The following is a 111,906-nucleotide window of genomic DNA, read 5'->3' as shown; positions in this document are numbered from 1 at the left end:
TGTTCTGTGACAGCGATTCCAGTAACGAAGAATCAGGCCGTCCGAAGCTTGTGGAGAGTGTGGTTTCCGTGATGTGATGGTGGCGTGACACGGGGCGCCGCCCGTTCCAGCTTTCGAGCACGGGACGTGGTCGGCTGAGATGACACCCGTTGAACCTGATCCAGTTAGCACTGGCGAAGGGAATGTCCGGACTTTCACCCGCCGACAATGTTGGCGGTGTCAGCGCACCGAAGAGCAACTTTCGCTCTTCGGTGCGCACGGGTTGCCTTCGCCTCGATATCGAGAGGCATACACATGGCACACACTATTCTCCCCCTCACCGAGCAGATCGTCCTCGTCACCGGCGGCGCCCGCGGACTCGGAGCTGCGATCACTCGCGCGTTCCTGGCCCAGGGTGCGCGAGTGGTCATCGACTACCACACCTCCCAGGACGCCGCGGAGGACCTCGCCGCCGCCCACCCCGGAAAGGCGATCGCAATCCGGGCTGATGTCCGCGACCGCGCCCAGGTCGATGGCCTCGTCGCTGAGGCCGCCGATCGCTTTGGCGGTCCGATCACCACGGTCGTGAACAACGCGCTGGCTGACTTCTCCTTCAACGGCGACGCCCGCTCCCACGCGGACCAGATCTCCTACGAGGAGATCACCGCACAGTTCACCGGCTCCGTGCATGGGCCTCTCAACGTCATCCAGGCCACCCTTCCCGGCATGGTCGAGGCGGGCTTCGGCCGGATCGTCAACATCGGTACGAACCTCTTCCAGCACCCCGTCGTGCCCTACCACGACTACACCGCGGCGAAAGCAGCGCTGCTGTCCCTGACACGCACCTTCGCCGACGATCTCGGCCCGCAGGCCATCACGGTGAACATGGTCTCCGGGGGGCTGCTGCTGACCACCGACGCCTCGGCGGCGACCCCTGAGGCGGTCTTCGAGGGCATCGCCGCGGGCACCCCGCTGCGGGCGGTTACGACGCCGGATCAGCTCGCCGACCCAGTCGTATTCTTCGCTTCCCCGTGGGCCAGGGGTGTGACGGGTCAGAACCTCATCGTCGACGGCGGACTCGTCAAGGGGTGAGCGGCGTGGAAGGCAAGCAGGCCCACTTCAACCTCTTCATCCACGGTGTCGGTCATCGCAGCGCGGCCTGGTGGTCACCGCCACGTCGTGCAGCGCAACGACCGACTGCGCCTCGTCCCTGAACACCGTGACCACGCCTCTCTCATCTCACTCTTCGTTTAAGCAGAGCCCCTGCAGAAGCCCCGTTCATTCCCTTGACGGACACGCCGTCAACACCCTTCGGTCTAGATTTCTGGGGCGCTCTTCTCTCCGTGGGCTCGGAGCATGCCGAAGGCGACGAGGCCCGCCGCGAGCACGGTCAGAGCGATTCCGCCCCAGGTGACCGCGAGTCGGAACTCCGCGGTCTGCTCGGTCGGCCAGGCCGATGCGGTGAGGTGCCCGGTGAAGATGGGGGTCTGCTGCACGTTTAGGTGACAATTGTTAGTCACGCCGCGAGGGCGACGTCCTTGGTCATGATGGCCTCGAATTCGATCGGGGTCAAACGTCCCAGACGGGCCTGCCGTCGTCGGCGGTGATAGGTCCTCTCGATCCAGGTCACGATCGCGATCCTCAGTTGCTCACGCGTGATCCAGGAACCCCGATCAAGGACGTTCTTCTGCAGGAGAGAGAAGAACGATTCCATCGCAGCATTGTCGCCGCTCGAACCCACCCTGCCCATAGAACCGACCATGTCGTGGCCGGCCAGAGCACGCAGGAACTTCCGGCTTCGAAACTGAGATCCTCTGTCCGAATGGACCACGCAACCGACGACGTCACCGCGCATCTGGACCGCGTTCTCAAGTGCTTGGACAGCCAGGCGGGACTTCATCCTGGAGTCGATGGAGTACCCGACGATGCGCCGGCTGAAGGCGTCTTTGATCGCACAGCAGTAGAGCTTGCCTTCCGCGGTTCCGTGTTCCGTGATGTCCACGAGCCAGAGTTCATTCGCCCGCGTCGCAGCGAACACATGCCGGGTACGACCATGCTCATCGACCACGGCGCAGAGATCGTCATGGGCGGGCGGACCAGGATTCTTCCCGTTCTTGGCCCGTTTCTTCCCGAACACGGACCACCAGCCATTGCTCGAGGTGATCCGCCACGCGGTCCGGTCGGCCATCGGCTCACCCACATCGCGTGCTTCGTCGGCGAGGAGGCGGTGCCCAAACTCGGGGTCATCCTTGTGGGCGTCGAACAGCGCGTTCGCGCGATACGCCTCGACCACCTCGTTCGGGGTGACGGGGTCAGCCAGCCACCGGTAGTAGGGCTGGCGGGAGAGCTTGAGCACCCGACTGAATATTCGCTTTACTGGGGTCCACCGGTCGCGTGTCCGGGGGCCGGCAGGCTGAGGACGGGTTCGTAGGCGTCGGGGCCACTCGTGGTGCGGTCGGGGGCCACCACGCTTACGCTCCTCCCGCCGTGTGTATAGGGCACACGGCGGAAGGAGCAAGCCAATGGTACGAAAGATCAGAGCGAAGCTGATACTGCAGCTACGCTCCGAGGGCCTGTCCGGACGCACGATCGCCGCGTCGCAGGGCATGTCCCGAAAAAGCATCACCGCGGTACTGGAAGCCGCCGACACCGCGGGTGTGAGCTGGGATGATGTCGCCGAGCGTCCCGAGGACGAGGTCTATGACCTGCTGTTCCCGGGCCGGGGACAGCACCACAGCGTGTTCGCCCAACCGGACTGGGAGAAAATCCACCGGGAACTCGCCAGGGTCGGCGTGACCCTGAAGCTGCTGCACGGCGAGTACACCGATGAATGCGTCGCCACCGGAGCGCCGGCGATGGGCTACGACCGGTTCTGCCGGACCTACCAGCGCCACGTCCTGGTCACGGGAGCAGCGTCGAGGGTGGGACACAAGGCCGCCCAGAGCGTCGAGGTCGACTGGTCCGGGCCGACGATGACCCTGCTTGACCCGATCAGTAGTACCCCGAGGCCGGTGTACCTGTTCGTCGGGTGCCTGCCCTTTAGCCGCTACTCGTTTGTCTACCCGAGTCTGGACATGACGCAGGAGTCCTGGCTGCGGGCCCATGTCGCGATGTTCACCGCCTTCGGCGGATCGGTACCGCGGATCGTGCCCGACAACCTCAAAACCGGGGTGATCACCCATCCCCGCGACGGTGAGATCGTCCTCAACGACGCCTACCGCGAGATGGCCGCACACTACTCGGCCGCGGTGCTGCCGGGCCGGGTACGCAAAGCGAAGGACAAGCCGAGCGTGGAAAACACCGTGTGGCATGTCGCGATGCGGGTCATCGCCCGGCTACGCGACCAGCAGTTCACATCCCTGCCGGAGCTGACGGCCGCGGTCACCGCACAGGTCGCGGCCTACAACGCCGAGCCTTTCCAGAAGCGGGACGGCTCCCGGGCCAGTGTGTTCACCACCGAGGAACAACCCCTGCTGACCGGGCTTCCGCAGGTCGCCTATGAGATCAGCCGGTGGGTCTACGGCCGGAGGGTCGGGCGCAACGGGCACGTGGTGTGGGAGAAGAATTTCTACTCGGTGCCAGTCACCCATATCGGCACAAGCGTAGATCTGCGGATCACCGACCGTGTCCTGCAGATCTACTCCGGCCAGCAAAGGGTGAGCAGCCACCTGCTGTTTCCCGAGGGATCAGCCAATCAGTACCGCACCAACGACGCTGATCTACCCGCCGGGGAGCGCTACCAACCGTGGGACGCCCCGCGCGTGCGGGAGTGGGCAGGCCGGGTCGGCCCGTCCGCGACGGTGGTGGTCAACCGGATCTTCGAATCGGTGGCCGTCGACGAGCAGGGCCTGAATGCCGCCCTGGCGGTGTTGCGGTTGACGCGGCGGTATTCCGCCGAGCGGGTCGAGGACGCCTGCAGGCTGGCGCTGGCCGGGCATGTCCGGTCCCCGCGGTACGTGCACCTGCACCCGATCCTGGCCACCGGGCAGGACCAGGCCACCCGGCAACGCCCACCACGGGAGGAACCGGTCGAGGAAGGCGGATTCGTCCGCGGCGCCGACTACTACGCAGGAGACGTGAAATGAGCGGCATCGACATGGAAACCACACGCAAACTCCGCGACATGGGCGCGACCGCCCTGCTGGAGGCCATCGACGCCGAAGACGAGAACCTCGTCCTGGGGATGGGATTCGAGGAACGGCTGCACCTGATCGTCGATGAGGCGTATGCCACCTTCACCCACGGCAAGGTCGACGGGCTGATCCGCCGGGCCGGCCTGCGCTACCCGGCAGCTGATCTGCGTCGGATCGACCTGGTCGAGCAACGAGGACTGAATCGCAACCTGCTGGCTACCTTGGCGACCTGCGGGTTCATCGAGCGCCACCAGAATGTCGTGTTCCAGGGGTTCACCGGGTCAGGGAAATCCTATCTGGGGTGCGCGCTGGCGAAGCAGGCCTGCCAGCACCGGTACCGGGCGCACTACATCCGAATGCCGGATCTGGAGGAAGCCTGGGCCACCGCACGCGACAAACCCCAGGGGACGACGAAGTTCCTCAAGAAGTACGCCGCATTCACCGTCCTGGTTATCGACGAGTGGCTGCTGGATCACCCGGATGAGGCCATGCGCAGCATGCTGCTGGAACTACTGGAACGCCGCTACGACTCCGCGTCGACGGTGTTCTGCACCCAGTACGCGAAAAAAGACTGGCATCAAAGGCTCGGATCCGGGGTGCATGCCGATGCGATCATGGACCGGATCGTGCATAACACGATCTGGGTCGACACCGGCACCCACAACATGCGCGAGCACGTCACCATGAGCCAGTAGGAATTGTCCTGCGGACGCCGGTGGCCCCCATCACGACGGCTGCCGGCCCCCGCAGGCAATATCGCTGGCCCCCAACCACACGATCGGGTGGCCTTCACACCTACGAATACTCACCCGACACGTCACCGTCACAGGGATCCCTGCGGCGGCGAGCTCTGTCACGAGCGGGTAGAACCTTTTGACGGCAGGTTCGCCTGCGACAGATACGCCGCCGCACGCCGCAGCACCTCGTTCTCCTGCTCGAGGAGCCGGTTGCGCTTCTTCAGCTCGCGGATCTGCGCCGCCTCGGTCCGTGACTGGCCGGGCGTGGTGCCCTCGTCACTCTCGGCGCGGCGCATCCACTTCGTGAGCGTCATCGGGTGGACCCCGAAGTCTTTCGCGATCTGCTCGATCGTCACTCCGGGCTCACGGTTTCTCGCGACGCGCACGACATCGTCGCGGAACTCCTGGGGATAGGGCTTGGTCATGACGATCATCCTTCCAGGCCGGCCTTCCCAGGCAAGCCAGATCAGATGTCACCTATCCATGCAGCAGACCCCATCGCTCACACCCCGGGCTTCGCACAGCTCAACTGTCTTCGTCATTCCGCCAGCTTGAAGTCGGTACACTGGAGATACGAAGTACGATACGTATCACCCTTGAGCATGTTCGGCTCGTCGAGCAGCAGGACCTCCGGGTCGGTGGCCAGGGCCTTGGCGATCTGCACCCGCTGGCGCATGCCCCCGGAGAACTGGCCCACGACATCGTCCATCCGGGACATCGGCACCTCGACGCGGTGCAGCAGCTCGGCGGCGCGACGGCGGATGGCACGGTAGTTGCGCTCGCCGGCCGCCGTGAGCCGCTCGGCGATGTTGCCACCGGCGGAGATCCCCGGTTGAGGCCCGCCGCGGCGTCCTGGTAGACCACCGACAGGGTGCTGATGCGCAGCTGTCGGCGCTCCGCGTCACTGAGGTCCAGAACGTTAACCCCGCCCGCGCCGACGGCGGCCAGGCGCACCTCGCCGGTGGCTCCGGGCTCGTCGCCGATGATGGATTTCATCACCGTCGACTTGCCGGAGCCCGACTCACCGATGATGCCCAGGGCCTCACCCGGAGCGACGTCGAAACTCACGTCCTCGGCCGCCGTCACCGCCGAGTAGCCCAGGCGGGCCGGGTAGATCTTGCCCAGGGACTCGACCTTGAGGCTCCACTGCTCCCCCGGTCGCGGTCCGGGGTTCGTGGCCCTCCGACCCGGAGGTGGTGAGCAGCGCGGAATCGGTCAGCCAGGGTTCGGCGATGGCACCGACGCGGCGCTCCGGGTCCGGGTAGTACCTCCGCGGGGCCACGGCGAGGTGCTCCTCGGGATCGACGTCCCCAGCGCGGACCCGGGAGCACCACTCGGTATCCGAGCACTGGTGGCGCCCATCGGCGGTGGGCACGAGGTAGGTGTCGGCGGATCCGCAGAGCACGCAGGTCTCGCCCTCGGTGTGTTCGACCTCGAAGGGGACGTCGTCGAAGGCAACCGGTTCCACCGGGGTGTGCGGCAGGACGCAGTAGATCTTCTTGTCCCTGCCGTGGGAGAGGACGGCGAGGTTCTTCGCGTCATTGAGCCGGGGGACATCCCACCGCGGGATGGGGCTCAGCGCCATGACGTGGCGGTGGTTGACCACCACGGGATAACCCGAGGACTTGTTGATCACCCCGGAGGTGACCAGGTCCTCGTACATGGACACCCACATCCGCGAGTAGTCGGCCTCGGCGTGCATCCGGTTCGCCTCCCGGATCGACTTGACCACGTCCCGCAACGGCTCGGAGACCGGGACCTGGAGCACGACGATCTGGTCCCCGGAGAGGGAATCCTCCGGGATGCGGTGGCGGGACTGGATGAGGGTGGACTCGCGGGTGTCCGCGCTGGCCCGGCAGCGCAGGGAACCCAGGATGAGCCGGCGGAGGTTGACGGCGTTGACCCCCTCCTCGTCACCCTGGTCGATGACCTTCACCGTGTCCTCGGCCCCGGCGATGGACAGCGTGGCCTGAAGCCCGCCGGATCCCCAGCCGCGTGCCACGGGCATTTCCCGGGAGCCGAAGGGCACCTGGTAGCCGGGGATGGCGACCCCGGCGAGGATGGCCCGGCGCACCTCCCGTTTCGCTTGCTCGTCAAGGATGGTGACACCGACGTTGGCGGCGGCCCGGTCGGCGGCCGCGGCGCTGAGCCCGGCGACGGTGGGAATGCTCATGGCGTGGTCCTGCCCTTCTGTGCCGCGGCCGCCAACGCCCGGTCCACCTGCGAGCGGAACGTGACGTAGTGCGGCAGTTTGAGGTGCTCGAGTAAGCCGTTGGCCGCGAGGCCGTCGGTCGTGTGCATGAGCACCTGCTCTAGATGCTCACCGGCCGGGGTGTCCGCGAAGCGGGTGGCGGCGAGGTCCATGGCCGACATCGCGATCGCCTTACGTTCGTTGTGGCCGAGGGCGAACCCGTAGCCTGCCTCGAACCGGGACGTGTCCTCGCCGCGGGAGTCGAGGTGGGCCACGGCCTCGGCGTCGGTGGCGTCGATCTGGCCGACAGTGACCGGGCGCCCGGTGTGCGGGTGGGTGACCCGGATGTCCAGGTGCCCGTAGAGCACGTCTCCGAGGGTGACGGATTCGTCGGTGTGCCCGTCGGGGCCCGTGCGGTACCAGGTGTTGACCAGCGCGCCGGTCTCCGCGATGGTCATGGCCGACAGCACGGCGAAGCGTGGGGCCGGCAGGGTGATGGGCCGGAGGGTGAGGTCGTAGGGTTCCTCGTCGACCTCGCCGCCGCGCTCGGTGAGCAGATCACGTTCCCGCAGCCACTGGGTGAATCGCTGCACCGGACGGTCCGCATGCTCCCGGATCGTGGGCGCGTTGTCGCCGAGGAGCTCCTCCTCCCCCACGCCCAGCGGGTCGCCGCCCTCCGCCGCGATGAGCCGGGGTGAGTAGTCGAAAGTCGCGCCGAGCAACTGTGGGCCGTCGGGCTGCCGGTGTACGGGGATGACCCGCCGGCACAGCTGCATGGAGTCGGGGTCGACAGGTTCGGTGAACGCCAGCCGCGGGAGTGTGGAGCGGTGGGAGCGCAGCAGGTGGACGGCTTCTGCGGTGTCGCCGGCGGCCTGGAGCACCGCCCGCGCCGCCACCTCGGGTGCCCACAGCCCGCCCTCGCCCATCACCTGGTCGACGAGCTCGGGGATCGCCGCGTAGACGTCCTCCGCCGGGATGTTCGCGCTGGCGGCGCTGCGCTCGTGCAGGAGCGCCTCCGCCGCGAGGATAGCGGAGGTGCCGCCCTTGTTGGTTCCGGCGTAACTCATCGCCGCGCTCCCTCGACGACGGTGGTCCGCGGGAGCGCGGCGACCTCACCCGCGTCGGTGACCAATAGCACGTCGATGCCCGCGGGGAAGTTCGCGCAGAGTTCGGCGCGGGTAGCGAAGAACTCCGGGCTCAGGCCCGTGACACCCAGATCGCACTGCCCGTCGACGCCGGGACCGGTGAGGGTCAGCGTCACCTCCCCGTCCGGACCCAGCTTCTCGACGCGTTGGACCACCAGACACGCGGTGTGCGGATCAGATGCCGTGGCGGTCTTCACCGTGCCCAGCGAGTCCGCGGTGGGCTCCGACATCGTCAGCACAAAGCGCGCCTGCGCCGGTTCGACCAGGGGCGCGCCGGTCACGCGGGCGATCTCGGCGATCAGTTCGGCCGTGCCTGCCGGGCTGCGGGTATCCAGGCCGCGACCGGGGACATGAGGTCCGCCAGGGTGAGCAGAGGTGCCGCGGCCGCGGGAGTGACCACCACGTCAGCGCGGTGCACGCTGCCGGGGCACGACATGGCGGCGAGGTAGGAACGGAACAGCTGCTGCGCCTCGTCCGGGGACAGGGTGGTCGGGGTGTTCATGCGATCTCCTCGAACTCCACGATCGTCGGACGCAACCGCTCCCTTTCCGCGGCCCGCCGCTCCCGGAGGGTCCGGTCCGTCTCCCGGGCCAGTGCGCGGACGTCGTCGGCAAGCTCACCCGCGCGGGCGATCTCGGTGTCGCAGATGGCCAGGGCCAGGGCGCTGGCCCGGTCGTCCCCGAAACACATCCCCCAGCCGGCAGATCCACCGAGGACGACCTCGGCCTGGGAGACCAGAATGTCTCCCCGCAGGAAACGTTGGCCGGCGAGGGGCTCGCGCACCTGAGTGGTGAGGACCCCGGCCACGGGGTCGCGGATGACGGAGAAGTCCCCGCCCGCCCCGACGTGCTGGTCAAGGATGGTGTCGGCGAGCTCGCACAGCCGCTGCCGGTCGCCCCGGGCGAGCAGCCCGAGAACGTCCTCGCGGTTGTCTTCGGTGGTGTCCATGCGCCCCAGTCAAGACGGTGCGGCTGAACGCCCCCTCTACCTCGGGCTAAGGGCACATGAACTTTGGGCGCTCGTCCCTGCCAGAGGACAGCCAGGTGAATGCCGCGTGAACTAGTCGGACTGGAAGTCAAACACCAGGCGGACCGCGTCCACGCGCAGCCAGCTGTCGCTGACCATGAGCGGCTCGCGCGTCCTGCAGTCCACGTTGGTGGTGATCATGCGCCAGGCCAGGGCGGGTCTGCGGTAACCCAGCGCCGTGCGGATCTCCGGCGGCACGTCCTCGACCGAGGCGATGCTGCGACCACGCATGGGTTCGAAGCCGAAGCCGGTCAGCGCGTCGTAGACGGATTCGATGACCCCCAGCGCAGCGTCGAGATCCCGCGACCGCCCCGGGACCACCCATTCCCTGCCCCAGGTCGCCGGGGTGCCGTCGATGGCACCGACACGCTGGAGCGTGAGCGTCTCCGTGCCGGGTTCGACCCCGAGCAGCCGGGCGTGGCGCTCGGGCAGCGGCTCCCTTCCGGAGGTCACCAGCCGGGTGCGCACCTCGTGGCCGGTGGCCGCGGCGGTGGCGTGCAGGGAGGGCGCCTCGTGGTTGAAGACGGTGAGGTCGAAGCGGTCCGCGACGAAGGTACCCGCGCCGGGGACGCGGTTGATGATGAACCGGCGTTCCAGCGCGTCGAGGGCCGAACGCACCACGGCGCGCGACACCCCGAAACGTCCCACTAGTTCACGCTCGCCGTCGATCTTGGCCCCCGGTGGGAGGGTGGCGATCTGCTCCGCTAGCTCGGCTTCGACCCGCGCGGCCCCGTGATCTCCGCCACGCCGCCCCACCCCTTCCACACTGTCTTTCGTTGCCGCAGATGATACTAATCGACGGCCGTTTCCCCCGTGGCCTATTGCCTCCGGCGCCGGACCCGCCGGGCTCCCCTGACCATAGCGGTAGCCGCCCAGGCGAGGAGGCCGGCGACAATCAGCCAGGGCAGAAGGCCAACAAAAACGATGAGCAGCGACCGGGAGGAGTCCACCAGTGTCGAGACGAGGTCGTCCCACAGGTTGTCCGAGCTGCCACCGGTGACGAACGAGACCTGCTGGGTGGACAGGGCCACCCGGTCCTCGAGGTAGCTCAGCTGGCCGGTGAGGGAATCCAGCTCGCCCTGGCGCTGGGTCATCATCTCCTCCGCGGCCAGGAGATCCTGCGTGGTGGTGGCCTCGGCCATGAGCTGCGAGAGCCGGTCGATCGAGCCCTGGAGTGCGGCCTGGCGGGCGCGGAGGTCGACGACCTCTTGGCCGACGTCGGCCACCTCGGTGCTGCTGGACTCGACGGAGCCGAGCTCGCCCAGGCGGGCCGGGAGGTCGTCGTAACGCTCCGCGGGCACCCGAATGGTCACGTCCGCGGAGGGGTCTCCGCCGTAGTTCGCGGTCGAGGTGTCGCTGACCTGGCCCCCGAGCTCATCGGCGATCTCGCGCGCGGAGTCCACCGCGCCGGCCGGATCGTCCACGACGATGGTGGACGACCCGGTGGTCACGAGCTGCTGCTCGACCGTGGCCGAGCTCGAGCCCTCGGCTGCCTCGGCCACGTCGGCCGCGCCGTAGTCGGAGCGGGAGCTGTCGGGCGGCAGCGACGATGCGCCCTGATCCGTGGCGCAGGCGGAGAGCAGGAGGACGCAGGCTCCCACGGCCACCAGCGGGGCGGAACGACGACGCACGCTCTTCATGCGTCCATCATTCCCCGCCGCCACTTCCGCAGCAAGCGCTCACTAGGAGTCGATGCGGTCCAGCTCGAAACCGCCGTCGGCGTTTCTGGCCACGTTGAGCGCCAGCGGGATCTGGTGAGAGGCGGACTCGAGGATGTGCATGAAGTACCCGGCCGTGTTGGGGAAGGCGACGATGTCGCCCACCTTCACCCCGTTCGGGAATCGGATGCGTCGGCGCATGATGAGCTCGTCCTCGATGCAGTAGGCGCCGACGAGGTATGCCTCGAGCTCCTCACCCTCCGCCGGGCCGGCGGGCAGGTGGAGCGGGTCGACGAGGTAGTCGTCGCTGGTGGTGCGCAGCTGGGTGCGGTTCATGGCCAGGCCGACGAGCGGGAGGCCGTCGCTACGTTTCTTCACGAAGGCCACCTCCGCGTAGATGATTCCGCACCCGTCGAGCAGGCTGCGGCCCGGTTCCAGGTGCAGGCGCAGGCCACGCTCCTTCAAGCCCTGGCCCTCGTCGCTGGCCAGCAGCTCGGCGAGCCAGTCGCCACGCACCGGTGCCTGGTGGAACGGGTAGACAGTGTCCAGCGGGTGGGCCTTCCACGTGAACGGCGGGTGGTCGCCGGCGACCATGGCCCGGCGGGTCTCCTGGAAGTTCTCCCACTGCCCCGCGTTGTCGAGGTAGCTCATGGGAACACCGCCACCGAGGTCAACGAACTCGGGGGCGTGCCCGGCCTGACGAAGCTTATCGACGAGCCACAGCGCCTCCCCCAGGGCCGTCCTCCTGTCGGCGACGGCATAGCCGTGCAGGTGGGCGTGCAGGCCCCGGACGGTGATCCCCTCCCACGCGTGGTTCAGGGCCTCGGCCCAGACCGCGCTGCGCTCGCCAAAGCGGGTGGGCGGCAGCTTCGCGGGGTCGGGGGCGATGCGCGGAGCAATGAGGGCCTGCCGGCCACGGGTCAGCGCCTGCAGCCGCTCGAGCTCGCCGACCGAGTCCACGGAGACGGTCGCGCCGTGGGCCAGGGCGAGCTCCAGGAACTCGTCCGTCTTGATGGCGGCCGAGACGATGATGCGCTCGCCCGGCACCCCGGTGTCGATGACCTGGGAAAGCTCCCGGTAGCTGGCCACGTCGACGCCGTGGCCGGCGGCGTTGACGGCGTCGACGAAGGTCAGCGCCTTGTTGGCCTTGCGCGCGAAGTGGATGCGCACGTCGACACCCGCCCGCTCGCCGGCCGCGACGAGCTCGTCGATGTTGCGGGTGACCGGGGCGGAGTTGAGCACGTTGACGGGGCTGGAATACGTGTCGATGAGCCCGCGCGCGTCCGGCTCACTCATCCACGACTCGAGCCGCCCGGTCAGCGGCGGCACGCCGTGAACCTGCTTCGGCCCGTAGACCGCGCCGATGCGCCGCGCCCACGCGGGGATGACGCCGTGCATCGTGCGCGAGAGGGTGTCGTGGCCGAGGATGTAGGGCTCACTCGCCCGTCCCACGGACGCGATGTTGTCGGAGACCATGCCCGCCTCGTCGGTCTGCAGGGCACCCTCGCCGAGCTGCGCCTCCAGCGAGCCTGGGCCGATGCCGGCCGGTGCGAGCACCGCGTTGATCGTGTGCTGCGCCTCGGGCCGCTCGCCGGCGACGCGGAGAATCCCGGTGTCGTGTAGCGCCAGCATCCGCCGGATCTGCGCTGGGGGCGGGCCGAACGCCAGCGGTTCCAGGAGCCGGGGCAGCTCGTCCAGGTCTTCGCGGCCGAAGGAGACACGCTCGACGATCTGCGGGTAGAGCTCGCGCCACGCCAGGCCCAGGGCCTGCGGCGGGCGGCGGTCCTCGGCTATCGACGCCCGCCACCCACCCGCCACATCGGTGTCCGGCTCGGCGTCGGCCAGGGTGACCGGCTGCCCGGCCAGGGCGGACGAGGCGGCGCAGAGTACCTCGCGTATCTCGGCCCCGCCCCGGATCTGCTCGCGGAAGGGTTCGAGCTGTGCGCGCTCCTCGTCGGTGAGCGGGGAGGGTTTGACCTGGATCGCCGCGCCCGTGCGGGTGTAGGCGGTGATGGAACCCGGTTCCTCGCCGGAGGGGACATAGGTCTGGTCGACGAAGCGGCCGCCGCGGCCCAGGGTCAGCGCCAGCACCACGTCGATGAAGGTCAGCGCGGCCCCGCGAATGGCGACGCTCTCGCCGGGGGCGATGACGGAAAGGTCGCCATCGTAGACGTCGAGCATGCCCTCGGGAAGCTCGGCCTGCTGGTGGCCGGTGGCCAGAAGAATCTCGTTGAAACCCGACAGTTCCGCCAGGTCGGTGATACGCCTGCGCTCGTGGGTGACGGTCATCTGCTCGGGTAGTTTGCGCAGCATCTCCCGCCAGGAATGGGTGAGGAACTCCCCCACCAGGGCCCGGGGCGGGAACGGGTCCAGCTCGGCGCCTTCGCCGCGGTAGTCATCGAGCGTGCCCGCCCCGGTGCGGATAGCCGAGGAGGTGACGTTGACCAGCCGGTGTGTGGGCTGGTCGGTGGCGTACGCGCTGCCCACGGCCGGATCACGCGGGTCGAACACCGTGACGTCGAGCGCGAGATTGCGCTCGCGGGACATCACCGTGAGTTCCTCCAGCGCCCACAGTGCGCGGGGCCCGGCCCCGACGATGGCAATGGTGACGGTCATACGTTCTCCTCAACCCAGGTGTCGTCGTAGATGGTGGACAGGTACGCAGTGCCGTTGTCGTGCAGAATCGCCACCACGTCCGCGCCCGCAGGATAGTCCGGCAGGGCTGCGTCCAGCGCGGCCAGGACGGCCCCACCGGAGGCGCCGGGGAGGATCGCCTCGCAGGCCGCGAGTTCGCGGGCGGCGGAGATGGCTGAACGGGCGTCGATACGCGCGATGTCACGGGGCGTGACCTGCGTGGACAACTCGGTGACCACGCCCGCGCCGTAACCCGGCAGGGGGCGAACGCCGCGTTTGCCGCCGAAGAGCACCGAACCTTCGGCGTCAACGGCGTGGACCTCGGTGGGCGTATCGACGGTCGCCGCCAGGCACCCGCCGAGGGTGCCCGTGGTGGAGACGGCGACAAAGACGTGGTCAGGCGCGTGCCCGAGGTCCGCCATGATCTCGGCCATCGTGCCGTCGCGGTGGGCCGCGAAGGCCGCGCGGTTGGAGTACTGGTCGAAGTTGATCGCGCCGTCGTATTCGGTCAGCAGCTTCTCGACCAACTGCCGGCGCGCAGTGAGCCAGTCGCTCGTCTCGGGATCGGGTTCGGTCACCTCGTGGACCACCGCTCCGAGAGCCCGCATGTGCGCCACGGTGGTGCGGTTCGCGCGCGGGTCGACGACGCAGTGGAAGGTAAATTCGTGCAGCACGGCCTCTCGGGCGAGCGCGACCCCGAGGTTTCCGGAACTCGACTCGACCGCGATGGATCCCGGCCGAAGGCGCCCGGTGGCGATGGCGTCGGCCACCATCCCCGCCGCGGTGCGGTCCTTGGCGCTTCCGCCGGGATTGAAGGATTCCAGTTTGGCCCAGATGTTGAGGTCCTCGCGCCCCTTGAGCGCGGCCAGGCGATCGAGCCTGACCAGCGGGGTGTGCCCCACCGTCGACTCGATGCCCACATATAAACGATCAGTCATGCGAACCGATCTTACTTTGGAAACTGGAGTTCGGTACCTCGGCGCAGTGAGATCGAGACGCGTACTCTTCCAGAAAGATTCCCACCTTGTGGATACTGACCACTACGAACGGCAGCGGGTGCCATGCGCAAAACTTCTGCAGGTTTTGACAGAACCACCACATACGCCCTCTGGTTCGCGGTCGGGACACTTGCCCTGTCCAACACGTTCCTCTTCGTCGGCCTAACTTTTCGGTCAGGCGTAGACGCGACCCAATTTCTGGACATATTCGCACGCACCGCTGGCCCCTTAGGCGCCGCTACCGTTGCTTGGTTGGGAGTCAACCACACCGTCACCCACTCTCGGCGACTCGAAGTGCTGAAAGAATGGCACGCCGATCTTCGCTGGGCATGCGAGCTGTCTTGCTCCGTCGAACCCCAAAGAGTCGAATTGGGGGTTGCTCTTCTCGACTCTCTTGACGAGCATCCCCAGCTCGGCGAGGAGGAGCAGCATCTTATCGACGCAGCCCTTGAGGCATTGACAAATGCGCTAGCATTTGACGAAAGCTAAGGAAAGGAACAGCTATGAACGCGCCCACCCGCCGTACATCTCAGACATCCAACTCCACCAAGTTTTCCAAGCCCCGGCCCGGTCAGGTCGCTGCGGCAAAATTAATCATCAAGCGCAACCAGGAAGGCAAGGGGCGCGTCGAGATCACTCCCCGGATCAAATACCTGTCAGAGTTCTAAGACACCGTACGCGCGCTAAAGGCCAGGTCCGAAGACCTGGCTTTTATCTCTGGTACCCCGTACGGGATTTGAACCCGTGTTACCGCCGTGAGAGGGCGGCGTCCTAGGCCCCTAGACGAACGGGGCGTGTCCATCAGGTGTCCGTTTGGGACTCGTCGATATTAGAACGCGCAGCGCTCCCCCGCCAAATCTGCACGTCCGGGGCGGAAATGCTCGATATTTCGGAGGCGGCCTGCGCACGCAAAGAGGTCCCGCCAGGACTCCGAGAGGGAGAGCTGGCGGGATCTGGGGACTTATCGACGACCCGTCGCGTCCGGACCGTGGTGCGGAAGTATTCGGTACCCGGGTTCGTGCTTACCCGTAGCGCCGTCCGCTTGTTTTATGTGGGGGTCGGGCAATCAGCCGTCGATAAGTGGTCTGTTGCGGGCTACGTTTCCGCTGTGGCCGATTAATGCTGTGGCCTCTGCCCGAAGAAATTGTCTGAGCCCTCTGTCATGCAATCTCCTCCCGGTCGCGGTGTAACTCGGTTTCCGAAAGAATCTCCCTCTCGAGCGGGCTACTCTTTCGTTAACAAACACACTAAGTCAGGGGTTGCAGCGGGGTAAAGGGCGGGAGAACTATCGACGGCTGGTCATCCCCCGCCCGGGCAGAAACATGCTGGCAGAGGCCGCCGATTAGAGCACTGGTTAGTGATCCAGTTCACCCCCGCCGGCTTTTGTACGGACACACTCGTACCATGAAAATACTCCCGGGAACTATTCTGGTTTTCTGCGCGGCCTCGCTGCTCACCTCCTGCAGCGCCGGCCCCGAGGAGACGCAGCCCGCCCCCACGCCTTCGGCGATTTCGACGGTGACGCAGCAGCCGACCACCGCGGCGCCCGCCCCGACTCCCGAGCCCGCGCCAGCGCCTGCCCCAGCCCCTGCTGCTCCGGCTGGGCCGGCTGGGCCGTACCAGGCGGCGAATCCGAGCCAGGTGGGCGGGACGTGTGCGATTGGGACGTCCGGCGTCAGCGTGACGGCCAGCTCCGACGCGTCCTGTGGCTTCGCCAACGCCATCTTCAACTCGCTGCAGAACGTTCCCTGGGGACTCACCAACCCGAACCCTGCGGTGACCCGGCTGGCCCAAGTCCATACCACGGTCACCAGTCCGACAACAGGGAAGTCCTACGCGATGACCTGTACCGCAGGAAGTGACCAGAGAAGCTTCTGGTGCGAGAAGTCCGACGAATCAGACAACCTGAAGATCACCTGCACGGCGGGCAACAACTCAAACTTTGCGGCGAACGGCATCATCCTGAACCCGTAGTGTCCACACGTGTGGACTGTCGGAGAATAGAAATCGCCGTCACGTCCGAGCCCGAATCCACACGTATGGACTGCCGCGTCGTTGAAATCTCAGCGTGGTGAGCGTCACGTCCACACGTGTGGACTATCACCCGACAGAAACCCCCGCGCCCACCCAGACGCAGATACGCAAAAGGCGGCCCAACCGAAGTCGGACCGCCAGTGCTTGTTGTACCCCGTACGGGATTTGAACCCGTGTTACCGCCGTGAGAGGGCGGCGTCCTAGGCCTCTAGACGAACGGGGCATATCAGGACGCGAGTTTTGACACTCGCTGCTGGCCTACCAGGACTCGAACCTAGAACGACGGTACCAGAAACCGCTGTGTTGCCAATTACACCATAGGCCATCATTTGCACTGTTCAGAGGAACAATCTCTTGCGTTCTCCGTGCTGTGCAACGTTGAATACTATAACCACAACGGTGGAAGTCAGACAAATCCGCACTACACCGGTATGTTCGACGGGCTCCCCACCCATCCTACGGAAGGACCGTCATGCTCCGCCCCGCCGTCATCGCCCTGAAAGCCATCATCGTCCTCGGGCTGCTCGCTTGCATGGGTGCACAGACGGCGATGGTGCTGGCCGCGGTGAACACGTTCGGCGAGTCGTTGCAGAAGCTGGTCACCTCGACCATCGTCTTCCTCGTACTGCTCGCCGTGGAAGTCGCGGCTTTCGCCATCTGGCAACTGCTCGCGCTTATCGACGAAACCCCCACCGACTTCGCAAATGCCAGCCGGCCGCTCGCGACCGTGATGGCCGCGTTCATGGCCATTGCCGTGTTCCTGTGGATCTTCGGGCTGACCCTCGCCCCCACCGACGTGGCACCCGGGATCGTCCTACTGATCGGAATCCTGGGTCTGGCCGCCCTGGGCGTGGCGCTGCTCGTCGACATCCAGCGCCACCTCCTCCTCCGCTACTCGGCCGAGTAGGGCGTCACCGAAAGCGCGGCGCGCAGGCGGGCGAGCGTGGATTCGCGACCCAGCAGCTCCATGGACTCGAACAGCGGCGGGGAGATCGCCTCACCGGAGATAGCCACCCGCAGGGCGCCGTAGGCCTTGCGGGGCTTGAGCTCCAGCTTCTCGGTCAGCGCCGCCGACAGCGCCTTCTCGATCTCCTCCGTGGTCCACTCGGACACACCCTCGAGCGCAGCGATGCCCTCCTCGAGCGGCTGGACGGCGTCCTCCTTGAGGTTCTTCTTCGCCGCCTTCTCCTCGAGCACCAGCTCGGAGTCCGGGGTGAACAGGAACTTCATCAGACCGTAGGCCTCGCCGAGGGTCTTGATGCGTGTCTGCACCAGCTCCGCGGCCACGGCGAACTTCTCCGCCGGGTAGTCCGACGGGAAATCGGTGTAGCGCGTGAGGTGATCTCGCAGGCGGTTCTCGAACTCGCCGGCGGGCAGGAGCCTGATCTGGTCGGCGTTGATGGCCAGCAGCTTCTTTTCGTCGAAACGCGCGGGGTTGCCCAGTACGTCCTTGATGTCGAAGTTGGCCACGAACTCCTCCACCGAAAAGATGTCCTGGTCAGCGGAGAGGGACCAGCCGAGCAGGGCGAGGTAGTTGAGCATGCCCTCGGGGATGATGCCGGCCTCGACGTGGTTGAACAGGTTCGACTCGGGGTCGCGCTTGGACAGCTTCTTGTTGCCCTCGCCCATGACAAACGGCATGTGCCCGAACTGCGGGGTGAACTCGGCTATGCCGATGCGCTGCAGCGCCTCGTAGAGGGCAAGCTGGCGCGGGGTCGAGGAGAGCAGATCTTCGCCGCGCAAGACGTGGGTGATGCCCATGAGCGCGTCGTCGACCGGGTTGACCAGGGTGTAGAGCGGGGCGCCGGTGGAGCGGGCGACCACGAAGTCGGGCTGGGTGGAGGCCTGGAACTCCAGGTCGCCACGCACGAGGTCGGTCCAGGCCCAGGTCTTCTCCGGCATGCGCAGGCGCCAGACCGGCTTGCGGCCCTCGGCCTCGAACGCGGCGATCTGCTCGTCGCTCAGCGAGCGGTCGAAGTTGTCGTAACCCAGCTTGGGGTCGCGGCCGGCGGCCTTGTGTCGCTCCTCGACCTCATCGGCGGTGGAGTACGCGGGGTAGATCTCCCCGGCATCCTTGAGTTTGTGCAGGACATCGGCGTAAATGTCCGTGCGGCGCGACTGCCGGTAGGGCTCGTGCGGGCCGCCGACCTCGACGCCCTCGTCCCAGTCGAGGCCCAGCCAGTTCAGCGAGTCGATGATGGCCTGGTAGGAGTCCTCGGAGTCGCGCGCGGCGTCGGTGTCCTCGATGCGGAAGACAAGTTTGCCGCCGGTGTGCCGGGCGTAGCCCCAGTTGAACAGGGCGGTGCGCACGAGACCCACGTGGGGAATTCCGGTGGGCGACGGGCAGAAACGGACGCGGACGTTGGACACGGTGGACGGTTCAGTCATGTTCCACATGTTAGCGGTGCTGCCTGGCGAGGAAACCCCACACCTCGGCGGACGTGTCCGGCTCGTACCACCAGCTGTGCAGGCCGCCGTCGATACGCAGTTCCTGCACCTCCTTGACGCAGTTTGCCCCCGCGATCCGGGTCGCACCCGGCGCCGGGGTCACGACGGCCGGGCCCCAGCAGCCGTTGCGGGCGGAGTAGGAGCCGACAGTGTCCGGGACGGAGAGGTAGGGCGCGTCGTGCAGCGCGCCGCCGTCGTAGGACATCAGCGGGTCCTCTGTGCCGTGTACGAAGAGCGCAGGCACGGGGGCGCCGGTGCAGCCCGATTCGACCGGCAGGTAGAACGCGCCGGAGACCGGGGCCACGCCCGCGAGGAGATCGGTGGCGCGGCAGCCGAGCAGTGCGGCCATTCCCCCGCCGTTGGACATGCCCGTGGCATAGATCCGCGAGGGATCGAGGTGATAGCTGAACCGGATCTTCTCCACGATCGTCCGCACGAAGTCGACATCGGCGCCCGGGCGCACCGTGGCATAGGGTGCGCCCTCCCACGCGCCGTCGATGGCCCGCGGGTAGATTACGATGGCCTCGCGTCCGGCCGTGCGCAGCAGCTGCGAGTAGGAACGGAAGTTCTCCGGGCTGTCGTCCTTGCCGCTGAAGCCGAACAGGACCGGGGTCGGCATGGTCCGGTCATAACCCGTCGGCACATGGATGATGAAGGCCCGTGGCCCCTCGGGCGTATCGACGCTCATTTCCCCGCTTCCGCCCGGCTGCACCGGAACCTCTGCCGAGGGTTCCCAGGCCGGAGCGGGCGGGAGGTCCTGCGCCCCGGCGAGGACGGGGCCGGCGACCATCGACAGCAGGAGGGCGCACAGCACGGCCAGCGCGCGGGGGAAGGAGCGGGAAGTCATGCCATGATTATGTCACCTGCATCCCAGTGGCCACGTCCGACACTCTGACACGTAGCGTTTGGCAGCGCGTCAACCGCCAGTAGACTGTTCATCCATGTCCGCCAGCCAGCACCGCCCCGCCAGCGCTCCCGACTTCCTGTTGTCGCGCGCCACGGGTTCCGTGCGCACCCAGGGTTCGCTGGCCACCTACACCGACCCCTGGGAGGCCGCCGACGCGCTGCGCTCCGGGGCGGTCCCCATGGTCGTGGGTGCGCTGCCCTTCGAACGCGCGGCGCCGGCGGCCCTGACCGTGCCCGAGAAGATCCTCCGCGAGGACGGTCCGCTCGAACCGCACAGCTACTACCGCTTCGGCGAGGGCGCCCGCCTCAGCGCGAGCATCGACAGCCTCGACCCGGAGGAGCTCGAGCATCTCCGGCGCATCGAGGCAGCGATCGAGACCATCCGCCACTCCAAGCTGGACAAGGTGGTGCTTGCCCGGGCCGTCGACATCTCCTTTGACCCCCCGGTGGATGCCCGCCTCGTGGCCGCCCGGCTCATCGACCGCTCCACCCACCGCGACGGGTTCATCGCCGACCTCTCCCCCGCCGGGAGTCAAGGCCACATGCTTGTCGGATCGTCACCGGAGGTGTTGGTGAAACGGCAGGGTTCCACCGTCACCGCCTATCCCCTGGCCGGCTCCGCTGCCCGCCACCGGGATCCGCGCAGCGACGAGGCCGTGGGCCAGGCCCTCTTCCACTCCGAGAAGGACCTCGCCGAGCACCGCTTTGTCGTCGACCACCTTCGCTCGGCTCTCGCGCCGCTGTGCAGCTCCCTGGACGCCCCGGCCCACCCGGAGCTCACGCAGACCGCCGAGATGTGGCACCTTGCTACCCCGATCGTCGGCCAACTGAGCAACCCGTCGACCTCCGCCCTGGATCTGGCTCTGCGGGTCTACCCCACCCCGGCGGTGTGCGGCACGCCCACCGATGCCGCCGAGGCCCTCATCCAGACCGCCGAGACGGACCGCGGGTTCTACGGGGGTGCCGTCGGCTGGTGCGACCGTCACGGCGACGGCGAATACATGGTGGCCATCCGCTGTGCCGAGGTCTCCGGAGACGGAACCACCGCCCGCGCGTGGGCGGGCGGTGGCATTGTCGAGCAGTCCGACGCGGAGGAGGAGCTGGCAGAGACGACCGCCAAGCTGCGGACGATCCTGCGCTCGCTGGATCTCTAGCGCGGAGCCTCAGCCACGAGCACCACGTCGTCGGTGTGGTGCGCGCCCGCGCCCGAGGTGACGTGGCGCTGGGACTGCTTGAGCTCCATCACGGTGAGCCGGGTGAGCAGCTCGGCCGCGTCGCGCGGGCCGAGAATGCCTTTGCTCTCGGTGGGCTCGAAGTCGTGGTGCACGAGCAGCAGCGTGCCGCCGGGAGCGACGAGCTCCTCCAGCTGTGAGATCGCCGAGGCGTCGGTGAAGGGGACGTAGGAGCAGCAGACCAGGTCGAACGTCCGGCCCGACAGCGCGGAAGCTTCCCCACTGATCGCCTCGACGGTGAGGTCGTGCTCAGCTGCCAGCGCCCGCATCCGCCCGATGGCGGTGTCTGAGGGATCGACCGCCGTGACGGTCCAGCCGTTCGCCGCCAGCCAGACCGCGTCAGCGCCTTCTCCGCAGCCCACGTCGACCGCAGTAGCCGGGTTCAGGCCCGAAACCTCGCGCACCAGCGCGTCGTTGGGGTTGCCCGACCACTGCACTCCGGAGGCGTAGACACCCTCGAAGTCGTCTGGCAGGTGGTGGTGCGGGTGGTTATGCCCGCTCAACCGGGTTCTCCAGGGTGCCGATTCCGTCGATCTCGATGGCGATGGAGTCGCCGGGGAACATCGCAGCGGTGCCCGCCGGGGAGCCGGTGCAGATGACGTCGCCGGGCAGCAGGGTCATGGAGGCGGTGATGAACTCGAGGATCTCACCCATCTTCATGATCATCTGGTCCGAGTTCGAGTCCTGCTTGGTATCCGTCACGCCCTCATGGGTGAGGTGGGCCTTGATGGGCAGGTTGTCCAGGTCGAAGGATTCCAGGTCGGTCTCGATCCACGGGCCGAGCGGGCAAAAGGTGTCGATGCCCTTGGCACGCGACCACTGGCCGTCGGCGAACTGGAGGTCGCGGGAAGAGACGTCGTTGACGATGGTGAAACCACGCACGACGGACTTCCAGTTCGCGGCCTTGACGTTCTTGCAGGGCTGGCCGATGACGACGGCCAGCTCGCCCTCGAACTCGACCTTGGTGGCGAAGTCGGGGATCTTGATGGGGGCGCCGGGGCCGGTGACGGCGGTCGGCGGCTTGAGGAAGAGCGTCGGGGGCAGTGATTCCGCGGACTGCTTGAACACCTCGGCGACGTGGTCGGCGTAGTTGCGGCCGATGGCGACGACCTTGCTGGGCAGCGTCGGGGCGAGCAGACGGACGTCGGAAAGCGGCCATTGCTTACCTGTGAATTCCGGGTCGGTGTAGGGGGTTCCCGCGATCTGCTTGGCGGTGAGGTTGGCGTGGTCCGTGCCCTGGCCGTCGATGACGGCGAAGGTCAGGCCTTCGGGAGTGGCAATTCGTGCAAAGCGCATGACGGACAGCCTAGTATCTTCCCGCGCCGGCCCGGAGGTCGAGGCTCAGTAACGTAGGTCACGCAGGGTGGTGGCCCGGATGACCGTCTGCTGCGCCAGGTACAGCTCCGCGCAGGCCAGCGCGTCGGAGAGCGCGTTGTGGCTGCGGTACGCGGGCAGCCCGTAACGCTCCCGGACACGCGGCAGGCGCAGGTCCTCGCCCCGGGGATAGGTGGCCATGCGCTCCATGTGTCGTCGCTCAATGGCGAACGTATCGACGGCAGGCAGCGCCACCGTCTCGCCCCGCACCCGTTTGTGCAACGCGGCGAGAAAGGTCTGCTCCATGGTGGCGTAGTGGGTGAGCATCATCCGTCCGGACAGGGCCGCGAGAAAACGCTCGAGGGCCTCCGCGTCCTCCACGCCGGCGGCGAGATCGTCGTCGGTGAGGTGGTGGATGGTCGCGGAGTTGCCCACGCTGACCCCGGGCCGTCCCCGCAGCACCACGTGGCCGGCCCCGCCGAGTTCAATGCGGTTGCAGGTCACCGGCACCCAGCCGATGGACAGCAGGTGATCCTTGCCCGCATCGAGACCGGTGGTCTCCACGTCGACGGCGAGCAGGTGCGCCTGCGCGAGCGGTGTCTTCCAGTCCGGGGTCCCGGCCGGTGTTCTCGGGCGGCGGGGCCACATCAGATGCTGCGAACGGGGTGGGCGGAGGACAGCGCGGTCTGCATCTTCTTGATGATCTGGAAGGCGTCCCGCAGGTTCTCCCGGTTGCTCGTGGTCAGCTGCGCGGGGTCGATGTGGTAGTCGGGTGCGTTGCCCGCCCGCAGCTGCTGCGCCTGGTAGCGGTGGGTCAACGCCGAGAGGAAGTCGAAGGCGTCGAGGAGATTCTCCGCGCCCTGCGGAGAGAGGGAGTGCCCGGCGGAGAGCTCGAAGCGCTCGCGGGTGCCCACGGCCGTCACCCCGGCCTTGATGGCGTAGAGCCGCGCCATCTGCACCAGCGCGGCGGTGCCGCCCTTCTTCACGTCCAGGGTGTCGGCGTACTCGCCGTTCTTCTCCACCACGAAGCCGCGGAAGAATCCCAGCGGCGGTTCGCGGCGCGAGGCGAGCGCGGCCAGGTGCGCGTGCAGCCGGGGCGCGCCCGCGGCGAGTTCCACGGCCGCGGCGTGTACGTCCTCGGCGAGCTCGGGGGCGCCGGCGAGGGCACGCATGTCGAAGTAGATCTGCGCGTTGAGCAGCGCGTCCGGTTGCGGCGCCATGATCCAGCGGTGGAACGTGTCCATCCACTCGCTCCGGGTCATGCGCCACTCCGGGTTCATGGCCATCATGCCGCCGGGGCAGACGACCTGGCCGGCGCGGTCCAGACCGGTGCACACAAACGTCGATAAGCGTTCGAAATAGTCGCCGTGGCTGGCCTCGTCGTAGTCGTCGGCGAGGATGAGGGCGTTGTCCTGGTCCGAGGCCGGGCCCATCTCGCGGCGGCCCTGCGAACCCACGGCGACGAAGGCGTACTCCACCGGGGTGGGTCCCGCGGACTCCTCGAACAGCGTAATCAGCCGCCGGACCAGGGCGTCGCCCACCGTGGTGAGCACCTGCGCCGACTCCCGGGCGCCCGCGCCGCGGTCGATGAGGCGGATCGCGGTCTCGGCGGCGCGTCGGTACGCGCCCTCCAGCTCCGCCACCCCGCGGCGCGAAAGGTCGGCGGTGAGGAAGATGGGATTGGCCTTGAGCAGTCGCGACAGGTCACCCGAGGACACCACGCCGACCGTGCGCCCCTCCTCGACCACGGGCAGGTGGTGCACGCCGAGCTCGCTCATGAGCAGAATGGCCTCGAAGGCGAGCGCGTCGGGCGAGATGGTGACGGGGTCGGGGGTCATCACCTCGGCCACCGGCCGCGCGGGGTCGACTCCCCCGGCCACGACCCGTCCCCGCAGGTCCTTGTCGGTGAGGATCCCCGCGAGCACACCCCCGGAGGTGACGATCAGGCTGGAGACGTTGCCGTCGATCATCGCGCGGGCCGCGTCGCGTATCGACGTCGCCGCGTCCGTCTGCACGGCCCCCCGGTCGCCCATCATCTCCCTCACCCCAGTGGCCAGCACGTCCTGGGCGGGGTCACTGCGCAGCTCGGCGGCGGCGCGGGAGATGCGCAGGGAGAGCGAGGAGTAGAAGCGGTCGATGTCCGGGTGTTTCTCCGCCAGCGCAGCGAACGCCTCGCGGGGCATCACCAGGAGCAGGGTGTCCTCCACCGCGGTGACGGTGTAGCGCGACTCCGGCTCCCCCACCAGGGTGGAGTAACCGAAGGTGCGGCCGGCGTCGCGACGATCGAGCAGGATCCCCTCGTCCCCGATCACGTCGACCGCACCCGTGCGGATGACGTGCAGGTTGTCGTTGCGCTGGCCCAGTGAGACGATCTCCTGGCCACGGCGGACGTACTCCATCGTCATCGCGGCGGTCACCTCCGCCAGGGCCTCTTCCGGCAGCCGGGAGAACGGCTCGTGCTGCGCAAGAAAACCACTGACCTCGTCGAGTTCGACACTCATGCACCCAACACTAAAGGCTCCCGCGGGGGTGCGGAAGCCTTTTCGGGTGTGAAATCTACTGGTAGGAAACGAACCAAGGGCGCGGGTCGACCTCGGTGTAGGTCTGCTCCGGGGAGAAGGTCGGGGTGTCCTCGTCGATGAAGTTCTTCCACGCCATGAACCACTCGCCCACCAGGCCCTGCTGCAGCACGTTCCACGTGCCGAACTTCAGGTCCGGGGTGCCGTGGCCGTCGGCGTGCAGCACAAACGCGAGCTCGGGGTGGGAGGTGTCCACGTTCTCCCGGCCCTCGATCATGCCGGACTGGAACTGGTGCACGATGAACACCTTCTGCGGGAGGTTGTTGTCGGCCGTGAGGTCCGCCAGCCACTGCGACACCTCGTTGACCTCCTCCGCGGTGGTGTTGCCGATGCGCTGCATGGGCATCTCGTCCGGGCCGATCCGCCACTCGGGGTCGATGGCTAGGCCGACGTTAGGCCGCTTAAGCAGCTCCTCGTAGAGTTTCGCCTGATCGAGGAAGGTCGCCCGGCCCGACTGCAGGTCGAGCACGGCGTAACCGCCGGCCTCGGTGATGGCGTCGATGTAGCTGACGTAGTCCTCGACCGGGAACTCGTTGGAGTAGTTGCCGTCGTCACCGGGATCCCCGGAGGCGACGGTGACGATGATCTCGAAGGCCGGGATCACCGGCTGCTCCTCCAGCGGCTGGTACTGCGCGACCAGCTCCTCGACCCGCGCGGCGGCCTCGGCCGGGGGCTGCTCACCCATGAGGCCGAGCGCCTCGCCCGACGGGTGGCCGTAGAGAGCGACCATGCGCCGGCCCGGGAAGGCCAGTCCGCCGCCGCCCGGGAGCTCGCCGTTGTCCGCCAGGCTGACCACCTCGGCGTAGTGGGCGCTGTCGCCGAACTGCCCGCCGAGGGCGAGGGTGTCGCCGACGGCGGCGAGTTCCATGGACTCCGTGGTGATGCGCGGGTCCGGGTAGTCCAGCAGGTGGACGTCGCCGCCGGCGGCCTTGGCGGTGGCGACGGACGCGGCGGACGATTCCTCGGTGACGAAGATCGGCGGCAGTGCCACCGGGTGGTCCTCTCCCCCGGCGGCCATGCCGGCGACGTCGGCCACGAGCTGCTCGCGGGCGGAGTGTGCCTCGTTCTGCGCCTCATCCGGGGAGGTCTCCAGGTCCACCGCCGTGCCCTGGTCGATGGGGTGCTCCCCCGCGGCGGGATCCTCGTCCGGAGCGGCGGGAGGCGTCTCGACGCCCGTCTCCCCCTCCTGCGCCGGAGCCTGCGCGGCGTCGACGGGGATGTTCTCCACCGTGATGTCCGTGCCCTCGGTGACCAGCCCGGGCACCTCACCCACGGTGACCACGGTGTCCGCGCCGAGCCGCTCCGCCTCTGCGAGGATCGCGTCGGAGTTCTCACCGGTGAACTCCACCATAGGCACGCTGCGGGAGATCGCCTCCTCGGCCGCGCGGCGCTGGGCGGCGACACTGTCCGCGGAGACCACCAGGGCGTCGGCGGACTCGAAGAAACGGGCCGAGACGTCCAAGCCGCTGCCGTCGGCGTCGGCGATCGCCTCCGGGCCGTGGGTCTCCAGCATGTCGCGGCCGTCGTCGCTCCGCGTCTGGCTCGATCCCTGCGACCCCGATCCCTCGCCGTTATCCGCGCAGGCGGCGAGGGTCAACCCTAGGACAGCGGCCGTGGTCAGGACGGTGAGACGACGAAACTTCAAGGTGGGGACCTCTTTCTGGGAACACTAATGAATCGCGCATAATGCTGGGGTTCAGCCTAACGCACGGCGTCGCCTCACCGGGTGAGGGCTGCGGCGATGCGGTCGCCGACTTCGGTCGTGCGCACCGGCGAGTCTCCCCGGGAGGAGACATCGGCGGCGACGGCCGCCTCGACGCGCGCGGCGTTCTCCTCATCGCCGACGTGGCGCAGCAGCAGGGCGGCGGACAGGATCGCCGCGGAGGGATCGGCGATCCCCTGGCCGGCGATGTCCGGCGCCGATCCGTGGACCGGCTCGAACATCGACGGGTTGGCGCGGGTCGCGTCGATGTTGCCGGAGGCGGCCAGGCCGATGCCGCCGGTGACCGCGCCCGCGAGGTCGGTGAGGATGTCGCCGAAGAGGTTGTCAGTGACGATGACGTCGTAACGCGCGGGATCGGTGACCATGTAGATGGTGGCGGCGTCGATGTGGTGGTAGTCGACGGTGACCTCGGGGTATTCCGCGGCCACGTCGTTGACGGTGCGCTGCCACAGGTCACCGGCGTTGACCAGGACGTTGGTCTTGTGCACCAGGGTGACGTGTTTCCGGCGGCCCATCGCACGTTCGAAGGCGTCGCGCACGACCCGTTCTGCGCCGTAGCGGGTGTTCTGGGAGACCTCGGAGGCCACCTCGTGGGCGGTGCCCTTGCGCAGGGTTCCGCCATTGCCGGCGTAAAGACCCTCGGTGCCCTCGCGGACGACCACGAAGTCGATCTCGCCGGGGTTCGCCAGCGGCGAGGTGGACGAAGGGTAGAGCTTGGCCGGGCGCAGGTTGACGTGGTGGTCGAGGGCGAAACGCAGCTTGAGCAGGAGCTCGCGCTCGAGGATCCCGGGCGCGACGCGGCCGGGAGCACCGATGGCGCCGAGAAGGATGGCGTCGAAGCTCTTCAGCGACTCCAGGTCCTCGTCGGTGAGGATGTCCCCGGTCTCGAGGTAGCGGTCCGCGCCGAGGTTGAACTCGGTGGTGTCGATGTCGTCGCGCACGGCGCGCAGCACCTTGAGCGCCTCCGCCGTGACCTCCGGGCCGATGCCGTCTCCGCCGATAACTGCAAGTTTCATTGTGTGGGATCCCTTTCTCACCAGATGGACTCCCGCCACTCTAGCAGCGTGCCTAGATCTGGTACTCCACCCGGTCGAAAGCCTGTCCCCGCTTGTACACCAGGGGCCGGGCATCCTCCGTGGTCCCGCAGCTGTCCACCGTCACGGTGAAAATCGTGTGGTCGCCGCCGGGCAGGGCAGCCGTGAGGTGACCGGTGAACCACGCTGCGGCGCCGTCGACAAGCACCACCCCGTCCGTACCGCGCCACTGCTCCACGCCCTGGAAGCGGTCGATGTCCTTTCGCGAGAAGTGCCGGGCGATCCAGGCCTGCCCCTCGGCGAGCACGGAGATGCCCACCGCCGAACCGACGCCGAGGTGCGGCAACGCGGAGGCCTGGTTGCCCACGGACACCATGACCATCGGCGGATCCATGGAGATGGACGCGAAGGAGCTGACGGACATGCCCACGTCATGCCCGTCGACGCTCCGGGTGGTCACGATGGTGATTCCCGAGGGGAACGTCCCCACCACGGTGCGCAGCTCCTGCGCGCTCACCAATGAACCGTTGTCCGACATGCACTGCTCCTTAGAACTACCTGCCCGGCCGTGGTCGTCAATCGGCCGGGACCCTGCTGTTCCCGCACCTTAGCACCGCACGTACCAGTAGAGCCAGACAGCTCGGTCTAAAGGAATGTCAGCAGCACCGCGCGCCCGGATTGGCATCCTGCGTGGCGTACCGGGAGCGCCAGTACTCCCGCTCCGAGGGGGCTTCGCGCTCCGGATGATGCCGGCTCAGGTGCGCCACATAGCGCGCGTAGTCGTTGTCCCCCATCAGTTCGCGCACGTACCAACCCAGGGTCCGCAGCACCTTCATCAGTGACCCGAACCCGTGGCCGAGATCGAGTACTGCGCCATGACCTCTTTCTCGCGCCTGGTCGTGCCCATGCCCGCGGGGACAAAGAGGGTCGACGGCCGATCAGGCTCCTCACTTGTCTCCGGGATCTCACCCGCGGAGCGCTGGCGGATCACCCGCACACACGCGGCCACCGCCGCCGCGACGACGATGAGCACCAGCACGGCGAACATGATGGACAGCACGCCCTGGATCATGGTGTTGCGCACCACCGCGTCGATGGCCTCCGGGGTCTTCGCGTTGCCGAACTCCTGCAGCCCCTGGGCCTGCGCGTCCTTGAAACGGGCGTGCTGCGCCCAGTAGCCAATCGACGGGTTGGAGTGGAAGATCTTCTGCCAGGAGGCCGTCATGGTGACCGCGAGGTCCCACACCAGCGGGAGGCCCGGGATCCACGCCCACTTGTACAGGCCCTGCTTCACCACGACCACCAGGACCAGCGCCAACGCCATGGCGGCGAGCAGCTGGTTGGCGATGCCGAAGAGAGGGAACAGGACGTTGATGCCGCCCAGCGGGTCGGTCACGCCCATGATGAGGATCGCTCCCCACAACGCACAGACCACCAGGGTGGAGATCCACGTACCCAGCGTCCAGCTGGGGTCGCGGAACTTCTTCATACCGGGGATGTTCGCCAGGGTGTCGGTCATCATGAACCGGGCCACGCGGGTGCCGGCGTCGACCGTGGTGAGAATGAACAGCGCCTCAAACATGATGGCGAAGTGATACCAGAACGCCTGCAGCGAGGAGCTGCGGAAGATGCTGGTCATGATCTCGCTCATGCCGTAGGCCAGGGTCGGTGCGCCACCTGTGCGGGAGACCACGGTGGACTCGCCGATCGACGCCGCCGCGGCGTCGAGCTCGGCCGCGGTGACCGGCTCGCCCGGCAGGTTGAGCGTAGCGACGAAGTCCGCCGCCCCCTGTGAGGTGCCGCCGGTCAGCGCAACCGGGGCGTTCATGGCGAAGTACATGTGGCGGTCGATGACCACCGCGGTGATCAGGGCCATGACGGCGACGAAGGACTCCATGAGCATGCCGCCGTAGCCGATGGCCCGCATGTGGGATTCCTTCTCGATGAGCTTGGGTGTCGTGCCGGACGCGATGAGCGCGTGGAATCCGGAGAGCGCGCCGCAGGCGATGGTGATGAAGAGGAACGGGAACAGGCTGCCGGCGAAGACCGGGCCGTTGCCCGCGGAGGCGAAGGAGGTCACCGCGGGCATCTGGATGTCTGGGCGCTCGATGAGGATCGCCACCGCCAGCAGGGCGATGACGCCGATCTTCATGAACGTGGACAGGTAGTCGCGCGGGGCGAGCAGCAGCCACACGGGCAGGATCGCGGCGACGATACCGTAGCCGATGATGGCCAGCGCCAGGGCCTCCTTGGACCAGGTGAACAGATCGGCGCCGAGCTCGGTCTCGGCGACCCAGCCACCACCGATGATCGCGGCGAGCAGCAGCACCACGCCGATGACGGAGACCTCACTCACCCGGCCCGGGCGGAGGTAACGCAGGTAGACACCCATGAACATGGCGATGGGGATGGTCATGGTGATGGAGAAGACACCCCAGGGGCTCTCCGCCAGCGCGTTGACGATGATGAGCGCGAGCACGGCGATGATGATCACCATGATGGCGATGGTGGCGAAGATGCCGGCCGAGCCACCGACGAGGCCGACCTCGTCGCGGATCATCTGGCCCAGGGAACGGCCCCGGCGGCGGGTGGACACCCAGAGCACGAGGTAGTCCTGGACCGCGCCGGCGAAGATGACGCCGAGGACGATCCACAGGGTGCCGGGGAGGTAACCCATCTGCGCGGCCATGACCGGTCCGACGAGCGGGCCGGCGCCGGCGATGGCGGCGAAGTGGTGGCCGAAGAGCACCCGGCGGTCGGTGGGCACGAAGTCCCTGCCGTCGTCGACGTACTCCGCCGGGGTGGCCCGCGTGTTGCGGGGTTTGACCACCTTGTACTGGATGAGCCGGGCGTAGAGGGTGAAGCCGACGATGTAGGAGCCGACCGCGGCGAAGACCAGCCACACCGAGCTGATCGTCTCCCCACGACCGAGGGCGATGGCCGCCCAGCCCACCGCGGCGATGATCGCGGCCGCGGCGAGGAAGATCTTCTCGCCCGTGCCGATCAGACGTTCCGGGGTGACGGCCACGGGGTGTTTCCGCCCGTCCACCTCGCTGAAGACGACGTCGGTGCTGCCGTCGCCGCCCGGGTTCGGGTCCTGGGATAGTGCAGTACTCATGCTCGCTCCACGATCACGCGGCCCGTGTAGACGTCCGCGGTGCTGGCGGCCGCACCCCCGCGGGAGGCGGCCACAATCGCCGGGGTTCGGCGATCTTCCTCACACCCAAGCACGAGAGGACCCTCGCCGGAAAGTTCTGGGCCCAAAAAGATTCACCCCGCCACCCCCGGCTCAGGCGACTCAGTCCAGATCGATCTGGAACGCCTCCGCGTCGAGCTCCACGGCGATGGCGTTGACCACGTTGTCCGGGACCTCGGACTCGACGCGGAGGATGAGGATCGCACCCTCGCCGTCGGCAGTCTGCGAGAGCGCGGCGGCGTCGATGTTGATGCCGGCGTCGCCCACACGGGAACCGGCCTTACCCAGGGCGCCCGGCACGTCGGAGTAGCGCAGGAAGAGGTTGCGGCCGGAGGCGCGCAGGTCCAGGCCACGCTCGTTGATGCGCACGATCTTCTCCACCCGGTCCAGGCCGGTGAGTGCGCCGGTGACGGACGCGCTCTGGCCGTCCGCGGAGACCACGCACACCTCGAGCACCGAGCGGTGGGAGACGGACTCGGTGGCGGTGGTGACCGAGTAGTTCAGGCCACGCTCCTCGGCGATGGTCGGGGCGTTGACGAAGGTCACGGCGTCCTCGGTGATGCCGGAGAAGAGGCCACGCACGGCGGCGAGGGCGAGCACGTCGACGTCCTCGGAGGAGAGCTCACCGCGGGCGGTGACCTCCAGGGAGACCGGGGCGCCGCCGAGCAGCTTGCCCGCGATGAGGCCGAGCTTGCGGGAGAGGTCGAGCCAGGCGGAGACCTCTTCGCCGACGCGGCCGCCGGAGACGTTGACGGCGTCGGCGACGAACTCGCCGCTCAGTGCCTTGAGCACGGAGTCGGCGACGTCGGTGCCGGCGCGGTCCTGGGCCTCGACCGTGCTGGCGCCGAGGTGCGGGGTCACCACGACCTCGTCGAGCTCGAACAGCGGCGAGTCGGTGCAGGGCTCGGTGGCGTAGACGTCGAAGCCGGCGCCGCGGATGTGGCCGGAGCGGATGGCGTCGGCCAGGGCCTGCTCGTCCACCAGGCCGCCGCGGGCGGCGTTGATGATGATCTGCCCCTTCTTCGACTTGGCCATCAGCTCGGCGTCGAACATGCCGGCCGTCTCCTTGGTCTTGGGCAGGTGGATGGTGACGAAGTCGGCGCGTGCCATGAGCTCGTCCAGCTCCACGAGCTCCACGCCCATCTGGGCCGCGCGAGCCGGGTTGGCGTAGGGGTCGTAGGCGATGATGGTCGTCTCGAAGGCCGCCAGGCGCTGGGCGAAGAGCTGACCGATGTGGCCGAACCCGACGATGCCGATGGTCTTGCCGAAGATCTCGACGCCCGAGAACTGCGAGCGCTTCCACTCGGCCTGGCGCAGGGTCTTGTCCGCGGCGGGGATCTGGCGCGCGGTGGCCAGCAGCAGGGCGATGGCCTGCTCACAGGCGGAATGGATGTTCGAGGTCGGGGCGTTGACCACCATGACACCCTGCCGGGTGGCGGCGTCGATGTCGACGTTGTCGAGGCCCACGCCCGCGCGTCCGACGATGGTGAGCTTCGGCGCGGCGGCCAGGACCTCGGCATCGACGGTGGTGGCGGAGCGCACGAGCAGCGCGTCAGCCTCGGGAACGGCGGCGAGCAGCTCTTCGCGGTTCGGCCCATCGACCCACCTGACCTCCACCGACGAACCGAGTGCGTCCACCGTGGATTGGGCCAGCTTGTCGGCGATGAGAACGACGGGTTTGCTCACTATGGTTCAGCTCCTGGTGCAGTACGGACGTGACAGGTTTCTATCCAACCATAGGTGAGCCGGAAAATCGCGCACTATCCGGTGCTTTTCTCCTCCGCCTCCCGGATCGCGGCCGCCAGTTCCTCCTCCGTTCCGAACTGCCTGCCCAGCGCGAGCAGCGGCTGATCCGCGAGCCCGATCATCGCGGCCAGGGCGGTGTCGGAGGTGCGCGGGTCGGGATCGTCGAGAAAGGTCACCTCGGCGCCGTAGGCCCGTGCGTTGGCCACGGCGGCGACGGGGCTGGCGGCGGAGGCCACGGTGACGGGCGAATTGAGGCCGTCGCGACGCGTCTGGATCGGCAACGCCGGCACGTCGGCGTCCGTCTCCACCGGGTGGGTGGCCCACCGCGGCACGAGCACGACCGGGGTGACGCCGTCCAGCGCAGCCACGGCCGCGGGAAGATCCTCGGGCTTATCGACGGCCCTCTCCTCGAACTTGTGGGCCGTCAGCTTTCCCAGTGCGGTCAGTCCGCCCGGGTCGCGGAACACCGTGGGAACGCCGGAGGACTGGGCGATGCCGACCTCGCCCACGAGCAGCACCCGGCGGGCCTGGAGCCGCTCAATCTCCGAGGTGACCGCGGCGTGGGACTCCGGCGAGTAGACCAGCATGGGGGCATGGGCGAAAACGGCCAGCGACGCGGCCCGGGCCAGGGAATCCGGCGCGGAGTCGCTGACGATGACCGACACCGAGGACTTGAACAGGTTCTCCGAGGTCCACAGCCCGTCGGGGCTGTCCGAGACCACCGGGTGGGACGGGAACAGCGGGTCGACGACGGTGTCCCGGTTGGCCATCCGCATCTCCTCGGCGGAGACGGGGTGGGGTTCGCCGTCGACGAGCGGGACCAGTGTTCGCACCGGCGAGCCCGGCGGGGGGACGTGGACCGGGGCGCAGCCGGCGGCGACGGCCGCCACCAGCACAAGAGCCGGCAGAAGGTGGCTAACCGACGAACGCATTCGGCCCTTCCGCGCCGCCGCGCACGTTGGCGGCGTCCAGGTCACGCTCGGCCGGGTGGCCCATGGCGTACTCCACCATCCCGATGAAACGCTCGCGCCGGTCGGCGAAGAACGCCGCGGCGTCGGAGGCGTGGAGCAGCTCGGCGTCGAGCTCGTGGGTGGCCAGGACCTCGTCGAACTCGTCGTCCTCCATGAGTGACTTGGCCTGCACCCGGATGAGGTAACGGGTGGGGTCGTAACCCTGGAGCACCACCTCGGTGCGTTTGCCCATCGGGGTGCGGTTGAGCACGGAGTCCGCCCACTCGGCGTCGATGCCGTGGGCCTGGCACCAGTCGCGGGGGAAGATGGGTTCGAACCTCGGGCCGAGGTCGGCGACGTTCTCCGCGTCGAAGGGCAGGCCGGTGCGCCAGTCGCGGGCGCCACGGGCCATGAGCAGGGAGTAGATACCCTGCCACACGGCCGATGACTCGCGGACGGACAGCAGGCGGGACTCGGAGAAGGAGCTGGTCTTCACGGTGTGCGGCTCGGGGACGTCGGAGCCGGGGTCCGTGAGCCAGGCCGTGACCTCGGCGACGTCGCGGGAGGAGCGCAGGTCCACGGCGGAGGTGCCGTAGAGCTCGCCGAAGATGCCGCACCAGAACCACCGGTTGAGCCGGTCCGTCGCGTCCGGGGAGGGATCCCCCACCAGCGCGAGGATGGCGGCGAGCGGGATGAGCTGCGCGGTGAAGGGGACCTGCTGCGCGGTGAACATGCGCCGCTCGGCGAGGAACGCCGCGGCCCGGTCGAAACCGGCGAGGATCACGTCGGCGCTGACCCGCCAGTCCTCGAGCGTCAGCGTGAGGATGTCCTCGCGCTGTCCGCCCGTCCGACCCCGGCGGGAGGTGACGTACAGGCTCAGGGCGGTGAAGAACGCGGTGTGGTCGACCCCGCCGAGCACGGGGTGCCGGGCGAGGTGCTCCTCGATCCGGGTGTACTCGCTGGTCAGGGAGAAGTCCGGGTCCTCCGTGCGCCACACGGCGGTGAGCAGCTCGAAGACGTCCATCTGCAGGCCGGCGGAGTTGGCCTGGGCGAAGATCGAGCCGACCCCGGCCCGCGCGGTCTCCCGGCTGAGGCGGATCACGGGCACGTCGTAGGCGGCCAGCGGGGCGACGACGGAGTGGTGGAACGTCTTGATGGCCTCGCGGATCGGCGCGTCGGCGGAGGCCGCCATGTCGAAGAGCAGGTCCGCGCCGGCCTGGCCCAGGAGGGAGTCGACCGGGACACACCCAGCGGCGGCCTCGGCCTCCGGGGTGGTCAGCGGTTGCTCGAGCGAGGGCCCGAAGTGTGAGGTGACCTTGCCGTGCTCGTCGACGGCGAAGACGGCGTCCTCGGGCAGCACATCTCCGGCGACCGCGCGGACGACGTCGACGAAGAACCGGCGGGTGATGCGCTTGGACCGGAAGTCGACGGTGTCCACGAGGCCGGTTCCCTGGAAGCACCGGTAGACGGTGGTCAGGCGCTGTTGCCCGTCGAGAAGCAGCAGTCCGGGGGCCTCCCCCGTTGCCGGGGCGCCGAGGATCGGGCGGGAACCGAAACGGACGGGCTCGTTGCGGGTGTCCAGCGCGAGCAGGGCGCCGATCGGGTAACCGCGCAGCACGGTGACCAGGAGGGAATGGATGCGGTCGATGTCCCACGCGAAGGACCGCTGGAAATCCGGGAGCTGGAGTTCACCCCGGTCGACGCGGGCGAAAAGGTCGGTCAACGAGTAACTGGGCGTGGTGAAAGCCATGGGCCGGAGTCTATCCGCTCAGTGACAGTAGTGCTCATGGGCGTGATGGCCCGGTTCCTCGATCTGGATCGTGGAGTGGTGGATCCCGTGCTCGGACAACATCGCCTGCACCCGGTCGAGGACGGCGGCCTCGGGACCGTATCGCCTGTCGACGACCACGTGGCACGTCGCCAGCGGAGTCGTCCCGTCGGTCGACCAGATGTGCAGGTCGTGGATCTCCCCCACCCCGTCCACCCGCAGCAGCGCCGCGGAAACGGCCCCGGTGTCCACCGACCTGGGGGCTCGCTCCAGCAGCACCTCGGAGGAGTCCCACAGCAGGCGCACCGCGCGGGGCAGGACCATGGCCGCGATGACCAGGGAGGCGACGGCATCGGCGCCGGTCCAGCCCGTGACATGGATGACGCCGGCGGCGACGATGACAAACACCGAGCCGAGCAGGTCGGTGATCACGTGGAGGAAGGCGGCGCGCACGTTGAGGCTGGATTCCTGGTGACGCCAGAGGATGGCCGCCGAGGCCGCGTTGGCGCACAGGCCGACGACCGCGACGACAAACATCAGTCTGCTGTCGATCTCCGTGTGACCCGGGGAGCTGATGCGCACCACGGCCTGGACGGCGATCCACGCGGTGACGGCGATGACAGCGACGGCGTTGACCAGGGCGGCGATCACCTCGACGCGGCGGTGCCCGAAGGTGGCGCGTTCCGTGGCGGCCCGCCTGCCGATCAGCGCCGCGACCGCCGCGAGGATCAGCGCGGTGGAGTCCGAGAGCATGTGCATGGAGTCGGACATCAGCGCCAGCGACCCGGAGAGCACGGCCCCGATCAGCTGGGCGAGGAAGATGCCCACGGTGATGGCCAGCGCGGCGAGCAGCGGGCGCAGCGGGGTGTCCGCCACGGAATGATCGTGGCCGTGATGATCGCTCATGGTCGTTGACCTTATCCCCGCCGCCCCGTTAATGAAAGCCTATTGAAAAAGCACCTCCCGGACGTGTCCGGAAGGTGCCCAGGGGGGAACGCCGGTTACGCGGTCTCTGCGCGGGCGTCGACCTTGACCCAGCTCATCATGTCGCGCAGCTTGCGGCCCGTCTCCTCGATGGGGTGCGCCGCGATGTCGTTGCGGATGCCCTCGAGTTCCTTGTTGCCGCCCTCGACGTTGGCGATGAGTCGCTTGGTGAAGGTGCCGTCCTGGATGTCGGAGAGCACCTCCTTCATGCGCTCCTTGGCGCCGGCGTCGACGATGCGGGGGCCGGAGAGGTAGCCACCGAACTCCGCGGTGTCGGAGACGGAGTAGTTCATGTTGCCGATGCCGCCCTCGAAGAGCAGGTCGACGATGAGCTTGAGCTCGTGGAGGACCTCGAAGTAGGCCATCTCCGGCTCGTAGCCGGCCTCGGTGAGGACCTCGAAGCCCGAGAGGATGAGCTGCTCGGTGCCGCCGCAGAGCACGGCCTGCTCGCCGAAGAGGTCGGTGACGGTCTCGGCCTCGAAGGTGGTGGGGATGATGCCCGCGCGGCCGCCGCCGATGGCGGAGGCGTAGGAGAGCAGCAGCTCGCGGCCGTTGCCCTCCGGATCCTGGTCGAGGGCGATGAGGCAGGGCACGCCCTTGCCGTCGATGAACTGACGACGCACGAGGTGACCCGGGCCCTTGGGGGCGACCATGCCGATGACCGTGTTCTCCGAGGGCTTGATCAGATCGAAGTGGATGTTCAGGCCGTGGCCGAAGAGCAGGGCGTCGCCCGGCTTGAGGTTGGGCTCGATCTCCTCGGTGAAGATCTGGGCCTGGGAGGTGTCCGGGGCCAGGAGCATGATGACGTCGGAGGCGGCGGTGGCGTCGGCGACGTTCTTGACCTCGAAGCCGGCCTCGCGGGCCTTGTCCGCGGACTTCGAACCGTCACGCAGGCCGATGACGACCTCGACGCCGGATTCGCGGAGGTTCTGCGCGTGGGCGTGGCCCTGCGAGCCGTAGCCGATGATGGCGACCTTCTTGCCCTGGATGATGGACAGGTCAGCGTCGTTGTCGTAGAAGACCTCGATAGCCATGTGTTCACTTACCTTTCGTGGGGGTGGGTATTGCTTGATTGTGCCACACCGGAGGTCCGGAATGGCCACTGCGTGAGACAATCTCGCGGAGATCGTCCCACTCTGTGAGATACGGGCGTCAGCGCGTCGGCGCCATCGTCTTGGGGCCGCGGTTGAGTGCGATCTCTCCGGACTGCACGAGCTCGCGGATGCCGAACGTCTCCAGCACATCCAGCAGGGCGCGGAGCTTCGACGGCGTACCGGTCGCCTCGATGACGACGGACTCCGGCGAGACATCCACCACGCGGGCGCGGAAGATGTTGGCGGCGTCGACGACCTGCGGGCGATTGGCCATCGTGGTGTTGACCTTGACCATCATGAGCGCACGCGCGATGGTGTTCGCCTCGTCGAGACGCACGACCTTGATCACCGGGATGATCTTGTTGAGCTGCTTGGTGATCTGCTCGATGGCGTAGTCGTCCGCCTCGACGACGATGGTCAGCCGGTTGATGCCCGGGGTCTCCGTCTGCGCCGAGACCAGCGAGACGAGGTTGTAACCCCGGCGGGTGAACATCGCGGTCACCCGGGAGATGATGCCGTCGACGTCCTGCACCTGGACCGAGAGGATGTTGTGGGTGATCTCGGACATCTACTTCTCCTCCTGCTCGTACTGTGCGTTCACGGCGTCCTCGATCTCGGCCGGGGGTTCGCCGGCGGAGACCTCCTCGTCGAAGTCGGGGCGCAGCCCGTCTGCGTACTCGATGTCGGAGTTCGAGTTGCCCGACGCGATCATCGGCCACACCTGGGCGTCCTCGCCGACGATGAAGTCGATGACGACGGGGCGGTCGTTGATCTCGCGTGCCCGGCGGATGGCCGGGATCACGTCCTCCTTCTTGGTGACGCGGATGGCCTCGCAGCCGAGCGCCTCGGAGAGCTGGACAAAGTCGGGCAGGTACTCCCCCTGCTCGCGGAGCTTGGTGCTGGAGTAGTTGCCGCCGTAGAACAGCGTCTGCCACTGGCGCACCATGCCGAGGTTGCCGTTGTTGATGAGCGCGACCTTGACGGGGAAACCCTCCACCGCGGCGGTGGTGAGCTCCTGGTTGGTCATCTGGAAACACCCGTCACCGTCGATGGCCCACACCTCTTTGCCCGGCATGCCGGCCTTGGCGCCGACCGCTGCGGGGATGGCGTAGCCCATCGTGCCCAGCCCGCCAGAGTTGAGCCATGTGCGGGGTTTCTCGAAGTCGACGAACTGCGCGGCCCACATCTGGTGCTGGCCGACGCCCGCCACGTAGATGGCGTCCGGGCCGACCTCTTTGGACAGCTGCTCGATGACGAACTGCGGGGCGATGAGATCGTTCTCCTGCTCCTCGTAGCCGCGCGGGAAACGTTCCTGCAGGCTGGCGAGGTAGGAACGCCACACCCCGTGATCGGGTTTGTCCGTCCGGGTGGCCGAGCGGTAGGCCGACGTCAGGGCGTGCAGGACCTTCTTGGCGTCGCCGACGATGGGGACGTCGACTTCGCGGATCTTGCCGATCTCCGCCGGGTCGATGTCGGCGTGGATGACCTTGGCGTCCGGGGCGAAGGAGTCGGTGTCTCCGGTGACGCGGTCGTCGAAACGCGCGCCGATGGTGATGAGCAGATCCGAGCGCTGCAGCGCCGCCACCGCGGGAACGGTGCCGTGCATGCCCGGCATGCCCATGTGCAGCTCGTGGCTCTCGGGGAATGCGCCGAGCGCCATGAGGGTGGTCACCACGGGGATGCCTGTGTACTCGGCGAACTCACGCAGCTCGGCCGAGGCGTCCGCCTTGATGACACCGCCGCCGATGTAGAGCACGGGGCGTTCGGATTCGCCGATGAGCTTGACGGCCTGGGAGATCTGCCGGGAGTGCGGCGCGGTGACGGGCTTATATCCGGGCAGGTCGACGACCGGGGGCCAGGTGTAGTCGAAGACCGCGTTCTGCACGTCTTTGGGAATGTCCACCAGGACTGGGCCCGGGCGACCGGACTCCGCGAGGTGGAAGGCGGCCGCGAGGGTCTCGGCGATCTCCTCCGGGTTGCGGACCATGAAGTTGTGTTTGGTGATCGGCATGGTGATGCCGCGGATGTCCGCCTCCTGGAAGGCGTCCGTACCCAGCAGCGGGGCACCGACCTGGCCGGTGATGGCCACGATGGGCACGGAGTCGAGGGCGGCGTCGGCCAGCGCGGTGACGAGGTTGGTGGCGCCGGGGCCGGAGGTGGCGATGCACACGCCGACCCGGCCGCTGGCCAGGGCGTAACCCTCGGCGGCGTGGCCCGCGCCCTGCTCATGGCGGGTAAGAACATGACGAAGCTCGGTCGAGCCGAACAGCGCGTCGTACAGCGGCAGCACGGCGCCGCCCGGAATGCCGAACACGAGATCGGTGCCGAGGTTCTCCAGGGACCGCACGACGGCCTGTGCACCGTTGAGCCGCTCGGAAGTGTGCTGTCGGGGTTTCGCCGCCGCTCGGGCCGCGGTACCCGGAGTGGGCTTGGTGGAGGAATCCACTTCTCTGGGTCTCCTTTTCTGACAGGGGGGTGTCGTTGGGGTAAACGTGTGCCTGCCCGCCCCGGGGGTTGGGGGGTGGGCGAAACTCACGAGTCTGAGACTGAGTCGACGTGCTGTTGCTTGACCGACCACATGACAAGCGCCCTCTACCAGCACCATGGGTGGGTGCTGAGGAGGGCGCTTGTCCTAAACGACGATCAGGTAATCGTCTTCTACGGCAAGCGCCGCGGAATAATTACCTGTAGCCGTTCAATGATCATGTAACGCAGCATACACTCCGCCCCCGAAAGAGAGATCATTCGGGAGCGTCAAGGCCACCCCCACGCAATTGACAGGGTCACTTCCTAGGATCAGCCGGTATGCCTCTGCCACTGACTTATCTCTTCGGCCAAGCCTGGGCCTGGCTCGCCGACACGGGAATCAACCTGGCCATCATCATCGCCTGCGCCTTCCTCATCCCCCGCGCGGGCCGGTTCGCCGAGCGCATCGTGGAACGTGAGGTGACGGAGAACCAGGACGAGAACGACACCAAGGCGTCCCTCGCCTTCGCCGGGGTAGGCATCTACGTCGCCCAGATCGCCGCGTATTTCCTCCTCATCATCGCGTTCCTCCAGCAGATCGGCTTCTCACTGGCCGGCGCCGCGATCCCCGCCACCGTGGTCTCCGCCGCCATCGGTTTCGGCGCGCAATCCATCATCGCCGACTTCCTCGCCGGGTTCTTCGTGCTCTCCGAGAAGCAGTACGGCGTGGGCGACTGGGTGCGGTTCCAGGGCAGCGGCGTCGAGGTGGAGGGCAGCGTCATCTCCATCACCATGCGCGCGACGACCATCCGCACCCTGGCGCAGGAGACGGTGACCATCCCCAACTCCACGGCCAAGGTCTGTGTCAACACCTCCAACTTCTGGTCACGCGCGGTGATCGTCATGCCCGTGCCCCTGCTGGGATCGGAGAGCCCCACGGACGCGGTCCGGCGGGCGGAGGCCGCGACGCGGAGGGCGCTTGACGACGAAGAGATCGCCCCCACCCTCATCGGCGAGCTCGACGTCCACCCCGCCACGGCCATCACCCCGCCCACCACGGTGGGAATGCCCTGGACCATGGACATGCGTTTCATGGTCCAGGTCGAGGCCGGCAGCCAGTGGCTCGTCGAACGCGCGGTGCGCCTGTCCATCCTCCGGGAGTTCTGGGACGAGTACGGCTCGGCGACAACGATGACCGGTGACCTCAACGACCGGGTGATAACCACCGAGGAGCGCCGCGCCCGGCACCGCGACGAGACACCGACCACCGTCATGTCCACATCCCAGCCCAGGGAGTCACTCGATTCCGGCGAACACGACGAGGGTGAGAACCCCGTGCCCGCCTCACTCGCCGGCCCCGACGGCGCGGACCCCGCCGGCCGACACCCCGCCCCGGACTCCGCCGCGGACACCCCCGAGGTGCATCAGCCCGCCACCCGCGGACAACGCGTCCGGGACTCCTTGCGCGAGACCCGCGGCTCCACCGGCTGGCTCCTGGGCGTGTTGGCCGTGCTACTGGTGGTGAAGATGCTCTTCTTCTCCGCCGAGGGAGAGGGCGGCGAGCGGGTCGCGGGCATCCTCGCTCCCCCGGCACCCGTCACCACCGAGCAGACGACCGAGGAGACGGTCCCGGAATCGACCGAATCCGAACCCGTCAGCCCCACCCCGAGCGAGGAGTACCCGGAGACCACCGCCCCGGAGACCACCGCCCCGGAGACGCCGGGCGCGGTCGAGCCGAGCGCGACCGCAACCGCGCCCCGCCCGGCGCCGACGGCGGGGACCACGCCGGGACAGACGTCGATTAGCCAGCCGCAACCCACCACCGTGCCGACCCCCGAAACGGGCGCGGGGACCGGCCTGAACTAGGCTTTCCCAGCATGAGTTCAGAAGTGTTCCACCCGGACCGCGGCAATGTCCTTGCAGCCCTGCTCATGGCGGGCATCTCCATCATCGTCATCGGATTCGCCCCGCTGAAGCTGTTCTGGATCCTCATCTTCCCCGCGGTGTTCATCTACTGGGTGCTGCGCTCGCGCACCACGGTCGGCGAGGACGGAATCACCGTGACCAGGGCCTTCGGTTCGGACACGAGCGTCGACTGGGAACACGTGGACGGCATCGGATTCAAGGGCGCACGCACGTTCCTGCGCACCACCGACGGCCGCTCCCACTCGCTGCCCGGCGTGACCTTCAACTCCATTCCCCGCCTCGCCGAAGCCTCCCGCGGGCGCATCCCGGACACCGTCACCGCGGCCGCCGAGGCAGCCGACGGGAAGATGGAGGTCATCGACCGCGACGGCAACAAGATCCTGCTCACCCAGGAGCAGTACCAAGAGCACCTCGCCGAGAAGCAAGCCTCCCAAGAAAACCCGAAGGACTGACCCCCCATGTTCCCCCTGCGCTCCAGAGTCACCACCGTCGGCCGCCAGGCGGCCGGAGCCCGCTCGCTGTGGCGGGCCACCGGCACCCGGGAGGAGGACTTCGGTAAACCCATCGTGGCGATCGTCAACTCCTATACCCAGTTCGTCCCCGGCCACGTCCACCTGAAGAACGTCGGCGACATCGTGGCCGACGCCGTGCGTGCGGCCGGCGGCGTGCCCAAGGAGTTCAACACCATCGCCGTCGACGACGGCATCGCCATGGGCCACAGCGGCATGCTCTACTCGCTGCCCAGCCGCGAGATCATCTCCGACTCCGTGGAGTACATGGTCAACGCCCATACCGCCGACGCCATGGTGTGCATCTCCAACTGCGACAAGATCACCCCGGGCATGCTCAACGCCGCCATGCGCCTGAATATCCCCGCCGTGTTTGTCTCCGGCGGGCCGATGGAGGCCGGCAAGGCCGTGGTCATCGACGGGGTCGCCCAGTCCGGCGACGCCCCCACCGACCTCATCAGCGCCATCGCCCACTCGGCCAACGAGGCCGTGAGCGACGCCAAGCTGCGCGAGATCGAGGAATCCGCGTGCCCCACCTGCGGCTCCTGCTCCGGCATGTTCACCGCCAACTCCATGAACTGCCTCACCGAGGCCCTGGGACTCTCCCTGCCCGGCAACGGCACGACCCTGGCCACACACGCGTTCCGCCGCACGCTCTTTGAGAAGGCCGGCGAGATGATCGTGGACATGTGCCGGCGTTACTACGGCCGGGAGGACGAGTCTGTCCTCCCGCGGTCGGTGGCCACCAAGGCCGCGTTCACCAACGCCATGGCGCTGGACATGGCCATGGGCGGCTCCACCAACACGGTGCTACACATCCTCGCCGCCGCGCAGGAGGGTGAGGTGGACTTCGATCTGGGCGACATCAACGAGATCTCCTACCGGATCCCCTGCATCTCCAAGGTCGCCCCCAACGGCAACTTCCACATCGAGGACGTGCACCGCGCCGGTGGCATCCCCGTCATCCTGGGCGAACTGCACCGCGCGGGCCTGCTCGAGACGGACGTGCACTCGGTGGCCTACCCGGACCTGGATTCGTGGCTGGGCGACTGGGACGTCCGCGGCGGCTCGGCCACCGAGGAGGCGATCGAGCTCTTCCACGCGGCTCCCGGTGGCAAACGCACCACCGAGGCCTTCTCCCAGTCCTCCCGCTGGGACGCCCTCGACACCGACACGGAGAACGGCTGCATCCACTCCGTCGATCACGCCTTCTCCGCCGACGGCGGGCTGGTCATCCTCCGCGGCAACCTCGCCCCGGACGGCGCCGTGATCAAGGCCGCCGGCGTGGAGAAGGAACTCTGGCAGTTCTCCGGCCCCGCGCGGGTGGTGGAGTCCCAGGAGGAGGCCGTCTCCGTCATCCTCAAACGTGAGGTCCAGGCCGGGGAGGTCGTGGTCATCCGCTACGAGGGCCCCGCCGGCGGCCCGGGCATGCAGGAGATGCTGCACCCGACGTCCTTCCTCAAGGGCGCCGGACTGGGCAAGAAGTGTGCGCTGATCACCGACGGGCGATTCTCCGGCGGCACGTCGGGGCTGTCCATTGGGCACATCTCCCCCGAGGCCGCCCACGGCGGACTCATCGGCCTCATCGAGGACGGCGACATCATCTCCATCGACGTGCACGAGCGTAAGCTCACCCTCGACGTCTCCGACGACGAGCTGGAGCGCCGCCGCCTGGCCCAAGTCGAGCGCGAGCACCCCTGGACCCCGGCCACACGTCAGCGCACCGTGACCAAGGCCCTGCGCGCCTACGCGAAGATGGCCACGAGTGCCGACAAGGGAGCCGTGCGTCAGGTCGACTAGGCTCATGTCCCTTATGAGCTCTCCCGTCACACATAATTCTGCCCCGGCTCCGGAAACCGATCCGGGCCGCGCCCACGCCGCCGCCGCTACGCTGCTGACCTGGGTCGGCCTGTTCATCGGGGCGGCGACGACCCGTCAGCAGGTCACCCTCACGGATTTCCCCGTGGACATGATCATCTATCGACGCGGAGTCGAGGCCTTCCTCTCCGGCGCCGAGATGTATTCCCAACCGATGCACGCCGGCGACTTGGCGCTCCCCTTCATCTATCCGCCCTTCGGGGCCCTGGTGATGGTGCCGCTGTCCTTCGACGCCATCACCGACGACATGGCCGGTGACATCATGATCGTCCTGTCCAACGTGCTCATCCTGGCCTGCATATACGTCGTCCTCCGCGCGGCCATGGCCGGCGCGTCCCGGGGTGCGCTTCGCATGACGACGGCCGTTTCCTGGGCCTTCGCCGTAAGCATTGAACCCGTCGAGCTGAACAACGGCTTCGCTCAGCTCAACATCGTGCTCATGGCCCTGGTCGTGCTCGACCTCGCGCCCTACAAACGACGTTTCCTCCCGCAGGGCATCCTCATCGGCATCGCTGCGGCCATCAAACTCACCCCGCTCGCGTTCGGCCTGTACTGGCTCCTGCGCCGCGACTTCCGCTCCATGCTCATTGCCGCCGCTTCGGCCGTGGGATTTACCCTGCTGGCGGCTCTGTTTCGCTTCGACGCGACCAGGGAGTTCTACTTCTCCACCCTGATGGGCATGGGCACGGGGGCCGAGATCGGCGTGGACACCACCTACCAGTCCAACAGCTCCCTCAAGGGCATGCTCATGCGCTGGGCACCGGACAAGGCGTGGCTGGACGCGCACGGCACCCTCATCAACGGCCTGTGGCTCGTTCTCGTGGTGGCCACCATCGTCCTGGGCGGCTGGCTCATGATCGCCCTGCTGCGCCGCGGGATGCGTATTGACGCGGTCCTGGTCAACGCCATGATCATGCTGCTCGTCTCCCCCGTCTCGTGGTCACACCACTGGATCTGGCTGAGCCTGATCATCCCCGTTTTCGCCTGGCGGGCGGTCACCCTGCTGAACACGGCGTGGGTCAGCGGCGCCGTCCTCGCGGTGTGGACCTGGTTCCTGCTCACCACTCCGCCGAAGTGGTGGTACGGCGACGACATCGACGTCTTCGTCCTCTCCGCCGGGGAGAAAATCATGGTCTCCGACTTCGTCTGGCTGGCGGTTCTTCTCATGGTCGGCGTTGCGCTGGGATTGCGGCGCGTGCCGGTGGAGAAATAAAAAAACGCCCACCAGCCGGAGGGCGTTTTTGCTGTGCGGGGCAGTTAGGCGAACGGGTTGATCGCGGTACCGAACCACCAGAGCAGGCCGAGGGCGGCCAGTGCCACGACGATGAAGATCCAGGAGCTGACCAGCGGGCGACGCGCCCAGCTGCGACCGAAGTCCAGGGAGTAGAAGCCCGGACCGGTGAACTGCAGTGCCAGGGAGAGCCCGAAGAGGATCAGGGACAGCCAGACGGTCTCCGGCCAGGCGAAGACGTTGAAGCCGGTGCCGGAGCCGGCGAGCTCGTGCAGGGCGACGAAGCCGGTGGCCACGGTGGCCACGGCCGCGGCGACCGGGGTGAGCAGGCCGAAGATGAGGAACACGCCGGCCGCGAGCTGCAGGGTCGGGGCGATGATGGAGAGCAGCTCCGCCCACGGGTACTGGGCGTACTCGGTCTCCAGGCCGGCGAGACCCTGGCTGCCGCCCAGCTGGAAGAAGGTGCCGATGGCCTCGAGCACCAGCCAGACACCGAGCAGCAGGCGGGCGATGAGCAGGCCGAGGTCGATGGTGCCGCGGCGGGCGTCGCGGGGCTCGGCCAGCCGGACCTCCTCCTCGAGCCGCTCGTCGAGAAGATCCTCGTCCACGGCGGTCGCGGTCGAAGCGGGAGCGACCGTCGTCGGGGCGAAGTCCTCGTCGCGGTAGGTGGTGGTCTCGGCAGTCCTGCCCGTTCCCTGCGCGGGGAAGGCGGTGGTGCCGTCGGCTACGTGGTTGCGCGGATCCCCGGCGGGGATCTCCTGCGGAGCGGCGCGGCCGGCGCGTTCATAGGCGGTGGGGGTGTTCTTCGAGTCGTAGGTCGGGACATCAAGATCGTCTGTGCGGGCCCGGTCGGGGCGAAGATTTTTGTCTCTCATGGTCGCCCAGCCTAGGTCACACCCGTGTTGTCGCAGGCCAGGACGCCCGGCGTGCCGAAAACTAATCCGGGCATCCGGCCAACACGGAGGCCAGTGCGTCGTGCTCGGCCTGCGTGACCGTCAACCCGTAGGCGCGCTTGACCTCCACCCGCGTCCGGACGTAGTCGCAGCGGAAGTCCGCGGCCGGGGGCAGCCACTCCGAAGCGGTGTCCGCCCCCTTGTCCTGGTTCACCTGCGCAGCGGTGGCCAGGAGGTTGCGGGGGTCGTTGGCGAAGTCGCGCCGGAGCTCCGGAGTCCACGCCGCGGCCCCGCTGCGCCAGGCATCGGCCAGGGCGACGACGTGGTCGATCTCCACCTCCCGGTCGCCGCGTTCGAAGTGCACGAGCTGCCCGGTGTAGGGGTCTTCGAGCTCGCCGGACTCCACCAGGCAGCCGAACGTGCCCGGTCGGATCTGCGGGTCGATCAGGTCACGGCGCAGGATGTCGTTGCGGGTGTCGCAGCCGTTGTGCCCACCGGCCACGGTGACGTCGTCGCTCCACGCCTTGCCGAAGGCCCCGCGATCGTACTCGGCCACCGCGGCCGGTGGCCGGACCGCCAGACCGACCGGGTCCGGGGCGGGTTCGGCCTGCGGCGAAGAAGTCGCGGTGGCCGTGGCGGTGGCGGCGGGCGCGGGCGGCGCGGAAGTCGGCCGGTCACCGGCCAGCGCCACCCAGATGAGCCCGGCGGAGATCGTCGAGATCACCAGCAGGGCGAGGAAAGTTTTCATGTCGGTGCTCAGGGTAGCAACCCGCAGGTCGTTGACAGGGCAGACAACCGTCGCTAAGTTTGTTGATACGTCAATATTATCTTTCTGCAAAGGTGGCACAGCATGAGTGACTGGGATTCCGACGCCAAAAACGCCTCCCCGGACGGCGAATTTGTCCGCGACACCAGCTACATCGAGGACCGGATCGTGGCCGGCCTGCCGGCCGGATCGGCGCCCGAGCAGCAGGGGGACCAGACCTTCCACTGGCCCGTCGAGGAGGGCCGTTACCGGCTCATGGCCGCCCGCGCCTGCCCCTGGGCACACCGCACGGTGATCACCCGGCGGTTGCTCGGTCTGGAAAACGTCATCTCCCTCGGGCTCGCCGGACCCACCCACGACTGGCGCTCCTGGGTCTTCGATCTCGACCCGAAGGAGAAGGACCCCGCCACCGGGCTGCACCGGCTGCGCGAGGCCTACGACAATCGCTTCCCCGACTACCCCAAGGGCATCACCGTCCCGGCGATCGTCGAGGTGGAGAGCCGGAAGGTGGTCACCAACAACTTCCCGCAGATCCCCATCGACTTCCAGACGCAGTGGGCCGAGTTCCACCGCGAGGGCGCCCCGGACCTGTACCCGGAGGAGCTGCGCGGGAAGATCGACAAGATGGGTGCCTGGCTGTTCAAGGAGGTCAACAACGGGGTCTACCGCGCCGGATTCGCGGGCAGCCAGGAGGCCTACGAGTCGGCCTACCACCGCCTGTGGGACGCGCTCGACTGGCTCGAGGACTACCTGGGTACCCATCGCTACCTCGTCGGCGAGCACGTCACCCTGGCGGACGTGTACCTTTTCCCCACCCTCGTGCGCTTCGACCCCGTGTACGTGGGCCACTTCAAGGCCTCGCGCAACCGCATCGCGCAGATGCCCAACCTGTGGAACTACCTCAAGGAGCTCTTCGCCCTCCCCGGCTTCGGCGACACCACCGACTTCCGGGAGATCAAGGAGCACTACTACTACACCCACTCCGACGTGAACCCGACCCGCATCGTCCCGGTCGGCCCGGACATGTCCCCCATCGCCGAGCCGCACGACCGCGACCGCCTCGGCGGCTCCCCCTTCGCCGAGGGCACGACGCTGCCGGGCCCCGTCCCCGCCGGCGAAGAGGTCAAGAACCCGGAGCCGTTCCAAGAGCTTTAGCCGCGGCGCCGGTCACGGCCTCCGTGAGCACCTCGAGGGTGCGTGACTTCAGCCGCCACCGCTGCCAGAAGAGCGGGACCTCCAGCACGTCGGCGTCGAGCACGACCAGCTCCCCCGACGCTAGGTCGGGCGCGGCCTGGAGCTCGGGCAGCAGCGCCCACCCCAGCCCCACCCGGCAGGCCTCCACAAACGCCTCCGAGGAGGGAACGTGTGAGATGCGCCGGTCCCGGGGGATCTCTGGGGCGAGCCGGCCCTCGAGGTCGGTGTCCTGAAGAGCGTCGTTGGGCCCGAAGCGCAGCGCGGGCATCTGCGCCCAGTCGATCCCGTCGCCGACGCGGTAGCGGTCCCGCAGCCAGGGGGTCGCCACGGCGACATAACGCATCGATCCCAGGTAGGTCACCTCACATCCCGACACGGGCGATCCGTCGGTGGTGATCGCGGCCATGACCTCGCCGCTGCGCAGCAGCGCGACGGTGTGCGCCTCGTCCTCGATGCGCAGGCGCAGGCTCGCCCGGCCGTCGGCGGCGATGTCGGCGAGCATGGGGCGCAGCCACGTCGCCAGCGAATCCGCGTTGACCGCGACAGAGAGGGCGACGCGGGACAGGCGGTCGTCGAGACGCGTGGCGGTCTCCGCCTCGAGCAGCGCCATGCGCCGCGCCGCCTCGACGATCACCTCACCCGCGTGGGTGGGCGTGGGCGGGGTCGAACGTTTCACCAGCACCCGACCCACCGACTTCTCCAGCGCGCGGATGCGCTGGCTCACTGCCGAGGGCGAGACGCCGAGCACGGCGGCGGCCACGTCGAAGCCGCCCTCGTCGATGACGGCGAGCAGGGTACGCAGCTGGACCTGGTTCATGAAGCAAATCTACATCAGATAACAGAAATGTCATTGGACTTCACCGGGTGGACCGTTCACACTCTCTCCCATGTCCACCATCCTCGCCGGCCTCATACTCGGCGCCTCGCTCATCGTCGCCATCGGCCCACAGAACCTCATGGTCATCACGTACGGCATCCGCCGCCAAGCGGTCACCGCGGTGATCCTCGTGTGTTTCATCTCCGACATCATCCTCTACATCGCCGGCACGCTGGGTGTCGCCGCGGTGGTCTCGGCGGTGCCCTGGCTTCTCGACGTCCTCCGCTGGCTCGGCGTCGCCTTCCTCATCGTCCTCGCCGCCCAGTCCGCGTGGGAGGCGGCGCGTCCGAAGGAGGCCGCGCTGACCGCGGCGGGCCAGGCGGAGCAGACCGTGCGCCAGGGCTGGGTCGGCCCGGTGCGCACCATCCTCGCGGTGACCTGGCTCAACCCGGCCGCATTCCTGGACACCCTCGTCATCGGCGGCACCCTGTCGAACCACTACGGCGACACGGGCCGGTGGCTCTTCGTCCTCGGCGCCATCCTCTCCAGCGCAATCTGGTTCCCCCTGCTCGGCTACGGCGCCGCCGCCCTGTCCGGCCCGCTCAGCCGCCCCAACGTGTGGCGGGTGCTCAAGGCCGTGGTCGCGGTCATGCTGCTCATCATCGCCGTGCGCCTGGCACTGATGTAACGCGTATCGACGCTCCCCCAGCCCCGATTCCGTCCACGGCCGCGACCTTTCCGCCTCCGGGGAAACAAAAGGTAGGATCACCCGCTATGACACAAGAACCGCGCTGGCTGAACCCCGAGCAGACGCGCACGTGGCTCGCCCTGTGGTCGGTCTCCGAGTGGATGTCGACCCGACTCGACGAGCAGCTCAAGCGCGACGAGGGGGTCGGGCACACGGACTACTTCCCCCTCGCCCAGATCTCCATGGCCCCCGGTGAGCAGTTGACCATGACGGAGCTGGCGGGACTGTCCAACATGTCCCCCTCGCGCCTGTCCCACGTGGTGAGCCGGCTCGAGGACCGGGGCTGGGTGAAGCGTGAAGCCTCCCCGACCGACCGGCGGACCAACATCGCCCGGCTCACGGACGCGGGCCGGCACTTTGTCCAGCGGGCCGCGCCCGGCCACGTCGAACACGTGCGCTCCCTCATCTTCGACGGCCTCACCGACGAGGAGAACCGCCAGCTCGGGGACCTGCTGACCAAGGTGATGGTGCGGATCAATCCCCCGGCGCTGCCGCGGGCCTGAGCGGGGCTACTCGGCGCTGGTCCGCGACTCCGTCGCCCCCGCCCACTGGTTGATCCCAGCGTCGTGGGCGATCTCGTCGATGCGTCGCAGCTCGTCCGTGTCGAAGTCGAGGTTGCCCAGCGCGTCCAGGTTGGTGTCGAGCTGCTCGACCGAGGACGCGCCGATGATCGTGCTGGTCACGGTCTCCGGGCCCTGGTCGCGCAGGACCCAGGCGATGGCCATCTGCGCCAGCGACTGGCCACGTTCCCGGGCGATCTCGTTGAGCCCGGCCACCATCTCCAGGTTCTCCCGGGAGAGGAAGTCCCGGTTCATCTTGCCCGAACCCGCACGTGAACCCTCCGGGACGCCGTCGAGGTAGCGGTCGGTGAGCAGGCCCTGCGCCAGCGGCGAGAACGCGATGACGCCGAGGCCGTTGTCGGCCGCCGCCTCCAGCAGCGAGCTGCCCGACTCGTCCGGCTGCTCCACCCAGCGGTTGACCAGCGAGTAGCTGGGCTGGTGGATGAGCAGGGGCACACCCTCGCCCGCCATGATCTCGGCCGCCTCGGCGGTGAGCTGCGGGCCGTAGGAGGAGATGCCCACGTAGAGCGCCTTGCCGGACGCGACGATGTCGCGCAGCGCGTACATGCTCTCCTCGAGCGGGGTGTCCGGGTCGGGCCGGTGGTGGTAGAAGATGTCCACGTAGTCCAGCCCGAGGCGCTCCAGCGACTGGTCCAGCGAGGACATGAGGTACTTGCGCGAGCCGCCGAATCCGTACGGCCCGTCCCACATGTACCACCCGGCCTTGGACGAGATGACCATCTTATCGCGGTGGCCGGAGAAGTCACGGCGCAGGATGCGACCGAAGTTCTCCTCGGCCGATCCGGCGGGCGGGCCGTAGTTGTTGGCCAGGTCGAAGTGGGTCACGCCGCGGTCAAACGCGCGGCGGATGATGCCGCGCTGGACGGCCAGCGGCTTGTCGTCGCCGAAGTTGTGCCAGAGGCCCAGGGAGATCGGGGAAAGTTTCAGCCCGGAGCTGCCGCAGCGGCGGAACTGCGCGTCCTCGTAGCGCTCGGCGGCCGGGACATAGGGTGCGGGGTTCTGTTGATCGACAATCATGTCCCCCGACTCTAGCGATCCTCATCGACCGCAGGTGGCGTATCGACGACGCGGAGCCGGCTAGGAGCGACCGTCGTAGTCGATGGAGTCGTCGGCGAGGAGCTTGGCCTCGACCTCGCCGGTGACCGTCTCGGTGACCTGCTCGCCGGGCAGCGTGGACTCCTTGGCCAGGGTCTTCAGCTCGTGGGCATGCTCCTCGGTGAAGTCACGCTCGGGGTGCTCGCGGCTCTCCACGAGCTCTGTCATGCGCACGCGGCGCTCGTGCTCCTCGTTGATGAGCGAGCGGTGACGGATGTACCAGACACACAGCAGGCCGATGACGACAATGCCGGTGTATCCCAGGGCCGGGTAGACGTAGGTCATCAGGCTGTCGAAGCCGACGAAGCTAACGGCGTAGCCGGCCAGGGTCGCCCCGATGAACCAGCGGCGGTAGCGGGAGTTGTTGGAGGCGCTGAGCCGGCGGCCCAGGGCGTAGAACATGCCGATGGAGGTGTTGAAGATCATGGCGAAGATGATGAGCACCATGATCGTGCTGAGGATCGGTGAGATGTTGTCGTAGAGGGCGAGCATGGGCACGTCCGCCTCGCCCACGGCCTCGAAGTTGAGGAAGAGCACGACCGCAGCCATGACGAGCAGGACGGTGTACAGCAGGCCGCCGAAGAGACCGCCGCGGAAGGCCGCAGTGGGGTTAGAGTGGTCGCCACCAATGACCAGGCTCATGGAGACGCCGAGCAGCAGGGCGAGGCCGTTGTAGTTGATGGCCGAGAGCCACCACGGCGACACCGGGGACTCAGCCTCGGCGGCGATCTCCGAGAGTTCGGAGATCGGGGTGTCAGGCAGGTTGAGCATGGAGTAGATGAACACGCCGACCACGGCGACGTTGATGAGCGGCGTGAGCCAGGAGATGACGGCGGAGACCTTGTCCACGTCGAGAAGCCCGACGCCGATGACCAGCAGTGCCATCACACCCGCGCCGATCCAGCTCGGGATACCCCACTGCTGCTCCAGCGTGGAGCCGGCGCCCGCGAGCATGACAAACCCGATGGCGAAGAGGGTGAGGGTGACGGCGATGTCCAGGATCTTCGACATCACCGGGTGGGAGACGTTGCGGAAGACCTTGTTGTGTTCGTCGGCCAGGAAGAAGCTGCCCAGTCCGAAGATGACGGCGCCGGCGGCGGCCATGATGATGCCGGCGATCACCGCGCCGATGAGTCCCGGGATTCCGAAGGAGACGAAGTACTGGATTACCTCGGCTCCGGTGGCGAAGCCCGCGCCAACCAGGAGGCCGACGAAAGCTAGGGCGATGGAAACGGTCTTGCTCATCTGACGCTTTCCTCTCGTGTGGAGGTAGTTCGGTTATAGACATGTGTGGGCCTGAACCTGGACAGCAAAAAGCGCCCCTCACGGTCTCGGCCGTGGGGGACGTTTCGGTGCCCTGGACCGGCAAGTAGGCTAACAGCCTCCATGACCGGCCTCAATTCCCCGGGGAGGTTAGGCGAGCTTCTTCGCGATGAGTTGGTTCACCTGAGCAGGGTCGGCCTTGCCCTTCGTGGCCTTCATCACGGCACCGACGATCGCGCCGGTGACCTTGGTGTTGCCGGCCCGGTACTTCTCCACGATGTCCGGGTTGGCGGCGAGCGCCTCATCCACGGCGGCCTCGATGGCGCCGTCGTCACGCACGACCTCGAGCCCGCGGTCGGCGATGACCTTGTCGACGTTGCCCTCCCCCGCGATGACGCCGTCGGCGGCCTGGCGCCCGAGCTTGGTGGTGAGTTTGCCTTCACCGATGAGCGCGATGATGCGGGCGACCTGCTCCGGGGTGATGCTCAGCTCGGCGAGCGGGACGCCGGCCTCGTTCGCCTTGCCGGAGAGGTAGGAGACCCACCAGGAGCGGGCCTCGTCGGCGGAGGCGCCGTGCTCGGCGGTCTCGATGATGAGGTCGAGGGCTCCGGCGTTGACCAGGTCGCGCATCTCCTCGTCCTTCATGCCCCACTCCTCCTGGATCCGGGCCCGACGCAGCCACGGCATCTCCGGCAGGGTGGCCCGGATCTCCTCGACCCACTCGGCAGGGGCGAAGACCGGCGGCAGGTCGGGATCGTTGAAGTAGCGGTAGTCCTCCGCGGTCTCCTTGGGGCGGCCCTTGGAGGTCGTGCCGTCCGACTCCTGGTAGTGGCGGGTCTCCATGTCGATGGTGCCGCCGTCGGCGAGGATGGCGGCCTGGCGCTGCATCTCGAAGTGGATCGCCTGCTCCACCGACCGCAGGGAGTTGATGTTCTTCGTCTCGGTGCGGGTGCCGAACTCCTTCTGGCCGATCGGACGCAGGGAGAGGTTGGCGTCGCAACGCATGGAACCCTGATCCATCCGGGCATCAGAGACGCCGAGGGCGGCGACGAGCTCGCGCAACGCGGCGACGTAGGCCTTGGCCACCTCGGGCGCCCGCGCGCCGGCACCCTCGATGGGTTTGGTGACGATCTCAATGAGTGGGATGCCCGCGCGGTTGCAGTCCACCAGCGACGCGGTAGCGCCGTGGATGCGGCCGGTGGCCCCGCCGAGGTGGGTGAGCTTGCCGGTGTCCTCCTCCATGTGGGCGCGCTCGACCTCGACGCGCCACTCAGTGCCGTCCTCAAGCACGACGTCGAGGTAGCCGTCGTAGGCGATGGGCTCGTCGTACTGGGAGATCTGGTAGTTCTTCGGCTGATCCGGGTAGAAGTAGTTCTTCCGAGCGAAGCGGGAGGACTCGGCGATGGAGCAGTTGAGCGCCAGGCCGATCTTGATGGCGTACTCGACACCCTTGGCGTTGACCACGGGGAGCGCGCCCGGCAGGCCGAGGGAGACGGGATCGACGTTGGAGTTCGGCTCGTCGCCGAAGTTAGCGGACGAGGCGGAGAACATCTTGGTGTTGGTCGAGAGTTCGACGTGCACCTCGAGGCCCATGACCGGGTCGTACTTCTCCAGTACCTCGTCGTAATCCATCAGGTCAAAGGTGGCGGCAGTCATGGTTCGATAGTCTAGCTTCCTCTTCGAGGGCATCCGCTTTCCGGCCCGGCTGCTTCTCACGGGAACACGCTCACACAACGGAGGCCTCCCCGCGCCGCGCCCTGACCTTGGCCGCGCCGGATCGCCGCGCGGCGGGAGTCCCATTCACCATGACCGGCGCACCTGCTCGTCGCCGGTGGCCGACGCGTCCCGATTCCTCGTCCCGGTCTGCCCAGCCGAAGGGTGAGACCGGGTCTCGGTCGTCATTGTTGTCGCGGTGATGTCCCCAACAGAGCCAGGTCAAGTTTGAGATGGACGTGGGGCCTCCCCGGGCTGCCGGGATCAGGTGATGCGCCTGACACTCTGACATGGGCCGATCACAGTCGGGGTGCGAGCAAACCAGCTCAGAGGCGAACAGTGCGATCCGCTGCATCACGCCCGCAGTCCGTTTACCAGTCCCCGCATGCAGGGGCTGGCCGTCCTGGGCGTGAATGACGAAACCGTCGCTGCGTGCCTCCCCGAGCCGGATGAGCGCGAACGGGTCGAGCAGGTGCCCGGTATTCGTGGGGAACACGTCGTCGACGCGCATGTTCTCCAGCTCGTCCAGGGTCATTGACACGACGATCGAGCCAATCCCCTTGAGGTTTAGCGTCTTGTCGTTGAGAAAGTTGCGGCACATCGCCGTGAGCAAGTGGGCACGCTTCTTGCCCATGCTCATTCCCTCGGTCGTCTTCAGTGCGGTCCCGTCGAGGATGTTCGACCGAGCCGGGTTGAGTGCCTCGGACAGCGCCGCCGCCATGTCCGCAGGCAGATAACCGCTGAGGCGCACGCCGCCGTGCTCGTCCGGCTCCGAGAGCGAGACGTAGCGACGGTTGAATGCCCGGTTCGACTCGTGCAGTCGACTGACCGAGCGATTGGCCAGTCGGACCTGCTCTCGCAGCCAGTGCCGCACGACGCCCACTGCGTTCGACTGTGCGAACTCCAGCGCCCGGTCAAGCAGCTCGTTGAACCCCGGAGTGGCGTGCGGCGACAGGTTCCGCAGCTCCTCGTCGATCACGGCGCGCTTTTCCCCCGCCGCCTCCCGGCCACGGGCAGCGGCCTGAGCCTTGCGTTCGCGTTCGGCCTTCTCCCGTGCCGCGGCGCGTGTTGCGTCGTCATCAGCCACAGGATCATCATCAGGCTCCGGCTCCGGCTCCACCGGCGGGTCATACAGCGCCTTCCCCCGGCGCAGACGTGCCGTGGCCTCCGCCCGGGAGATGTCCAGGCGCTGCATGAGATAGTCGGTCGACCGCGAGGATCCGACCTTCAGGCCTGCCTCGTTCATGTCCGCCGCCCAGGCGAATGCCGCATCCAGCCCGGCCTTACGCGCGAACACCTTCTCCAGCGCCTCGAAGGCCGGGTGGATCGATTCGAAGTGCGCGAGGGCGGGCTCGGCCAAAAGCTCAGCCAGCCCCGTCATTGCCTGGTCGATCTGTGCGACCAGAACATCCGCCCCCGAATGGTTCATACGTTCGATTATAGCAGGTAACGGCCAGCCCGCAACCCCAGACTAGAACATTTTTTCTAACCGTTCCAGGTCCGCCGCAACCGCCGCGCAGTCGGCCGCCAACTCAGACTCGGACATTCCCAGCTGCCGCACGGTGAACACCACCTCGGCCCCCTCGGGGTGCACGAACACCCGCATCGGGTTGGTCACCACGGTGCCGTCCGGAAGCTCAACGTCGTGGTCGAGCACCCCGAAGTTATTCGTCTCCACAAAACGCACCCTCACCTCCCCCATCGGCGACTCCACCACGACGGTCCCGTCCACCACCCGCACCGGCGCGGAAGCCAGCCCGCCGGCCCACAGGTGCAGATTTGCCGGGTCGGAGGCGAACTCATACACCTCCGCTGCGGAAACCCGGAAAACCCGTGACACGTGCACAGATTTCACAGCAGCCCCAATCGATGTTCCAGCGCGAACCTGGCTGTGGGCCAGTCGTCGTCGATAAGCGAGTACACACAGGTGTCGCGCACGGTCCCGTTGGCCAGGATCGTGTGTTTGCGCAGCACCCCGTCGAGTTTGGCGCCGAGTTTCTCCACCGCCGCGCGCGAACGGTTGTTGAACCAGTGCACGCGCCACTCGACGCGGTGCACCTGCAGCTCCTCGATAGCCCGCGTGAGCAGCAGGTACTTCGCCTCCGCGTTGACCAGCGTGCCCTGGGCGGACCCGGCGTACCAGGTATGCCCGATCTCCAGCCGCTTGTGCTCCGGCGCGAGGCCCAGATACGTGGTCACCCCGATGGCCCTCCCGGAACGCGTATCGACGACCGCCCAAGGCGCCCGCTCGCCCGCAGCCTGGGCGGCGAGGTGCCCACTGATCTGCGCAGCGATCCCCGAGGGCTCAGGCACGGAGGTGTACCAGAGCTTCCACAGCTCACCGTCCGCGCAGGCTGCCCGCAGATCCTCCTCGTGCGCCGGAGTCAGCTGCTCGAGCCGGACATGCTCTCCCGTCAGCGAAGGGGCCTGAGAATACGCGCTCATCGGCGAGCGTCCTGAAGGCGGCAGAGCGCGGCGAGCAGCGCGCCGGAGAGGTTGTGCCAGACGGAGAACACCGCGGCGGGAAGGGCGGCGAGCGGGGACATGTACGTCGCCGCCAGGCCCGCGGCCAGGCCGGAGTTCTGCATTCCGACCTCGATCGCCATGGTGCGTTTGACCGGGACGGGCTGGCCGAACACCGCGCCCACGCCGTACCCGAGGAGGTACCCCAGCAGGTTGTGCAGAATCACCGCGCCGAGTACGAGGACGCCGGCCTCGAGGATGCGCTCGTGGGAGCCGCCGACGACGATGGCGACGATGGACGAAATGGCGATCACCGAGATCCACGGCAGCACGGGTGTCACGGCCTCGACTACCCGGGGCAGGAAGGTGCTCACCAGCAGGCCGAGGATGACGGGGACGAGAACGACCTGGACGATGGACAGCGCCATCGGCCCTGCCTGCACGGGCATGTACTCACCCGCCAGCAACGCGACCAGCAACGGAGTGATCACGGGCGCGAGCAGGGTGGAGACGGAGGTCATGGTGACGGACAGAGCGACGTCGCCACGCGCGAGGTAGCTGACCACGTTGGACGAGGTGCCGCCGGGTGCGCATCCCACGAGGATGACTCCCGCGGCGATCTCCGGGGGAAGCCGCAGCAGCCACACCACGAGCACCGCGGTGAGCGGCATGATGAGGTACTGCGCGATCACGCCGATGACCACGGGCAGCGGACGGGTGAACACCAGACGGAAATCGGCGGGTTTCAGCGTCAGGCCCATGCCGAACATGATGATGCCCAGCAGCGGATTCACCGCTGACGCTCCCTGGGACGTGACGTCCGGGAGTGCGAACCCGATGACGCCGCCGAGGATGACCAGTAGCGGGAACCCGAGTGTGGCCAGCAGTGCGCTGCGGTCCTGTGCGTCGGAGACGGAGGGAGAACTCATGCACCCACGGTAGCCCGCGGGCCCGCGTTAGCCGAACATGGACTGCGCCTCCTGGTAGCGGTACTGCGGCACGGTCTTGAGCGTGTCGACGGCGTCCGCCAGGTCAATGAGGTCGATGATCTCGCCGTGCAGCGCGACGCAGGAGCCGAACTTGCCCTCGTGCGCGGCCCTCGCTGCCGCGGCGCCGTAGCGCGTGGCCAGCACCCGGTCGTAGGCGGTCGGCGAGCCGCCGCGCTGGATGTGCCCGAGCACGGTGGTGCGCACATCCTGGCCGACGCGGCGGCGGATCTCGTCGCCGATCTGCTGGCCCATGCCGGTGAAGGTCTGGTGCCCGAACTGGTCGATCTGCCCCTCGTCGACCTCCATGGTGCCCTCCTTCGGCGTCGCACCCTCGGCCACGACGACGATGCCGTACTTCTCCCCCATCTGGAAGCGGCGCTGCATGGCCTTGACGATGTCGTCGATGTCGAAGGGCACCTCGGGGATGACGGTGTAGTGGGCGCCGCCGGCCATCCCGGAGTGCAGGGCGATCCAGCCGACGTGACGGCCCATGACCTCGACGATCATCACCCGGTCATGCGACTCCGCCGTGGTGTGCAGGCGGTCGATGGCGTCGGAGGCCACGGAGACGGCGGTGTCGAAGCCGAAGGTGTAGTCCGTGCCGTTGACGTCGTTGTCGATCGTCTTGGGCACGCCGACCACGGGGACCCCGTTGTCCGAGAGCCACTTCGCCCCCTTGAGGGTGCCCTCGCCGCCGATGGGGATGAGCGCGTCGATGCCCGCGTCGGCGAGGTTGGCCTTGATCTGCTCCAGCCCCGCCTTGAACTTGTCCGGGTGCAGCCGCCCCGTGCCGAGGATGGTGCCGCCACGCAGGAGGATGCGGTCGATCTTCTCGTCGTCGTAGAGGTCGACGCGCCGGTCCTCCAGCAGACCCACCCAGCCGTCCTGGTATCCCACGACGGTGGAGCCGTAGTTGGAGCTGGCGGTGCGGACGATGCTTCGGATGACGGCGTTGAGTCCGGGGCAGTCGCCGCCGGACGTGAGAGTGGCAAGACGCATACCTCCCACCCTAGTGCTCGGGCTGGACGGGCGCTGTGCTGAACAGGCCCGCGGCCACGAACCCCACGACCACGAGCGCGGCCAGGGCCGCCATCGCCGCCGCCGGCCCGAACCCGGCGAGAATCGCGCCGACAACCGCCACCCCGAGGACCCCGCCGAGCTGGCGGGACATGTTATACGCGCCCGAGGCCGCGCCCATGTCCGCGGGATCGACCTCCCCGAACACCGCGGCGGCGTTCGAGGCCCAGATGAAGGACTGCCCCACCCCCAGGCCGACGACGGCAGCGAGCACCGCGGCGATGAGTCCGGGCATACGGTCGTCGCCACGCATGAGCACGACTACGATGAGCAGCGACAGTGCGAGGATCCCGAACCCCACCCGGTGCATGACGGCCGGCCGGACCCGGTCGGAGAGCCAGCCGCCCAGCAGGCCCATGAAGAACCCGACCACGGCCATCGGGGTGGCCACCAGCCCGGCCGTCTCCACGGATAGGCCCACATCATCCTGCAGCCACGTCATCAGGGGGATGAACTGCGCCGAGGCTAACGCGCCCATCACCATGATCGTGCCCGTGCCCACGACAAAGTTGCGCCCGCGAAAGAGCCGCAGCGGCACGAGGGCACCGGCCCGCCGTTGGCGCAGGAAGAATCCCGCCGTGGCCACCACACCGACCACCCCGGCGATCCACAGCTCGGGCGAATTCAGCCCGCCCTGAATGGCGTAGACCAAAGCACCGATACCCACGAAGGACAGCACCACGGAGAAAACATCGATGCTGGTCGGGTGCACGGGGAGCCTCGGCACCCACGCCCACCCCGCGGCGAGGGCAATCAGTCCCAACGGGAGATGGAGCAGGAAGATCCACCGCCACCCCACGCTGCCCACGAGATAACCCGCGAGAATCGGGGCGAACATGCCGGTGATCGCGCCGACCACTCCCCACACCCCCAGCGCGGTGCCGCGCCGTTGCTGGGGAAACACCTGGGTGATGATCGCCAGGGTCTGCGGCAGCAGCATCGCCGCCCCCAGCCCCTGGAGGAAGCGGGCCAGGAGAAGGAGGCTAAACGACGGCGCCATCGCCGAGGCCGTGGCAAACACCGTGAACACGACGACCCCCGCGAGAAACATCCGGCGCAGCCCGAACCGGTCGCCCATCCGGCCCGTGGCCAGGAGCGGCACCACCACGGCGAGCAGGTAGGCGCTGGATACCCACACCGCGGTGGCGTAGGAGACGTCCCAGGCCGCGGCGATCGCCGGCAGCGCCACGGCGACGGAGACCTGATCGAGCATGGTCATGGAGAACCCGAGCGCCAGGGCCAGCAGTGCCAGCCAGGCCCGACGCAAATCAGCTTGTTCGTTTCTCATCCCGGATGATCCTACGCAGGGCTAAACTCTGCAGGCATGCCCATGATTGATATCAAGAACCCCAAGAACGTCAGCACCGCCACCGTCACCGCCTTCGGCCTCCTCGGCGGCTGGATCACCGCCCGCGAGACCGGCATCCGCCCCCTCGGGGGTGTCGTGCTCGCCGCCGCAGGCGTGTGGGCCGGGCGCAGCTGGGCCAAGAAGACCAACCCGCTGACCACGGCCGCGCTCAGCGCTCTCTACGTCGGTGCCTTCGGTGCCTCGCACCCGCTGGCCAAGAAGATCGGTTCATGGCCGGCAGTTCTCGCCGTCACCGCCGTGACCTCGATCGCGTCCTACCTGCACTCCGACCGCAAGTAGTCAGGCACCTGGCCCGGAGAGGACACAGAACTCGTTTCCCTCCGGGTCCGCGAGCACGGCCCAGCTGAGATCGCCGCGCCGGTCATCGACCAGACGCGCGCCCAGCTCCAGGGCCCGCTCCACCTCCGCGTCCCTCGTGGAGTTCTCCGGAACCAGGTCCAGGTGCGCCCGGTTCTTCACTTTCTTGGCGTCGGGGACGCGGAGAAACAGCAGCACCTCGCCCCTGGGGCCGCGGAGGTAACACTCCTCGGAGCCCGGCCGGTAACACTCCGGCTCGTGGATCTCCCAGCCGAGCAGCTCCCGCCAGAACTCTGCGGTGGGGAACGGGTCGAGGGAATCAAACGTCGTGTGGGAAAGCCTGAGAGACATGGCTCACAGTCTAGCGACGTCGCCACCGCTCGCCGTCGAACTCGATGGCCCCGGCCTGCTCGAAGGCGTCCAGCCACCCGCCCATCGGCCACACGCCCCACTTCCGGTGGAAACGGGCGGCGTTGGCGAGGATGTCGTCGAGATGCTCCCACGGCGGCGAGGACACCGGATGCCACTGGTGGTAGGCGTGCGCCCCGCCCACCCAGCACAGCCGCTGGCCCAGCTCACGCTGGCGGTAGGCGAAGTCCGTGTCCTCGCCGCCGTAGCCGGTGTAGGACTCGTCGAACCCGCCGCCGGCCCGCCAGGTGTCGGCGTCCACGGCGAAGGACAGTGACCAGAACAGGTCCCACTGATCGTGAGTCCCCGGAACGAGCTCACCGGGAGAAGGATTGGGCCGGGCGCGGTGCGGCGAGGTCTGCCCGGTGAGCTCATCGAGGCGGTAGCCCCCCTCGGGCGGCGGATCCAGGTAGGTCACCGGCCCGCAGTAGATCTCCCCGGGGCGCTGCCGCGCTGCGTCGATGTACCCGCTGACCAGCCCGGGACCGGGGATGCAGTCGGCGTCGAGGAAGACCAGGAATTCGGCCCCGTCATCGAGGGCCGCCTGCGCGGTGGCGTTGCGGGTGCGCGCGAGGTTGCGGTCGCCGCCCAGCTGGCCGCGGTAGTGGGTGATCCCGGGCGACCAGCGGCGCAGGGCCGCGACCTGCCGGCGGACGTGCGGGAGGCGGGTGTCGTCGGACAGCGTCACCACGGCGGTGTTCACCGGGCGACCTCCTCGATCACCCGGGCAGCGCGGCGCGCCGATCCGTCGGTCTGCCACCTGGCCCACTGCCCGGCCCGTTCGCGGGCGAGCGAGCCGAGCTCCGCCCACTCGTCCGGCTGGGGAAAGTGCTCCGGTACGACAGCAATGCCCGCCTCGCGGAGCACCCGCGCGGTGGCGTGCTGCTCGTCGAAGGGCCGGTCCTGCGGAAGCAGGATCGCCGGGGTGCCGGTGGCGGCGAGATCGGCCACCGAGTTCTGCCCCGCGGCGGCGATGACCAGCCCCGCACGCTGGAGGTAGGGGGTCGGATCATCGACGTGGTTTTCGCCGCCGAGAATCGTGGCCTCGGGCCACTGCCGCTCCGCGAAGTCGTCCCCGCCCGCGCCGCGCAGGATGACCGTCTCCCCGGTGCGCGCGACGCCGGGGGCGGGCGAGAGCCGGGAGATGCCGCCGACGGCGTGGACACGCTCCGCGTGCGCGGACAGATGCGCGGGCAGCGGCACCCAGTCGGGCCAGGCGGCGATGATCGCGCTCGCTTGGGCGTAACCGAGCTGGTGGGGTGCGTCGTCGCGGATCCCCGGCATGGCCAGGGTGACCACCGGGATGCCCAAAAGCCGGACGAAGGCCGCGATCTCCACGGAGACATCCACGTAGAACACCGACGGCCAGTGACGCTCGATCCACTCGGCCACCGCGGCCATGCGGGTGGTCAGTCCTTCGACGTTGGTCGGCGCCCAGTGCAGCGTGCCGCCGGCGGTGGGATCGTCCGGGGTGGCGTCCCCGACGTCGAGGGGAAGGGGGACATCGGCACCCGGCGCACTGGAGAGGATCTCCGCGTCGTCCGTGAGGTGGGCGCGGATGGCACGCACCCGGTGCAGGTGGCCACTTCCGGAATGGTGGGCGTACATGCCGATCATGAGGCGACCTCGGTGCGCAGAACCGCCTCGTAGACACGTGTGTAGGCGGCGACCCAGTTGTCTATCCCGTACCGGGCGCGCGCGTAGTCAGTGACGGTCCCGCGGTCGACGTCGTCGGCCGCCCTGATGACCTCGGCCAGGCCGAGCACGTCGGCGAAGGGCACCGCGGTGCACGGCGAGCCGGCGACGATCTCCGCGAGCCCGCCCCGGGCGAACGCCGCCACGGGGGTCCCGCACGACATCGCCTCGATGGCGACTAGCCCGAACGGCTCGTCCCACGTCGGGGTGATCACCGCGACCTTGGAGCGGCCGACAAAACGGGCCAGCTCCTGGTGGGCCATGGGCTCGTGCCAGACCACACCGTCACCCAGCCGCGGCGCGATCTCCGCGTCCCAGTAGGCGGGGTCGCTGCGTCGGCCGATGACGGTGAGCTCCACCCCGGCGACCCGGCAGGCGTCGATGGCCAGATGCGGGGCCTTCTCGGGCACGACGCGACCGAACCACACGGCCTTGTCTCCGCCGGGACCGGGCCGCCAGGTGGCGGGGTCGACGGCGTTGGGCACGACGATGGTGCCCGGCAGGCTCCAGGAGTGCGCCGTCGAGTGGCTCACGGCGGTGATCAGGCCCGGGGCGTCATGGATCACCTCGGCCATGGCCGGCACGGGAGGGCAATGCAGGGTGGTCACCAGCGGGAGGGAATGTGAGCGCAGCAGCTCTGGGTTGAGGCTGTTGTTGTGCACGATGTCATAGTCGGCGTGTTCCAGGTAGTGGCGCAGTCGCCGGTAGGCGGCGTCCTCGCGCTCCTGATGCCCGGCCGGATAGGTGGTGTCGTTCTCCCGGTCGACGGACCCGACCCAGTCGACCAGCGGGAACTCGAACTCGCGCACGTGCCCCTCCGACCCGGCGGGTGCGAAGAGGTCGACGTGGTGTCCGCGGCGTCGCAACGCCGTGACCAGGATCCCGCAGAAGGCCTCGAGCCCCCCGGAATAGGGCTCGGCGATGGGGTGGCGTCCAGGTGCCACCACGGCGATCTTCATCGGCTCTGCACCACCTTCCGGTAGACGACGCGGTGCGCGTCGTGGATCTCATCATCAACAACTTTGCGGCCCGGTTCTGCAGGCCACCCGGACAGCAGCTCCTCCACCACCCGGGCGGCGTCCGCGCCGTCCCCGGTGCGGTAGACCCTCACCCCGGGATCGGCCAGGTCCGCGGCCTGCGAGGCGTAACACCCGCAGTCGGGAACGGCGACGCTGACCCCCAGGTCGCGGCACATGCGCAGCCAGCCGGAGTGGGTGCCCCGTACATACGGCAGCACCACGACCCGGTGTGCGGAGACGGCGCGGTAGAGCTCGGCGTCGTCCATCGGGGCGTGACCGTGGTCGGCGATGTCGCGGAGCACCGGCGCATCCTCGTGCAGATACACCTCGGCACCCAGCTGTCGGTAGAACTCCGGGTCCTTCACCACGTTGCCGCGCACGGACTTGAGGAACACCCCGGCGCGCTCACGACCCGGCTGCGCCGTCGCCGGCTCCCGGACGATGGCGGGATGGGCAAGCACCTGCGGGCGACGGCCGTAACGCTTCTCGACGACGTCCGCCGCGCCCGTCGACAGGGTGAACACGTGCGCAGCCTGATCGACGAGCAGCGCCACCTGTCGGTGGTAGTCCGTCTGATCCTCAAGATGCGGGTTGTCCAGGTCGTGGACGGTGTAGACCAGGGGTATCCCACGACGGCGCAGCGCGGCGAGGAAGGCCTCCGTCCCTGCCACGCCGAGGTGCTCGAAACCGAAGTGCAGGTGCACCACGTCGGCGTCGTGCTCCTCCCACCATTCGGGCTCGAGCGCCGGGTGGGGCCACCAGCGAGCGGGATCCGCGGGGTCCACGACCGGGTCCCCCAGGACGACGAAGTCCTCCCACCCGTTCTCCGGCCGGATAGCGCGCACGTAAGGGTGCTGCGCTGGGATCGGCAGAAGGGTGATTGGCACGCCATTACTGTACCTGTAAATAAATGCGTCGTTATCAGTAGGATCGGCTACCGTGAGCACACCCTCCCCCACCGACCCCCGCCGGCTGCACTACGAGGAGTTCTACGACCTCAAACCGTTGCCCGTCGCCGGTGAGCCCCCCTTCGTCATCGTCGTGGGCAACTGCCAGGCCGAGTCCCTGCGCATCCTCCTCGACTCCACCGGCGACGTCTTGTCCGTACGCACCCCGGCCATCCACGAGTGGACCGAGGAGGACCTCGGCCGGGCGCAGACCCTGGTGGCGCGGGCCGACGCCCTCATCATGCAGCCCGTCCGGGACGACTACCGCGGCCTCGCGTGCGGCTCCGCCCAGCTCAGCCGCCACCTGCCCGCCCACGGCCGGCTGATCGGCTTCCCCGTCCTGCGTTTCGACGGCCTCATGCCCTACCAGGCGATCATCCGCTCCCCCAGCAATCCGTCGCTCAACCCCCCGCTCCTGCCCTACCACGACCTCCGGGTCCTCGCCGCCGCGCGCGGCATCACACAGACCGCGGAGCCCTCCGCCGAGAACCTGCGCATCCTGGCTGCCATGTCCGTGGACCAGCTGCGCCGGCGCGAGCGTGCGCACGACACGGTGAGTGTCTCCGAGCACCTGGAACACCACCCCGTCTGGCACACCATCAACCACCCCGACAACGGGACACTGACCTACCTGGCGCGGCAGGTCTGCCGCGCCCTCGGTGTCGAGGCGACGCCGGGCGATCCGGGGCGGGAGCTGCTCGGAGGGTTGGAGGCGCCCGTCGATAAGCGTGCCGCGGCGGCGCTGGGGGTGGACGTCACCGGACGGGACTCCTGGCTCCCGGAGCCCGAGGGGTGGGAGCAAGCACACCTCGAGTTCTACGCGGACAACCCCGACGTGGTCGCCGCCGGGGTCGACCGGCACGGCGAGCGGATGCGGCTGCTAGGACTGGGGGCATGAATCTCACCCACCTCATCGCCGGGCCCGCCGAGCACGGCGTCACCGAGTACGCCCGGCTGCTCGCGGAGAACACCGGCGGCCGCGTGGGCGAGCCGGGCGAGCATCCCGTGCACGTCACCTTCACCGACCACCTCTTCGGGCCCACCCCGGACGAGGCGGTCGACGTGCTGCTGTCGCGCCTGGCCGGGCGGCGCTTCAGCGTCTCCTTCCACGACGTGCCCCAGGAGGGCGAGGGTGCGGAGCGTTTCGCCCGGCGCGCGGACGCGTACCAGCGCCTGGCCGCCGCCGCCGACCTCGCGGTGACCAACTCCCGCCACGAGGCGACCTTTTTCGACACCGAGGTGGAGGTCATCCCGCTGCCGCTGCCCACCGCCCCGTCGTTGGACATCGACCCGGAGCCCGGCACGGTCGGCGTGCTGGGGTTCATCTACCCCGGTAAGGGCCACAACGTCGTCGCCGAGGCCGCCGGCGATCTGCGGGTGCGCGCGCTCGGCGGGTTCTCCGCCGGCCACGAGGACATGGACCTGCCCGGCGTGGAGGTCACCGGCTATCTCTCCGAGGAGGATCTCTGGGCGGAGATGGCCCGCATTGCCGTGCCCGTGTGCCCTCACCTGCATGTCTCCGCGTCGGGGTCGATGATGCGCTGGCTCGCCGCTGGTCGCCGCGTGCTTGTCGCGGACAGTACCTATGCCCGCGAGGTCGCGGGCCTGTTCCCCGACCAGGTGCGCCTGGTTACCGACTGGGCCGCCGACATCGCCGCGGCCGCCGCCGACCCGGACTTCTCCCGGACGGTCGAGCTCCCGGTGACCTGGGGTTGGCCCGAGGTGGCCACCCGCTGGCAGGAGCTCTGGGCCGAGACCTTCGCCGCGGAGTTCCGGGGCAACGTGCTCGCCGACACCCCCGCGGACACCCCGTCCGTGAGCGTGGTCATCCCCCACTACAACAACCCGGAGATGCTCACCCGGGTCGTCCGCGGGCTGGAGGCGCAGACCTTCGACGGCCCACTCGAGGTCATCGTCGCCGATGACGGCTCCGCCGAGCTGCCCCGCGTGGACACCCCGCTGCCGCTGCAGGTCGTCTCCCAGGAGGACCGCGGCTTCCGCGCGGCCGCGGCGCGAAACCTCGGCGCCGCCCACGCCAGCAACGACGTACTGGTCTTCCTCGACGCCGACACCGTCCCCGAACCCGACTTCATCCGGGCGGCCGTGTCCCGCGTGGCACGCGATCCCGCGTGTGTCGTCGTGGGCACCCGCCTCCAGGAGGACGGGGAGCCGCAGTGGCTTATCGACGCCTGGCAGCGCACCCGCGATCTCACCCTCGCCGATGACACGTCCTGGCGTTTCATCATCTCCTCGGTGCTGGCCCTGCCGAGAGAGCTGTTCACCTCCGTGGGAGGGTTCGACGAGTCGATGGTGGGCTACGGCGGCGAGGACTGGGAGCTGGGCTGGCGGCTGTGGAACGCCGGGGCGAAGTTCCGCCACGTCCCGGAGGCCGTGGCCACGCACCTCGAGCCGGAGTGGGCGCAGCGCGGTGGCGGGGCCGAAGAGAAGAACGTGGAGTCCGTTGCCCTGGCCCACCGCATCACCCACCCGCTGGCCCGCCCGGACGGCGTGGTCTTCGCGGATCAGGACGTGGCGGTGGAGCTCCCCGATGGCACGCCCGAGCCGGTCCTCGCCTCCTGGCTGGCCGCGGGCGACGTGCGGGTCCTCTCTCCGCGTCCGGAGCTGTTCTCCGCGGATCCCCGCGTCGGGCCGGGTTCGGCACGGCTGACGTTGACCCTGTCCCGCCCGCTGCTCGCGCCGGCCGATCTGCCGGAGGTTGCCGCCCGGATCCACGCTCTCGGCGGGGCGGCGCAGCTCGTGGTCGACGGCGAGGTCGTCGGCAGCGCGCGGGGCCGGCGGGTGAGCACGGACACCCCCGCGCTGGTCCACGTCGACCTTTCCCCCTGGACCGGGCCGGAGCGTCTGGAGCGCTGGTTCGCCGGCTGGTGATCTAGCTGGTCTGCTCCTCGCGTTCCATCTCGGCGACGAAGTCGCGCTTCGAGGCCTGCCACCCGTCCTCGGTCATGCCCAGGCGCCAGTAGCCGGAGATGGAGGCGTCCGCACGCTCGATCTCCCCGTCGACGAAGAGGAACCGGCGCAGCTCCTTGATCATCTCGGCGACGCCGTGGATGAACCAGCTGGTCCGCTTCTCCGGGTAGCCGGCGGCGCGCACAACGCGGGAGAGCTCGGTGCCCTCGGTCGCGCCGCTGCGGGGCACCCAGGTCAGCGTCACACCCTCACGCCGGGGCATGTCGAACTCGTGACCCTCGGCGGCGATCTCCACGTAGACCTCCGCGGTCGTCCCGGCCGGCAGGTGCTCGATCGCCGCGGCGATGGCCGGGGCGGCGGCCTCGTCCCCGGCGAGGACGAAGTGCTCGTACCCCTCCTCCGGGCGCCAGGCTCCGCCCGGGCCGAGAAATCCCAGGGTGTCCCCGACCTGAGCATTCCTCGCCCACGGCCCGGCGAGGCCCTCGTCCCCGTGGAGGACGAAGTCGAGGTCGAAGTCTCCGGTGGCGGTGTCCACGCGGCGGAACGTGTAGGTGCGGGTGACGGGGCGTTCGGCGGGCTCGCGGGTCTCCCGCAGTTCCGCCACGTCGAAGGGCCAGGAGTAGTCCGCTCCCGCGGGGGCGAAGAGCAGTTTGACGTAGTGATCGGTGAAGGCCAGATCCCTGCCCCGGAGTCCCGGGGCGTTCAGCGACAGCCGGACCATGTCCGGGGACAGCTCCGTGCGGCCGGTGACGGTCGCCTCCTGTGCCTGGCGTGGCTTTCGGTCCGTGCGCTCCATGCGGTTTCGGTGCTCCTTCGGTTGATCTCGGGCGTTCCTAGACCAGGCTAGCCTCACCTGAGTTCACTCGCCGTCGTCCTCCTCCAGCAGCGGCTGCTCGGCCTCGTCCTCCACCTCGACGCCGTCGACGTCCCATTCGCGGTAGTTCTCCCCGAAGATTCCGGGCTCTGCGGAGGAGAAGATCGCCACTCCCGGGTAGTCCGCCAGCACGTCCGCCAGGCGCTGTCGGGCCGCGCCGTCGAGGGCCGCGTCGATGCCCTCGAGCAGGACCAGCGGCGGCTCCCGGAGAAGTCCCCGGGCCAGCTTGAGCTGCGCCACCTCGGAGAAGCTCCACGGCTGGCCGCCGTTCTTCAGCCTGAGGCTGAGTCCGCGCTCGTCGCGTGCGATGGTCTGCGTGAGCCCGACGCGGTCGAGCACGTCCCGAAGCTCCTCCGTGGAGACCCCGGGCGCGCGGAACCCCGTCAGGCGCGCCACGCTGCCCCGCTCCAGTGGAACGCTGTCGGAGGCCACTCCCACGAGCTCGCGGCGCACCTTGCCCGGGGCCCGCCCGAAGTCCAGGCCGCCGATGCTCAGCACCTCTTCGGCGTCGAGCGACGACAGGGTGGCCACGGTGGCCCGGATCTGGTGCGGGTCCGCCGACACCATGCGGATCCGGTCACCGGGCCGTGCCCGCAGGTCGGGCAGGAGCCGGTCATCCACCACCAGGCCCCGCACGCCGACGGCGGCGACGTCCGGGACCGGCTCCTCCGGCCAGGCGTTCTCCCGCTCCCGTTCCTGCTCGCGCAGGTCGTCCGCGCGCGAGAGCAGGGGGGCGAGGATCCTCGTGGCGGCGAGGTAGTTCTGCCGGTATTCGATCACCCGGCCGAGGTCGGTCACCGGCCCGGCGAGGATGCCCAGCAGCATCAGCGTCGAGGCCACGGTGGCGGGCTCGGCCAGTCCGAGGACGGAAGCGAGGACGACGACCACGGTGCACGCGGACGCGGCGGTGGCCGTCAGGGCGCGGGTCAGGCCGGTGATCCAGGCCCGGTCGATCGCGGCCGCCACCACCTTGTCCGAACCGCGGTCGATGGCCCGGAGCTCCCGGCTGACCGCCCCGGAGGCGCGGACGGACTCGCCCGCCAGCACCGTGTCCGCCACCTTGGCCGACATCCGGCCCCGCTGCCGGCGCAGCGTCCGGGCCCGGTCGAAGGTGATCCGCGCGAGCACCGGCACCGCGGCCGCCACCAGCGCCAGCGGCACGGTGACGGCGAGGCCGATGACCGGATCAAGGAAGAGGAGCGCGGCGAGGACCACCACGATGAGCGGGACACCCGTCACCAGGGCCGCGACGCCCAGGGCCACCCAGTTGCGCACCGCGCTGAGATCATTCGACGCCCGGGTGACGGTCACCCCGAGCGAGCCGGAATAGTCCGCGTCCGCAATCGCCGAGGTGACCAGGCGCCGGCGCTGCTCGAAGACGTAGTCCTGGCCCAGCTCCTCGGCCGCGACCCGTTCCATCCACCGCGCGCCGCCGACGCCGAGCACGCTGACGATGACCAGCACCACCCCGAGGGTGGTCGTCGCGCGCGCCGGGGCCAGCAGGGCCTCGACCTCGACGGCCATGAGCACGGCCAGCAGCGCCTGAACCACCCCGAGCGCGACGAGGGTGACCAGCAGTCGCCGGCGTTTGCCCGCCCACAGGGCGGGCATGGGGGCTGGGGTGGTCATCTAACGGGTGGTGAGGCCCTTGGCCACCTCGGCGGCCGTGAGGTCGAAGGTGCCGATGACCGGAACCCCCGACTCCGCCACCAGCGCCGCGGCCTCCGCCATCGCCAGCGGGGAGGAGGTGAGCACCCCGGAGACCAGCCCGACCTTGAGACCGGCCGCCGTGAGAAAATCCACCCCGGCACGGGCACCGAGGGCGTCAACCGCGGCGAAGCCGACCTGGTCGACGGTGTGGTGGAAGACGTCGTCGCGAAGCAGTGCCGCCGTCTCCTCCTGGCAGATACCGTCGGCAATTTCGATGAGCACGATGTCGTTGCCCCGGGACAGGACGTCGACCATGTTCACCGTGAGGGCACGCACGGCGTCGTAGTCGAGGCGGAAGGTGGTGGCGTAGCCGAAGTCGGTGAAGTCGATGACCTCGTTGGCCCCGGCGTCGAAGTAGTGCATGCGGTCGTTACCGGCGCCGGTGCCGGTGACTTTGCCCGCCCCGACGCGGTAGCCGGCGTTGGTCAGGCCGTTGACCAGGCAGCTCATCACGGTCGACTTTCCGGAGTTCATCGAGGTTCCCAGCATCGCGATCACCTCGGGGCGAGACACGGGCGCCTCGGCGACGGGCACGTTCTGGTACGGGGCCGCGCCCAGGAGATTGACCACCCCGTCGGCGTCACAGAGCAGACCCAGGGGTTCGATGCCCGTGGGGGCGTCGATCAGCGCATGCACCTGCGTGACGGTCCCGGCGACGCCGCCCGCGGCCACGAGGTGGCACCGGCCCAGGTTGCCCGGCACGTGCGCGAGGAACTGATCGGCGGCGTAGCGGTGCCCGTAGGCCAGGGCGACCAGCGCGCCCTCGTAGATGATCGCCTTCCGTGAGGTCTCCGTCTCCACTCGCTTATGGTTGGCGATCCCGGAGATCCGGGCGATGACGACATCCCCCGGGGCAGGCGCCACGTCCTCACCGGCGAGCAGCTCGTAGGACGCGGGGCACGCCTGCACCTTGGCGGAGACAAACCTGGTGGAGTAGGTGAACTGGACCCTTCCCGAAAGCGGTTCCCGGCGCAGCGGTCCCTTGTGGGCGGCCCGGGGGATGACGGCCTCGTTGCCAAGAGAGGTGGGAACGGTCAGGGTCACGGGGGTCATCCTTTGTGGGGGTTTCGTGGTGGGGCGGTTATCCGCCTACATCATGAAGCCCCCGGATGACTCCCCCATGAACACCGCATGAAACCTTTAGGTTTCGGCGGCGAAAGTCGCCTTTCGGCTATCCGCGCCCGGCCTCGTAGGCCGCACCGACTCGGTAGAGGCGGTCGTCCGCGAACGCCGGGGCCATGATCTGCAGGCCCGTGGGCAGGTTCGTGTCCGAGGCCAGGCCGCTAGGGACGGTCATTCCGCACAGGCCGGCGAGGTTGAGCGGCAGCGTGCACAGGTCGAAGTTGTACATGGCCAGCGGGTCGTCGTTCTTCTCGCCGAGCTTGAACGCGGTGGTCGGCGTCGTCGGGGAGACAAGCACGTCCACCTGCTCGAAGGCCCGGGCGAAGTCGCGGGCGATGAGGGTGCGCACGCGCTGCGCCTGCAGGTAGTACGCGTCGTAGTAACCCACCGACAGCGCGTAGGTGCCCAGCATGATGCGGCGTTTGACCTCGGGCCCGAAGCCCTCGGCGCGGGTGATGGACATGACGTCGTCGGCCGAGCGGGTGCCGTCGTCGCCGGCGCGCAGTCCGTAGCGCATGCCGTCGAAACGTGCGAGGTTGCTCGACACCTCACAGGGCAGGATGAGGTAGTACGCCGCGAGGGCGTCGTCGAAGTGCGGGCAGTCGACCTCGACGGTCTCCGCACCTTGCGCGACCAGCTGCTCCACGGCGGCGTGGTACGCCTCCATGACTCCCGGCTGCCAGCCGTCTCGCTCGAACTGCTTGATCAGCCCAACCTTGACGCCGGTGAGATCACCGGAGGCACCCTCGCGGGCGGCAGCCACAACATCAGCGACGGGCTTATCGACGCTCGTTCCATCAAATTCGTCATGGCCCGCGATGACCTCGTGCAGCAGCGCGGCATCGAGAACGGTCCGCGCCGTGGGCCCGCCCTGATCCAGCGAGGACGCGCAGGCGATCATGCCGTAGCGCGACACGGTTCCGTAGGTCGGCTTGACACCCACCGTGCCGGTCAGCGCCGCGGGCTGGCGGATGGAGCCGCCGGTGTCGGTGCCGATGGCCAGCGGAGCCTGGCCGGACGCCAGCGCGGCGGAGCTGCCGCCGCCGGAGCCACCGGCCGTGCGCTCGAGGTCGAAGGGGTTACGCGTGGGGCCGAACGCCGAGTTCTCCGTGGAGGAACCCATGGCGAACTCATCGAGGTTGGTCTTGCCCAGGATGGGGATGCCGGCCTCGCGGAGCTTACGGGTGACGGTGGCGTCGTAGGGCGCGACGTAACCCTCGAGGATCTTCGACGCGGCAGTCGTCGGCGCATCCGTGGTGGTGAACAGGTCCTTGAGCGCGAGCGGGACGCCGGCCAGCGGGGACGCCGGCTTCTCCCCTGCATCCAGGGACCTGTCCACGGCATCCGCCGCCGCCAACGCCTCCTCGGCGCCGACGTGCAGGAACGCGTTGATCTCACCGTCGGTCTCGGCGATGCGATCGAGGTGCGCCTGGACGACCTCGCGGGAGGTGACCTCGCGGGAGTGGATCTTCTCGGCGAGCTCGGCAGCGGTGAGCGAGGTGAGCCCGGACTCCGGGGTGGTGAACGTGGTGGTCATGGCTACTGGCCCTCTCCGAGAATCTGCGGTACCTGGAAACGCTGGTCCTCGACGGCCGGGGCCTGATCGAGGGCCTCCTCGGTGCCAAGGGTCTTGACAACCTCGTCGCGGCGCATCGTGGCTGGAATGGAGTGCGGGTGGCTCATCGGCTCCACGCCCTGGGCATCGACCCCCTGAACCGCAGACACCGTGGCGACGATCTCGTCGATCTGCTTGGCGTAGTTCTTGAGCTCGTCCTCGCTGAGGGCGAGCCGGGAGAGTTTGGCGAGGTGAGCTACCTCGTCGCGCGTGATCTCAGGCACCGGTTATCCATCCTTCGTACTGCACATTGCTTCGGTCTTGTCTCTGCCACATGCTACTGCACCGCCGATACGGCTCCCCGCGCGCCCGGCCCGGCCTCTCCAGCCCCACCGCGGGCCGGGTCTGCAGATTCCCGGGCGCGGGCCCGAAGCCGGGTAATCCTCCGGCGTGGCCCGGCGACCGTAACAATAGATCCTGTTCACCACCGGTTTTTGAGCCCGTCGGCCCGCACTGTAGCCTGGCCCTTCGTCCGTCGCCCGGGGCCGACTGAATACTTTTCACCCCCATATTGCCAAGGCAACCGGGCAATACATAAGGTTGTCATGACTGTCTGTGCAGATCACAGGCACCCCCTGGAGTGTGAAAAGAATGTCCTTCCTTATCCGCGTGCAGCTACCCGACGAGCCCGGCAGCCTGGGCGCTCTCGCCGAGGCCTTCGGCAACGTCGGCGGAAACATCAAGTCCGTGGACATCGTCGAGGTCTCCCCCGACGGCACCGTCATCGACGACATCGTCATCGAGGTCCCCCCGGGAGCCATGGCCGACATCCTCGTCACCGCCGTCCACTCGGTCGACGGCGCCGAGGTCGACTCCATCCGCCCGTTCTCCGGCCGGGTCGATCGACGCGGGCAGATAGAGATGCTCGCCGACGTCGCCCTCCATCACACGAATGCCCAGGTCGCCCTCGACCATCTCGTGGCGGTCATCCCCCGCTCGATGACCGCCTCGTGGGCGATCATCCTGGACACCTCCGACCCCATTCGCCGGGTGTCCGCCTCCGACGCCGCCCCGGAGGAGGACGGCACGGCACCTCCCTCGATCGACGTCGAGCGCGCGCGGGTGCTCAATCCCGACCGGGAGAGCTGGATCCCGGCTTCCTGGTCCGTCCTGGACACGGCCCTGGCCGCGGCGCCTCTGCAGGGAACGACGCTGGTGATGGCCATCGGCCGTCTCGGCGGCCCCGACTTCCTCGCCAGCGAGGTGCTCCATCTGGGCAACCTGGCCGCCATCATCGGGCGGCTGCTGCGCTAGTACAGCGCGGGTTTGATGTGCTCCCACGCGGGCTCGACATAGCGGCGGAAGTTGCCCCAGTCGTGCTGCCCGGTCGCGGCGTAGTCGGCGTGCAGATCCGACGTGCCCTGATCCCTCAGCTCCCTCTCCAGCTCCCTGGTGCAGTGGTAGGCGGACTCCTCCAGGGCGATGCCGACGACGAAGTTTTCGTACGGGTAGTTCTGGTACTCGTCGTTGGTCCTGTCCACGTTGCCCCGCGCGCTGGACAGGTAGACGGTCATATCCTTGAGCCCCGACGGGTCGAGCTGGGTGTCGTAGTGCTCCCAGCTCGCATTGCCCCGCGGGCCGTAGAGGTTGTCCACGTCCCCGCCCCGCGTCTCCACGGTCAACCTCGAGGAGAGGTACCCCAGCGGAGTGGAGGTGGAGTAACACCCGGACAGCCCGAAGGCCGCGTCGAACTTTTCGGAATGGCGGTTGGCGATAGCCAGCGCGCCCGTGGCACCCATGGAGATCCCGCCGATGGCCCGGTGGCCGTTGAACGGCACGTCACGCTCGAGCAGAGGCGGAAGCTCCTGCGTGAGAAAGGTCTCCCACCGGTTTCTCCCCGTGACCGGATCGTCGGCGTACCAGTCGGCCCACATGGACGCGCGCGCCCCGGTCGGCATGACCACGGTGACCTGCTCGTCTTTCATGAGCTCTGGAACCCGGCCCGCGCCGAGCCAGTCCGAGGGATGAGGTGTCTCCACGCCGTCGAGCAGGTAGAGCATCGGCGCGGGCTGGGCCGGGTCGGCGGCCCGGAACACCTGGACCGTCACCACCCTGCCCATGGACGGGGACACAACGGACCACTCCTCCAACCGGCCCTCCGCCCGCACGACCACCACCTCGGGCACGACGATGCTCGGGTCGACGGCCGGAGGCGGGGTCGAGGGAATGTAAACCGAGGAGGCGGGAAGTTCGATGTCGGACGAACCCAGCCCCTCAAGGATCGTGGCGGCTGCGTTGATGGAGCTACCGGTCGACGACAACGAGCTCCCCGATGAGGCCGCCGCGAGGTCGTGCCACAGGGTGGTGTCGCTCGATGCGTCGTCCTCGGCGGCGTTCACAGGCGCGGCAACACAGAATGTCAGTGCAACCGCTGCGGCAGTAGTTTTCCTGATCATGGTCGGTCCCCTCGGTCCAGAACTTCCCGTTAAATTGCGAGAAGCCTAGCGGACACCTGGCCTTATCTGTACATTTGTCCGCGTTTGAGGATCCCTAGACCGAGCCATTCTCCAGCAGGGTCTCGAACTCCGCCTCCGTGAGAATCCGCAGCCCCAGCTCGCGGGCCTTGTCCTCCTTCGATCCGGCGTTCTCACCGACGACGACGTAGTCCGTCCTCTTCGACACCGACCCCGACGCCTTGCCCCCGCGGGCGAGAATGGCCTCCTTCGCGCCGTCGCGGGTGAAGTTCTCCAGCGATCCGGTGACCACGACGGTGATCCCCTCGAGGGTCTGCTCTGCCCGATCGGAGCGGTCGTCGGCCATGGTGACCCCGGAGGCGGCCCAGGCCTCGGCGAGCTGGGCATGCCAGTCCACGCTGAACCACTCGGTGAACGACTCGGCGATGATCATGCCCACGCCGTCGGTGTCCGCCAGGTCCTCCACCGGGGCGGCCCGCAGCGTTTCCATGGATCCGTAACGTGAGGCCAGCGCCCGGGCGGCGGTGGGCCCCACATGGCGGATGGAGAGCGCGACAAGCACCCGCCAGAGGTCGGTGTTGCGCGCGGTCTCCAGATGCTCGAGCAGCTTCTCACCGGTGGCGTTCACCTTGCCCGACTTGGTGGTGTACACCGAGGTCCGGGTGAGCTTCTCGCGGTCGAGGTCGAACAGCGAGGACTCGTCCTCCAGCACGCCCGAGCGGATGAGATCCCGCGCCCCCTTCTCCCCCAGCGCCTCGATGTCGAAGGCGCCGCGCCCAGCCAGGTAGGTCAGCCGCGCCGTCAACTGCGCGGGGCAGAACCGGGTGTTCGGGCATCGCCAGTCGGCATCGCCCTCCTTCTGCGGCGCGAGCGTGGCACCGCACGCCGGGCACTGGGTGGGGAAGACAAACTCCTGCTCAGTTCCGTCCCGCTTCTCGACGACCGGGCCCAACACCTCCGGGATGATCTCCCCCGCCTTGCGCACCACCACGGTATCGCCGATGAGCACGCCCTTGCGCTGCACCTCGGTCTGGTTGTGCAGCGTCGCCATGGACACCGTCGACCCGGAGACAAACACCGGCTCCATCACGGCGAACGGGGTCACCCGTCCCGTGCGACCGACGTTGACCAGGATGTTCCGGAGCCTGGTGGTCACCTCCTCCGGCGGGTACTTGTAGGCGATGGCCCACCGGGGGGCGCGGCTGGTGGAGCCGTGGCCGCGCTGCTCGGCTAGCGAGTTGACCTTGACCACCACGCCGTCCATCTCGAAGTCCGCGTCGTGGCGGTGTTCCGCCCAGTAACGCACCTTGTCCCGGACCTCGGCAGCCGTGGTGACCAGATCGGTGTAGCGCGAGGTCGGCAGCCCCCAAGACGCGAGCGCCTCGTAGGCCTCGTGCTGAGTCGCGGGAGTAAAACCCTCCCGGGCCCCGATGCCGTGGGCCACAAAGTGCAACCGACGTTTGCGCACGTCTGCCGTGTTCTTCTGGCGCAGGCCGCCGGCGGCGGTATTGCGCGGGTTGGCGAAGGCGGGCTTGCCGGACTCGACCCGCTGGGCGTTGATGTCCGGGAAGTCCTCCGGCCGGATGTAGATCTCCCCTCGCACCTCAATCAGTGCGGGCGGCTCTCCACTGAGCTGGTGCGGAATATCCTCGATGACCCGCACGTTGGCGGTCACGTCTTCGCCGACCCGGCCGTCGCCACGCGTTGCCGCCCGCTCCAGCGCGCCGTCGCGGTAGACGAGGTCGATGGAGACGCCGTCGACCTTGAGCTCGGTGAGGTACGCATCGGCAGGGGTTCGCTCCAGCCACTCGGCGAGCTCGTCGTCGTCGAAGACGTTGTCCAGGCTCATGAGGCGCTGGAGGTGCTCGACGTTGGCGAAGGTGGATTCCTCCGGCGCCGGCGCGCCGACCTCCATGGTGGGGCTGTCGGGGACGGCCAGCTCAGGGTGCTGTTCCTCAAGACGCAGCAGTGACTGGAAAAGTTTGTCGAAGTCCGCGTCCGGGATCGAGGGCTCACCGTTGTAGTAGGCCTCGCGGTGGCTGCGGACCTCCTCGGCAAGTTCGTTCCACTGGCGGCGGAGATCGGTGTTCTCGGTCTGTTCCGGCTGGTTGTCACTCACCGGAACCATTTTAGCGCCCATCATTCAGCGGGCGGCTGGCCGGCGTTTGCCCCGCACTCCCAGCCCGTAGTACCACGCAAAAAAGGGAGCGATCCACACCATGACGATGCCAAGGGCACAGACACCAATCGTCGCCAGCAGCGACGAATCAGAATCCATCAGCCATGGCCGGAAAAGAATCGAGGTAGCCACCACCATCGCGGCGCTGCCGCCAAAAATACCGAAGCCCAGCCACGGGCGCACCCTGTGTGAGGAATAGGCACCGGCCTCGTAGGCCAGGAATGCAAGAAAGGCCGGTACCGCCAAGTTCCCCCCGCCCACTAACCCGGCGAGCTGTGCCGCTAGAGCCAGGATAAGGGCAGCAATCACACTTCGATCGGGGTCCACTGGATTGAAGAGGATGGCAATTCCAGCGAGCAGGCACAGAACAACCGCGACGACCATGAGCCACTGCAGGGTGGGTTCATTCTCCGGCTCCACCATTTTCGCGGCGACACTAGCGGTGAGAACGGCAACTACTAGGGCCCGCAGCCAGCTTCCCCAGCGTCGGTCAACCCAACTCGAGGGTTCCTCACCCGGCATTGATTCCTTGCTTCCCCCAGAATCGCTAAGCCTTGATCCACCGATGCGAGTATCCGGATCAAGCCGCGCATGAAATGGAAATGCCCCCTCTGAAATGGGAAAATGATGATGTTCTAAGTCAACCAATCCCGCCCAGAAAGGGGCACCTCTCAGGTGCTATTCAACCACACACCCGCGTCTGCGTCCCATTCCTTCGACGATGAGAACCTCACCGCAACCACCGGGCTGGTCCCGATCATGGCACTGGCCCAGAAGGCAGGCCTGCCAGCCCTCGCCGAAGACCGTCTGACCGTGACCACAACCGGGGCGGACAAAGGCGCGAACCCAGCACCGAAACTGGCCACCCTGGTCGCAGGAATGGCTGCCGGGGCCGACTCGATCGATGACATGAACATCGTCCGCCACGGCGGCATGAAACACCTCTTCGACCGCGTTTACGCCCCTTCGACACTGGGCTCGTTCCTCCGCTCGTTCGCCTTCGGCCACGTCAGACAACTCGACGCCATCTCCTCCCGCTTCCTGACCAACCTCAACGCGCACACACCGCTGCTGCCCACGAACCAGGACAGTGCACAGGCGTCAATGATCTTCGTCGATGTCGACGACACCGTCATCGACGTTCACTCCGCGTCGAAGCAGGGAGCCGGGTTCGGCTACCAAGGTAGTCGCGGGCTCAACGCACTATTGGCGACCGCATCGACTGCCAGTTCCGGCCAAATCATCGTCGGTCAACGCCTGCGCAAAGGCTCAACCTCCTCAGCCCGGGGTGCTGACAAATTCGTCTCCGACGCTCTGGCCACCACAACCCGGATCAACTCTGGCACTTCGGTGTTGGTGCGCGCTGATTCGGCATACTACTCATCAGGCGTCGTCAAAGCCGCCCACGACGGCGGGGCTCATGTGTCGATCACGGTACGCATGGACAAAAGGGTCAAAGCAGCGATCGGAATGATCAGCGATGACTCCTGGACTGGCATCGAATACCCCGAAGCGATCTACGACGAAGATTCCGGGGCATGGATTTCGAAGGCCGAAGTCGCTGAGATCCCATTCACCGCGTTCACCTCAAAGAAGAAGGCACTGCAAACGACGGGGCGTCTGGTGGTGAGACGCATCCCGGAACTCAACGAAACAAAACGGGCTGCCGGGCAAGACCCGTTGTTCAACTTGTTCCGGTACCACGCGTTCTTCACCACCGTCGATCAGGATCGTTTCGACACTGTCGCTGCTGATCACATCCATCGCAGACACGCGATCATCGAGCAGATCAATGCGGAGCTGAAGAATGGTGCCCTGGCGCATATGCCCTCCGGGGTGTTCAACGCCAACGCCGCTTGGCTCGCAGTCGCAGCGATCACGCACAACCTGCTGCGGGCTGCTGCCGGAGTCGTTGGTGGACGGATGGGCAAGGTGCGCGCCCAGACGCTGCGAACACGGATCATCAGCGTCCCGGCCCGGATTGCTCACCGGGCTAGGAAACTGATCCTGCACCTGCCGAGAGCCTGGCCGTGGGCGACGGAGTTCTCACGACTCTGGCAATCGGCGTTGGGACCACCCCGGACAGTGTCGATCTGACCAATTCGCCTCTGAAAGGGGGGCCCGAGACCGGAGTTATGGAGGAGCCTCCGGGAAGCTCAGTGTGGAAGAGACCGGTGAGAGACCGGGACACTACCTCCTGCCCGCTCATCGTGTCCGAGCTCAAATTCGAGTGAGCCCCCGAACATCAAGCAGATCGGTGGATCAAGGCTAAGAGATTCTACTTCCCGAACATCAGCAGTATCCATTACAACGACACTATGTTCTGCGGCGAGCATTCGCCGCAAGGCCCCCCTATCTCCGGGCAGACCGCAGCGGCCGGAAACGGGAGTGGTCATGCCGGAGTAAACAGCGGTTCCTGGGTTTCCGCATACTTCTTCCTGATCTTGGCCCCACCCGAGCGCTGGGCCGCTGGAGAATCATTCATCACCACCGGGTCGTCCCTCCGTTTTCGGTGGCCCACTCTCCCACTGCCCGGGTCCCGGTCGGCCCATCCGAAGGGTGATACCGGCTCCCGGTTGTCGTTGTTGTCCCGGTGGTGCCCCCAGCAGAGGTTCGTGAGATTCGCTAGCTCGGTCTCACCTCCGTTCGCGGCCGCGACGATGTGGTGCACCTGGCAGTCGGACATCGGCCGATCGCAGTCGGGATGCGAGCAGACCAGCTCGGAGGCGAACAGCGCGATCCGCTGCCAGAGGTTTGCGGTGCGCTTTCCCGTTCCGGTGTACAGGGCCTGGCCGTCCTGGGCGTGGATGACGAAGGCGTCGCTGCGTGCCTCCCCGAGCCGCATCAATGCGAAGGGGTCGAGGAGGTGGCCCGTGCTGGTGGGGAACACGTCATCAACCTTCATGTTCTCCAGCTCCTCCATCGTCATGGACACGATGATGGAGCCCACTCCGCGGAGGTTAGGAGTCTTGGTGTTCAGGAAGTTCCGGCACATCGCCGCGAGGATGTGGGCACGCTTCTTACCCATGCTCATCCCCTCGAAGGTCTGCAGCTCGGAGCCTTCCATCCCGGTAGTGCGCGCGGGGTTCAGAGCCTCCGAAAGCATGGCGGCCATGTCACTGGGGAGGTATCCGCTCAGACGCACGCCTCCGTACTCGTCCGGGTCGGAGAGGGAAACATAGCGCCGATGGAACGCGCGGTTGGCCTCGTGGAGGCGGCTGACCTCGCGGTTGGCCAGGCGAACCTGCTCCCGCAACCAGTGGCGCAGCAGGCCAACTGCGTTTGACTGCGCATAGACGAGTGCCTGATCCAGGAGTTCGTTGTATCCCGGGGAAGCGTGCGGTGACAGTGCACGGAGTTCCTCGTCGATGACTGCACGCTTCTCGGCCGCGGCATCCCGGCCTCGGGCAGCCGCCTGGGCTTTGCGTTCCCGCTCCGCCTTCTCCTGCGCCTCCACCCGTCGACGCTCGCGCTCGGCGGCGTCCTCGTCCACCGCGGGCTCGGGCTCCGGCTCAGCCGGCGGATCAAACAGCGCCTTTCCCCGCCGCAGCCGCGCCATCGCCTCCGCGCGGGACAGGTCGAGCGCCTGCATCAGGTAATCGACCGTGCGAGAGGACCCCACCTTGAATCCCGCTTGATTCATGTCGGCGGCCCAGGCAAACGCCGCGTCGATCCCGGCCTTGCGGACCAGAATTCGTTCCAGATCCTCGAAAATAGGATGCAGCGATTCGAAATGAGCGGTGGCGGGTTCGGCCAACAACTGCGCCAGACCCGTCATCGCCTGGTCGATCTGCTCGACCAGAACCCTCGCCCCCGATTCGTTCATACGTTCGATTATAGCACCTGTCTCTGCGGGCGCAACCCCCAACTTCGAACATCCATACGCCAGCCCTCAGCAACGAAAATCCCCAAACCCACCCCGCGTACTACCCTGTAGCCCATGGCCAATTTTGACGCGTCGCGCATGCTGTCCTTCGATCTCGAGACCACGTCGGCGAACCCGCTGGAGGCACGGATCGTCACCTCGGCGCTGATCACGATCGACGGCCGGAGCACCGAGAAGCTGGAGATGCTCGCCGACCCCGGGGTCGAGATCCCCGAGGAAGCCGCCAAGGTGCACGGCATCACCACGGAGAAGGCCCGCACGGAGGGCCGCCCCCACGAGGAGGTTCTCGACGAGACCGTGCGGCGCATCAAGGACGGATGGGAGAAGGGGTTCACCCTCGTCGTCTTCAATGCCGCCTACGACCTGTCCGTGCTGCTCAAGCTGACCAATGGCGACTTCACCGTAACCGGTCCTGTCTACGACCCGTATGTGGTGGACAGGCTCAAGGACCCATACCGCAAGGGCAAGCGCAACCTCACCGACATGTCGGAGCACTACAGCGTCACGCTGGGCAATGCCCACGAGGCCACAGCCGACGCCCTGGCCGCCGCGCGCATCGCGTGGAAGCAGGTGAACAAGATGTGGCCCGATATCAAGGAGCTGGACACGGGCGAACTCATGGAGGTACAGGCGGTCGGCTACCACGACATGCAGGTCAGCCTGCGGAAGTACTTCGAGTCACGCGGAAAGAGCGTCGACGACGTCAACACCTCCTGGCCGATGCACGGATAGCCAGACCGCCCAAGAGCAATCCCGTTCCGGTTGCACGCACGTCCAATGTTCCGTATCTTTGGAATTATGGAAAAGCAGTCAACCTGGCCCAGCCGGACCGCACTAGCCGCCGGTGTCGCCGCTGGCCTGATCGCCGCCGCCGCAGCTGTCGTCGTCGGCCCACAACCCATCCGCACCGCCGACGACCAACCCACCGGATCACCCGCAGTCTCCGACGTCCTGTCCCAGTCCGCCCCCGCCGCCGCCCACCACCTTTCCGCTTTCACCATCTCCGATGACAACGTGACCTTCGGCGGCCTGGGTGCCGACGAGAACGACGAGTTCGAGATCGGCTCCATCACCAAGACCTTCACCGCCGAGCTGCTCCAGAACGCCATCGACGACGGGGATCTCACCCTCGACACCACCGTTGGCGAGGTCATCGACGTGGGCGATTCCCCCGTCGGCACCGTGACCCTCGAGGAGCTCGCAAACCACACGTCCGGGCTGCCCCGCCTGGGCAATTCGTCGATTCCGCGGAAACTGGGCACGCTGTTCCTCGGCTCCAACCCCTACGCAGACACCACTCGCCAGGACGTCATCGATGCGGCGGCCGCCGCGGATCTCAAGGACCGGGGTGAGCGGCACTACTCCAACCTGGGATTTGCGCTGCTGGGCCAGGTGATCGCCGAGTCACAGGGCACGTCCTATGAGCAGTTGCTTAACGACGAAATCCTCCAACCCCTCGGCATGTCCCACACCTACCTTGCAGTCCCCGGGTCAACGGACAGCGAGTCGCCCCGGGGGCTCTTGGCCAACGGCCGGGAGTCCCAGCCCTGGGAGATGGACGGCGACGCCCCCGCGGGTGCGATCCGCTCGACCGCTGCAGACATGTCGCTCTACGCCCAGCACCTCCTGGACACCGGTATCCCCGACTTCACCTGGGTCACCGACCGCCCCGAGGGAGTCGCGTGGCACAACGGCGGAACCGGTGGGTTCAAGTCGATGCTCGTGCTGGATCCCGAGGCGGGGACCGCCGCCTACGTGGTCAACGATTCCACGGCCAAGGTGGACAAGCTTGGCCTCACACTTCTCGAGGAGACCAACCGATGAGCCAGAACCTTACTTTCCTTGTCGTGGCGGCAATGCTGCTCATGCTCCTGGTCTACGCCTGGCGGCTGTGGCGCAGGGGCGACAAACCCATGTCGCAGGCGGTCTCCGCGCTGGTCACCGTGGCCATCCTCGCGGTGATTCCGGTATGGAACACGACCATTCCCATCTGGGTCTGGTGGCTCACCTGCGCCGTGCTGGGCCTCGTCATCGGCCTGGCCACGTGGCGGGCGGTCTCAACCCGGAATCACACGGCCGCGGGTGATTCTGTCATCATGGAACGGTGACTGATCAGAACGAACGCATCGACGACCTGGACCGCCGAGTCTCCGTTCTGGAGACGGCCCTCGGCCACGCAGCCCCGGAGAAGTCTGACGCGGACGGCTCGGTCCAGTTCAGCGGTGACGTGTCCGGAAACGGCCGGAGTTACCGGTATGTGTGGGAGCGCCCGATGGCCTTCTTCGAGACGGTCGACTGGTCCGAGTCCTTTGAGCGGTTGGCCGCGCTCGCGCATCCTGCCAGGGCGGGCATCCTCCGACACCTGCTTTTCGATCAAGCGACGGCCGCACACCTCGTGGAGAACGAGGTGGTGACCTCCACCGGGTCCGCGTACCACCACCTCGGTGCCCTGCAGTCCGCCGGCTGGGTGTCGAAGAACCCGGACGGCACCTTCGAGATCCCGGCCGCCCGGGTGGTGCCGCTGCTGACCATCCTCACCGCTGCCGAGGACCACTAGAGGTCCCCCGCGTCACACTCCAGAATCGCGGCCACCTCAGCCACAAAGGCGTAGTCGCGGGCCGGCTCAAGCACAGTGGAACCAGGAAACACGTCCACCCCGGCTAAAGAAACGGGATCCACTCCCAGTTCCGCGACCAGGCGGGCTAGCCCCACCGCCGCCTCCCGCGCCGAACCACCTCGAGCCACTCCGAGCCCGACTCGACCAGCACTCAGCGCCTCGCCCAGCCCGTCGAGCTGGGCCGTCCCGCGCACCTTGTCCACGCTGACCAGCACTTCGCACGGCGCCACCTCCCACAGTGGAGCGTAACCGGCCTGGTTGAGCAGCACCTCGTGATCCAACCCGGAAACGACGGAGCTCAATCCATCACGCAGGTCCTCCGGATGAATCGCCCGAATGGAATCCAGGTCGGAGGTACCGCGCAGCTGGCCGGCAACAATGGCTGGCAGCAGCGGCTCGTCGAGCTGCACCACCACGTCCCCGCCGAAGCGCCTGGCCAGGCCCCGCGAAAAGTCCGACAACCCGTCGATAAGTGCCTCCGTGAGATCACGCAGCGCGCCGCGGTCGGTGATCGCCCGGTGCCCGCTGGCGAGCTCCACCGACGCGGCAAGAGAGAAAGGCCCCAGGGCCTGCATCTTCACCGCGGGCAACTCGCCCCAAACGGCCTCGCAGGCGTCGAGGTCGCCGTCCAGACGCGGGGCGGAGGGGCGGTCGGCAAGCACCCAGCCGCGCGGGCCACGGGTGATACTCACGTATGGGACCATCGCCGCGGTGACGGCGACCGGGTCATAGCCGAGGCCATGCGCGGGCAGCAGCGGAAGGTGCGGCAGGCTCGTCTCGCTGACGATGATGTCCGCGGCCTCCGCCACCGACGTGCCGGGCATCGGTCCGAGACCGAAGGAGCGGGTCATGCGGTGGCAATGATCGTGCCGGAGCCGAGGACGATGTCGCCGAGCTCGTCGTCGGTGGGCAGGTAGAGCACCGCTGCCTGGCCGCGGGCGACCCCGGAGAGCGGTTCGTGCAGCTCAAGAGTCATCTCGGACTCGCCGACCCGCGCGGTGCACGGCACCACCGAGCCGTGAGCCCGGACCTGCACGTCGCACTCGAACTCGCCGGTCATCGCGGGATGGAGCTGCTTGAGGCGGTCGGCGCGGATTGTGGTCACGGCGAGATCCTCGCGCGTGCCCACGGTGACGGTGCCGGTCGCGGCGTCGATGTCGGTGACATAGCGCGGGCGGCCGTCGTGGGTCGGGGTCTTGATGTCCAGGCCTTTGCGCTGGCCGATGGTGTAGTTCCAGGCCCCGTCGTGCTCCTTCAGCTCCGCCCCGGACGTATCGACGATCATGCCCGGCCGCATCCCGATGGATCGCCCGAGAAAAGCCTGGGTGTTGCCGTCCGGGATGAAACAGATGTCGTAGGAGTCGGGCTTGGACGCGGTGGAGAATCCGTGCCGGGCCGCCTCCTCGCGGATGAGCGGCTTCTCCGTGTCACCCACGGGGAAGAGGCAGTGGTCGAGCTCGTGCTTGGTCAGCACGCCCAGGACATACGACTGGTCTTTCTTGTCATCCGGCGAGCGGCGCAGGTAACCGTCGTCGTCGATCACCGCGTAGTGGCCGGTAGCCACGGCGTCGAAGCCGAGCGCGATGCCGCGCTCCAGCAGGGCGGCGAACTTGATCTTCTCATTGCAGCGCAGGCACGGATTGGGGGTCTCGCCGCGCTCGTAGGAGTCGACGAAGTCGTCGATGACCTCTTCCTTGAACCGGTCGGAGAAGTCCCACACGTAGAATGGGATTCCCAGCTTGTCGCACACCCGGCGGGCATCGGCGGAATCCTCCAGCGAGCAGCAGCCACGGGCGGACTCGCGGGTCTGCTGGGCGTCCTTGGACAGCGCGAGGTGCACCCCGATGACCTCGTGCCCGGCCTCCAGGGCCCGGGACGCCGCCACCGAGGAGTCGACTCCCCCACTCATCGCCGCCAGTACGCGCATGCGCTCACCTTCTCCTTCTTGTCGCGCTACACCCTACTCATCCCCGGATGACGCAGTCCATGAGCCGGGGTCGCACACACGTTTCGACGGATTCTGCTGCACTTGAATCCCGGTGATCCGCTCACCGTCGGTCTCCAGCACGACCCAGCGTTCCATATCGGTCGAGTGAGCCACCAGAACCGGCCCGCCGATTCCCTGGCGAACGCCGAAGCTGGGCGCGCCGTATTTGTGGAAGATCCCGTGCAGGAAGCGGGCCACCTTGTCCCTGCCCGCCACGGGGTTGAGCGCGGCGCGGCTCAGACCTCCGGAATCCGTCCACAGAACCGCGCCTTCCGACAGTTCGCTGACAAATCCCGGCAGGTCACCGCGCTGCAGGAGCCCGGCCAGCTTCTGCACGAGATCGGGCTCCGCGACGGCCACCGGACCCTCCGCTCGCAGCGCACCGCGTGCCCGGGACAGGCGTTGACGCACCGCCGCCGGGGTCAGTCCCAGCGCCGCGGCCATCTCGGGCCCGGTGAACCCGGCGACGTCGGCAAGCACCACCAGCGCCCGGTCCAGCGGCGCCAGCGTCTGTATCAACCGCACCACCGCAGCATCCACCTCCACGGAATCGGATTCGGTGGCCACGATGTCCGGCAACCACGGCCCGACATACTCGGTTCGTCGCCGCTCGGCGGACGTCGCGGCATCCAGGGCGAGACGCGTGACGACGACCGTCAACCACGCCGCCGGGTCCTCCGGGTCGTTCTCCAGCAGTTTCAGCAGTGCCTCGGACGCCACGTCCTCGGCGGACTGCCACTGCCCCAGGATCCGGTAGGCCAGCAGCGTCAGGCGTCGGTGGTGCTCGCGGTAGAGGCCGGCTACTTCCGGCTCAGGCGTCCGACGCGGTTCCATGCGTTGATCGTAGCCACGGCGGCGATGAGGTCCGCGGTGGTCTTCTCGCCGAGGACGGACAGGGTTTCGTCGATAAGCGAATCATCGGCGCCGTCCGTCAGTGTCGTGCCCATCTCCGTGAACCGCACGATGAGTTCCTCCCGGTCAGACTCGGGTGTCGGGTCGATGCCCTTCTCCCGCGCCTCCCTGGTGTGCATGTCCAGGCAGAACGTGCAGCCGTTGAGCTCGGAGGCGCGGATCTGCACGAGGAGGCGTTCCCGGGTGCTCAGTCCCCGGGAGGCGGCCTCGAGGGCGAGCATGGCAGCGTTGTAGCGGCGGGTTAATGAGATTGTTTCCATGACTGTCTGACGATTCAGCCCGCAAAGGTGTGACAAAGACCTGGTCGGCTGCCCCGTGTAGCTTCCGGTAACGCTTTGCGAAAGGCTGAAGTGGACCCCACCGTTGGATTCTGGGTCGAGGTCGCCCCTCTTGAGCAAGATTTGATAATCAGCGGTTCCGGATTCGCCCTGGAAGCTGCAATTTGCGCTATCCCGGGGGTCGGTTGGGCAGCATGCACTGTGGTCGGTGCGATCATCACTGGTGCAACCGTTGCCCTAGGCCCCCAAAAGGAATGCCCTGGACGAATGAAGATCCACTAAGCTTGGGCAGGAACTGCCCGCTCAACCTCGTGCAGCTAAATTTCTACGCCAAAGAAATGTTGATTAATTGAAACGCCCTAAAGTCTCAGTAAATGCCATTATAGTTGCTCTGTTTGGGTTGGCTATTTCTGGATACGTCGCGTTCACGAATAGATCTCTGCTTGCGTTTGTTGCCTTGTTGGCATTGACCATCGCGGCTGCAGTTTTGGTTAATATCGCCAAAAGCAACAATTCGGAATAGTCTTTAACCGTCCGCAGAACGCGAAGCCATCGAGCTCGGAGGCACGGATCTAAACAATGAGACGCTCCCGGGTGCTCAGTCCCGGGGAGGCTGCCTCGAAGGAAATCTTTGCGGGATTGTAGCGGCGGGTTAGTAACTTTATCTCGATACCTATTTAACTATGCACCCAGTCGCGGTCTGACAAGTGCCAGGCGAAATGCCTTCCCTGAAACCGCCCGGCCATCAACAAGAACTACAGCCGCCCGCGAGCCTCCCGACCCGGTTCCACGCATTAATCACGGCCACCGCCGCGATGAGGTTGGCGGTATCTTCCTCGCCCAACACTGACAGAGCCTCGTCGATCGGCGCATCGTCAGCGCCGTCCGCGAGCCTGGTCCCCATTTCCGTGAACCGAACGATCAGCTCCTCTCTCGCGTCGACCGGCGCAATGTCGATCCCTTCATCCTCCGCCTCCTCAGTGTGCATGTCGATGCAGTACGTGCAGCCATTGATACGCGACGCGGTGATCTGGACGATGAGTCGCTCGCGCGTGGAAAGCCCCCGAGAGGCCACGTCCGCCGCCATCATCGCGGCCTGGAAAGTCTTGCTCGTTTCTATGCTCATCGTCTCCAGAATGCCCTGCCCACCAGCACCGCGACAACCAGGTGCGGCTAAGGTCTCTCTCCATGTCCCCCACCCCCGGCACCTACGACATTTCCACCGGTACCGCCGAGATTCAGCCGGATGACCTGCGCCGCGACGGTTACCTCCTCTACGTCAACGGCGTGCCCTCCTCCCACATCGTGGTCGGCGAGCCGCGGGAGCTGGAGTTCGAGTACATGCGGTGGATCGCGGGGATGGTGGAGAGCTTCGTCGATAAGCCAGAGAAGCTCCGCATCACCCACCTCGGCGGCGGCGCGTGCACGCTGGCCAGGTACTTCGCCGATGTGTGGCCGACCTCGCGCAACACCGTCGTCGAGCTCGACGCGAAGCTCGGAGAGCTGGTGCGCGAACAGTTCGACATCCCCCGCTCCCCGACGGTGAAGATCCGCGCCGGCGACGCCCGCGAGGTCACCGACGGTTTCCTGCCCGCGAGCAGGGACATCATCATCCGGGACGTCTTCTCCGGCAACACCACCCCGAAAAACCTGTCGACGGTCGACTTCTACCGGTCCGCCCACCGCAGCCTCGCCCCGGGCGGGCTGTACGTGGCCAACTGCGGCACCCACGCCGATCTCAAGGAGGCCAAGGAGGAGCTGGCCGGCATGGCCGAGGTCTTCGAACACCTAGGGGTGATCGCGGACCCTCCGATGCTCAAGGGCCGGCGCTACGGCAACGTCGTCCTCATCGGGTCGGATGCGCCGCTCGCGTCGACCCCGGAACTGAACCGCACGCTGCTCGGCGGCGCCATGCCCGCTCAGTTCAAGGACGACGCCTGGGTGCGCTCCTTCTTCTCCGGTGCCCGGTCGCGGCGGGACTGACGCGCGGAATACTCAGCGCAGCCCAGCCACCCGTGCGCGCGCGACCACGTCCGCGAGGTGACGCGACACCGCGTCCACGTCCTCCGCGGTGGTCGTGCGCCCCAGGGTGAGGCGCAGGGAGCCGATCCCGTCGGACATCTGCACCCCCATCGCCTCGAGCACGTGGGACATCCGGTTCACCCCGGAGTGGCATGCCGAGCCGGTGGCGGCCTCGATGCCCAGGGAGTCCAGGAGCATGATCATGGAGTCGCCGTCCGCGCCGGGGAAGGACACGTGCAGGTGCCCGGGCAGCACCGGCTCGACGGAGTTGACCACCACGTCGTCGACCGTGGCGAGGATGTTGTCGCGCAGGGTGTTGCGCAGCTCGGCGATACGGACGTCCTCGGCGGCCATCTCCCCGACGGCCTCCCGCAGGGCCGCCGCGAGCGCGGCCGCCGAGGCGACGTCCACGGTCCCGGGGCGGATCCCACGCTCCTGGCCGCCGCCGTGGATGATCGCGGTCGGGGCCGGGGAACGCCGGGCCAGCAGGAATCCCGCCCCGCGCGGCCCACCGAACTTGTGTGCCGAGCTGGCCAGCGTGGTCACCCCGAGGTCGTGGAAGTGGATGGGCAGTTTCGCCACCGCCTGCACGGCGTCGACGTGCACCGGGGTATCTCCCGCGCGGGCGACGATCTCTGCCACCGGCTGGATCGCCCCGGTCTCGTTGTTGGCGTACATGCACGTCGCCAGCGCGGCCGGCGTTTCCAGGGCCGAGAGGTCACTCACGTGGCCGGAACGGTCCACGGGGAGGAACTCGACGTCGGCGCCGAGCGCGGCGACGGTCTCGCCGACCGCGGGGTGTTCGATCTCGGTGCTCACCACCCGGGTCAGCTCGGAGGCCCGGTAGAGGCCCTGGACGGCCAAGTTGTCCGCCTCCGTGCCCGAGGCCGTGAAGATCACCTCGACGGGGTCCGCGCCCATGATCTCGGCGACGGACTCGCGGGCGTCGTCGAGCACGCTGCGTGCCCGCCGCCCCGCGCCGTACTGCGAGCCGGGGTTGAGCGCGCCGGCGTGTTCGATCCAGGCGTCGACGGCCACCTGCCGCATCGGGGAGGTGGCGGCGTGATCGAGGTAGACCATCTACCTGCGGCCCGCGATCTCCGCCGTCAGCGCCGGGACGATCTCGTGCAGGTCACCGACCACGCCGAGGTCGGCGATGCGGAAGAAGGGCTCGTCCTGGTCGTGGTTGATGACGACGATGGTGCCGGAGGTCTGCATTCCGGCCACGTGCTGGATGGCACCGGAGATGCCCAGGCCGATGTAGAGGTCGGGGGCGACGGTCACGCCGGTCTGACCCACCTGGGTCTCCGCCGGGTACCAGCCTTCGTCGGTGACGTCGCGGGTCGCGCCCACGGCCGCGCCGAGGGCGTCGGCGAGTGGCTCCACCACCTCGGAGAATCCTTCGACGGACCCGACACCGCGGCCGCCGGCGACAACGACCTTGGCCCCGGCGAGTGCCGGGCGTGCGCCCGCCTCGGCCGGGGTGAAGGAGGTGACGGTGACGTCCTTCGCGCTGGCTGGCGGCAGCTGCATCGGTGCGAGTGCGCCGGCGCCGGGCTGCGGCGCGGCGGCGACGGCTCCGGGTCGCACGGTGTAGATCGGGCAGGTGCCACCGACGGCGGCGGTGGTGTCCACGGTCCCGCCGAAGACCTCGTGCGCGGCGGTACGGTCAGCGTTGATCGCGGAGACATTGGCCAGCACGCCGGAGGCGAGCCGGGCGCCGAGGCGGCCGGCGATCTCGTTGCCCGCCTGGGTGGCGGCGAGGACGATCGGCGCGGGGTTCGCGGCGCCGAGGGCGTGCAGCGCGTCGACCTCGGGGGTGACGATCCGGCGGGAGTAGTCCGCGGCGGAGGCGTCGATGACCTGCTCCGCGCCCAACGCAGCGAGCGCGGGCGCCAGCCCGGTAGCGGTGCCGGGTTCGCCGACCACGACGGCGGAGACGACGCCCAGTGGGCGGGCGGCGGTGATGAGCTCGGCGGTGACGTCCTTCAGGCGGCCGCGGTCGTGTTCGACCAGTACATAAACGTGAGCCATGACTTTCTCCTTTACTAGAGCAGCCCGCGCGAGGCGAGGTAGTCGGCGATCTCCCGCGCCGCTGCGGCGGGGTCGGATGCCTGGATGATCTGGCCGGCGGTGCGCGCCGGCCGGGGCGAGGAGGACAGGACGCGGGTGGCGGAGCTCTCCAGTCCCACCTGCGCCGGGTCGACACCAATCTGCGCGAGGGAGTACACCGTGATCTCGTGCGCCTTGGCCGCCTTCATACGTTTGAAGTTGGGGTAACGCGGCTTGTCGGCCTTGTCCGTTACGGTGAGGATCGCGGGTGTCTGGGCCTCGAGCGAGTAGGTGCCCCGGTCGTCGTGACGCGTCGCGGTGAGCGTCGTACCGGTCAGGGCGACGTCGGTGACCGAGGTCAGCGCCGGGACCTGGCGGTATTCCGCCAGCAGCCCGGCGAGCAGGCCGGTCTCCCCGTCGGAGGAGGAAGCACCGGCGACGATGATCCGCACGTCGTCGATCTGGCCCAGCAGGCTGTTCAGTGCCCACGCCGTGGCGATGGCGTCCGAGCCGGCCAGCGCGTCGTCGGTGAGCCGGACGGCGTCGTCGGCACCCATGGCCAGGGCCTTACGCAGCGCCTCGTCGGCGGCTTCCGGGCCCATGGTCGCGGCGATGACCGTGAGGGAGTCGTCCGCCTCCTTCAGCCGCAGCGCCTGCTCGACCGCGTATTCGTTGACCTCGTCGATGACGGAGTCCACACCCGCGCGGTCGAGGGTGTGGTCGGGCGAGAGGGTCTTGGTGGACCAGGTGTCGGGCACGTGTTTGACGAGCACCACGATGGCGGGCATCCGCAGTCACCTTTCGATCGGGGACAGAGACATAATTGCCCTCCCAGGTTACGCCACGGCCTCCCGGTGCTCCCGCTCCGCGCAGATCAGCGCCACTCCGGTCGATCCGATACGGGTCACCACCACGGCCATCGGCCGCGATCCCTTCGGCGCCAGCTTCTTGCGCAGCTGGTCCGGGTCGACGTCGACGCCGCGTACGAGGATCTCCAGCGACCCCGGGCCGTAGGGTTTCAGGGCCGCGCGCAGCCTCTTCAGCGGCACCTGCTCCAGGATCTCGAACCCGGAGTACCCGGCGGGGATGCTGTCGCCGGTGACGTAGGCGATGCGTTCGTCGAGCATCCACAGGCCCTCCCGGCGCGCGAAGTGGCGCACCAGCCCGGCGCGGACGACGGCCCCGTCCGGGTCGATGAGGTAGCGCCCCGGCGCCCCCGCCCCGACGTCGTCGGGTTCCAGGTCGGTGATCCGGTCCAGGAAGGTCCCGTGGATGACCGCTTCTCGACGCTCCCTGCCCGCCAGTCCCCCGGTGTACAGGCAGGTCTCCTTCACCCCGCCGCCCACCGACGAGACGCTGACCAGCCCGTCCCACTCCGAGTAGTCGATGCCCGGCGCGCACTTGATGGCCATCTCGTGCCCGGCCCAGGCGTCGATGAGATCGGGCAGCGGCGGGATGGTGTCGCGGATGCGGCGCCCGCCACTGCGGCGGGCGGGGTCGGCGACGATGACCGCGCCGCGGCTGACCGGGGTCAGCGCGTCGGCGCGCACCAGCCACGGATCGCCGAGGTTGAGCCGGGCCATCTCGAGCCGGCCGACGTCGAGGTCGCTGCCCAGCCACGGGCCCTGCGCGTACAGCCCCTCGGTGCCGATGGAGCAGGTCACGTCGTGCACGAGGCGCTCCCCGATGCGCCGGGAACGCTCGCGGGCCACCGGCAGCGGGGTGGCCTGCTGCACCGAGTCGGTGTCGACGAACCAGTCCCTGGGGACCTTGCCCGACGCCCTGGCAGTGAGCAGCTCCATGACGGCGCGGGCGTGGTCGCCGTAGGCGGCGCGGGCCAGGCGGGCGTCGTCAAGCAGTGTCTTTTTTGTCAGTCCCAGCTCCACGGAGAGGTCCGCGGTGGCGAGGAACGCCAGTTCCTCACGGGTGAAGGCCACGGTATTTCCCGATCCTGTCGACGGGGCGCTGGGTGTAGTACTCCGCGTATCGACGGTCGTTGACCGGCGTGCCCACCACCGGCCGCAGATCCGCGTTCTCAGCGGCCGCGAGCACCTCGGCCACCGTGGCGTGGTTGGTGAGTTCGTTGATCTGGGCCCACGTGGGCACGACAAACCGCACCAGCCCGTTGCGCCACCCCTCCATGAGCAGCGCCGGCGGGAACCAGTTCGCGTCGTCGGCCTCGGAGGTGTCGCCGTCCGGGGTCTGCCCCTCCGGCATCGCGGCGACGAAAGAATGGGTGTCGAACCAGTTGCCGGACTCGGAGACCCCCACCCACCGGGCCCAGGGGGCGACGAGGTCGGAGCGCACCTTGAGCCCGTTGTCCCGGAGGACGTCCGTGATGGACTTGCGGTGGCTGATGAGCGCGAACCGCTCCTCGTGCAGATAGGTGGCGTCCGGGATGGTGTTGCCGTCCGCGTCGACCGCCAGCAGCGTGCCCGTCTCCTCGAAGAGCTCGCGGACCGCGGCGAGCACCAGGGCGTGCGCCTTGTACTTGGTGGTGCCCATGCGCCGAGCGACCATCACCGCGGACGGGCCGGTCCAGACGTCGCCGGAGTCCCAGGAACGGTCCGGCAGGTCGCGGACATCCACCCCGCCCCCGGGAAAGACCGTCATCCCGGGGTAGTTCGTCATGGTGGAGACCCGTTCCTGGACCCACACCTCCAGCCCGGAATCCCCGTCGCGGACGAGCAGGACGGTCGCCGCCAGCCGGCCCCCGTTGTAGCCGGAGGTGTCACCGACGTCGATTCTGTCGCCGGCGTCGCTGGAGAACGCTCCGGATGCCATGACACCCCACCCTACTTGCGGTGCGTGCCCCCGCGGCGAACGCGGTGCGCGAAGTAACGGTCGCCCATCTTGTCCACGGAGATCGGCTGATGGAAGGCCTTGGAGACGTTCTCACTGGTGAGCACGTCATCGATGAGTCCCTGGGCGACCACGCTGCCCTCGTCGAGAAGCAGGGCATGGGTGAAGCCGTAGGGGATCTCTTCCACGTGGTGGGTGATCATGACGATCGCCGGCGCGTCCGGATCCAGTGCCAGATCCCCCAGGTAACCCACCAGATCCTCGCGCCCGCCCAGGTCCATGCCCGCGCCGGGCTCGTCGAGGATGAGCAGCTCCGGGTTGGTCATCATCGCCCGCGCCACCAGGACACGCTTGCGCTCGCCCTCGGACAGCGTGCCCCACGTGCGGTTGAACAGGTGCAGTGCGCCCACCTGCTCGAGGATCTCCGTGGCCTGGGCGCGGTCCAGCTCGTCGTACTCCTCCATCCACCGGCCGAGCACGGCGTAACCCGCGGAGATCACCAGGTCGCCGGCCTTCTCCTCGGGCGGCACGCGGTTGCTCAGCGAGGACGAGGAGATGCCGATCTGCGCCCGGAGGTCCCGCATGTCCGTGCGCCCGATCCGCTCGCCGATGATGAACGCGGTGCCCGAAGTGGGAAACGCCTCCGCCGCGGCCATGCGCACCAGCGTGGTCTTGCCGGCGCCGTTGGGCCCGACGATGACCCAGCGCTCGTCGAGCTCCACCTGCCAGTCGATCGGGCCGACGAGGTCGCGGCCGCCGCGGGAGAAGGTCACCCCGCGGAAATCTATGAGCAGGTCGGGATTCGGGGTCATGTCTTGATCAGTCACGGGCCCCATTGTGGCGGAAAATCCTCGCCCACGGTGCGAGTGACACCACTCGGTTAACCTGGGAACCGTAAACGCCGCACACAGCCAGCAGACACGTTCAGCGAAAGGGATCTCCTCACCATGACCGGTCGACTAGGAATTGACGACGTCCGCCCCCAGGTATCCGGGCGCACACTCCCCTCCAAGGCGGTGGTGGGTGAGGTGGTCCCCGTCAGCGCACTCGTCTGGCGCGAGGGACACGACGCCATTGCCGCCACCCTCACCGTCCTCGCGCCGGGAGCCACGCAGGACCAGGCCATCCACATGCACGCCGAGCCCCTCAACCCCGACCGCGTCCACGGCGTCTTCGTCCCCGACGAGGTGGGCACGTGGGAGTTCCGTGTCGACGCGTGGTCCGACGTCATCGCCACCTGGCGCAACGCCGTGACCAAGAAGATCGGCGCGGGCCAGGGTCCGGCTGAGCTGGCCAACGACCTCGCCCACGGAGTCGAGCTCTTCGAGCGCGCCGCTCGCCAGGCCCCCTCGAGCGAGTCCGAGGTGCTGCTGGCCGCTGCCCGCGACCTGGGCAACGACGAACTCGAGCTCGCCGACCGCGTCGAGGTGGCCCTCAGCGACGAGGCCACCGAGGTGCTCGACGACTTTCCCCTGCGTGACCTGCTTCAGCGGGGCGACACCCACGAGGTCAAGGTCGAGCGCACCGACGCGCTGTTCAACTCCTGGTACGAGCTCTTCCCCCGCTCCACCGGCAAGGAGGGTGAGCACGGCACCTTCGCCACCACCGCCGACGCCCTGGACCGGGTCGCACGCATGGGCTTCGACACCGTCTACTTCCCCCCGATCCACCCCATCGGCGAGGTCAACCGCAAGGGCCGCAACAACTCCCTGACCCCCGACTCCACGGACGTCGGCTCGCCGTGGGCCATCGGTTCGGCCGCTGGCGGTCACGACGCCGTCCACCCCGACCTGGGCACCATGGAGGACTTCCGCGCCCTCGTCGCCCGCGCCGAGGACCTCGGCCTCGAGGTCGCCATCGACTTCGCGCTCCAGGCCGCCCCGGACCACCCGTGGGCCACGGAGCACCGGGACTTCTTCACCGAGCTGGCCGACGGCACCATCGCCTACGCCGAGAACCCGCCGAAGAAGTACCAGGACATCTACCCCATCAACTTCGACAACAACCCGGAGGTCATCTACAAGGAGGTCTACCGGGTGGTGAAGTTCTGGGTCGACAACGGCGTGCGCACCTTCCGCGTGGACAACCCGCACACCAAGCCGGCCAACTTCTGGCACTGGCTCATCGCCGAGATCCACAAGACCAACCCGGACGTCATCTTCCTCGCCGAGGCCTTCACCCGCCCGGCACGCCTGTTCGGCCTGGCCAAGGCCGGGTTCTCCCAGTCCTACACCTACTTCACGTGGAAGACGACCAAGGCGGAGCTCACCGAGTTCGGCGAGATGATCGCCGAACAGGCAGACATCTCGCGCCCCAACCTCTTCGTCAACACCCCGGACATCCTGCACGAGTCGCTGCAGACCGGTGGCCGGGCGATGTTCGCCATCCGCGCGGTGCTCGCGGCCACCATGTCCCCGCTGTGGGGCGTGTACTCCGGCTACGAGCTCTACGAGCATGAGGCCGTCGCCGAGGGCAGCGAGGAATACCTGGACTCGGAGAAGTACCAGATCCGCCACCGGGACTTCGACGCGGCGCTGGCCTCCGGGGACTCCCTGGAGCCGTTCATCACCACCCTCAACACCATCCGCCGCGAGCAGCCGGCGCTGCAGCAGCTGCGCACCCTGCACTTCCACGAGGTCGACAACGACCAGATCATCGCCTACTCCAAGGTCGATCCCCTCACCGGCAACACCGTGCTCGTGGTGGTCAACCTCGATCCCGACTGGGCACAGGAGGGCACCGTGCACGTCGACTTCGGGGCCATCGGCCGCGAGCCCGGTGAGCTCGGCGTCCACGACCTCATCACGGGCTCCGACTACACCTGGGGCGAGCACAACTTCGTCCGCCTCGAGCCGAAGGCCGATGTCGCGCACGTGTTCGTCCTCCAGGACGTGCCGGTGGAGAACCGCGAGCGTGTGGCCTGGCGCGAGATCAGCGACTACCGCGGATAACCCTCCCGGACGCAGTACACCCCCCGGGCACGAAGAAATTCGTGCCGGGGGTTTCTGTTTGCAGGTACGGTTTGTGACATGACTGCGATATCCGGGATACCCCAGGAAGACCTGACTCGCCTCGCCGAATGTCGGCACCACTCTCCGCACGACATCTACGGGTGGCACCAGACCGACACGGGTTCCGTGATCCGCACCCGTCAGCTGGGCGCGGAGAGCGTGGAGCTGCTCATCCACAACGACTCGGTGGAGATGACCCCGCTGGGCATGGATCTCTTCGAGGTGGAGATCGAGGATAAACTCGCCCCGGACTACCGCCTGCACGTCCACTACCCGGAGGCGTCGAAGATCATCTCCGACCCCTACCGTTTCCTGCCGACGGTCAGCGAGTTCGACCAGCACCTCATCAGCGAGGGCCGCCACGAACGCCTGTGGGAGGTCCTCGGCGCCAACGTGCACTCGTACCACACCACCGGCGGCGAGGTCACCGGCACCGCGTTCGCCGTGTGGGCGCCCAACGCCCGCGGCGTCGCCGTCGTCGGCGAGTTCTGCGCCTGGAACCCCAACCAGTACCCGATGCGTGCGCTGGGCTCCTCCGGTGTCTGGGAGATCTTCATCCCCGGCATCGGCGTGGGCACCGAGTACAAGTTCGCCGTGCAGACCCAGGACGGGCGTCGCCTGGACAAGGCCGACCCCATGGCCAAGGCGACGAAGGCACCGCCGGAGACCGTGTCCGTCGTCTCCACCACCTCGGACTACCAGTGGCGTGACTCCGAGTGGCTCGCCCAGCGCGCCCACCACGACGCCACCCAGGCGCCCATGAGCGTTTACGAGGTCCACCTCGGTTCCTGGCGCGTGGGCAAGGGTTACAAGGAGCTCGCCACCGAGCTGGTCGACTACGTCGCCGAGCAGGGTTTCACCCACGTCGAGTTCCTCCCCGTCGCCGAGCACCCCTTCGGCGGCTCCTGGGGTTACCAGGTGTCCGGCTACTACGCCCCCACCGCCCGCTGGGGCACCCCGGACGAGTTCCGTGCCCTGGTGGACGCGTTCCACGACCGCGGCATCGGCGTCCTCGTCGACTGGGTGCCCGCGCACTTTCCCAAGGACGACTGGGCGCTGGCACGTTTCGACGGCACCGCGCTCTACGAGCACGCCGACTGGCGACGCGGCGAGCAGAAGGACTGGGGCACCTACGTCTTCGACTTCGGCCGCAATGAGGTGCGCAACTTCCTCGTGGCCAACGCCCTCTACTGGATCGAGGAGTTCCACCTCGATGGCCTGCGAGTCGACGCCGTCGCCTCCATGCTCTACCTGGACTACTCCCGTAACGAGGGCGAGTGGCTGCCCAACGAGGACGGCAGCCGGGAAAACCACGACGCCGTGCAGTTCCTCCAGGAGTTCAACGCCACCGTCCACCGCGAGCACCCCGGCGTCGTGACCGTCGCCGAGGAGTCCACCGCATGGCCGGGAGTTACCGCCATGACCTCGGACAACGGCCTGGGATTCACCCTGAAGTGGAACATGGGCTGGATGAACGACACCCTGGAGTACTTCAGCCAGGATCCCATCAACCGCAGCCACCACCACGGCGGGCTGACCTTCTCCCTGGTCTACGCGTTCTCCGAGAAGTACGTGCTGCCCTTCAGCCACGACGAGGTCGTCCACGGCAAGAGTTCCCTCTGGGGCCGGATGCCCGGCGACGACTGGAACAAGGCCGCGGGCCTGCGCGCCCTCTACGGCTACATGTTCTCCCACCCGGGCAAGAAACTGCTGTTCATGGGCCAGGAGTTCGGCCAGACCGGGGAATGGGCCGAGGCGCACAGCGTCGACTGGTCCAACCTCGAAGGCTGGGGCCAGGAATACCACGAGGGCATCCAACGCCTGGTCCGCGACGCCAACCGCGTCTACTCCGCCACGCCGGCGCTGTACTCGCAGGACAACACCCCGGCCGGATTCCAGTGGATCAAGGGCGACGACGCACAGGGCAACGTCCTCGCCTACGTGCGCTGGAGCGCCGACGGCGACGCCCTGCTCGCCGTGGCCAACCTGTCCGGCGGCTCCCACCACGGCTACACGTTCGGCGTGCCGGGAGAGCACTGGGAGCTCGTGCTCAACACGGATGACGACGCCTACGCCGGCGCCGGCAACCACCTGCCCGTCTCGGTCACCGCGGAGCGCCGCGACTTCGACGGCCAGGAGCACGCGCTCACCGTCGACCTGCCCGCCAACAGCGTGCAGTGGTACCGCCTGGCGCGTTAACCCGACTGCCGGCCCGGGAGCCCCATCACCCGGGCCCAGCCGAGCATCCACGCAGCGCCGGCCAGCCCGATGACACCGGTGGCCAGTGACGCCGCACCGATTCCGGCCACGGCGATGAGCGCCGAGGCCGCCAGCGGGCCGGTGAAGCTGCCGGCGTTGTTGAAGATCGCCCACACACCCAGGAACGTCGGCCGGCCCTGGCCCGGGCTGAGATCCGCCCCGATGGTCATGTTGACCCCGGAGCCCAATCCGTTGCCCACCCCCATGACCAGGACGGCCACGACGAGCAGCCCCAGGCCGCCCGGTGCGCCGAGCATGAGGAATCCGCCGCCGAAGATGAGCAGGCACACCACCATGGTGGCCACTCTCCCCAGCCGGTCCTTGAGATAACCCCCGGGGACGATGAGGGAGATCTCCACGAGCGTCCCGACCGCGATGAGCACGGCAATCGTGGAGGCGCTCACCCCGATCTCCACGCCGACCAGCGGCACGATGATGGGATTGAGCGCGCGCAGCATCGCCAGGATGGTGACGGAGACGCCGGCGAGGAAGACGGCGGGCCAGCGGACGTCGAGACGCGAGACCTTCACCCGCGGGGCGCCGGTGTTCCTGCGGCCGGTCGCGCCGCCGAAGGAGCGGGCGCCGGGCAGGAAGAGGATGCCCACCGCGAGCAGCGCGCTCACGGCCGCCGCGACAAAGGGGGTCCACAGCGGGAACACCAGCAGCAGCGCCGCCGACAGCAGCGGCCCCAGCAGCCGGCCCACCCGCATGGAGCCGCCCAGCAGCGTCATCGCCCGGCCGACGTCCGCGGGGTCGACGGTCTCCGCGACCAGCGCCTGCCGCGCCAGCCCCCACATGTTCTGGATCGGCGCCATGAGCATGAGGCAGGCGGCATAGATCGGCAGCGCGGCCACGGGGTCGAGCGACAGCGTGACGACGATCGCCGCCGACACCACGACGGCCGCACCGGTGGCCGTGAGCATGGCCGCGCGGTCGCCGATGCGGTCAATGAGCTGGCCCGCCGGGACGGTGAGCAGCAGCGACACCAGCCCCTGGAGGGCGACGATGAGACTGGCCTGGCCCGCGGTCGCGCCGAGCTCGAGGGCGGCCACCACGAGCACCGGCAGGGTCGCTCCCGTGCCGACGGCGAAGAGCACCGACGGCGCGAGGACCGGCAGCAGGATCTGTCTGAGCATCGGGTGCGCTGTCAGTACAGCGCGGAGGCCAGCGCGGTGCGGGCGCTCTTGACCCGGGGGTCGGAGTTCTCGAAGAGCCCGAAGAGCTCGATCAGCCGGGCCTTGGCGGCGTCCCGCTCCTCCCCCGCCGTGGTACGCACGAGGTCGATCAGCCGGGAGAAGGCGGCCTCCGGATCGCCGGAGATGACCTCGCGGTCCGCGGCGGCGAACTCCTCGGGCTGCTCCTGCCCGCTGCGGCGCAGCAGCACGGCGGTCGCGCGGGCCTGGCGGATCTCCGGGTCGTTGCCCTCGGCGAGGATCTCGTCGTAGACCGCGATGGCCCCATCGAAGTCGCCGGCGTTGAGCTTGTCCAGGGCCGCGGTCAGCCGGGGATCCTCGGCGGGTTCGTCCTCGCCCTCCTCCGCGGGCAGGCCCTCGAGCTTGCCCTCGACGGCCTGGAGAATGGCGCCGATCCACTGCTGCAGGTTCTCCCTGGGTTGCCCGCCCTGGAAGTCCGCGAGCGGTCGCCCTCCGGCCAGCGCGATGACACTCGGCAGCGCATGCACGCCGAGGGCCTGGGCGATGGCGGGGCTGCGGTCGGCGTCGACGTATCCCACGAGGAACTGCCGCTGGCCCGCGGAGAGCTCCTGGAAGTCCGCGCGCAGCTGGACGGACTCCGGGGCGCGGTCCGTGCCGATGAGGATGATCACCGGCACCTGCATGGAGCGGCGGGCGAGATCCTCGAGGTTGGCCTCGGTGACCGTGAAGAACGCGGCGGTGTCAGCGCCGGCAGCGGGTTCCGGCTGCGCGGCGAGCTGGCCCAGGTCGAGTGCGCCCGCGGCGAAGCGGTCAGGGGTGGTCATGGTCTGGTCTCCTCTAGTTCTCGGTGCGCTGGGCGTCGAGCGCCTGCTCCAGCGACTCCATCTTCTGGGTGAGCATTCCCGTCCGCCCGGCACGGATGTCCGCCTTGATCACCAGCGACACCCGCGGGGAGACCGCCTCCACGGCCTCGGTGGCGCGCCGGATGACGTCGAAGACCTCGTCCCACTCCCCCTCGATGGTGGTGAACATGGCGGTGGTCTCGTTGGGTAGGCCGGAGTCGCGCACGATCCGCACGGCGCGGGCGACGGCGTCGGCCATCTCGGCGTCTCGGGATTCGGTCACGGTGGGGGCTACGGAGAAGGCGACAATCATGCGGGCCATCTTAACGCCGTTCCCAGCACTGCCGGTGCCAGTGCCTCCGGTATTCGCCGCGGTCCTCGGGCCACGCCACGATGTGCGCCACGCCCGGCGGGATGTTCTGGTGGCAGCTCGGGCAGACGTAGAACTTCTGCGCCGCCGAGGCGCCGATCTGACGCACGAGGTAGGTCTCCCCACCTGGCCCGTCCACGGACCGGGTGCCGAAGAAGGTCGAACCGTCACGCGGCAGGGGTCGCGGCGCGGCGGACGCGTATCGACGATTCTTGCGCGGCATCTAGAACAGCCGCAGCTCGGTGCTCTCGATGCCACGGAGTTCGTCGTAGTCGAGAACCACACACCGGATCCCGCGGTCCTCTGCCAGCGTGCGCGCCTGCGGTTTGATCTGCTGGGCCGCCAGCACGCCGCTCACCGGGGACAGCAGTTCGTCGCGGTTGAGCAGCTCGAGGTAACGGGTCAACTGCTCCACGCCGTCGATGCCGGCGCGGCGTTTGACCTCGATGGCCACGCTGGCGCCGGACTGGTCGCGGGCGAGGATGTCCACCGGCCCGATGGCCGTGGGGAATTCGCGGCGGACGAGGTGGTAGCCGTCGCCCAGCGTGGTGATGTGCTCGGCGAGCAGCTCCTGCAGGTGCGATTCCACCCCGTCCTTGACCAGGCCGGGGTCCTGGCCCAGCTCCACCGAGGTGTCCTGGTGGATCTTCTCCAGAGTGATGCGCAGCTGCTCCCCCTTGGGGTTCTCCACGATCCACAGCTGCTCTCCGGTGTCTTCGCCGTCGATGCTGGTGATGGCCGCCTCGGAGAGGGAGCAGGGAGGGGTCATCCAGTTGAGCGGCTTGTAGGCGCGGTCGTCGGCGTGGATGGAGACGGAGCCGTCCGCCTTGATCAGCAGCAGGCGATCCGCCGAGGGCAGGTGCGCGGAGAGGCGGCCGACGTAGTCGACGGAACAGCGGGCAATGACAAGACGCATGCGAACCACCCTATCGTCTGGGTTTGCGACCGGCCTTCATGAGGAGTGTCTTGTGGTCCGTCCGCTCCAGGCGCGTCGAAGGGGCGGATTCCACCCAGGCGACGATGGCCTTGGCCGCATGATGGGCCATGGCGAACTCGTGCACCCCGCCCGGGTGGGTGATGGCGAGGATGACGTCGTCCTTGTCAATGATCACCGGGTCCTCGTCCCCGCCCATGCGGTGATCGGTCACCGAGGCCTGGCACCGGTCGACGACCAGGTCGGGCTTGGGCGACAGCGAGCGCAGCTTGAAGAACTCCAGGCTGTCCCCCCGGTAACGCACCACCCCGTGCCGCCAGCTCCCCGGAACCTGCCGGAGCAGGGCCGGGGCGCCCTTGGAGCGCACGGTGAGGAAACGCCAGGCGGCCAATGCCAGCAGGATGAGCAGCACGGCCGTCACGATGAGGATGAACACAAGCACGCAGGCGACCTCTCCGTAGGTAATATCACCGCATTCTAGCCACCCGGTGGGGGTCGCACGCAATAAGGCCCGCCACCGGCGATCTCGGTGACGGGCCTTACAGACGTGGAAGGGCGTACTTAACGCCCCCGGGCGCGGCGGACGGCCTTGAGAGCCGACTCCGCGCGAGCCTTCTCCAGCTCGTCCTCGCTGTCGAGGTTGGCCTCAGAATGGGCCTCGTCGACCTCGGACGCCCAGATGGCGTTGTCCGCGAGCACGGTGACCTTCTCCGCGGTGACGGAGAGGAAACCGTCCTGCACGGCGGCAACGAGTTTCTCGCTGCCGTCTGCGGGGGTGATGGTCACGACACCGTTGTTGACCAGCTGGCCAAGCAGCGGCTCGTGGCCGGGCAGCACGCCGATCTCACCCTCGGTGGTCTGAGCCGTGACGGTGCTGGCCTGTCCGGACCAGAGTTCACGGTCAACGGAGACCAACTGCACGGTGATTTCAGCCATGTCCTTCTACCCCTAGCTCTCTTGCAGCTTCTTGTAGCGTGCCTCGACGTCTTCCAGGCCACCCAGGCTGTTGAAGGCCTGCTCCGGGTAGTGGTCGAACTCGCCGTCGCAGATGCGCTCGAAGGCATCGACGGTCTCGGCGACCGGGACGTAGGAGCCGTCCTCGCCGGTGAACTTCTTCGCCACGAAGAAGTTCTGGCCGAGGAACTGCTGGATACGACGGGCGCGCTGGACGGTGAGCTTGTCCTCTTCACCCAGCTCGTCCATGCCCAGGATGGCGATGATGTCCTGCAGTTCCTTGTTCTTCTGCAGAATACCGATGACTCGCTGGGCCACCTCGTAATGCTTCTCGCCGACGATGGCCGGCTCGAGGATACGGGAGGTGGAGGTCAGCGGGTTCACGGCCGGGTAGATGCCCTTCGACGCGATCGAGCGGTCAAGCTCGGTCGTGGCGTCGAGGTGGGCGAACGTCGTGGCCGGGGCCGGGTCGGTGTAGTCGTCGGCGGGCACGTAGACGGCCTGCAGGGACGTGATCGACTTGCCGCGGGTCGAGGTGATGCGCTCCTGGAGCACACCCATCTCGTCCGCCAGCGTCGGCTGGTAACCCACGGCGGAAGGCATACGGCCCAGCAGGGTCGACACCTCGGAGCCCGCCTGGGTGAAGCGGAAGATGTTGTCGATGAACAGCAGAACGTCCTGGTTCTGCTCGTCGCGGAAGTACTCGGCCATGGTCAGGCCGGACAGCGCGACGCGCATACGGACCCCCGGCGGCTCATCCATCTGGCCGAACACCAGGGCGGTGTCGGGCAGAACACCCATCTCATCCATTTCCAGGAAGAGGTCGGTGCCCTCACGGGTGCGCTCGCCGACGCCGGCGAACACGGAGGTACCGGAGAACTCGCGGGCGATACGGGTGATCATCTCCTGGATGAGCACCGTCTTACCCACACCGGCGCCGCCGAACAGGCCGATCTTGCCGCCCTTGACGTAGGGGGTGAGCAGGTCGATGACCTTGATGCCCGTCTCCAGGACCTCGGTCTTACCCTCGAGCTCGGAGAACGGCGGGGGGTCGCGGTGGATGCCCCAGTGCTCGGCGTCCTTGCCGAGGCCCGGCTCGTCGAGGCAGTCGCCGAGGGCGTTGAACACGTGGCCCTTGACGATGTCGCCGACGGGAACCGAGATCGGACGCGTGGTGTCGACCACCTCGGCACCGCGGACGAGACCGTCCGTCGGGGCCATGGCGATGGTCCGGATCATGTTGTCACCGAGGAACTGGGCGACCTCGAGCACGATAGTCTTGGCGACGGTCTCGAGGGTCACCTCGACCTCGAGGGCGTTGTACAGGGCCGGAAGCTCGCCGCGCGGGAATTCCACGTCGACGACGGCACCGGTGACGCGCACGACGCGGCCGGTGGTACCCGACTCCGTCTTGTTGCGCTCATTCAGAGCAGTAGTCATAGTTAGTCTCTTTCTCCGCTATCGGACAGCGCGTTGGCGCCACCGATGATCTCTGTGATTTCGTTCGTGATCTGTGCCTGGCGGGCCTGGTTGGCCAGCCTGGTGAGGTCTTTGACGATCTCGCCCGCATTGTCCGTGGCGGCCTTCATGGCCGTACGGCGTGCGGCGGACTCGCTGGCAGCCGACTCGAGGAAGATCGAGTACAGCACGCGCGAGACGTACTGCGGCATGAGCGCCTTGAGCAGGGTGTCGGCATCGGGTTCGAAGTCGACGTCCGGGGTGATCTCCCCCGTGCTCTGGGTCACGGAGGTCACCTCGTACTCCTCATCCTCGAACACGGTCTTCACCGGCAGAAGCTGCTGCACGCGTGCGCGCTGCGACAGCATCGAGATGAATTCCGTGTAGATGACGTGGACCTGGTCGAAACCGGGCACGGGCTGGCCCTCCGGGGCGTTGATACCCGGACGCCACTTGGCCTCGCCCTCTCCCCCGGCCTCGAAGCCGCGGATGAGGTGGTTGCGGGCGTCGTGGGTGATGTCCCACTCCGGCTTCTCGGAGAACCCGGTCCACTGTCCCGCGATCTCCAGATCGCGGAACGAGTAGAACTCGATTCCCTTCTTGCCGGTGACGAAGCGAACAACGTCAAGCCCCTGCTCGCGGAGCATTTCCTCGACCTCGCCGGCCTTCTTCAGCACGTTGTGGTTGTAGCCACCGCACATGCCGCGGTCGGAGGTGACCACCAGGATGGCGGCCCGGGTCGGGTTCTCCCGCTCCCTCAGCAGAGGGTGGTCGAGAGACGTCGCCGCGGCCACGCGTGCCACGACCTCGGTGAGCTCGGTGGCGTACGGCGCGGCGGCCGACACACGCTGCTGCGCCTTGGTGATCTGCGAGGTGGCGATGAGCTCCTGCGCCTTGGTGATCTTCTTGGTCGAGTTCACGGACCTGATGCGGTCACGTGTTTCGCGAAGTGTTGCCATAATTCACTGTCCTCCCTTCTTCAGACTCGTGGACGGTAGTAGCTACCGACTAGTCCTTCTTGCTGGTCTTGCGGGAGACAGAGAGCTCGGTGCGGTTCACTTCGTCCTGGGAGGCGGCGTTGTTGTTGAACAGGCTGCCCCCTTCGGAGGTGGTGAACGACTTCGCGAAATCCTCGTTGCCCTTGCGGATAGCGTCCTTGGACTCGTCGGAGAGTGCCTGGCCGCCGGCGATCTGCTCGTAGATGCCCGGCGAGGTGGCACGGAGGTGCTCCTGTACCTCGGCCTCATATCGACGAACGTCCTCAACCGGAACAATATCGAAGCCGCCCTCTTCCGCGAGGAAGATGGAGATCATCTGGTACTCGACCGGCTGCGGCGAGTTCTCGTTCTGCTTGAGCAGCTCCATGAGGCGCTCGCCACGGCTCAGCTGGCGCTTGGACACGGGGTCCAGGTCAGAGGCGAAGGTCGCGAAGGACTCCAGGTCGCGGTAGGACGCGAGGGAGAGTCGCAGGTTACCGGCGACCTTCTTCATGCCCTTGGTCTGCGCTGCGCCACCGACGCGGGAGACGGACACGCCCACGTCGATAGCCGGGCGCTGGCCCTGGTTGAACAGGTCAGACTGCAGGAAGCACTGGCCGTCGGTGATGGAGATGACGTTGGTGGGGATGAACGCACCCACGTCGTTGCCCTTGGTCTCGATGATCGGCAGGGCCGTCAGCGAGCCGGCGCCGAGCTCGTCGTTGAGCTTGGCGGCGCGCTCCAGCAGGCGGGAGTGCAGGTAGAACACGTCGCCCGGGTAGGCCTCGCGGCCCGGCGGGCGGCGCAGCAGCAGGGAGATGGCGCGGTAGGCCTCGGCCTGCTTGGTGAGATCATCGTAGATGACCAGGACGTGCTTGCCCTGGTACATCCAGTGCTGGCCGAGAGCGGCACCGGCGAACGGTGCGAGCCACTTGAAGCCGGCGGAGTCGGAGGCGGGAGCAGCCACGATGGTGGTGTACTCCAGGGCGCCGTGCTCCTCGAGGGTCCGGCGGACGCCGGCGATGGTGGAGCCCTTCTGGCCGATGGCGACGTAGATGCAACGCACCTGCTTGTTCACGTCGCCGGACTGCCAGGCCTCGCGCTGGTTGAGGATGGTGTCCACACACACGGCGGTCTTGCCGGTCTTGCGGTCACCGATGATCAGCTGGCGCTGGCCGCGGCCGATCGGCGTCATGGCGTCGATGGCCTTGATGCCGGTCTGCATCGGCTCCTCGACGGGCTGGCGATCGAGCACACCGGCGGCCTGGAGTTCCAGGGCACGCTCTTCGGTGGACTCGATGGCGCCGAGGCCGTCGATCGGCTGACCCAGCGGGTTGATGACGCGGCCGAGGAAGTCCTCGCCCACGGGAATGGAGAGAACCTCTCCGGTTCTCTTTACTTCCTGGCCTTCGGTGATGCTCTCGAAGTTGCCCAGGATAACGGTGCCGATGGTATCCGTGTCAAGGTTCTGAGCGACGCCGATGACGCCGTTCGGAAACTCGAGCAGCTCGTTCGACATAGCGGAAGGAAGGCCCGAAACCTGGGCAATACCGTCCGCTGCCGAAATAACCACGCCGACCTCCTCACGGGAGGCCTCCGCGGAGTAGCTCGAGGTGTAGTTCGCAATCGCGCTACGGATCTCATCGGAGGAGATCGTCAGCTCCGCCATGTTGTTCCTGCTCTCGGTTTGTTGTTCCAGCATTAATGTTCAGTCCAAAGGTCGTCTCAGGCGAGCGCGGCGCGCATGCGGTCAAGCTTGTTCCGGGTGGAACCGTCGATGACCTCATCGCCCACGCGAATGACTGCCCCACCGAGAAGGCTGGGGTCAACCTCGGTATGGACGGTCATCTCGCGACCGTAAATCTTGCCCAGCTTCTCGGCGAGCTTCGCCTGCTGGTCCTCGTTCAGTTCTGCGGCGGTGACGACCCGGGCGACGCTCCGGCCACGCAGCTGCGCCGCCTGGGAGGAGATCCCCGAGATGTCGTCGATGGGGTTGTTCTCGGGACGGCCGATCGCCTGCAGCGCGAGCGCCTCGGTGAACATGGTGACCTTCCCGTACAGCACGCTGGCCAGAAGCCCACGCCGCTGGCTCGAGGCCGCGTTCCGGTCAGAGAGCAGCTGCGTGAGCTTGCCCTCGCGAACGAGGGTGCGGGAGACCTCGAAGAGTTCCTCCTCGACCTGCACGAGCTGACCCTGGGACTCGGCGCCGCGCAGGAGAGCGCGCCGACCGAGCGTGATCAGCCCGTTCCGGAGGTCGCGCGGGGTCGACCAGTTGGTCGCCGCGGCCTCCTTGAGAACCGACAAGGTGGGTTCGGCGATCTTGCCGCCGAAAAGCTTGTCGACGATGCCCGCACGCTGGCTCGCATCAACCGACGAATCGGCGATGGCGACACGCAGTGAGCGCTCGTTGTCGAGGATGTCCACGACCTCGAAGAGCTCCATGCCGGTCTGGGCGGCGACGGTGACGGAGTTGTCCGCCTGGATCGTGCGGTCCAGGAAGTCGCCTACCCGGGTGAGTGCCTCGCGGCTTGCTGCGTGCATGTCGCTCACTTTCCGGCCGGGGCCACAGAGTCGACCTTGTCCAGCTCGGACAGGAAGTTGTCGATCGTCCCGGAACGCCTGGTGGAGTCCGAGAGTTCAGCGCCGAGAAGCTTCTCGGCGATGTTGATCGAGTTCTGTCCGAGCTCGGAACGCAGCTCACCGACGACGCGGTCGCGGGATGCGGAGAGCTGGCGCTCACCGGACTCGATGATGCGCTTCTGCTCCGCCTCACCGGCCAGTCGGTGCTCTGCCTCGATCTGCTTGCCCTTCTCACGGGCCTGTTCGCGGATCTCGGCTGCCTCGGTGCGAGCCTCGGCGAGCTGTGCGTTGTACTTCTCAAGTGCGGCCTTGGCCTCGGCCTGTGCGGCCTCTGCTCGTTGGATGCCACCCTTGATCCGGTCCTCACGCTCAGTCAGGACCTCCTGGAACCTCGGAAGAATGAACTTCCAGAAGACAAACAGGATGACCAGGAACGGAATGAGGGACCAGACGATGTCGTACGTCTTGGGCAGGAGGATGGAGTTTCCGCCCTCCAGGGGCAGTTGCTCAGCCTCAGCCGCAAGCAAATGAATGACGTTCGTCATGATTCTCCAGTTTCATTCGAGGGCCGCGGAGTCGCGACCCTCAGGGTTTGGTTCCGCTCGAGGATTAGAACAGGAAGCCGGCGACGAGGCCGATGAGGGCGAGGGCCTCAACGAAGGCGATACCCAGGAACATGGTGGTACGCAGCTGGCCGGCCATCTCGGGCTGGCGAGCCATGCCCTCGACGGTCTTGCCGACCAGGATGCCGATGCCCAGGCCCGGGCCGATGGTGGCGATGCCGTAGCCGATGGCGCCCAGACCGGAGATGGTGGATTCGTCTGCGGCCTGAGCCAGGATGATCTCGTTCATGAAGGTGTGTCCCTTTCTAGGTGCCCGGTGGTGGGCGATGTGATGATGTGGGGTTTTCTATTTATGTGACCGCGAGGTCCGCGTGCTCTGCGTCAGTGCGAGTCCGCGTGCAACGACAATTCGATGTACACCGCGACCAGCAGGGCAAAGATGTATGCCTGCAGGAAGATGATGATGCACTCGTAGACGGTGAACAGGATCGCGGCGAGCGAGGTGACGCCCGCCATTGCGGTCCAGCCGTTGAGCTGCCAGAAGAAGAAGTTCGTGGCAGAAAAGAGCAGAACCAGAATGATGTGGCCAGCCAGGAAGTTCGCCATGAGACGAAGAGCCAGGGTGACCGGACGCAGGATGAACGTCGAGAAGAACTCGATCGGCACGACAAGAAAGTGCAGTGCCGGGGGGAGATTCGGAATCACGATGGAGGACTTCACGTACTTGCCGAAGCCGTAACGCTTCGACCCCGCGTAGATCATGGCGATGTATCCCGCGATCGCGAGCACGATCGGCATGCCGATACGTGCGTTGGGCGAGATGTTCAGGCCAGGAATGATCGTCGGAATGTTCATGAACAGGACGGTGAAGAAGATGGTGGCCAGGATCGGAAGAAACCGGCGCCCCTCCTTCTTGCCCAGGATGTCCTCCGCGATGTTCACGCGGACGAAGTCCAGCGCGATCTCGACGACGTTCTGCAGGCCGGACGGAACCACCTTGGGGTTCCGGAAGGCCAGTGCGAAGATGATCAGCAGCACGGCCGCCATGAGCAGGCGGACGAGCATGAGGCGATCAAGTTGGAACCACCCGTTGGCAAAATCATGCAACAGGAAGTGCCCATAGTATTCCCCGGGAAAAAATTCTGGGTCCAGTTCGGGTGCGTGGAATTCGCCCCTCATGGCCATAGTGGTAACGCTCAGCGTTCTCTCCCGTTCTCGGGCCGACAGGGCGAGTGCCCTGCTCGGTGCGATGGACGTCTTAAAACTCACTGCCACCGTCGCGGACTCCGTCGCACATCAGCGACGACGGTGACAAGGGAATCCACAGCAACCTAAGGCCGCGGTAACCCGGGTAAGAGCCTATCAGTCCCACGCGCCCAGTTAGTGCCACGGGTGTAATTGTCCCGGGACGCGCCCGCAGAAAAGGCGTCCCCCAGCAGGGACGCCCGATGATTAACGCTGGTGACAGGTGGTTGTTAGGTAGGTCACCTACCCCCTAATTAGGGGAATTGCCCGGGACAACCGGTCACCGTCAGCTGGTGAACGTGACGTTCGTGGTGACGATCCCCCACACCTCGGTGGCCAGCACCGTGACGAGCGCGAGAATGACGGTGACCACGAAGGCCGTGCGGTCGTAGAAGGTGAGGCCGTCGAGAAGGAAAAAGACGATGATGAAGACGACGATCTTCACCAGCCAGCTCCCCAGGATCACGGCCATCGATGTCGTCGGGTCCGAGTGGGCCGTCAACCGGACGCTGAGCACCGTCAGCAGCACGAAACTGCCACCCACGGCGGCTCCGAGCAGCACCCCCCAGATGCCGGGCAGCTCTCGCTGCCAGCCCCACAACGCGAGGGACACCACGGTGATCACCGCGAGTGCTCCCGTGCCGTACTTCAGCGCGCGGTTGAGCGGGCGGGTGTGGTCCTCGTATTCAGAGTATTCGGAAGTCACGAGCGGGAAGCCTACCGCAGGGCGGAAACGGAACCGCGCCTGGCCAGCGGGACCACCGTCACCACGGCGGCGAGGGCGATCGCCCCGACCGCCAGTGGCGTGGCCAGGTGCGCCGGGATCACGGAGAAGCTCACCGCGCCGAACGCCACGGCCGAGACCCACAGGTAGAGCACCAGCACGGTGCGCCGATGGGTGTGGCCGAGCGCGAGCAGCCGGTGGTGGATGTGCAGGCGGTCCGCCTGGAACGGGCTCTGGCCCTTGGACACCCGGCGGAAGACCGCGAGCAGCAGATCCAGCACCGGGACAAACACCGCGGCGATGACCACGATGATGGGGCTGAGCAGCGCGATCATGTCGGCGGTGCCGTAGAGGGACATGTTGATCTTGCCCGACGCCGAGGTCGCCGACGCGGCCAGCAGCAGCCCGATGAGCATGGAGCCGGAATCCCCCATGAAGATGCGCGAGGGTTCGAAGTTGTGCGGCAGGAAGCCGGCGCACATGCCCACCAGGCCGGCGGCGATAATGGCCGGCGGGTACGCGCTGACGGCCCCGCCCTGGTCGTGCAGGACAGTGAGTGAGAACACGAGGATCGCCCCGCCGGC

General features: G+C 67.8%; 108 protein-coding genes, 3 tRNA genes, 3 pseudogenes and 1 riboswitch (1 of these 115 cut by a window edge). Of the genes and pseudogenes, 26 read left to right on the top strand and 88 right to left on the bottom strand.

What is annotated here, in order from left to right:
• Positions 1-80: 80 nt before the first annotated feature.
• Positions 81-200: riboswitch (TPP riboswitch) on the top strand.
• Between the two features lie 94 nt (positions 201-294).
• Complete coding sequence (locus CDOO_RS06365; protein WP_018022533.1) at positions 295-1,071, top strand: 3-oxoacyl-ACP reductase; 777 nt, start codon at positions 295-297, stop codon at positions 1,069-1,071.
• Positions 1,072-1,295: 224 nt separating this feature from the next.
• On the opposite strand, the gene CDOO_RS06360 is transcribed toward CDOO_RS06365, so the two are convergent.
• Positions 1,296-1,499: a hypothetical protein gene (locus CDOO_RS06360; protein ID WP_156111868.1), complete on the bottom strand. Its 204-nt coding sequence runs from the start codon at positions 1,497-1,499 to the stop codon at positions 1,296-1,298.
• Positions 1,496-2,338, bottom strand: a pseudogene (locus CDOO_RS13925) (IS3 family transposase); the annotation flags it as partial. The gene CDOO_RS06360 and the pseudogene CDOO_RS13925, both read right to left, overlap by 4 nt.
• 163 nt (positions 2,339-2,501) lie before the next feature.
• Between CDOO_RS13925 and istA the strand changes: the two are divergent.
• Together istA and CDOO_RS06345 are read left to right on the top strand one after the other, a co-directional pair.
• Complete coding sequence (gene istA, locus CDOO_RS06350) at positions 2,502-4,064, top strand: IS21 family transposase (RefSeq protein ID WP_038573144.1); 1,563 nt, start codon at positions 2,502-2,504, stop codon at positions 4,062-4,064.
• Positions 4,061-4,807: an ATP-binding protein gene (locus tag CDOO_RS06345; protein WP_018023087.1), complete on the top strand. Its 747-nt coding sequence runs from the start codon at positions 4,061-4,063 to the stop codon at positions 4,805-4,807. The genes istA and CDOO_RS06345 overlap by 4 nt, the downstream gene beginning before the upstream one ends.
• A 111-nt stretch (positions 4,808-4,918) precedes the next feature.
• On the opposite strand, the pseudogene CDOO_RS14180 reads toward CDOO_RS06345, so the two are convergent.
• From CDOO_RS14180 to CDOO_RS06290, 12 genes and pseudogenes are all read right to left on the bottom strand, one after another.
• A pseudogene (locus CDOO_RS14180) lies at positions 4,919-5,274 on the bottom strand (transposase); the annotation flags it as partial.
• 113 nt (positions 5,275-5,387) lie between these two features.
• Positions 5,388-5,573 (bottom strand): ATP-binding cassette domain-containing protein, encoded by a 186-nt coding sequence (locus CDOO_RS14465; RefSeq protein ID WP_342668864.1) that lies wholly within the window; start codon positions 5,571-5,573, stop codon positions 5,388-5,390.
• 278 nt (positions 5,574-5,851) lie between these two features.
• Positions 5,852-5,917: pseudogene (locus tag CDOO_RS14515) on the bottom strand (ATP-binding cassette domain-containing protein); the annotation flags it as partial.
• Positions 5,892-7,022 carry an alpha-D-ribose 1-methylphosphonate 5-phosphate C-P-lyase PhnJ gene (locus CDOO_RS06330; protein WP_018022538.1) on the bottom strand — a complete coding sequence of 377 codons (1,131 nt, stop codon included), beginning with the start codon at positions 7,020-7,022 and terminating at the stop codon, positions 5,892-5,894. The gene CDOO_RS06330 and the pseudogene CDOO_RS14515, both read right to left, overlap by 26 nt.
• A complete protein-coding gene (locus CDOO_RS06325) occupies positions 7,019-8,107 on the bottom strand; it encodes a carbon-phosphorus lyase complex subunit PhnI (protein WP_018022539.1) in 1,089 nt (362 codons plus the stop codon). Before CDOO_RS06325 ends, CDOO_RS06330 begins: the two co-directional genes overlap by 4 nt.
• The gene (locus CDOO_RS06320) at positions 8,104-8,466 is read right to left on the bottom strand and encodes a phosphonate C-P lyase system protein PhnH (protein ID WP_018022540.1); all 363 of its coding nucleotides are present in this window, start codon (positions 8,464-8,466) and stop codon (positions 8,104-8,106) included. The genes CDOO_RS06325 and CDOO_RS06320 overlap by 4 nt, the downstream gene beginning before the upstream one ends.
• Before the next feature lie 17 nt (positions 8,467-8,483).
• Positions 8,484-8,687, bottom strand: coding sequence for a phosphonate C-P lyase system protein PhnH (locus CDOO_RS14455; RefSeq protein ID WP_018022541.1), 204 nt, complete (start codon positions 8,685-8,687; stop codon positions 8,484-8,486).
• Positions 8,684-9,133, bottom strand: a complete 450-nt coding sequence (locus tag CDOO_RS06310; protein ID WP_018022542.1) for a phosphonate C-P lyase system protein PhnG — start codon at positions 9,131-9,133, stop codon at positions 8,684-8,686. The genes CDOO_RS14455 and CDOO_RS06310 overlap by 4 nt, the downstream gene beginning before the upstream one ends.
• Before the next feature lie 111 nt (positions 9,134-9,244).
• Positions 9,245-9,967: a GntR family transcriptional regulator gene (locus CDOO_RS13915; protein ID WP_018022543.1), complete on the bottom strand. Its 723-nt coding sequence runs from the start codon at positions 9,965-9,967 to the stop codon at positions 9,245-9,247.
• 62 nt (positions 9,968-10,029) lie between these two features.
• Positions 10,030-10,851, bottom strand: a complete 822-nt coding sequence (locus CDOO_RS13255; protein ID WP_018022544.1) for a DUF4349 domain-containing protein — start codon at positions 10,849-10,851, stop codon at positions 10,030-10,032.
• A gap of 42 nt (positions 10,852-10,893) precedes the next feature.
• The gene (locus tag CDOO_RS13580) at positions 10,894-13,485 is read right to left on the bottom strand and encodes an FAD/NAD(P)-binding protein (RefSeq protein WP_018022545.1); all 2,592 of its coding nucleotides are present in this window, start codon (positions 13,483-13,485) and stop codon (positions 10,894-10,896) included.
• Positions 13,482-14,441 carry a pyridoxal-phosphate dependent enzyme gene (locus tag CDOO_RS06290; protein WP_026159444.1) on the bottom strand — a complete coding sequence of 320 codons (960 nt, stop codon included), beginning with the start codon at positions 14,439-14,441 and terminating at the stop codon, positions 13,482-13,484. Before CDOO_RS06290 ends, CDOO_RS13580 begins: the two co-directional genes overlap by 4 nt.
• Positions 14,442-15,004: 563 nt before the next feature.
• Between CDOO_RS06290 and CDOO_RS14145 the strand changes: the two genes are divergently transcribed.
• Complete coding sequence (locus tag CDOO_RS14145; protein ID WP_018022548.1) at positions 15,005-15,169, top strand: hypothetical protein; 165 nt, start codon at positions 15,005-15,007, stop codon at positions 15,167-15,169.
• 50 nt (positions 15,170-15,219) lie between these two features.
• Here CDOO_RS14145 and CDOO_RS06280 read toward each other — a convergent pair.
• Positions 15,220-15,295, bottom strand: a tRNA-Glu gene (locus tag CDOO_RS06280).
• A gap of 610 nt (positions 15,296-15,905) precedes the next feature.
• On the opposite strand from CDOO_RS06280, the gene CDOO_RS13905 reads away from it, so the two are divergent.
• Entirely contained in the window at positions 15,906-16,475 is a 570-nt protein-coding gene (locus CDOO_RS13905) for a hypothetical protein (RefSeq protein WP_155861367.1), read from the top strand.
• A 210-nt stretch (positions 16,476-16,685) separates the two neighbouring features.
• On the opposite strand, the gene CDOO_RS06270 is transcribed toward CDOO_RS13905, so the two are convergent.
• Together CDOO_RS06270 and CDOO_RS06265 are read right to left on the bottom strand one after the other, a co-directional pair.
• Positions 16,686-16,758: transfer RNA gene (locus CDOO_RS06270), tRNA-Glu, on the bottom strand.
• Positions 16,759-16,788: 30 nt separating this feature from the next.
• Positions 16,789-16,860: transfer RNA gene (locus CDOO_RS06265), tRNA-Gln, on the bottom strand.
• A gap of 147 nt (positions 16,861-17,007) precedes the next feature.
• On the opposite strand from CDOO_RS06265, the gene CDOO_RS13245 reads away from it, so the two are divergent.
• Positions 17,008-17,442, top strand: a complete 435-nt coding sequence (locus CDOO_RS13245) for a DUF2975 domain-containing protein (protein WP_018022550.1) — start codon at positions 17,008-17,010, stop codon at positions 17,440-17,442.
• Here CDOO_RS13245 and gltX read toward each other — a convergent pair.
• On the bottom strand, positions 17,427-18,932 hold the full coding sequence (gene gltX / locus CDOO_RS06255) for a glutamate--tRNA ligase (RefSeq protein ID WP_018022551.1): 1,506 nt from the start codon (positions 18,930-18,932) through the stop codon (positions 17,427-17,429). The two genes, CDOO_RS13245 and gltX, sit on opposite strands and share 16 nt — an antisense overlap.
• Before the next feature lies 1 nt (position 18,933).
• A complete protein-coding gene (locus CDOO_RS06250) occupies positions 18,934-19,830 on the bottom strand; it encodes a CE1 family esterase (RefSeq protein WP_081610382.1) in 897 nt (298 codons plus the stop codon).
• A gap of 94 nt (positions 19,831-19,924) precedes the next feature.
• Between CDOO_RS06250 and CDOO_RS06245 the strand changes: the two genes are divergently transcribed.
• Positions 19,925-21,043 carry an isochorismate synthase gene (locus tag CDOO_RS06245; RefSeq protein WP_018022552.1) on the top strand — a complete coding sequence of 373 codons (1,119 nt, stop codon included), beginning with the start codon at positions 19,925-19,927 and terminating at the stop codon, positions 21,041-21,043.
• Here the strand turns inward: CDOO_RS06245 and CDOO_RS06240 are convergent.
• The 16 genes from CDOO_RS06240 to CDOO_RS06165 form a co-directional block, all read right to left on the bottom strand.
• On the bottom strand, positions 21,040-21,525 hold the full coding sequence (locus tag CDOO_RS06240; RefSeq protein ID WP_425389150.1) for a class I SAM-dependent methyltransferase: 486 nt from the start codon (positions 21,523-21,525) through the stop codon (positions 21,040-21,042). The genes CDOO_RS06245 and CDOO_RS06240 overlap by 4 nt on opposite strands.
• An 85-nt stretch (positions 21,526-21,610) precedes the next feature.
• Complete coding sequence (locus CDOO_RS06235; protein ID WP_018022554.1) at positions 21,611-22,417, bottom strand: fumarylacetoacetate hydrolase family protein; 807 nt, start codon at positions 22,415-22,417, stop codon at positions 21,611-21,613.
• A gap of 45 nt (positions 22,418-22,462) precedes the next feature.
• Positions 22,463-23,083 (bottom strand): exonuclease domain-containing protein, encoded by a 621-nt coding sequence (locus tag CDOO_RS06230; RefSeq protein WP_018022555.1) that lies wholly within the window; start codon positions 23,081-23,083, stop codon positions 22,463-22,465.
• Complete coding sequence (locus tag CDOO_RS06225; protein WP_018022556.1) at positions 23,083-24,936, bottom strand: DUF294 nucleotidyltransferase-like domain-containing protein; 1,854 nt, start codon at positions 24,934-24,936, stop codon at positions 23,083-23,085. Before CDOO_RS06225 ends, CDOO_RS06230 begins: the two co-directional genes overlap by 1 nt.
• Before the next feature lie 55 nt (positions 24,937-24,991).
• Positions 24,992-26,527: a hypothetical protein gene (locus tag CDOO_RS06220; RefSeq protein WP_020384664.1), complete on the bottom strand. Its 1,536-nt coding sequence runs from the start codon at positions 26,525-26,527 to the stop codon at positions 24,992-24,994.
• 206 nt (positions 26,528-26,733) lie between these two features.
• Positions 26,734-27,753, bottom strand: coding sequence for a 3-isopropylmalate dehydrogenase (locus CDOO_RS06215; RefSeq protein WP_018022558.1), 1,020 nt, complete (start codon positions 27,751-27,753; stop codon positions 26,734-26,736).
• A 52-nt stretch (positions 27,754-27,805) separates the two neighbouring features.
• Complete coding sequence (locus CDOO_RS06210; protein WP_018022559.1) at positions 27,806-28,309, bottom strand: flavin reductase family protein; 504 nt, start codon at positions 28,307-28,309, stop codon at positions 27,806-27,808.
• A 118-nt stretch (positions 28,310-28,427) separates the two neighbouring features.
• Positions 28,428-28,607 (bottom strand): YbdD/YjiX family protein, encoded by a 180-nt coding sequence (locus CDOO_RS06205; RefSeq protein ID WP_018022560.1) that lies wholly within the window; start codon positions 28,605-28,607, stop codon positions 28,428-28,430.
• Positions 28,607-30,889, bottom strand: coding sequence for a carbon starvation CstA family protein (locus CDOO_RS06200; RefSeq protein ID WP_018022561.1), 2,283 nt, complete (start codon positions 30,887-30,889; stop codon positions 28,607-28,609). Before CDOO_RS06200 ends, CDOO_RS06205 begins: the two co-directional genes overlap by 1 nt.
• Positions 30,890-31,069: 180 nt before the next feature.
• Positions 31,070-32,653, bottom strand: a complete 1,584-nt coding sequence (serA, locus tag CDOO_RS06195) for a phosphoglycerate dehydrogenase (protein ID WP_018022562.1) — start codon at positions 32,651-32,653, stop codon at positions 31,070-31,072.
• A 74-nt stretch (positions 32,654-32,727) separates the two neighbouring features.
• The gene (locus CDOO_RS06190) at positions 32,728-33,645 is read right to left on the bottom strand and encodes a hypothetical protein (protein ID WP_018022563.1); all 918 of its coding nucleotides are present in this window, start codon (positions 33,643-33,645) and stop codon (positions 32,728-32,730) included.
• Positions 33,629-35,413, bottom strand: a complete 1,785-nt coding sequence (locus CDOO_RS06185) for a DUF262 domain-containing protein (protein WP_018022564.1) — start codon at positions 35,411-35,413, stop codon at positions 33,629-33,631. The genes CDOO_RS06190 and CDOO_RS06185 overlap by 17 nt, the downstream gene beginning before the upstream one ends.
• A gap of 18 nt (positions 35,414-35,431) precedes the next feature.
• Positions 35,432-36,337: a cation diffusion facilitator family transporter gene (locus CDOO_RS06180; protein ID WP_018022565.1), complete on the bottom strand. Its 906-nt coding sequence runs from the start codon at positions 36,335-36,337 to the stop codon at positions 35,432-35,434.
• Positions 36,338-36,432: 95 nt separating this feature from the next.
• Entirely contained in the window at positions 36,433-37,449 is a 1,017-nt protein-coding gene (gene ilvC / locus CDOO_RS06175) for a ketol-acid reductoisomerase (RefSeq protein WP_018022566.1), read from the bottom strand.
• Between the two features lie 118 nt (positions 37,450-37,567).
• The gene (ilvN, locus tag CDOO_RS06170; protein WP_018022567.1) at positions 37,568-38,077 is read right to left on the bottom strand and encodes an acetolactate synthase small subunit; all 510 of its coding nucleotides are present in this window, start codon (positions 38,075-38,077) and stop codon (positions 37,568-37,570) included.
• Positions 38,078-39,955 carry an acetolactate synthase large subunit gene (locus CDOO_RS06165; RefSeq protein ID WP_038573343.1) on the bottom strand — a complete coding sequence of 626 codons (1,878 nt, stop codon included), beginning with the start codon at positions 39,953-39,955 and terminating at the stop codon, positions 38,078-38,080.
• A 359-nt stretch (positions 39,956-40,314) separates the two neighbouring features.
• Here CDOO_RS06165 and CDOO_RS06155 point away from each other — a divergent pair, with 359 nt between their 5' ends.
• From CDOO_RS06155 to CDOO_RS06140, 4 genes are read left to right on the top strand one after another with little or no spacing between them, the layout of a single operon-like run.
• A complete protein-coding gene (locus tag CDOO_RS06155) occupies positions 40,315-41,841 on the top strand; it encodes a mechanosensitive ion channel family protein (RefSeq protein WP_018022570.1) in 1,527 nt (508 codons plus the stop codon).
• 11 nt (positions 41,842-41,852) lie between these two features.
• Entirely contained in the window at positions 41,853-42,353 is a 501-nt protein-coding gene (locus tag CDOO_RS06150; protein ID WP_026159446.1) for a PH domain-containing protein, read from the top strand.
• A gap of 6 nt (positions 42,354-42,359) precedes the next feature.
• Complete coding sequence (gene ilvD / locus CDOO_RS06145) at positions 42,360-44,210, top strand: dihydroxy-acid dehydratase (RefSeq protein ID WP_018022572.1); 1,851 nt, start codon at positions 42,360-42,362, stop codon at positions 44,208-44,210.
• A 13-nt stretch (positions 44,211-44,223) separates the two neighbouring features.
• Positions 44,224-45,501 carry a glycosyltransferase 87 family protein gene (locus CDOO_RS06140; RefSeq protein WP_018022573.1) on the top strand — a complete coding sequence of 426 codons (1,278 nt, stop codon included), beginning with the start codon at positions 44,224-44,226 and terminating at the stop codon, positions 45,499-45,501.
• Between the two features lie 44 nt (positions 45,502-45,545).
• Here CDOO_RS06140 and CDOO_RS06135 read toward each other — a convergent pair whose 3' ends face one another.
• Both CDOO_RS06135 and CDOO_RS06130 read right to left on the bottom strand, forming a co-directional pair.
• The gene (locus CDOO_RS06135) at positions 45,546-46,394 is read right to left on the bottom strand and encodes a DoxX family protein (protein ID WP_018022574.1); all 849 of its coding nucleotides are present in this window, start codon (positions 46,392-46,394) and stop codon (positions 45,546-45,548) included.
• Positions 46,395-46,455: 61 nt separating this feature from the next.
• The gene (locus tag CDOO_RS06130) at positions 46,456-47,160 is read right to left on the bottom strand and encodes an HNH endonuclease family protein (protein ID WP_018022575.1); all 705 of its coding nucleotides are present in this window, start codon (positions 47,158-47,160) and stop codon (positions 46,456-46,458) included.
• A gap of 102 nt (positions 47,161-47,262) precedes the next feature.
• Between CDOO_RS06130 and CDOO_RS06125 the strand changes: the two genes are divergently transcribed.
• Positions 47,263-48,333 (top strand): glutathione S-transferase family protein, encoded by a 1,071-nt coding sequence (locus CDOO_RS06125; RefSeq protein WP_018022576.1) that lies wholly within the window; start codon positions 47,263-47,265, stop codon positions 48,331-48,333.
• On the opposite strand, the gene CDOO_RS06120 is transcribed toward CDOO_RS06125, so the two are convergent.
• On the bottom strand, positions 48,302-49,189 hold the full coding sequence (locus tag CDOO_RS06120; protein WP_018022577.1) for a LysR family transcriptional regulator ArgP: 888 nt from the start codon (positions 49,187-49,189) through the stop codon (positions 48,302-48,304). The two genes, CDOO_RS06125 and CDOO_RS06120, sit on opposite strands and share 32 nt — an antisense overlap.
• Positions 49,190-49,259: 70 nt before the next feature.
• On the opposite strand from CDOO_RS06120, the gene CDOO_RS06115 reads away from it, so the two are divergent.
• Positions 49,260-49,877, top strand: a complete 618-nt coding sequence (locus CDOO_RS06115; RefSeq protein WP_018022578.1) for a LysE/ArgO family amino acid transporter — start codon at positions 49,260-49,262, stop codon at positions 49,875-49,877.
• 86 nt (positions 49,878-49,963) lie between these two features.
• On the top strand, positions 49,964-50,440 hold the full coding sequence (locus CDOO_RS06110; RefSeq protein WP_018022579.1) for a MarR family winged helix-turn-helix transcriptional regulator: 477 nt from the start codon (positions 49,964-49,966) through the stop codon (positions 50,438-50,440).
• 6 nt (positions 50,441-50,446) lie between these two features.
• On the opposite strand, the gene CDOO_RS06105 is transcribed toward CDOO_RS06110, so the two are convergent.
• From CDOO_RS06105 to CDOO_RS06065, 9 genes are all read right to left on the bottom strand, one after another.
• Positions 50,447-51,535 carry an aldo/keto reductase gene (locus CDOO_RS06105; protein ID WP_018022580.1) on the bottom strand — a complete coding sequence of 363 codons (1,089 nt, stop codon included), beginning with the start codon at positions 51,533-51,535 and terminating at the stop codon, positions 50,447-50,449.
• A gap of 60 nt (positions 51,536-51,595) precedes the next feature.
• Positions 51,596-52,858: a YkvI family membrane protein gene (locus tag CDOO_RS06100; RefSeq protein ID WP_018022581.1), complete on the bottom strand. Its 1,263-nt coding sequence runs from the start codon at positions 52,856-52,858 to the stop codon at positions 51,596-51,598.
• A gap of 168 nt (positions 52,859-53,026) precedes the next feature.
• Positions 53,027-54,532, bottom strand: a complete 1,506-nt coding sequence (gatB, locus tag CDOO_RS06095; protein ID WP_018022582.1) for an Asp-tRNA(Asn)/Glu-tRNA(Gln) amidotransferase subunit GatB — start codon at positions 54,530-54,532, stop codon at positions 53,027-53,029.
• Between the two features lie 70 nt (positions 54,533-54,602).
• Positions 54,603-56,018, bottom strand: a complete 1,416-nt coding sequence (locus tag CDOO_RS06090) for an HNH endonuclease signature motif containing protein (protein WP_018022583.1) — start codon at positions 56,016-56,018, stop codon at positions 54,603-54,605.
• Positions 56,019-56,060: 42 nt separating this feature from the next.
• Complete coding sequence (locus CDOO_RS06085; protein WP_038573742.1) at positions 56,061-56,429, bottom strand: polyketide cyclase; 369 nt, start codon at positions 56,427-56,429, stop codon at positions 56,061-56,063.
• 11 nt (positions 56,430-56,440) lie between these two features.
• On the bottom strand, positions 56,441-57,034 hold the full coding sequence (locus CDOO_RS06080) for a GNAT family N-acetyltransferase (RefSeq protein WP_018022585.1): 594 nt from the start codon (positions 57,032-57,034) through the stop codon (positions 56,441-56,443).
• Positions 57,031-57,981 (bottom strand): bile acid:sodium symporter family protein, encoded by a 951-nt coding sequence (locus CDOO_RS06075; protein WP_018022586.1) that lies wholly within the window; start codon positions 57,979-57,981, stop codon positions 57,031-57,033. The genes CDOO_RS06080 and CDOO_RS06075 overlap by 4 nt, the downstream gene beginning before the upstream one ends.
• A gap of 27 nt (positions 57,982-58,008) precedes the next feature.
• Positions 58,009-59,040 (bottom strand): 6-phosphofructokinase, encoded by a 1,032-nt coding sequence (locus tag CDOO_RS06070; RefSeq protein ID WP_018022587.1) that lies wholly within the window; start codon positions 59,038-59,040, stop codon positions 58,009-58,011.
• Positions 59,041-59,050: 10 nt separating this feature from the next.
• Entirely contained in the window at positions 59,051-60,406 is a 1,356-nt protein-coding gene (locus CDOO_RS06065; protein ID WP_026159449.1) for an MFS transporter, read from the bottom strand.
• A gap of 36 nt (positions 60,407-60,442) precedes the next feature.
• Here CDOO_RS06065 and CDOO_RS06060 point away from each other — a divergent pair, with 36 nt between their 5' ends.
• Complete coding sequence (locus CDOO_RS06060; RefSeq protein WP_026159450.1) at positions 60,443-60,766, top strand: hypothetical protein; 324 nt, start codon at positions 60,443-60,445, stop codon at positions 60,764-60,766.
• Here CDOO_RS06060 and CDOO_RS06055 read toward each other — a convergent pair whose 3' ends face one another.
• From CDOO_RS06055 to CDOO_RS06035, 5 genes are read right to left on the bottom strand one after another with little or no spacing between them, the layout of a single operon-like run.
• Positions 60,767-61,135: a VOC family protein gene (locus CDOO_RS06055; protein ID WP_018022590.1), complete on the bottom strand. Its 369-nt coding sequence runs from the start codon at positions 61,133-61,135 to the stop codon at positions 60,767-60,769.
• 10 nt (positions 61,136-61,145) lie between these two features.
• Entirely contained in the window at positions 61,146-61,895 is a 750-nt protein-coding gene (locus CDOO_RS06050) for a glycosyltransferase family 2 protein (RefSeq protein WP_018022591.1), read from the bottom strand.
• Positions 61,892-62,809, bottom strand: coding sequence for a glycosyltransferase (locus CDOO_RS06045; RefSeq protein WP_018022592.1), 918 nt, complete (start codon positions 62,807-62,809; stop codon positions 61,892-61,894). Before CDOO_RS06045 ends, CDOO_RS06050 begins: the two co-directional genes overlap by 4 nt.
• Positions 62,806-63,846 carry a glycosyltransferase family 4 protein gene (locus CDOO_RS06040; protein WP_018022593.1) on the bottom strand — a complete coding sequence of 347 codons (1,041 nt, stop codon included), beginning with the start codon at positions 63,844-63,846 and terminating at the stop codon, positions 62,806-62,808. Before CDOO_RS06040 ends, CDOO_RS06045 begins: the two co-directional genes overlap by 4 nt.
• Positions 63,843-64,793, bottom strand: a complete 951-nt coding sequence (locus CDOO_RS06035; RefSeq protein ID WP_018022594.1) for a glycosyltransferase family 4 protein — start codon at positions 64,791-64,793, stop codon at positions 63,843-63,845. The genes CDOO_RS06040 and CDOO_RS06035 overlap by 4 nt, the downstream gene beginning before the upstream one ends.
• Positions 64,794-64,845: 52 nt before the next feature.
• Between CDOO_RS06035 and CDOO_RS06030 the strand changes: the two genes are divergently transcribed.
• Both CDOO_RS06030 and CDOO_RS06025 read left to right on the top strand, forming a co-directional pair.
• Positions 64,846-65,751 (top strand): WcbI family polysaccharide biosynthesis putative acetyltransferase, encoded by a 906-nt coding sequence (locus CDOO_RS06030; protein WP_018022595.1) that lies wholly within the window; start codon positions 64,846-64,848, stop codon positions 65,749-65,751.
• The gene (locus CDOO_RS06025; RefSeq protein WP_018022596.1) at positions 65,748-67,742 is read left to right on the top strand and encodes a glycosyltransferase; all 1,995 of its coding nucleotides are present in this window, start codon (positions 65,748-65,750) and stop codon (positions 67,740-67,742) included. Before CDOO_RS06030 ends, CDOO_RS06025 begins: the two co-directional genes overlap by 4 nt.
• Before the next feature lies 1 nt (position 67,743).
• On the opposite strand, the gene CDOO_RS06020 is transcribed toward CDOO_RS06025, so the two are convergent.
• The 5 genes from CDOO_RS06020 to gatC all read right to left on the bottom strand — a co-directional run bounded on the left by CDOO_RS06020 (position 67,744) and on the right by gatC (position 73,326).
• Positions 67,744-68,577 carry a siderophore-interacting protein gene (locus CDOO_RS06020; RefSeq protein ID WP_018022597.1) on the bottom strand — a complete coding sequence of 278 codons (834 nt, stop codon included), beginning with the start codon at positions 68,575-68,577 and terminating at the stop codon, positions 67,744-67,746.
• Positions 68,578-68,640: 63 nt separating this feature from the next.
• Positions 68,641-70,284, bottom strand: a complete 1,644-nt coding sequence (locus tag CDOO_RS06015; protein ID WP_020384666.1) for an ABC transporter transmembrane domain-containing protein — start codon at positions 70,282-70,284, stop codon at positions 68,641-68,643.
• Positions 70,285-71,418, bottom strand: a complete 1,134-nt coding sequence (locus CDOO_RS06010; protein ID WP_018022599.1) for a P-loop NTPase family protein — start codon at positions 71,416-71,418, stop codon at positions 70,285-70,287.
• A gap of 118 nt (positions 71,419-71,536) precedes the next feature.
• Entirely contained in the window at positions 71,537-73,024 is a 1,488-nt protein-coding gene (gene gatA / locus CDOO_RS06005) for an Asp-tRNA(Asn)/Glu-tRNA(Gln) amidotransferase subunit GatA (protein WP_018022600.1), read from the bottom strand.
• 2 nt (positions 73,025-73,026) lie between these two features.
• Positions 73,027-73,326 (bottom strand): Asp-tRNA(Asn)/Glu-tRNA(Gln) amidotransferase subunit GatC, encoded by a 300-nt coding sequence (gatC, locus tag CDOO_RS06000; RefSeq protein WP_018022601.1) that lies wholly within the window; start codon positions 73,324-73,326, stop codon positions 73,027-73,029.
• A 367-nt stretch (positions 73,327-73,693) separates the two neighbouring features.
• On the opposite strand from gatC, the gene CDOO_RS05995 reads away from it, so the two are divergent.
• A complete protein-coding gene (locus tag CDOO_RS05995; protein WP_018022602.1) occupies positions 73,694-74,356 on the top strand; it encodes an ACT domain-containing protein in 663 nt (220 codons plus the stop codon).
• Here the strand turns inward: CDOO_RS05995 and CDOO_RS05990 are convergent.
• The 3 genes from CDOO_RS05990 to CDOO_RS05980 all read right to left on the bottom strand — a co-directional run bounded on the left by CDOO_RS05990 (position 74,353) and on the right by CDOO_RS05980 (position 78,118).
• Positions 74,353-75,498, bottom strand: a complete 1,146-nt coding sequence (locus tag CDOO_RS05990) for an alpha/beta hydrolase (protein WP_026159452.1) — start codon at positions 75,496-75,498, stop codon at positions 74,353-74,355. The genes CDOO_RS05995 and CDOO_RS05990 overlap by 4 nt on opposite strands.
• A gap of 94 nt (positions 75,499-75,592) precedes the next feature.
• A complete protein-coding gene (gene ligA, locus CDOO_RS05985; RefSeq protein WP_018022604.1) occupies positions 75,593-77,644 on the bottom strand; it encodes an NAD-dependent DNA ligase LigA in 2,052 nt (683 codons plus the stop codon).
• Between the two features lie 15 nt (positions 77,645-77,659).
• Positions 77,660-78,118, bottom strand: a complete 459-nt coding sequence (locus CDOO_RS05980; RefSeq protein ID WP_155861369.1) for a hypothetical protein — start codon at positions 78,116-78,118, stop codon at positions 77,660-77,662.
• Positions 78,119-78,370: 252 nt separating this feature from the next.
• Here CDOO_RS05980 and CDOO_RS05975 point away from each other — a divergent pair, with 252 nt between their 5' ends.
• Positions 78,371-79,792 carry an IS1380 family transposase gene (locus CDOO_RS05975; RefSeq protein WP_038573261.1) on the top strand — a complete coding sequence of 474 codons (1,422 nt, stop codon included), beginning with the start codon at positions 78,371-78,373 and terminating at the stop codon, positions 79,790-79,792.
• A gap of 295 nt (positions 79,793-80,087) precedes the next feature.
• Here CDOO_RS05975 and CDOO_RS05970 read toward each other — a convergent pair whose 3' ends face one another.
• The gene (locus tag CDOO_RS05970; RefSeq protein ID WP_018022149.1) at positions 80,088-81,521 is read right to left on the bottom strand and encodes an HNH endonuclease signature motif containing protein; all 1,434 of its coding nucleotides are present in this window, start codon (positions 81,519-81,521) and stop codon (positions 80,088-80,090) included.
• Positions 81,522-81,635: 114 nt separating this feature from the next.
• On the opposite strand from CDOO_RS05970, the gene CDOO_RS05965 reads away from it, so the two are divergent.
• The 4 genes from CDOO_RS05965 to CDOO_RS14295 all read left to right on the top strand — a co-directional run bounded on the left by CDOO_RS05965 (position 81,636) and on the right by CDOO_RS14295 (position 84,138).
• Positions 81,636-82,313 (top strand): 3'-5' exonuclease, encoded by a 678-nt coding sequence (locus tag CDOO_RS05965; protein ID WP_018022150.1) that lies wholly within the window; start codon positions 81,636-81,638, stop codon positions 82,311-82,313.
• Positions 82,314-82,379: 66 nt separating this feature from the next.
• Positions 82,380-83,405 (top strand): serine hydrolase domain-containing protein, encoded by a 1,026-nt coding sequence (locus CDOO_RS05960; protein ID WP_018022151.1) that lies wholly within the window; start codon positions 82,380-82,382, stop codon positions 83,403-83,405.
• Complete coding sequence (locus tag CDOO_RS05955; RefSeq protein ID WP_020384631.1) at positions 83,402-83,689, top strand: hypothetical protein; 288 nt, start codon at positions 83,402-83,404, stop codon at positions 83,687-83,689. The genes CDOO_RS05960 and CDOO_RS05955 overlap by 4 nt, the downstream gene beginning before the upstream one ends.
• The gene (locus CDOO_RS14295) at positions 83,686-84,138 is read left to right on the top strand and encodes an ArsR/SmtB family transcription factor (protein ID WP_018022153.1); all 453 of its coding nucleotides are present in this window, start codon (positions 83,686-83,688) and stop codon (positions 84,136-84,138) included. Before CDOO_RS05955 ends, CDOO_RS14295 begins: the two co-directional genes overlap by 4 nt.
• On the opposite strand, the gene CDOO_RS05945 is transcribed toward CDOO_RS14295, so the two are convergent.
• The 5 genes from CDOO_RS05945 to CDOO_RS05925 all read right to left on the bottom strand — a co-directional run bounded on the left by CDOO_RS05945 (position 84,135) and on the right by CDOO_RS05925 (position 88,501).
• Positions 84,135-85,049, bottom strand: coding sequence for a uroporphyrinogen decarboxylase/cobalamine-independent methonine synthase family protein (locus CDOO_RS05945; RefSeq protein ID WP_018022154.1), 915 nt, complete (start codon positions 85,047-85,049; stop codon positions 84,135-84,137). The genes CDOO_RS14295 and CDOO_RS05945 overlap by 4 nt on opposite strands.
• Positions 85,046-86,125 (bottom strand): tRNA 2-thiouridine(34) synthase MnmA, encoded by a 1,080-nt coding sequence (gene mnmA / locus CDOO_RS05940; protein WP_018022155.1) that lies wholly within the window; start codon positions 86,123-86,125, stop codon positions 85,046-85,048. Before mnmA ends, CDOO_RS05945 begins: the two co-directional genes overlap by 4 nt.
• A gap of 33 nt (positions 86,126-86,158) precedes the next feature.
• A complete protein-coding gene (locus CDOO_RS05935) occupies positions 86,159-87,019 on the bottom strand; it encodes a sigma factor-like helix-turn-helix DNA-binding protein (RefSeq protein ID WP_018022156.1) in 861 nt (286 codons plus the stop codon).
• A complete protein-coding gene (locus CDOO_RS05930; RefSeq protein ID WP_051064066.1) occupies positions 86,986-87,357 on the bottom strand; it encodes a carboxymuconolactone decarboxylase family protein in 372 nt (123 codons plus the stop codon). Before CDOO_RS05930 ends, CDOO_RS05935 begins: the two co-directional genes overlap by 34 nt.
• A gap of 763 nt (positions 87,358-88,120) precedes the next feature.
• The gene (locus CDOO_RS05925) at positions 88,121-88,501 is read right to left on the bottom strand and encodes a carboxymuconolactone decarboxylase family protein (protein WP_018022158.1); all 381 of its coding nucleotides are present in this window, start codon (positions 88,499-88,501) and stop codon (positions 88,121-88,123) included.
• Positions 88,502-88,563: 62 nt separating this feature from the next.
• Between CDOO_RS05925 and CDOO_RS05920 the strand changes: the two genes are divergently transcribed.
• On the top strand, positions 88,564-89,358 hold the full coding sequence (locus CDOO_RS05920) for a spermidine synthase (protein ID WP_018022159.1): 795 nt from the start codon (positions 88,564-88,566) through the stop codon (positions 89,356-89,358).
• Between the two features lie 12 nt (positions 89,359-89,370).
• On the opposite strand, the gene CDOO_RS05915 is transcribed toward CDOO_RS05920, so the two are convergent.
• The 6 genes from CDOO_RS05915 to CDOO_RS05890 are packed head-to-tail and all read right to left on the bottom strand — an operon-like array spanning position 89,371 to position 95,087.
• Entirely contained in the window at positions 89,371-90,477 is a 1,107-nt protein-coding gene (locus CDOO_RS05915; RefSeq protein ID WP_018022160.1) for a cysteine desulfurase family protein, read from the bottom strand.
• Positions 90,478-91,431: an electron transfer flavoprotein subunit alpha/FixB family protein gene (locus CDOO_RS05910; protein WP_018022161.1), complete on the bottom strand. Its 954-nt coding sequence runs from the start codon at positions 91,429-91,431 to the stop codon at positions 90,478-90,480.
• Positions 91,432-91,445: 14 nt separating this feature from the next.
• Complete coding sequence (locus CDOO_RS05905; protein WP_018022162.1) at positions 91,446-92,237, bottom strand: electron transfer flavoprotein subunit beta/FixA family protein; 792 nt, start codon at positions 92,235-92,237, stop codon at positions 91,446-91,448.
• Positions 92,238-92,285: 48 nt separating this feature from the next.
• Entirely contained in the window at positions 92,286-93,386 is a 1,101-nt protein-coding gene (locus tag CDOO_RS05900; RefSeq protein ID WP_018022163.1) for a THUMP-like domain-containing protein, read from the bottom strand.
• On the bottom strand, positions 93,370-94,233 hold the full coding sequence (locus tag CDOO_RS05895) for an NUDIX hydrolase (RefSeq protein ID WP_018022164.1): 864 nt from the start codon (positions 94,231-94,233) through the stop codon (positions 93,370-93,372). Before CDOO_RS05895 ends, CDOO_RS05900 begins: the two co-directional genes overlap by 17 nt.
• Positions 94,234-94,244: 11 nt before the next feature.
• Positions 94,245-95,087, bottom strand: coding sequence for an ABC transporter ATP-binding protein (locus CDOO_RS05890; protein ID WP_026159397.1), 843 nt, complete (start codon positions 95,085-95,087; stop codon positions 94,245-94,247).
• A 111-nt stretch (positions 95,088-95,198) separates the two neighbouring features.
• Between CDOO_RS05890 and CDOO_RS05885 the strand changes: the two genes are divergently transcribed.
• On the top strand, positions 95,199-97,202 hold the full coding sequence (locus CDOO_RS05885) for an alpha-1,4-glucan--maltose-1-phosphate maltosyltransferase (RefSeq protein ID WP_018022166.1): 2,004 nt from the start codon (positions 95,199-95,201) through the stop codon (positions 97,200-97,202).
• A 78-nt stretch (positions 97,203-97,280) separates the two neighbouring features.
• Positions 97,281-99,461, top strand: coding sequence for a 1,4-alpha-glucan branching protein GlgB (glgB, locus tag CDOO_RS05880; RefSeq protein WP_018022167.1), 2,181 nt, complete (start codon positions 97,281-97,283; stop codon positions 99,459-99,461).
• On the opposite strand, the gene CDOO_RS05875 is transcribed toward glgB, so the two are convergent.
• The 16 genes from CDOO_RS05875 to CDOO_RS05800 all read right to left on the bottom strand — a co-directional run.
• On the bottom strand, positions 99,458-100,657 hold the full coding sequence (locus CDOO_RS05875) for an MFS transporter (RefSeq protein ID WP_018022168.1): 1,200 nt from the start codon (positions 100,655-100,657) through the stop codon (positions 99,458-99,460). The genes glgB and CDOO_RS05875 overlap by 4 nt on opposite strands.
• Positions 100,658-100,668: 11 nt before the next feature.
• The gene (locus CDOO_RS05870; protein ID WP_018022169.1) at positions 100,669-101,499 is read right to left on the bottom strand and encodes a tetratricopeptide repeat protein; all 831 of its coding nucleotides are present in this window, start codon (positions 101,497-101,499) and stop codon (positions 100,669-100,671) included.
• 13 nt (positions 101,500-101,512) lie between these two features.
• Complete coding sequence (locus CDOO_RS05865) at positions 101,513-101,830, bottom strand: thiamine-binding protein (RefSeq protein WP_026159399.1); 318 nt, start codon at positions 101,828-101,830, stop codon at positions 101,513-101,515.
• A 10-nt stretch (positions 101,831-101,840) separates the two neighbouring features.
• Positions 101,841-102,110 carry an LIM domain-containing protein gene (locus CDOO_RS05860; protein ID WP_018022171.1) on the bottom strand — a complete coding sequence of 90 codons (270 nt, stop codon included), beginning with the start codon at positions 102,108-102,110 and terminating at the stop codon, positions 101,841-101,843.
• Positions 102,111-102,803, bottom strand: a complete 693-nt coding sequence (gene nucS / locus CDOO_RS05855) for an endonuclease NucS (RefSeq protein ID WP_018022172.1) — start codon at positions 102,801-102,803, stop codon at positions 102,111-102,113.
• 10 nt (positions 102,804-102,813) lie between these two features.
• The gene (locus CDOO_RS05850; protein ID WP_018022173.1) at positions 102,814-103,263 is read right to left on the bottom strand and encodes a DUF2550 domain-containing protein; all 450 of its coding nucleotides are present in this window, start codon (positions 103,261-103,263) and stop codon (positions 102,814-102,816) included.
• Positions 103,264-103,382: 119 nt separating this feature from the next.
• Entirely contained in the window at positions 103,383-103,757 is a 375-nt protein-coding gene (locus CDOO_RS05845; RefSeq protein WP_018022174.1) for a F0F1 ATP synthase subunit epsilon, read from the bottom strand.
• A gap of 12 nt (positions 103,758-103,769) precedes the next feature.
• Positions 103,770-105,215 (bottom strand): F0F1 ATP synthase subunit beta, encoded by a 1,446-nt coding sequence (gene atpD / locus CDOO_RS05840; RefSeq protein WP_018022175.1) that lies wholly within the window; start codon positions 105,213-105,215, stop codon positions 103,770-103,772.
• Positions 105,216-105,217: 2 nt separating this feature from the next.
• Positions 105,218-106,192, bottom strand: coding sequence for a F0F1 ATP synthase subunit gamma (locus tag CDOO_RS05835; protein WP_020384633.1), 975 nt, complete (start codon positions 106,190-106,192; stop codon positions 105,218-105,220).
• Positions 106,193-106,241: 49 nt separating this feature from the next.
• Entirely contained in the window at positions 106,242-107,912 is a 1,671-nt protein-coding gene (gene atpA / locus CDOO_RS05830) for a F0F1 ATP synthase subunit alpha (protein WP_081610362.1), read from the bottom strand.
• 23 nt (positions 107,913-107,935) lie between these two features.
• Entirely contained in the window at positions 107,936-108,751 is an 816-nt protein-coding gene (locus CDOO_RS05825; protein ID WP_018022178.1) for a F0F1 ATP synthase subunit delta, read from the bottom strand.
• Positions 108,752-108,756: 5 nt separating this feature from the next.
• Positions 108,757-109,335: a F0F1 ATP synthase subunit B gene (locus CDOO_RS05820; RefSeq protein ID WP_018022179.1), complete on the bottom strand. Its 579-nt coding sequence runs from the start codon at positions 109,333-109,335 to the stop codon at positions 108,757-108,759.
• Positions 109,336-109,399: 64 nt separating this feature from the next.
• On the bottom strand, positions 109,400-109,642 hold the full coding sequence (locus tag CDOO_RS05815; RefSeq protein ID WP_018022180.1) for an ATP synthase F0 subunit C: 243 nt from the start codon (positions 109,640-109,642) through the stop codon (positions 109,400-109,402).
• Between the two features lie 92 nt (positions 109,643-109,734).
• Complete coding sequence (gene atpB, locus CDOO_RS05810) at positions 109,735-110,532, bottom strand: F0F1 ATP synthase subunit A (RefSeq protein ID WP_026159401.1); 798 nt, start codon at positions 110,530-110,532, stop codon at positions 109,735-109,737.
• Positions 110,533-110,884: 352 nt separating this feature from the next.
• On the bottom strand, positions 110,885-111,304 hold the full coding sequence (locus CDOO_RS05805; RefSeq protein WP_018022182.1) for a Cg1360 family ATP-synthase-associated protein: 420 nt from the start codon (positions 111,302-111,304) through the stop codon (positions 110,885-110,887).
• A gap of 11 nt (positions 111,305-111,315) precedes the next feature.
• Positions 111,316-111,906 carry the 3' portion of an MraY family glycosyltransferase gene (locus CDOO_RS05800; protein ID WP_018022183.1) on the bottom strand. It continues 552 nt past the right edge of the window, so only the last 591 of its 1,143 coding nucleotides appear in the window; its start codon lies beyond the right edge, outside the window; the stop codon is at positions 111,316-111,318.

Origin of the sequence: Corynebacterium doosanense CAU 212 = DSM 45436, from assembly GCF_000767055.1 — a bacterium.
Taxonomy (GTDB): Bacteria; Actinomycetota; Actinomycetes; order Mycobacteriales; family Mycobacteriaceae; genus Corynebacterium; species Corynebacterium doosanense.
The sequence above is the reverse complement of the archived record's forward strand: the minus strand, read 5'-3'. Positions and strand labels throughout refer to the sequence as shown.

Excerpts from the sequence above, each read along its gene's own strand:
- CDOO_RS06040 (WP_018022593.1), bottom strand. The coding sequence starts at position 63,846 with ATGAAGATCGCCGTGGTGGCACCTGGACGCCACCCCATCGCCGAGCCC.
- CDOO_RS05910 (WP_018022161.1), bottom strand. The coding sequence starts at position 91,431 with ATGGCTCACGTTTATGTACTGGTCGAACACGACCGCGGCCGCCTGAAG.
- CDOO_RS13905 (WP_155861367.1), top strand. The coding sequence starts at position 15,906 with ATGAAAATACTCCCGGGAACTATTCTGGTTTTCTGCGCGGCCTCGCTG.
- ligA (WP_018022604.1), bottom strand. The coding sequence starts at position 77,644 with ATGGTTCCGGTGAGTGACAACCAGCCGGAACAGACCGAGAACACCGAT.
- CDOO_RS05835 (WP_020384633.1), bottom strand. The coding sequence starts at position 106,192 with ATGGCAACACTTCGCGAAACACGTGACCGCATCAGGTCCGTGAACTCG.
- CDOO_RS06065 (WP_026159449.1), bottom strand. The coding sequence starts at position 60,406 with ATGAGAAACGAACAAGCTGATTTGCGTCGGGCCTGGCTGGCACTGCTG.
- CDOO_RS05960 (WP_018022151.1), top strand. The coding sequence starts at position 82,380 with ATGGAAAAGCAGTCAACCTGGCCCAGCCGGACCGCACTAGCCGCCGGT.
- CDOO_RS06220 (WP_020384664.1), bottom strand. The coding sequence starts at position 26,527 with ATGCTGGAGACCCACGGCCCGGAGGCGATCGCCGACGCCGACGGCAGC.
- CDOO_RS06045 (WP_018022592.1), bottom strand. The coding sequence starts at position 62,809 with ATGATCGGCATGTACGCCCACCATTCCGGAAGTGGCCACCTGCACCGG.
- CDOO_RS05920 (WP_018022159.1), top strand. The coding sequence starts at position 88,564 with ATGTCCCCCACCCCCGGCACCTACGACATTTCCACCGGTACCGCCGAG.
- CDOO_RS06330 (WP_018022538.1), bottom strand. The coding sequence starts at position 7,022 with ATGAGCATTCCCACCGTCGCCGGGCTCAGCGCCGCGGCCGCCGACCGG.
- CDOO_RS06105 (WP_018022580.1), bottom strand. The coding sequence starts at position 51,535 with ATGATTGTCGATCAACAGAACCCCGCACCCTATGTCCCGGCCGCCGAG.
- CDOO_RS06070 (WP_018022587.1), bottom strand. The coding sequence starts at position 59,040 with ATGCGTCTTGCCACTCTCACGTCCGGCGGCGACTGCCCCGGACTCAAC.
- CDOO_RS06180 (WP_018022565.1), bottom strand. The coding sequence starts at position 36,337 with ATGAGCGATCATCACGGCCACGATCATTCCGTGGCGGACACCCCGCTG.
- atpA (WP_081610362.1), bottom strand. The coding sequence starts at position 107,912 with ATGCTGGAACAACAAACCGAGAGCAGGAACAACATGGCGGAGCTGACG.
- CDOO_RS06150 (WP_026159446.1), top strand. The coding sequence starts at position 41,853 with ATGAGTTCAGAAGTGTTCCACCCGGACCGCGGCAATGTCCTTGCAGCC.
- CDOO_RS06325 (WP_018022539.1), bottom strand. The coding sequence starts at position 8,107 with ATGAGTTACGCCGGAACCAACAAGGGCGGCACCTCCGCTATCCTCGCG.
- gatA (WP_018022600.1), bottom strand. The coding sequence starts at position 73,024 with ATGACCACCACGTTCACCACCCCGGAGTCCGGGCTCACCTCGCTCACC.
- glgB (WP_018022167.1), top strand. The coding sequence starts at position 97,281 with ATGACTGCGATATCCGGGATACCCCAGGAAGACCTGACTCGCCTCGCC.
- CDOO_RS05860 (WP_018022171.1), bottom strand. The coding sequence starts at position 102,110 with ATGCCGCGCAAGAATCGTCGATACGCGTCCGCCGCGCCGCGACCCCTG.
- CDOO_RS05945 (WP_018022154.1), bottom strand. The coding sequence starts at position 85,049 with ATGACCCGCTCCTTCGGTCTCGGACCGATGCCCGGCACGTCGGTGGCG.
- CDOO_RS06110 (WP_018022579.1), top strand. The coding sequence starts at position 49,964 with ATGACACAAGAACCGCGCTGGCTGAACCCCGAGCAGACGCGCACGTGG.
- CDOO_RS06025 (WP_018022596.1), top strand. The coding sequence starts at position 65,748 with ATGAATCTCACCCACCTCATCGCCGGGCCCGCCGAGCACGGCGTCACC.
- CDOO_RS13245 (WP_018022550.1), top strand. The coding sequence starts at position 17,008 with ATGCTCCGCCCCGCCGTCATCGCCCTGAAAGCCATCATCGTCCTCGGG.
- CDOO_RS05820 (WP_018022179.1), bottom strand. The coding sequence starts at position 109,335 with ATGACGAACGTCATTCATTTGCTTGCGGCTGAGGCTGAGCAACTGCCC.
- CDOO_RS06245 (WP_018022552.1), top strand. The coding sequence starts at position 19,925 with ATGTCCGCCAGCCAGCACCGCCCCGCCAGCGCTCCCGACTTCCTGTTG.
- ilvC (WP_018022566.1), bottom strand. The coding sequence starts at position 37,449 with ATGGCTATCGAGGTCTTCTACGACAACGACGCTGACCTGTCCATCATC.
- CDOO_RS14145 (WP_018022548.1), top strand. The coding sequence starts at position 15,005 with ATGAACGCGCCCACCCGCCGTACATCTCAGACATCCAACTCCACCAAG.
- CDOO_RS05965 (WP_018022150.1), top strand. The coding sequence starts at position 81,636 with ATGGCCAATTTTGACGCGTCGCGCATGCTGTCCTTCGATCTCGAGACC.
- CDOO_RS05935 (WP_018022156.1), bottom strand. The coding sequence starts at position 87,019 with ATGGAACCGCGTCGGACGCCTGAGCCGGAAGTAGCCGGCCTCTACCGC.
- CDOO_RS05925 (WP_018022158.1), bottom strand. The coding sequence starts at position 88,501 with ATGAGCATAGAAACGAGCAAGACTTTCCAGGCCGCGATGATGGCGGCG.
- CDOO_RS06185 (WP_018022564.1), bottom strand. The coding sequence starts at position 35,413 with ATGGCTTTCACCACGCCCAGTTACTCGTTGACCGACCTTTTCGCCCGC.
- gltX (WP_018022551.1), bottom strand. The coding sequence starts at position 18,932 with ATGTGGAACATGACTGAACCGTCCACCGTGTCCAACGTCCGCGTCCGT.
- mnmA (WP_018022155.1), bottom strand. The coding sequence starts at position 86,125 with ATGCGCGTACTGGCGGCGATGAGTGGGGGAGTCGACTCCTCGGTGGCG.
- CDOO_RS05875 (WP_018022168.1), bottom strand. The coding sequence starts at position 100,657 with ATGCTCAGACAGATCCTGCTGCCGGTCCTCGCGCCGTCGGTGCTCTTC.
- CDOO_RS05895 (WP_018022164.1), bottom strand. The coding sequence starts at position 94,233 with ATGGCATCCGGAGCGTTCTCCAGCGACGCCGGCGACAGAATCGACGTC.
- CDOO_RS05905 (WP_018022162.1), bottom strand. The coding sequence starts at position 92,237 with ATGCCCGCCATCGTGGTGCTCGTCAAACACGTGCCCGACACCTGGTCC.
- CDOO_RS06235 (WP_018022554.1), bottom strand. The coding sequence starts at position 22,417 with ATGCGCTTTGCACGAATTGCCACTCCCGAAGGCCTGACCTTCGCCGTC.
- CDOO_RS05915 (WP_018022160.1), bottom strand. The coding sequence starts at position 90,477 with ATGGTCTACCTCGATCACGCCGCCACCTCCCCGATGCGGCAGGTGGCC.
- CDOO_RS06075 (WP_018022586.1), bottom strand. The coding sequence starts at position 57,981 with ATGAGTTCTCCCTCCGTCTCCGACGCACAGGACCGCAGCGCACTGCTG.
- CDOO_RS06250 (WP_081610382.1), bottom strand. The coding sequence starts at position 19,830 with ATGACTTCCCGCTCCTTCCCCCGCGCGCTGGCCGTGCTGTGCGCCCTC.
- CDOO_RS06365 (WP_018022533.1), top strand. The coding sequence starts at position 295 with ATGGCACACACTATTCTCCCCCTCACCGAGCAGATCGTCCTCGTCACC.
- CDOO_RS05890 (WP_026159397.1), bottom strand. The coding sequence starts at position 95,087 with ATGGGGCCCGTGACTGATCAAGACATGACCCCGAATCCCGACCTGCTC.
- CDOO_RS06115 (WP_018022578.1), top strand. The coding sequence starts at position 49,260 with ATGTCCACCATCCTCGCCGGCCTCATACTCGGCGCCTCGCTCATCGTC.
- CDOO_RS06090 (WP_018022583.1), bottom strand. The coding sequence starts at position 56,018 with ATGAACCATTCGGGGGCGGATGTTCTGGTCGCACAGATCGACCAGGCA.
- CDOO_RS06155 (WP_018022570.1), top strand. The coding sequence starts at position 40,315 with ATGCCTCTGCCACTGACTTATCTCTTCGGCCAAGCCTGGGCCTGGCTC.
- ilvN (WP_018022567.1), bottom strand. The coding sequence starts at position 38,077 with ATGTCCGAGATCACCCACAACATCCTCTCGGTCCAGGTGCAGGACGTC.
- CDOO_RS06100 (WP_018022581.1), bottom strand. The coding sequence starts at position 52,858 with ATGAGCAAGACCGTTTCCATCGCCCTAGCTTTCGTCGGCCTCCTGGTT.
- CDOO_RS06190 (WP_018022563.1), bottom strand. The coding sequence starts at position 33,645 with ATGCGTTCGTCGGTTAGCCACCTTCTGCCGGCTCTTGTGCTGGTGGCG.
- CDOO_RS06310 (WP_018022542.1), bottom strand. The coding sequence starts at position 9,133 with ATGGACACCACCGAAGACAACCGCGAGGACGTTCTCGGGCTGCTCGCC.
- CDOO_RS05825 (WP_018022178.1), bottom strand. The coding sequence starts at position 108,751 with ATGCACGCAGCAAGCCGCGAGGCACTCACCCGGGTAGGCGACTTCCTG.
- CDOO_RS06230 (WP_018022555.1), bottom strand. The coding sequence starts at position 23,083 with ATGTGGCCCCGCCGCCCGAGAACACCGGCCGGGACCCCGGACTGGAAG.
- nucS (WP_018022172.1), bottom strand. The coding sequence starts at position 102,803 with ATGCGTCTTGTCATTGCCCGCTGTTCCGTCGACTACGTCGGCCGCCTC.
- CDOO_RS06010 (WP_018022599.1), bottom strand. The coding sequence starts at position 71,418 with ATGACCCCCGTGACCCTGACCGTTCCCACCTCTCTTGGCAACGAGGCC.
- atpD (WP_018022175.1), bottom strand. The coding sequence starts at position 105,215 with ATGACTACTGCTCTGAATGAGCGCAACAAGACGGAGTCGGGTACCACC.
- CDOO_RS06120 (WP_018022577.1), bottom strand. The coding sequence starts at position 49,189 with ATGAACCAGGTCCAGCTGCGTACCCTGCTCGCCGTCATCGACGAGGGC.
- CDOO_RS06125 (WP_018022576.1), top strand. The coding sequence starts at position 47,263 with ATGAGTGACTGGGATTCCGACGCCAAAAACGCCTCCCCGGACGGCGAA.
- CDOO_RS05980 (WP_155861369.1), bottom strand. The coding sequence starts at position 78,118 with ATGGTGGAGCCGGAGAATGAACCCACCCTGCAGTGGCTCATGGTCGTC.
- CDOO_RS06205 (WP_018022560.1), bottom strand. The coding sequence starts at position 28,607 with ATGAAGGTGCTGCGGACCCTGGGTTGGTACGTGCGCGAACTGATGGGG.
- CDOO_RS05870 (WP_018022169.1), bottom strand. The coding sequence starts at position 101,499 with ATGACCACCCCTGACCGCTTCGCCGCGGGCGCACTCGACCTGGGCCAG.
- CDOO_RS13255 (WP_018022544.1), bottom strand. The coding sequence starts at position 10,851 with ATGAAGAGCGTGCGTCGTCGTTCCGCCCCGCTGGTGGCCGTGGGAGCC.
- atpB (WP_026159401.1), bottom strand. The coding sequence starts at position 110,532 with ATGAGGGGCGAATTCCACGCACCCGAACTGGACCCAGAATTTTTTCCC.
- CDOO_RS05990 (WP_026159452.1), bottom strand. The coding sequence starts at position 75,498 with ATGATCAGGAAAACTACTGCCGCAGCGGTTGCACTGACATTCTGTGTT.
- CDOO_RS06060 (WP_026159450.1), top strand. The coding sequence starts at position 60,443 with ATGCCCATGATTGATATCAAGAACCCCAAGAACGTCAGCACCGCCACC.
- gatB (WP_018022582.1), bottom strand. The coding sequence starts at position 54,532 with ATGACTGCCGCCACCTTTGACCTGATGGATTACGACGAGGTACTGGAG.
- CDOO_RS06200 (WP_018022561.1), bottom strand. The coding sequence starts at position 30,889 with ATGAGTACTGCACTATCCCAGGACCCGAACCCGGGCGGCGACGGCAGC.
- istA (WP_038573144.1), top strand. The coding sequence starts at position 2,502 with ATGGTACGAAAGATCAGAGCGAAGCTGATACTGCAGCTACGCTCCGAG.
- ilvD (WP_018022572.1), top strand. The coding sequence starts at position 42,360 with ATGTTCCCCCTGCGCTCCAGAGTCACCACCGTCGGCCGCCAGGCGGCC.
- CDOO_RS05815 (WP_018022180.1), bottom strand. The coding sequence starts at position 109,642 with ATGAACGAGATCATCCTGGCTCAGGCCGCAGACGAATCCACCATCTCC.
- CDOO_RS05995 (WP_018022602.1), top strand. The coding sequence starts at position 73,694 with ATGTCCTTCCTTATCCGCGTGCAGCTACCCGACGAGCCCGGCAGCCTG.
- CDOO_RS06225 (WP_018022556.1), bottom strand. The coding sequence starts at position 24,936 with ATGAGTGTCGAACTCGACGAGGTCAGTGGTTTTCTTGCGCAGCACGAG.
- CDOO_RS05970 (WP_018022149.1), bottom strand. The coding sequence starts at position 81,521 with ATGAACGAATCGGGGGCGAGGGTTCTGGTCGAGCAGATCGACCAGGCG.
- CDOO_RS06130 (WP_018022575.1), bottom strand. The coding sequence starts at position 47,160 with ATGAAAACTTTCCTCGCCCTGCTGGTGATCTCGACGATCTCCGCCGGG.
- CDOO_RS06055 (WP_018022590.1), bottom strand. The coding sequence starts at position 61,135 with ATGTCTCTCAGGCTTTCCCACACGACGTTTGATTCCCTCGACCCGTTC.
- CDOO_RS05930 (WP_051064066.1), bottom strand. The coding sequence starts at position 87,357 with ATGGAAACAATCTCATTAACCCGCCGCTACAACGCTGCCATGCTCGCC.
- CDOO_RS06015 (WP_020384666.1), bottom strand. The coding sequence starts at position 70,284 with ATGACCACCCCAGCCCCCATGCCCGCCCTGTGGGCGGGCAAACGCCGG.
- CDOO_RS05865 (WP_026159399.1), bottom strand. The coding sequence starts at position 101,830 with ATGATTGTCGCCTTCTCCGTAGCCCCCACCGTGACCGAATCCCGAGAC.
- CDOO_RS05885 (WP_018022166.1), top strand. The coding sequence starts at position 95,199 with ATGACCGGTCGACTAGGAATTGACGACGTCCGCCCCCAGGTATCCGGG.
- CDOO_RS05845 (WP_018022174.1), bottom strand. The coding sequence starts at position 103,757 with ATGGCTGAAATCACCGTGCAGTTGGTCTCCGTTGACCGTGAACTCTGG.
- CDOO_RS06140 (WP_018022573.1), top strand. The coding sequence starts at position 44,224 with ATGAGCTCTCCCGTCACACATAATTCTGCCCCGGCTCCGGAAACCGAT.
- CDOO_RS06215 (WP_018022558.1), bottom strand. The coding sequence starts at position 27,753 with ATGAAACTTGCAGTTATCGGCGGAGACGGCATCGGCCCGGAGGTCACG.
- CDOO_RS06290 (WP_026159444.1), bottom strand. The coding sequence starts at position 14,441 with ATGACTGATCGTTTATATGTGGGCATCGAGTCGACGGTGGGGCACACC.
- CDOO_RS06135 (WP_018022574.1), bottom strand. The coding sequence starts at position 46,394 with ATGAGAGACAAAAATCTTCGCCCCGACCGGGCCCGCACAGACGATCTT.
- CDOO_RS05955 (WP_020384631.1), top strand. The coding sequence starts at position 83,402 with ATGAGCCAGAACCTTACTTTCCTTGTCGTGGCGGCAATGCTGCTCATG.
- CDOO_RS13580 (WP_018022545.1), bottom strand. The coding sequence starts at position 13,485 with ATGACCGTCACCATTGCCATCGTCGGGGCCGGGCCCCGCGCACTGTGG.
- CDOO_RS14455 (WP_018022541.1), bottom strand. The coding sequence starts at position 8,687 with ATGAACACCCCGACCACCCTGTCCCCGGACGAGGCGCAGCAGCTGTTC.
- CDOO_RS06210 (WP_018022559.1), bottom strand. The coding sequence starts at position 28,309 with ATGTCGGACAACGGTTCATTGGTGAGCGCGCAGGAGCTGCGCACCGTG.
- CDOO_RS06080 (WP_018022585.1), bottom strand. The coding sequence starts at position 57,034 with ATGAGCGCGTATTCTCAGGCCCCTTCGCTGACGGGAGAGCATGTCCGG.
- CDOO_RS06020 (WP_018022597.1), bottom strand. The coding sequence starts at position 68,577 with ATGGAGCGCACGGACCGAAAGCCACGCCAGGCACAGGAGGCGACCGTC.
- CDOO_RS06345 (WP_018023087.1), top strand. The coding sequence starts at position 4,061 with ATGAGCGGCATCGACATGGAAACCACACGCAAACTCCGCGACATGGGC.